At 62.6% G+C, this 111,978-nt stretch carries 107 protein-coding genes, 1 tRNA gene and 1 riboswitch (2 of these 109 only partly in view); of the genes, 60 read left to right on the top strand and 48 right to left on the bottom strand.

The window, feature by feature from the left end; translation table 11 throughout:
- The 12 genes from RYZ20_RS03435 to RYZ20_RS03380 form a co-directional block, all read left to right on the top strand.
- Nucleotides 1-58 carry the final stretch of a TadE/TadG family type IV pilus assembly protein gene (locus RYZ20_RS03435; RefSeq protein WP_317670466.1) on the top strand. The gene continues 578 nt to the left of window position 1, outside the view, so the window shows 58 of its 636 coding nt (coding positions 579-636); its start codon lies off the left edge, out of view; the stop codon is at nt 56-58.
- Between the two features lie 21 nt (nt 59-79).
- Entirely contained in the window at nt 80-1,294 is a 1,215-nt protein-coding gene (locus RYZ20_RS03430; RefSeq protein ID WP_317670465.1) for a CpaE/TadZ family protein, read from the top strand.
- A gap of 3 nt (nt 1,295-1,297) precedes the next feature.
- Entirely contained in the window at nt 1,298-2,680 is a 1,383-nt protein-coding gene (locus RYZ20_RS03425) for a TadA family conjugal transfer-associated ATPase (protein WP_317670464.1), read from the top strand.
- The gene (locus RYZ20_RS03420) at nt 2,677-3,651 is read left to right on the top strand and encodes a type II secretion system F family protein (protein ID WP_317670463.1); all 975 of its coding nucleotides are present in this window, start codon (nt 2,677-2,679) and stop codon (nt 3,649-3,651) included. Before RYZ20_RS03425 ends, RYZ20_RS03420 begins: the two co-directional genes overlap by 4 nt.
- Nucleotides 3,652-3,664: 13 nt before the next feature.
- On the top strand, nt 3,665-4,660 hold the full coding sequence (locus tag RYZ20_RS03415; protein ID WP_317670462.1) for a type II secretion system F family protein: 996 nt from the start codon (nt 3,665-3,667) through the stop codon (nt 4,658-4,660).
- Nucleotides 4,661-4,913: 253 nt separating this feature from the next.
- On the top strand, nt 4,914-5,720 hold the full coding sequence (locus RYZ20_RS03410; protein WP_317670461.1) for a helix-turn-helix transcriptional regulator: 807 nt from the start codon (nt 4,914-4,916) through the stop codon (nt 5,718-5,720).
- Nucleotides 5,720-6,178: an A24 family peptidase gene (locus RYZ20_RS03405; protein ID WP_317670460.1), complete on the top strand. Its 459-nt coding sequence runs from the start codon at nt 5,720-5,722 to the stop codon at nt 6,176-6,178. The genes RYZ20_RS03410 and RYZ20_RS03405 overlap by 1 nt, the downstream gene beginning before the upstream one ends.
- A gap of 85 nt (nt 6,179-6,263) precedes the next feature.
- Nucleotides 6,264-6,384, top strand: a riboswitch (TPP riboswitch).
- 109 nt (nt 6,385-6,493) lie between these two features.
- Entirely contained in the window at nt 6,494-8,287 is a 1,794-nt protein-coding gene (gene thiC, locus RYZ20_RS03400; RefSeq protein WP_317670459.1) for a phosphomethylpyrimidine synthase ThiC, read from the top strand.
- The gene (gene thiO / locus RYZ20_RS03395; RefSeq protein ID WP_411572323.1) at nt 8,287-9,231 is read left to right on the top strand and encodes a glycine oxidase ThiO; all 945 of its coding nucleotides are present in this window, start codon (nt 8,287-8,289) and stop codon (nt 9,229-9,231) included. The genes thiC and thiO overlap by 1 nt, the downstream gene beginning before the upstream one ends.
- Nucleotides 9,221-9,418 (top strand): sulfur carrier protein ThiS, encoded by a 198-nt coding sequence (gene thiS / locus RYZ20_RS03390; RefSeq protein ID WP_317670457.1) that lies wholly within the window; start codon nt 9,221-9,223, stop codon nt 9,416-9,418. The genes thiO and thiS overlap by 11 nt, the downstream gene beginning before the upstream one ends.
- A 3-nt stretch (nt 9,419-9,421) precedes the next feature.
- The gene (locus tag RYZ20_RS03385) at nt 9,422-10,180 is read left to right on the top strand and encodes a thiazole synthase (protein ID WP_317670456.1); all 759 of its coding nucleotides are present in this window, start codon (nt 9,422-9,424) and stop codon (nt 10,178-10,180) included.
- Nucleotides 10,180-10,770: a thiamine phosphate synthase gene (locus tag RYZ20_RS03380; RefSeq protein ID WP_317670455.1), complete on the top strand. Its 591-nt coding sequence runs from the start codon at nt 10,180-10,182 to the stop codon at nt 10,768-10,770. The genes RYZ20_RS03385 and RYZ20_RS03380 overlap by 1 nt, the downstream gene beginning before the upstream one ends.
- Nucleotides 10,771-10,929: 159 nt before the next feature.
- Here RYZ20_RS03380 and RYZ20_RS03375 read toward each other — a convergent pair whose 3' ends face one another.
- Nucleotides 10,930-12,384, bottom strand: coding sequence for an NAD-dependent succinate-semialdehyde dehydrogenase (locus RYZ20_RS03375; protein ID WP_317670454.1), 1,455 nt, complete (start codon nt 12,382-12,384; stop codon nt 10,930-10,932).
- Nucleotide 12,385: 1 nt separating this feature from the next.
- Nucleotides 12,386-13,657 (bottom strand): 4-aminobutyrate--2-oxoglutarate transaminase, encoded by a 1,272-nt coding sequence (locus RYZ20_RS03370; protein ID WP_317670453.1) that lies wholly within the window; start codon nt 13,655-13,657, stop codon nt 12,386-12,388.
- A gap of 160 nt (nt 13,658-13,817) precedes the next feature.
- On the opposite strand from RYZ20_RS03370, the gene RYZ20_RS03365 reads away from it, so the two are divergent.
- Nucleotides 13,818-14,405, top strand: a complete 588-nt coding sequence (locus RYZ20_RS03365) for a cupin domain-containing protein (RefSeq protein ID WP_317670452.1) — start codon at nt 13,818-13,820, stop codon at nt 14,403-14,405.
- 122 nt (nt 14,406-14,527) lie between these two features.
- Here RYZ20_RS03365 and nagA read toward each other — a convergent pair whose 3' ends face one another.
- Genes nagA through RYZ20_RS03345 form a run of 4 tightly spaced genes read right to left on the bottom strand, consistent with a single transcriptional unit; the run spans nt 14,528 to nt 18,328 of the window.
- A complete protein-coding gene (nagA, locus tag RYZ20_RS03360; protein ID WP_317670451.1) occupies nt 14,528-15,658 on the bottom strand; it encodes an N-acetylglucosamine-6-phosphate deacetylase in 1,131 nt (376 codons plus the stop codon).
- Nucleotides 15,655-16,686: an SIS domain-containing protein gene (locus RYZ20_RS03355; protein ID WP_317670450.1), complete on the bottom strand. Its 1,032-nt coding sequence runs from the start codon at nt 16,684-16,686 to the stop codon at nt 15,655-15,657. Before RYZ20_RS03355 ends, nagA begins: the two co-directional genes overlap by 4 nt.
- Complete coding sequence (locus RYZ20_RS03350) at nt 16,686-17,453, bottom strand: GntR family transcriptional regulator (RefSeq protein ID WP_317670449.1); 768 nt, start codon at nt 17,451-17,453, stop codon at nt 16,686-16,688. Before RYZ20_RS03350 ends, RYZ20_RS03355 begins: the two co-directional genes overlap by 1 nt.
- Nucleotides 17,450-18,328 carry a glucosamine kinase nucleotide-binding domain-containing protein gene (locus tag RYZ20_RS03345; RefSeq protein ID WP_317670448.1) on the bottom strand — a complete coding sequence of 293 codons (879 nt, stop codon included), beginning with the start codon at nt 18,326-18,328 and terminating at the stop codon, nt 17,450-17,452. Before RYZ20_RS03345 ends, RYZ20_RS03350 begins: the two co-directional genes overlap by 4 nt.
- A gap of 176 nt (nt 18,329-18,504) precedes the next feature.
- On the opposite strand from RYZ20_RS03345, the gene RYZ20_RS03340 reads away from it, so the two are divergent.
- The 5 genes from RYZ20_RS03340 (at nt 18,505) to RYZ20_RS03320 (ending at nt 23,542) form a co-directional block, all read left to right on the top strand.
- Complete coding sequence (locus tag RYZ20_RS03340) at nt 18,505-19,386, top strand: N-acetylmuramic acid 6-phosphate etherase (protein ID WP_317670447.1); 882 nt, start codon at nt 18,505-18,507, stop codon at nt 19,384-19,386.
- Between the two features lie 33 nt (nt 19,387-19,419).
- Nucleotides 19,420-20,673 carry an ABC transporter substrate-binding protein gene (locus tag RYZ20_RS03335; protein ID WP_317670446.1) on the top strand — a complete coding sequence of 418 codons (1,254 nt, stop codon included), beginning with the start codon at nt 19,420-19,422 and terminating at the stop codon, nt 20,671-20,673.
- 70 nt (nt 20,674-20,743) lie between these two features.
- A complete protein-coding gene (locus RYZ20_RS03330) occupies nt 20,744-21,655 on the top strand; it encodes a carbohydrate ABC transporter permease (protein WP_317670445.1) in 912 nt (303 codons plus the stop codon).
- 11 nt (nt 21,656-21,666) lie between these two features.
- Nucleotides 21,667-22,506: a carbohydrate ABC transporter permease gene (locus RYZ20_RS03325; protein ID WP_317670444.1), complete on the top strand. Its 840-nt coding sequence runs from the start codon at nt 21,667-21,669 to the stop codon at nt 22,504-22,506.
- Between the two features lie 37 nt (nt 22,507-22,543).
- Complete coding sequence (locus tag RYZ20_RS03320; protein ID WP_317670443.1) at nt 22,544-23,542, top strand: ABC transporter ATP-binding protein; 999 nt, start codon at nt 22,544-22,546, stop codon at nt 23,540-23,542.
- Nucleotides 23,543-23,545: 3 nt separating this feature from the next.
- On the opposite strand, the gene RYZ20_RS03315 is transcribed toward RYZ20_RS03320, so the two are convergent.
- The 4 genes from RYZ20_RS03315 to RYZ20_RS03300 all read right to left on the bottom strand — a co-directional run bounded on the left by RYZ20_RS03315 (nt 23,546) and on the right by RYZ20_RS03300 (nt 28,541).
- Nucleotides 23,546-24,757, bottom strand: coding sequence for an efflux RND transporter periplasmic adaptor subunit (locus RYZ20_RS03315; RefSeq protein ID WP_317670442.1), 1,212 nt, complete (start codon nt 24,755-24,757; stop codon nt 23,546-23,548).
- A gap of 5 nt (nt 24,758-24,762) precedes the next feature.
- Nucleotides 24,763-27,126 carry an FtsX-like permease family protein gene (locus tag RYZ20_RS03310; protein ID WP_317670441.1) on the bottom strand — a complete coding sequence of 788 codons (2,364 nt, stop codon included), beginning with the start codon at nt 27,124-27,126 and terminating at the stop codon, nt 24,763-24,765.
- Nucleotides 27,126-27,830: an ABC transporter ATP-binding protein gene (locus RYZ20_RS03305; RefSeq protein ID WP_317670440.1), complete on the bottom strand. Its 705-nt coding sequence runs from the start codon at nt 27,828-27,830 to the stop codon at nt 27,126-27,128. Before RYZ20_RS03305 ends, RYZ20_RS03310 begins: the two co-directional genes overlap by 1 nt.
- A 195-nt stretch (nt 27,831-28,025) precedes the next feature.
- Complete coding sequence (locus tag RYZ20_RS03300; RefSeq protein ID WP_317670439.1) at nt 28,026-28,541, bottom strand: DUF4405 domain-containing protein; 516 nt, start codon at nt 28,539-28,541, stop codon at nt 28,026-28,028.
- A gap of 142 nt (nt 28,542-28,683) precedes the next feature.
- On the opposite strand from RYZ20_RS03300, the gene RYZ20_RS03295 reads away from it, so the two are divergent.
- Nucleotides 28,684-29,046, top strand: coding sequence for a phasin family protein (locus tag RYZ20_RS03295; protein ID WP_317670438.1), 363 nt, complete (start codon nt 28,684-28,686; stop codon nt 29,044-29,046).
- A gap of 142 nt (nt 29,047-29,188) precedes the next feature.
- On the opposite strand, the gene mnmA is transcribed toward RYZ20_RS03295, so the two are convergent.
- Nucleotides 29,189-30,331: a tRNA 2-thiouridine(34) synthase MnmA gene (gene mnmA / locus RYZ20_RS03290; protein ID WP_317670437.1), complete on the bottom strand. Its 1,143-nt coding sequence runs from the start codon at nt 30,329-30,331 to the stop codon at nt 29,189-29,191.
- Nucleotides 30,332-30,457: 126 nt separating this feature from the next.
- Between mnmA and sciP the strand changes: the two genes are divergently transcribed.
- The 5 genes from sciP to RYZ20_RS03265 all read left to right on the top strand — a co-directional run bounded on the left by sciP (nt 30,458) and on the right by RYZ20_RS03265 (nt 36,013).
- Complete coding sequence (gene sciP / locus RYZ20_RS03285; protein WP_317670436.1) at nt 30,458-30,736, top strand: CtrA inhibitor SciP; 279 nt, start codon at nt 30,458-30,460, stop codon at nt 30,734-30,736.
- 95 nt (nt 30,737-30,831) lie between these two features.
- Entirely contained in the window at nt 30,832-31,545 is a 714-nt protein-coding gene (gene ctrA, locus RYZ20_RS03280) for a response regulator transcription factor CtrA (RefSeq protein ID WP_317670435.1), read from the top strand.
- Between the two features lie 57 nt (nt 31,546-31,602).
- A complete protein-coding gene (ligA, locus tag RYZ20_RS03275) occupies nt 31,603-33,720 on the top strand; it encodes an NAD-dependent DNA ligase LigA (protein ID WP_317670434.1) in 2,118 nt (705 codons plus the stop codon).
- Entirely contained in the window at nt 33,717-35,807 is a 2,091-nt protein-coding gene (gene recG / locus RYZ20_RS03270) for an ATP-dependent DNA helicase RecG (RefSeq protein ID WP_317670433.1), read from the top strand. The genes ligA and recG overlap by 4 nt, the downstream gene beginning before the upstream one ends.
- Before the next feature lie 83 nt (nt 35,808-35,890).
- A complete protein-coding gene (locus tag RYZ20_RS03265) occupies nt 35,891-36,013 on the top strand; it encodes a hypothetical protein (protein WP_317670432.1) in 123 nt (40 codons plus the stop codon).
- 114 nt (nt 36,014-36,127) lie between these two features.
- On the opposite strand, the gene RYZ20_RS03260 is transcribed toward RYZ20_RS03265, so the two are convergent.
- Both RYZ20_RS03260 and RYZ20_RS03255 read right to left on the bottom strand, forming a co-directional pair.
- A complete protein-coding gene (locus tag RYZ20_RS03260) occupies nt 36,128-37,555 on the bottom strand; it encodes a methyl-accepting chemotaxis protein (protein ID WP_317670431.1) in 1,428 nt (475 codons plus the stop codon).
- A 53-nt stretch (nt 37,556-37,608) separates the two neighbouring features.
- A complete protein-coding gene (locus tag RYZ20_RS03255) occupies nt 37,609-38,040 on the bottom strand; it encodes an iron-sulfur cluster assembly scaffold protein (protein ID WP_317670430.1) in 432 nt (143 codons plus the stop codon).
- A gap of 61 nt (nt 38,041-38,101) precedes the next feature.
- Between RYZ20_RS03255 and hisI the strand changes: the two genes are divergently transcribed.
- A complete protein-coding gene (hisI, locus tag RYZ20_RS03250) occupies nt 38,102-38,464 on the top strand; it encodes a phosphoribosyl-AMP cyclohydrolase (protein ID WP_317670429.1) in 363 nt (120 codons plus the stop codon).
- On the opposite strand, the gene gluQRS is transcribed toward hisI, so the two are convergent.
- The 5 genes from gluQRS to RYZ20_RS03225 form a co-directional block, all read right to left on the bottom strand.
- Nucleotides 38,461-39,303 (bottom strand): tRNA glutamyl-Q(34) synthetase GluQRS, encoded by an 843-nt coding sequence (gene gluQRS / locus RYZ20_RS03245; protein ID WP_317670428.1) that lies wholly within the window; start codon nt 39,301-39,303, stop codon nt 38,461-38,463. The two genes, hisI and gluQRS, sit on opposite strands and share 4 nt — an antisense overlap.
- A complete protein-coding gene (gene trmFO / locus RYZ20_RS03240) occupies nt 39,282-40,622 on the bottom strand; it encodes a methylenetetrahydrofolate--tRNA-(uracil(54)-C(5))-methyltransferase (FADH(2)-oxidizing) TrmFO (protein ID WP_317671330.1) in 1,341 nt (446 codons plus the stop codon). Before trmFO ends, gluQRS begins: the two co-directional genes overlap by 22 nt.
- An 85-nt stretch (nt 40,623-40,707) precedes the next feature.
- Nucleotides 40,708-43,464, bottom strand: a complete 2,757-nt coding sequence (gene gyrA, locus RYZ20_RS03235) for a DNA gyrase subunit A (protein WP_317670427.1) — start codon at nt 43,462-43,464, stop codon at nt 40,708-40,710.
- Nucleotides 43,465-43,594: 130 nt separating this feature from the next.
- A complete protein-coding gene (locus RYZ20_RS03230) occupies nt 43,595-44,077 on the bottom strand; it encodes a disulfide bond formation protein B (protein WP_317670426.1) in 483 nt (160 codons plus the stop codon).
- A gap of 1 nt (nt 44,078) precedes the next feature.
- Nucleotides 44,079-44,657, bottom strand: coding sequence for a YqaA family protein (locus RYZ20_RS03225; protein ID WP_317670425.1), 579 nt, complete (start codon nt 44,655-44,657; stop codon nt 44,079-44,081).
- A gap of 131 nt (nt 44,658-44,788) precedes the next feature.
- On the opposite strand from RYZ20_RS03225, the gene ypfJ reads away from it, so the two are divergent.
- From ypfJ to RYZ20_RS03195, 6 genes are all read left to right on the top strand, one after another.
- On the top strand, nt 44,789-45,634 hold the full coding sequence (gene ypfJ / locus RYZ20_RS03220) for a KPN_02809 family neutral zinc metallopeptidase (RefSeq protein ID WP_317670424.1): 846 nt from the start codon (nt 44,789-44,791) through the stop codon (nt 45,632-45,634).
- Between the two features lie 47 nt (nt 45,635-45,681).
- Nucleotides 45,682-45,766 (top strand) — tRNA-Leu (locus tag RYZ20_RS03215).
- Between the two features lie 821 nt (nt 45,767-46,587).
- A complete protein-coding gene (locus tag RYZ20_RS03210; RefSeq protein WP_317670423.1) occupies nt 46,588-50,901 on the top strand; it encodes an Ig-like domain-containing protein in 4,314 nt (1,437 codons plus the stop codon).
- Between the two features lie 317 nt (nt 50,902-51,218).
- On the top strand, nt 51,219-51,923 hold the full coding sequence (locus RYZ20_RS03205) for a Hint domain-containing protein (protein WP_317670422.1): 705 nt from the start codon (nt 51,219-51,221) through the stop codon (nt 51,921-51,923).
- 146 nt (nt 51,924-52,069) lie between these two features.
- Nucleotides 52,070-54,247 carry a Hint domain-containing protein gene (locus tag RYZ20_RS03200; RefSeq protein WP_317670421.1) on the top strand — a complete coding sequence of 726 codons (2,178 nt, stop codon included), beginning with the start codon at nt 52,070-52,072 and terminating at the stop codon, nt 54,245-54,247.
- A 125-nt stretch (nt 54,248-54,372) separates the two neighbouring features.
- Nucleotides 54,373-54,627: a hypothetical protein gene (locus RYZ20_RS03195; RefSeq protein WP_317670420.1), complete on the top strand. Its 255-nt coding sequence runs from the start codon at nt 54,373-54,375 to the stop codon at nt 54,625-54,627.
- An 80-nt stretch (nt 54,628-54,707) separates the two neighbouring features.
- On the opposite strand, the gene RYZ20_RS03190 is transcribed toward RYZ20_RS03195, so the two are convergent.
- Entirely contained in the window at nt 54,708-54,914 is a 207-nt protein-coding gene (locus tag RYZ20_RS03190) for a DUF1127 domain-containing protein (protein WP_317670419.1), read from the bottom strand.
- Nucleotides 54,915-55,006: 92 nt separating this feature from the next.
- Between RYZ20_RS03190 and RYZ20_RS03185 the strand changes: the two genes are divergently transcribed.
- The 4 genes from RYZ20_RS03185 (at nt 55,007) to RYZ20_RS03170 (ending at nt 59,318) form a co-directional block, all read left to right on the top strand.
- Nucleotides 55,007-56,422: an aminotransferase-like domain-containing protein gene (locus RYZ20_RS03185; RefSeq protein WP_317670418.1), complete on the top strand. Its 1,416-nt coding sequence runs from the start codon at nt 55,007-55,009 to the stop codon at nt 56,420-56,422.
- A gap of 108 nt (nt 56,423-56,530) precedes the next feature.
- Nucleotides 56,531-57,430: an ABC transporter permease gene (locus tag RYZ20_RS03180; RefSeq protein ID WP_317670417.1), complete on the top strand. Its 900-nt coding sequence runs from the start codon at nt 56,531-56,533 to the stop codon at nt 57,428-57,430.
- The gene (locus RYZ20_RS03175; protein ID WP_317670416.1) at nt 57,427-58,233 is read left to right on the top strand and encodes an ABC transporter permease; all 807 of its coding nucleotides are present in this window, start codon (nt 57,427-57,429) and stop codon (nt 58,231-58,233) included. Before RYZ20_RS03180 ends, RYZ20_RS03175 begins: the two co-directional genes overlap by 4 nt.
- An 8-nt stretch (nt 58,234-58,241) precedes the next feature.
- Nucleotides 58,242-59,318, top strand: coding sequence for an ABC transporter ATP-binding protein (locus RYZ20_RS03170; RefSeq protein WP_317671328.1), 1,077 nt, complete (start codon nt 58,242-58,244; stop codon nt 59,316-59,318).
- A 32-nt stretch (nt 59,319-59,350) separates the two neighbouring features.
- On the opposite strand, the gene RYZ20_RS03165 is transcribed toward RYZ20_RS03170, so the two are convergent.
- The 3 genes from RYZ20_RS03165 to RYZ20_RS03155 all read right to left on the bottom strand — a co-directional run bounded on the left by RYZ20_RS03165 (nt 59,351) and on the right by RYZ20_RS03155 (nt 62,793).
- Nucleotides 59,351-60,820: a carboxypeptidase M32 gene (locus RYZ20_RS03165; protein WP_317670415.1), complete on the bottom strand. Its 1,470-nt coding sequence runs from the start codon at nt 60,818-60,820 to the stop codon at nt 59,351-59,353.
- Nucleotides 60,821-60,823: 3 nt separating this feature from the next.
- Nucleotides 60,824-61,966, bottom strand: a complete 1,143-nt coding sequence (gene ctaA / locus RYZ20_RS03160; RefSeq protein ID WP_317670414.1) for a heme A synthase — start codon at nt 61,964-61,966, stop codon at nt 60,824-60,826.
- A 92-nt stretch (nt 61,967-62,058) separates the two neighbouring features.
- Complete coding sequence (locus RYZ20_RS03155) at nt 62,059-62,793, bottom strand: RNA methyltransferase (RefSeq protein ID WP_317670413.1); 735 nt, start codon at nt 62,791-62,793, stop codon at nt 62,059-62,061.
- A gap of 99 nt (nt 62,794-62,892) precedes the next feature.
- Here RYZ20_RS03155 and RYZ20_RS03150 point away from each other — a divergent pair, with 99 nt between their 5' ends.
- Complete coding sequence (locus RYZ20_RS03150; protein WP_317670412.1) at nt 62,893-63,513, top strand: thiamine phosphate synthase; 621 nt, start codon at nt 62,893-62,895, stop codon at nt 63,511-63,513.
- Nucleotides 63,514-63,516: 3 nt separating this feature from the next.
- On the top strand, nt 63,517-64,203 hold the full coding sequence (locus tag RYZ20_RS03145) for a nucleoside/nucleotide kinase family protein (RefSeq protein ID WP_317670411.1): 687 nt from the start codon (nt 63,517-63,519) through the stop codon (nt 64,201-64,203).
- Here the strand turns inward: RYZ20_RS03145 and RYZ20_RS03140 are convergent.
- The 11 genes from RYZ20_RS03140 to RYZ20_RS03090 all read right to left on the bottom strand — a co-directional run bounded on the left by RYZ20_RS03140 (nt 64,200) and on the right by RYZ20_RS03090 (nt 74,047).
- Nucleotides 64,200-65,564: a cytochrome P450 gene (locus RYZ20_RS03140; RefSeq protein WP_317670410.1), complete on the bottom strand. Its 1,365-nt coding sequence runs from the start codon at nt 65,562-65,564 to the stop codon at nt 64,200-64,202. The genes RYZ20_RS03145 and RYZ20_RS03140 overlap by 4 nt on opposite strands.
- A gap of 18 nt (nt 65,565-65,582) precedes the next feature.
- Nucleotides 65,583-66,806, bottom strand: coding sequence for a hypothetical protein (locus RYZ20_RS03135; RefSeq protein ID WP_317670409.1), 1,224 nt, complete (start codon nt 66,804-66,806; stop codon nt 65,583-65,585).
- Nucleotides 66,807-66,860: 54 nt separating this feature from the next.
- Complete coding sequence (locus tag RYZ20_RS03130) at nt 66,861-67,553, bottom strand: M48 family metallopeptidase (RefSeq protein ID WP_317670408.1); 693 nt, start codon at nt 67,551-67,553, stop codon at nt 66,861-66,863.
- A gap of 31 nt (nt 67,554-67,584) precedes the next feature.
- On the bottom strand, nt 67,585-68,187 hold the full coding sequence (locus tag RYZ20_RS03125; protein ID WP_317670407.1) for a DedA family protein: 603 nt from the start codon (nt 68,185-68,187) through the stop codon (nt 67,585-67,587).
- A gap of 4 nt (nt 68,188-68,191) precedes the next feature.
- The gene (locus RYZ20_RS03120; RefSeq protein ID WP_317670406.1) at nt 68,192-68,539 is read right to left on the bottom strand and encodes a hypothetical protein; all 348 of its coding nucleotides are present in this window, start codon (nt 68,537-68,539) and stop codon (nt 68,192-68,194) included.
- Nucleotides 68,536-69,717, bottom strand: a complete 1,182-nt coding sequence (locus RYZ20_RS03115) for a vWA domain-containing protein (protein ID WP_317670405.1) — start codon at nt 69,715-69,717, stop codon at nt 68,536-68,538. The genes RYZ20_RS03120 and RYZ20_RS03115 overlap by 4 nt, the downstream gene beginning before the upstream one ends.
- Nucleotides 69,718-69,722: 5 nt before the next feature.
- A complete protein-coding gene (locus RYZ20_RS03110; RefSeq protein ID WP_317670404.1) occupies nt 69,723-69,911 on the bottom strand; it encodes a hypothetical protein in 189 nt (62 codons plus the stop codon).
- A gap of 31 nt (nt 69,912-69,942) precedes the next feature.
- Nucleotides 69,943-71,262: a DUF2927 domain-containing protein gene (locus RYZ20_RS03105; protein ID WP_317670403.1), complete on the bottom strand. Its 1,320-nt coding sequence runs from the start codon at nt 71,260-71,262 to the stop codon at nt 69,943-69,945.
- 585 nt (nt 71,263-71,847) lie between these two features.
- Entirely contained in the window at nt 71,848-72,825 is a 978-nt protein-coding gene (locus RYZ20_RS03100) for a methyltetrahydrofolate cobalamin methyltransferase (protein ID WP_317670402.1), read from the bottom strand.
- A gap of 2 nt (nt 72,826-72,827) precedes the next feature.
- Nucleotides 72,828-73,721, bottom strand: coding sequence for a methylenetetrahydrofolate reductase (locus RYZ20_RS03095; RefSeq protein WP_317670401.1), 894 nt, complete (start codon nt 73,719-73,721; stop codon nt 72,828-72,830).
- 14 nt (nt 73,722-73,735) lie between these two features.
- Nucleotides 73,736-74,047, bottom strand: coding sequence for a virulence factor (locus RYZ20_RS03090; protein WP_317670400.1), 312 nt, complete (start codon nt 74,045-74,047; stop codon nt 73,736-73,738).
- Between the two features lie 277 nt (nt 74,048-74,324).
- On the opposite strand from RYZ20_RS03090, the gene RYZ20_RS03085 reads away from it, so the two are divergent.
- The 5 genes from RYZ20_RS03085 (at nt 74,325) to RYZ20_RS03065 (ending at nt 79,443) form a co-directional block, all read left to right on the top strand.
- Nucleotides 74,325-75,446, top strand: coding sequence for a Ppx/GppA phosphatase family protein (locus tag RYZ20_RS03085; RefSeq protein WP_317670399.1), 1,122 nt, complete (start codon nt 74,325-74,327; stop codon nt 75,444-75,446).
- A complete protein-coding gene (locus RYZ20_RS03080; protein ID WP_317670398.1) occupies nt 75,446-76,180 on the top strand; it encodes an RlmE family RNA methyltransferase in 735 nt (244 codons plus the stop codon). Before RYZ20_RS03085 ends, RYZ20_RS03080 begins: the two co-directional genes overlap by 1 nt.
- 117 nt (nt 76,181-76,297) lie before the next feature.
- Nucleotides 76,298-77,269, top strand: a complete 972-nt coding sequence (locus RYZ20_RS03075) for a GAF domain-containing protein (protein WP_317670397.1) — start codon at nt 76,298-76,300, stop codon at nt 77,267-77,269.
- A 222-nt stretch (nt 77,270-77,491) separates the two neighbouring features.
- Nucleotides 77,492-79,021, top strand: coding sequence for an aldehyde dehydrogenase (gene adh, locus RYZ20_RS03070; protein WP_317670396.1), 1,530 nt, complete (start codon nt 77,492-77,494; stop codon nt 79,019-79,021).
- Between the two features lie 83 nt (nt 79,022-79,104).
- Nucleotides 79,105-79,443, top strand: coding sequence for a DUF779 domain-containing protein (locus RYZ20_RS03065; protein ID WP_317670395.1), 339 nt, complete (start codon nt 79,105-79,107; stop codon nt 79,441-79,443).
- A 3-nt stretch (nt 79,444-79,446) separates the two neighbouring features.
- Here RYZ20_RS03065 and RYZ20_RS03060 read toward each other — a convergent pair whose 3' ends face one another.
- Together RYZ20_RS03060 and miaA are read right to left on the bottom strand one after the other, a co-directional pair.
- Complete coding sequence (locus RYZ20_RS03060; RefSeq protein WP_317670394.1) at nt 79,447-80,325, bottom strand: AraC family transcriptional regulator; 879 nt, start codon at nt 80,323-80,325, stop codon at nt 79,447-79,449.
- A gap of 106 nt (nt 80,326-80,431) precedes the next feature.
- Nucleotides 80,432-81,334 carry a tRNA (adenosine(37)-N6)-dimethylallyltransferase MiaA gene (miaA, locus tag RYZ20_RS03055; protein ID WP_317670393.1) on the bottom strand — a complete coding sequence of 301 codons (903 nt, stop codon included), beginning with the start codon at nt 81,332-81,334 and terminating at the stop codon, nt 80,432-80,434.
- 91 nt (nt 81,335-81,425) lie between these two features.
- Here miaA and pyrH point away from each other — a divergent pair, with 91 nt between their 5' ends.
- From pyrH to lpxB, 13 genes are all read left to right on the top strand, one after another.
- Nucleotides 81,426-82,187 (top strand): UMP kinase, encoded by a 762-nt coding sequence (gene pyrH, locus RYZ20_RS03050; RefSeq protein ID WP_411572310.1) that lies wholly within the window; start codon nt 81,426-81,428, stop codon nt 82,185-82,187.
- 65 nt (nt 82,188-82,252) lie between these two features.
- Nucleotides 82,253-82,816, top strand: coding sequence for a ribosome recycling factor (gene frr, locus RYZ20_RS03045; protein WP_317670392.1), 564 nt, complete (start codon nt 82,253-82,255; stop codon nt 82,814-82,816).
- A 22-nt stretch (nt 82,817-82,838) separates the two neighbouring features.
- Complete coding sequence (uppS, locus tag RYZ20_RS03040) at nt 82,839-83,597, top strand: polyprenyl diphosphate synthase (protein ID WP_317670391.1); 759 nt, start codon at nt 82,839-82,841, stop codon at nt 83,595-83,597.
- Complete coding sequence (locus tag RYZ20_RS03035) at nt 83,594-84,400, top strand: phosphatidate cytidylyltransferase (protein ID WP_317670390.1); 807 nt, start codon at nt 83,594-83,596, stop codon at nt 84,398-84,400. Before uppS ends, RYZ20_RS03035 begins: the two co-directional genes overlap by 4 nt.
- A 1-nt stretch (nt 84,401) precedes the next feature.
- Complete coding sequence (dxr, locus tag RYZ20_RS03030; RefSeq protein ID WP_317670389.1) at nt 84,402-85,571, top strand: 1-deoxy-D-xylulose-5-phosphate reductoisomerase; 1,170 nt, start codon at nt 84,402-84,404, stop codon at nt 85,569-85,571.
- A 17-nt stretch (nt 85,572-85,588) separates the two neighbouring features.
- Nucleotides 85,589-86,917 (top strand): RIP metalloprotease RseP, encoded by a 1,329-nt coding sequence (rseP, locus tag RYZ20_RS03025; RefSeq protein ID WP_317671324.1) that lies wholly within the window; start codon nt 85,589-85,591, stop codon nt 86,915-86,917.
- Nucleotides 86,918-86,993: 76 nt separating this feature from the next.
- Nucleotides 86,994-87,164 (top strand): hypothetical protein, encoded by a 171-nt coding sequence (locus RYZ20_RS03020; protein ID WP_317670388.1) that lies wholly within the window; start codon nt 86,994-86,996, stop codon nt 87,162-87,164.
- Between the two features lie 126 nt (nt 87,165-87,290).
- Nucleotides 87,291-89,627: an outer membrane protein assembly factor BamA gene (gene bamA, locus RYZ20_RS03015; protein WP_317670387.1), complete on the top strand. Its 2,337-nt coding sequence runs from the start codon at nt 87,291-87,293 to the stop codon at nt 89,625-89,627.
- A 12-nt stretch (nt 89,628-89,639) separates the two neighbouring features.
- Nucleotides 89,640-90,206 carry an OmpH/Skp family outer membrane protein gene (locus RYZ20_RS03010; RefSeq protein ID WP_317670386.1) on the top strand — a complete coding sequence of 189 codons (567 nt, stop codon included), beginning with the start codon at nt 89,640-89,642 and terminating at the stop codon, nt 90,204-90,206.
- An 83-nt stretch (nt 90,207-90,289) separates the two neighbouring features.
- Nucleotides 90,290-90,760 (top strand): 3-hydroxyacyl-ACP dehydratase FabZ, encoded by a 471-nt coding sequence (fabZ, locus tag RYZ20_RS03005; protein ID WP_317670385.1) that lies wholly within the window; start codon nt 90,290-90,292, stop codon nt 90,758-90,760.
- A 6-nt stretch (nt 90,761-90,766) separates the two neighbouring features.
- Nucleotides 90,767-91,549: an acyl-ACP--UDP-N-acetylglucosamine O-acyltransferase gene (lpxA, locus tag RYZ20_RS03000; protein ID WP_317670384.1), complete on the top strand. Its 783-nt coding sequence runs from the start codon at nt 90,767-90,769 to the stop codon at nt 91,547-91,549.
- Nucleotides 91,546-92,364 carry an LpxI family protein gene (locus RYZ20_RS02995; protein ID WP_317670383.1) on the top strand — a complete coding sequence of 273 codons (819 nt, stop codon included), beginning with the start codon at nt 91,546-91,548 and terminating at the stop codon, nt 92,362-92,364. The genes lpxA and RYZ20_RS02995 overlap by 4 nt, the downstream gene beginning before the upstream one ends.
- Entirely contained in the window at nt 92,361-93,512 is a 1,152-nt protein-coding gene (lpxB, locus tag RYZ20_RS02990; RefSeq protein WP_317670382.1) for a lipid-A-disaccharide synthase, read from the top strand. The genes RYZ20_RS02995 and lpxB overlap by 4 nt, the downstream gene beginning before the upstream one ends.
- Here the strand turns inward: lpxB and RYZ20_RS02985 are convergent.
- The 8 genes from RYZ20_RS02985 to acnA all read right to left on the bottom strand — a co-directional run bounded on the left by RYZ20_RS02985 (nt 93,509) and on the right by acnA (nt 101,115).
- Nucleotides 93,509-94,255 carry a LamB/YcsF family protein gene (locus tag RYZ20_RS02985; RefSeq protein ID WP_317670381.1) on the bottom strand — a complete coding sequence of 249 codons (747 nt, stop codon included), beginning with the start codon at nt 94,253-94,255 and terminating at the stop codon, nt 93,509-93,511. The genes lpxB and RYZ20_RS02985 overlap by 4 nt on opposite strands.
- Nucleotides 94,234-95,265 (bottom strand): 5-oxoprolinase subunit C family protein, encoded by a 1,032-nt coding sequence (locus RYZ20_RS02980; RefSeq protein ID WP_317670380.1) that lies wholly within the window; start codon nt 95,263-95,265, stop codon nt 94,234-94,236. The genes RYZ20_RS02985 and RYZ20_RS02980 overlap by 22 nt, the downstream gene beginning before the upstream one ends.
- Entirely contained in the window at nt 95,262-95,987 is a 726-nt protein-coding gene (locus tag RYZ20_RS02975; RefSeq protein WP_317670379.1) for a 5-oxoprolinase subunit B family protein, read from the bottom strand. Before RYZ20_RS02975 ends, RYZ20_RS02980 begins: the two co-directional genes overlap by 4 nt.
- Nucleotides 95,988-96,053: 66 nt before the next feature.
- Nucleotides 96,054-96,518, bottom strand: coding sequence for a preQ(1) synthase (gene queF / locus RYZ20_RS02970; protein WP_317670378.1), 465 nt, complete (start codon nt 96,516-96,518; stop codon nt 96,054-96,056).
- Between the two features lie 13 nt (nt 96,519-96,531).
- Entirely contained in the window at nt 96,532-97,242 is a 711-nt protein-coding gene (queE, locus tag RYZ20_RS02965) for a 7-carboxy-7-deazaguanine synthase QueE (RefSeq protein ID WP_317670377.1), read from the bottom strand.
- Entirely contained in the window at nt 97,239-97,592 is a 354-nt protein-coding gene (queD, locus tag RYZ20_RS02960) for a 6-carboxytetrahydropterin synthase QueD (protein ID WP_317670376.1), read from the bottom strand. The genes queE and queD overlap by 4 nt, the downstream gene beginning before the upstream one ends.
- Complete coding sequence (queC, locus tag RYZ20_RS02955; RefSeq protein WP_317670375.1) at nt 97,592-98,293, bottom strand: 7-cyano-7-deazaguanine synthase QueC; 702 nt, start codon at nt 98,291-98,293, stop codon at nt 97,592-97,594. The genes queD and queC overlap by 1 nt, the downstream gene beginning before the upstream one ends.
- 131 nt (nt 98,294-98,424) lie before the next feature.
- Nucleotides 98,425-101,115, bottom strand: coding sequence for an aconitate hydratase AcnA (acnA, locus tag RYZ20_RS02950; protein WP_317670374.1), 2,691 nt, complete (start codon nt 101,113-101,115; stop codon nt 98,425-98,427).
- A 295-nt stretch (nt 101,116-101,410) separates the two neighbouring features.
- Here acnA and RYZ20_RS02945 point away from each other — a divergent pair, with 295 nt between their 5' ends.
- Together RYZ20_RS02945 and RYZ20_RS02940 are read left to right on the top strand one after the other, a co-directional pair.
- On the top strand, nt 101,411-104,200 hold the full coding sequence (locus RYZ20_RS02945; RefSeq protein WP_317670373.1) for a bifunctional aconitate hydratase 2/2-methylisocitrate dehydratase: 2,790 nt from the start codon (nt 101,411-101,413) through the stop codon (nt 104,198-104,200).
- A gap of 172 nt (nt 104,201-104,372) precedes the next feature.
- The gene (locus tag RYZ20_RS02940; RefSeq protein WP_317670372.1) at nt 104,373-105,137 is read left to right on the top strand and encodes a DUF1223 domain-containing protein; all 765 of its coding nucleotides are present in this window, start codon (nt 104,373-104,375) and stop codon (nt 105,135-105,137) included.
- Here RYZ20_RS02940 and RYZ20_RS02935 read toward each other — a convergent pair.
- Nucleotides 105,134-106,006, bottom strand: a complete 873-nt coding sequence (locus RYZ20_RS02935; protein ID WP_317670371.1) for a DMT family transporter — start codon at nt 106,004-106,006, stop codon at nt 105,134-105,136. The two genes, RYZ20_RS02940 and RYZ20_RS02935, sit on opposite strands and share 4 nt — an antisense overlap.
- Nucleotides 106,007-106,044: 38 nt before the next feature.
- Nucleotides 106,045-108,063, bottom strand: a complete 2,019-nt coding sequence (tkt, locus tag RYZ20_RS02930; RefSeq protein WP_317670370.1) for a transketolase — start codon at nt 108,061-108,063, stop codon at nt 106,045-106,047.
- 226 nt (nt 108,064-108,289) lie between these two features.
- Here tkt and RYZ20_RS02925 point away from each other — a divergent pair, with 226 nt between their 5' ends.
- From RYZ20_RS02925 to RYZ20_RS02915, 3 genes are read left to right on the top strand one after another with little or no spacing between them, the layout of a single operon-like run.
- A complete protein-coding gene (locus tag RYZ20_RS02925) occupies nt 108,290-108,841 on the top strand; it encodes a hypothetical protein (protein WP_317670369.1) in 552 nt (183 codons plus the stop codon).
- Nucleotides 108,834-109,211: a cell division protein ZapA gene (locus RYZ20_RS02920; RefSeq protein ID WP_317670368.1), complete on the top strand. Its 378-nt coding sequence runs from the start codon at nt 108,834-108,836 to the stop codon at nt 109,209-109,211. The genes RYZ20_RS02925 and RYZ20_RS02920 overlap by 8 nt, the downstream gene beginning before the upstream one ends.
- A gap of 26 nt (nt 109,212-109,237) precedes the next feature.
- Nucleotides 109,238-109,537 (top strand): MliC family protein, encoded by a 300-nt coding sequence (locus RYZ20_RS02915; RefSeq protein ID WP_317670367.1) that lies wholly within the window; start codon nt 109,238-109,240, stop codon nt 109,535-109,537.
- A gap of 39 nt (nt 109,538-109,576) precedes the next feature.
- Here the strand turns inward: RYZ20_RS02915 and purF are convergent, their stop codons facing one another.
- From purF to radA, 3 genes are all read right to left on the bottom strand, one after another.
- Complete coding sequence (gene purF / locus RYZ20_RS02910) at nt 109,577-111,052, bottom strand: amidophosphoribosyltransferase (protein WP_317670366.1); 1,476 nt, start codon at nt 111,050-111,052, stop codon at nt 109,577-109,579.
- A gap of 101 nt (nt 111,053-111,153) precedes the next feature.
- Nucleotides 111,154-111,732 (bottom strand): CvpA family protein, encoded by a 579-nt coding sequence (locus tag RYZ20_RS02905; protein ID WP_317670365.1) that lies wholly within the window; start codon nt 111,730-111,732, stop codon nt 111,154-111,156.
- Nucleotides 111,733-111,769: 37 nt separating this feature from the next.
- On the bottom strand, nt 111,770-111,978 hold the end of the coding sequence (gene radA, locus RYZ20_RS02900; protein ID WP_317670364.1) for a DNA repair protein RadA. 1,159 nt of this gene lie beyond the right edge of the window; 209 of the gene's 1,368 nt are visible here — the last part of the coding sequence; its start codon lies beyond the right edge, outside the window — the gene reads right to left on this strand; its stop codon occupies nt 111,770-111,772.

The following is a 111,978-nucleotide window of genomic DNA, read 5'->3' as shown; positions in this document are numbered from 1 at the left end:
GCCTGCGATGAGCGTTTCGCTGCCAGGCGAAGATCTGGCGCAGGGCGCGGACGGATGACCTGAAAGAAGGATCAAGGCTATGAACAAGAATGAAAAATCCATCGTCCTGATTTCAGAGGACAGCGCGTTGAATCAGCGTCTCGACAGCCTGCTGGGGGCCGAGCCGTCGCTGGTCCTGAACCAATGCCCCGCGACGCTGGCGCAGATGAACGGCAAGGCGCAGGAGATGGCGCAGTCGACCGACCTGATCATTTTCCGCCCCGAGGCCGATCTGGAGCGCGACCTTGCCGCGCTAGAGGGTATCCGCGCGACGGGCGGGCAGGCGCGGCTTTTGGCGCTCAGCCGCGGGGATGTGTCGCTCGCGCAGGCGCGGCGTCTGATGCAGGCGGGTGTGGCCGAGGTGGTGCCCGATACGGTGGATGACACGGAACTGGGGCAGGTGGTGAGCCGCCTGACGGTGGGGCGGCGCCTGACGCTGGCGGCCTCGCCCGAGCCGCAGGGCGCGGTGATCGCGGTGGCCAAGGCGCGCGGCGGCGTGGGGGCAACGACGCTGGCGGCGAACCTTGCTTTTGCGCTGCGCGGGCCGAACCGGCGCTTTGGCAAAACCCCGCCGCGGCCGGTGGTTCTGGTCGATCTGGATGTGCAGTTCGGCGCGGTTGCGGGCTTTGTCGATCTGCCCCCGAACGAGGCGCTGTTCCGCATGGCGCTGGACGGGATCGAGCCGGACAGTTTTTTCGTCGAACAATCGGTCGCGGAGGCACCCTCTGGCCTGCCGGTGCTGGCCGCGCCCGAGGGGTTCATGCCGCTCGACGCGCTTCGGCCAGCGCAGATCGCACGGCTGATTTCCACGCTTCGGGCGCGGTTTGATTTCGTGGTGATCGACCTGCCGCAGGCGATGGTCGACTGGCTTGTGCCGGTGCTGGAAGCGGCGGACCGGCTGTATCTGGCCTGTGACGCTTCGGTGCCCTGTGTGCAGCAGGCGCGCCGGCTGATCGACTTTTACCACGAGGCGAATATGGCGCTGCCGGTCGAGGTGGTGATCTCGCAGGGCAGGAAGCCCTTGTTCCCCTCGCGCCGGATCACCGAGGCCGCGAAGGTGCTGGAACAGCCGTTGCGCCACTGGCTGCCCTCTGACCCGAAACACGCGACCGAGGCGATGGATCGCGGGCGCCCGCTGGCGCAGGTGGCGCGTGGTGCCGCGCTGACCCGTGCGATTTGCCATCTGGCGAAAGACCTGACAACCCGGCTGGCCTGTGACGTGCAGACCTCGCGTCATCCTGACGAAAGGAGCTGACCCATGTTCAAAGAATTTACCGACTTCGGGCGCCGCAGCGACAAGGCCAAGGTCGTCCCTTTCACGAAAACCGAAACCCCCGTCGAACTTCCGCTTGAACCTGCGGATGAGGCGCTGCAAAACGCGCTCGACCTCAAGAGCCGGATGCATGAGGTGCTGCTGGAGCGCCTGAACCTCTCGGTGATCGACAAGGTCGAGGTGGACGAACTGCGCCACGATGTTGCCGCGCTGGTGAAAGAGGAACTCCGCGCGGGCCAGATCCCGATCCGCCCCGAGGAGTTCACCCGCCTCGTGAACGAGCTGATCGACGAGGTTCTGGGGCTTGGGCCGCTGGAGCCTTTGATGGCCGATCCGACGGTCAACGATATTCTGGTGAACGGGCCGCGCAATGTCTTTGTCGAACGCCACGGCGTGCTGGAGCGCGCCCGCGCGCGGTTCCGCGACGAGCGCCATCTGATGCGGATCATCGAGAAGATCGTCTCGCGTGTCGGGCGTCGGGTCGATGAAAGCAACCCTTGGGTCGATGCGCGCCTTGAGGACGGCAGCCGTGTGAACGCGATCATCCGGCCCTGCGCGATTGACGGGCCAAGCCTGTCGATCCGCAAATTCTCACGCAATCCCTTGACGCTGGAGCGGCTGGTCGAGCATGGCGCGCTGAACGAGCAGGCGATGCGGTTCTTGCGTGCGCTGGTGGCGGCGCGGCTGAACATCCTGATTTCGGGCGGGACAGGCTCGGGTAAGACGACGCTTCTGAATGCGATTTCCTCTGCCATTGACGGGCGCTCGCGGATTGTCACGATCGAGGACGCGGCCGAATTGCAGCTCCAGCAAGAGCATGTCGTGCGCCTGGAAACCCGCCCGCCGAACCCGAACGGGCAGGGCGCGGTGGCGCAGCGCGATCTGGTGCGTAACGCGCTGCGGATGCGCCCCGACCGGATCATCGTGGGCGAGGTGCGCGGCGCCGAGGCTTTCGATATGTTGCAGGCGATGAACACGGGCCACGATGGTTCGATGACCACGGTTCACGCCAATTCGGCCCGCGACGCCATTAGCCGGATCGAACAGATGGTGACGATGATCGGGGCCGATCTGCCCTTGTCCGCGATCCGTTCGCAGGTGGCGGCGGGGTTGCAGATCGTGGTGCAACTGGCGCGGCTGGCCGATGGCACGCGGCGTGTCCTGAGTATCAGCGAGATCACCGGCCTCGAAGGATCGGTGGTGTCGATGCAGGACATCTTTGTGTTCCGCAAACTGGGCAAGACCGAGGACGGGCGGATCCTGGGCGAGTTCACGCCCACCGGCATCCGCCCTCGCTGCGCCGAGGCGCTGATTGCCGCAGGCGTGCCCTTTGATCCGGCGGATTTCGTGGTGCGGAGGTCGTCATGATCGGGGACGTTTTGCAGGACCGCGCGCTGGTCTACCTGTTCTATTGCGGGATTATGCTGGGTGTTTTGCTGGCCTTCAGCGCGCTTGCGGGCGCGTTGCGCCGTGGCGAGACCCGCGCCGAGGCGCGCTCGCGCCGGTTGCGGATGGTGGCCGAGGGAAGCCCGGTCGAGGAACGTCTGGCAGTGCTGAAACCGCCACCCGTCCGGACCGGATTTGCCCGCGTGCCGGTGCTGGGGGTGGTGCCGGCTGCGCTGAAACGCGCGGGCGTGCCGCTGTCGGCGCCTGCCTTCTTTGGCCTGTGCGCGCTTTTGGCGGGGGTGACGCTGGTCACCCTGACGCCGTTGATCGGGGGCGGGGGGGCGGCGCTGGTGGCGCTGGCGTCGGGCCTCGGGCTGCCACTGGTTGCGCTGCGCATCCGGCTGCGCAAACAGGCCGACGCGCTGGTCGCGCAATTGCCTGACGCGCTGGAACTGATGGCGCGGGGGCTGCGGGTCGGGCATCCGCTGAATGCCTCGATCGGGGCGGTTGCGCAGGAGATGGCCGACCCGATCGGCACCGAGTTCGGCATCGTCTTCGATCAGGTGAACTATGGCGACGATCTGCCCGAGGCGTTTCAGGATTTTGCCGACCGCGTCGATCTGGAGGATGTGCATTATCTCTCGGCCAGCATCGGTATCCAGCACGGTAGCGGTGGCGATCTGGCCCGCGTGATCGAGGTTCTGGCCCGCGTGATCCGTGGCCGCGCGGCACTCCGGCGCAAGATCAAGGCGATCTCGTCGGAGGGGCGCGCTTCGGCGGCGTTTCTCTCGGCGCTGCCTTTCATCATGTTCGGCTTCACCTCGGTTTCGTCGCCCAATTACTACGGTGGCGTGATGGATGACCCGCTGTTCACGCCGATGGCGGCGGCGGTGGTCGGGCTGACGCTGGTCAATGCGCTGGTGCTGCAAAAGCTGGTCAATTTCCACGTCTGAACAGGAGGGCGCGATGCTGGACATTCTGGAGATGCTGACGCGAAGCCTTGGGGTGACGCCGGAAACCGTTTTTGCGGGCGGGATTGCGGGCGGCGTGGGGCTAGGGCTTTGGGGCGTCTACGCGGGGTTTTTCCGCGCCGATCCGGTGGCCGCGCGGATGGCCTCTATCGCAGGTGCGCGCCGCCAGTCACGGCTGGACCGCGCGCTTTTGCTGGCACCAAGCGAGACACCGGGGCGGCTGATGAAAGCCTTTGTGCCGAGCGAGAAAGCCGCGCAGGGCAGCCTGCGGCTCCAGCTTGCACAGGCGGGGCTGAACGGGCCGCAGGCGCTGCGCAACTATACCATTGCGCGGGTGGTGCTGGCGCTAATCCTGCCGCTGGCGATGCTGGGGCTTGTGCTAAGCGCGCGCACGCCGGGGCTGTCGCTGCCGCTTGGTCTCTCGGAGAGGTTGGGCGGCATGAGCGCGCTTGGCATCTACCAGATGCTGACGGTGCTGGTCGCGCTTGGCTATTTCGCGCCGCGCTACTGGCTGCAAAACCGCATCACCGAGCGCAGGCTGCGCATCGAAGAGAGCTTCCCAAATGCGCTTGATCTGCTGCAAATCTCGATCGAGGCGGGGCTGGGGTTCGATGCGGCGATGACGCGGGTCGGCAACGAGTTGATGCATAGCGCGCCCGATCTGGCGGTGGAAATCCTTAGCGTGCAGCATCAGGTTCAGGCGGGGCGGATGCGCGACGCGGCGCTGAACGACATGGCCGAGAGGATCGGGCTGGAGACGGTGCGCTCTTTCGCCAATGTCGTTCGCCAGTCGATCCAGTTCGGCACTTCGATGGCGCAGGCGCTGACCACCTATGCGGACGAGCTGCGCAACATCCGCGAGATGCGCGCGCAGGAAATGGCGAACAAACTGCCGGTGAAAATGTCGATGGTGATGGCCTCGCTGATGCTGCCCGCGCTGATTACGCTGACGGTGGGTCCGGTTGTTATCCGATATGTGCAGCAATTCTGAGTGGCGATTCGTTTCCTCCCTTTCCGGCGGAAGATCGCGCGCAATATAGTTGCGCGTGCGCGTCGGGATTCCTGCCGGATTTACCACCAAAGGTTGTAAATTCTGTGCTTCGTGGATGGAAATAGCTAATATCATTGACAAAATTCCCCCGCCGAGATGAAAATCAAAAGTATGTAGCAAATATACTTTATGGTGTTCGTTTGGGGGTGTGACCATGAAGGACTTGGATAGAGATCCTCTCGGGTCAAGTCGGTTGCGTGCGATTGAAGCTGGTATGATCGGGGCGGTTGCGCAGTGGTGCGAATGTTTGCACGGCGCGGACCCTGTGCTGAAAGCCTTGGAAGTTCTGGGAAAAAGCATCGAGGCCGAGGCGGTTCTGCTCTCGCGCCATTCGCGGACCCTGGGGGCAAAGGCGCGGGTTCTGGTCTGGGACCGCCAACCGAAAACAGTTCTGGGCGGGCGGTTGGAGCGCTCTTATGCGGCCTCGGTCCTGGGGGCGTATTTCGACAAGGCCCGTCCCGGCAGCCTGTGGTTTAAAACGATGGTCGAAGACAGTCTGGGCAGCGATCTGATCGCCTTCCATTCGAACCGCCATCTGCGCGAACTGGTCGTGGTGCCGCTTGAATCGAAGGAGCGCTCGGTTGATTTTCTGGAAATCCATCTGACCGACAAGCCGCGTAATTATCAGCAAGCGGTGCTGAATATGCTTGCGCCGATGCTGGCGAAGACCTGGCATAACCGTGCCAGCGGGCTGTTTACCGAAAGCCTGTTGCGCATGACGGTGCGGCCGCAGCACGTCAGCGATGGTGTGCCGATCCTGAGCGCGGACAACCCTGCGGGGCTGAGCCGCGCGGAGTATCGGGTCTGTCTGCTGCTGAGCCGCGGCAAGACGATGGACGAGCTTAAATCCGAGCTTGGCATCGGTGAATCGACGTTGCGCACACATCTGAGCCATCTTTACGCCAAGACGGGTTCGGCCAACGCGGGCGAGCTGATCTACCGGCTTGTCGCGGCCGAGCCGTTCATGGCCGACGGGGGCTGCTCTGATCGGGTGGCGTGATGCGCGCTGATCTGCTTTTGCTGGCCCTTGTCTTGCCCCTCGTTGTTGCGGCAGCGCTGAGCGATCTGCGCCGGCTGAAAATTCCCAATAGCTATGTCCTTGTCGCGGTTGTGATTTTTCTGGGCGTGGCGCCGGTTTTGCTGACGCTGGACGATCTCGGGGCGCGGGTGCTTGGTGCGGGGATCGCCTTGGCCATCGGGTTTGTGCTCTTTGGGTTGCGACTGTTTGGGGGCGGCGATGTAAAGATGATGGCGGCCTTGATGCTGTTTGTGCCGGTCGGGGCGAGTGCGCTGTTTATGCAGATGTTTTCGCTGGCTTTGCTGGTCACGGCGGGGGGGATGCTGTTCGTGCAGCGCGCGGGCGGGCATCCTGATTGGGCCAGCGTGCAGGCGCGCGGCAAGATGCCTGTCGGGGTGCCGATGGCGCTGGCGGTGGCGGGGTTGCTGATCCTGCTATGAGTTTGCTTGCACGAAATCTGGATCTGCCCCTGCATGGACGGCGGCGATATTGCCCTTGACGGCCCCTACGAAACTCCGCATCCTCGCACCACGTCAGGGGAGTCCCGCCTAGGGGACTGAGAGGCTGAGTGGGGGCAACCCCGGTGAAGCGACCCTTTGAACCTGACCCAGTTGATGCTGGCGTAGGAAGACCGAAGGGCATTCCCTCCATTTCATGCGGAGCGGTCCTTTCGGGCCGCTTTGGCCCATTTCAGGGGCGCGCGGTCCCTTTCTGCCTAAAGTTTCACTTGGGTCTCATCGCTTGAGGAGACCGAAATGAAAGACCCTATCCCGACCATCACCACGGGCGCCTTGCCCGCCTCGCGCAAGACCTATGTCGCGGGGCAGATCCATGACATCCGCGTGCCGATGCGCGAGATCGAGATCTCGAACGAGGCGCCGCTGAGGGTCTATGACAGCTCGGGGCCGTATACCGATCTAGGCGTGCGGATAGATATTTCCAAAGGGCTGGCTCCGGTGCGCGGCGAATGGCAGCTCGCGCGGTGCGACGCCGAGGCCTACGAGGGCCGCACCGTCACCTCGGCCGACAACGGTTTTGCTGAAGGCGCGCGCCTGACGCCCGCCTTCCCCGAACAGTGTGCGCCCTTGCGCGCTGTTGGCGACAAGGCAATCACCCAACTTGCCTATGCCCGCGCGGGCATCATCACTCCCGAGATGGAGTTCGTCGCGATCCGCGAAAATCAGGGCCGCGTCGAGGCCTGGACCGAGGCGCGTGACGGCGAGGATTTCGGCGCCGCCATTCCCGATCTGGTGACGCCCGAATTCGTGCGTCAGGAAATCGCCGCGGGCCGCGCGATCATCCCCGCCAACATCAACCACCGCGAGCTGGAACCCGTTATCATCGGGCGCAACTTCCTGGTGAAGATCAACGCGAATATCGGCAATTCGGCGGTGACTTCCAGCATGGAGGAAGAGGTCGAAAAGATGGTCTGGGCGATCCGCTGGGGGGCGGATACGGTGATGGACCTCTCGACCGGGCGCAACATCCACAACATCCGCGACTGGATCATCCGCAACGCGCCGGTGCCGATCGGGACGGTGCCGCTTTATCAGGCGCTTGAAAAGGTGGGCGGCATTGCCGAAGACCTGACGTGGGAGGTGTTCCGCGACACGCTGATCGAGCAGGCCGAGCAGGGCGTCGACTATTTCACCATCCACGCGGGCGTGCGCCTGCACATGATCCCGATGACGGCCAAGCGCGTGACGGGGATCGTGTCGCGCGGTGGCTCGATCATGGCTAAATGGTGCCTGCATCATCACCGCGAGAGCTTCCTCTATGAGCATTTCGACGAGATTTGCGACATCTGCCGCAAGTATGACGTGTCCTTCAGCCTTGGTGACGGGCTGCGCCCCGGCTCGATCGCGGACGCCAACGATCAGGCGCAATTCGCCGAACTGCGCACCTTGGGCGAACTGACGAAAATTGCCTGGGCGAAGGACTGTCAGGTGATGATCGAGGGGCCGGGCCATGTGCCGATGCACAAGATCAAGGCCAATATGGACGAGCAGCTCAAGCACTGCCATGAGGCGCCGTTCTACACGCTCGGGCCGCTGACCACCGATATTGCGCCGGGCTATGACCATATCACCAGCGCCATCGGCGCGGCGATGATCGGGTGGTTCGGCACCGCGATGCTGTGTTACGTCACGCCGAAAGAGCACCTTGGCCTGCCCGACCGCGACGACGTGAAAACCGGCGTGATCACCTATAAGCTGGCGGCCCATGCGGCGGATCTTGCCAAGGGGCATCCGGGTGCGCAACTGCGTGATGATGCGCTAAGCCGCGCGCGGTTCGAGTTCCGCTGGCAGGATCAGTTCAACCTCTCGCTCGACCCCGATACGGCGCGCGAGATGCACGATGAAACCATGCCTGCGCAGGCGCATAAGGTGGCGCATTTCTGCTCGATGTGCGGGCCGAAGTTCTGCTCGATGCGGATTTCGCACGACATTCGGGCCGAGGCCGAAAAGCAACAGGGCATGGCCGAGATGGCCGGTAAGTTTCGCGAAAAGGGGGAGCTTTACCTCCCCGCCGAGGAGCCTGCGCAATGATGTTCTCGGTTCTGGGTGCAGGGGTGGCGGGGCTGTGCACCGCCACCGCCCTGGCTGAACGCGGGGCGCGGGTCGAGGTGATCGACCCCGATCCTGATCCGACGGGGGCGTCCTATTACGCAGGCGGGATGCTGGCCCCTTTTTGCGAGGGCGAGGCCGCGCCCGAAGTGGTTGTGACCACGGGACAATCGGCGCGCGAGTGGTGGGCGGCGCGGGTGCCGGGTGTGGTGGTTGCGGGCACGCTGGTCGTGGCGCCGCCGCGCGATCAGGCCGAGCTGGACCGCTTTGCGCGCGCCACGCGTGGGCATTCCTGGGTTGATCCGGGCAGCCTTGAGCCTGATCTGGCGGGGCGCTTTGCGCGGGCTTTGCATTTCGCGGACGAGGCGCATCTTGACCCGCGCGCGGCCTGCAAGGCGCTGATTGCGCGGCTGACCGACATGGGTGCCGAGCTGTTCTTCGGCACGGGCGCGCACCCGCGCGGACAGATCGTCGATTGTCGCGGCTTGGCAGCGCTTGACCTGCTGCCCGAACTGCGCGCCGTGCGCGGCGAGATGCTGATGCTGCACACCGACGAGGTGACGCTTGCGCGCCCCGTGCGGCTGCTGCATCCGCGTTTCCCGTGCTACATCGTGCCGCGCGGGCAGGGGCGCTTTATGGTCGGTGCGACGATGGTCGAAAGCGATGATGCTGGGCCGATTACTGCGCGCGCGACGATGGAGCTGCTCTCGGCGGCCTACGCGCTGCACCCCGCTTTTGCCGAGGCCAAGATAATCGAGACCGGCGCGGGCCTGCGTCCCTCTTTGCCCGACAACGTGCCGTCCGTGCAGTTCCGCGCGGACCGGATTTTCGTCAACGGCCTTTACCGGCACGGGTTCCTGATGGCTCCCGCATTGGCCGAAGAGGTCGCCCAAACCGTTTTTCAGGAGAAAGCCCATGCGTCTTGAGGTGAATGGAACCGCGCGCGAGGTTGCGGCGGAAACGCTTGATGCGCTGCTGGTCGAGATCGGGGTCGATCTGGCCTCGGTCGCGACCGCGCTGGATGGCGAGTTTGTGCCGCGTGGCCAGCGCGCCGCAACGCCGCTGACCGATGGGGCGCGGGTCGAGATCGTCGCGCCGATGCAGGGGGGCTGATAGATGTTCTACGGTATAGACCTGTCGTCGCGGCTGATGCTGGGGACGGCGCAATACCCCTCGCCACGGGTTCTGGCCGAGGCGATTGCGGCCTCGGGCGCCGAGGTCATCACCGTCAGCCTGCGCCGCGAAGGCGCGGGGGGCGGGGCGTTTCGGGAAATCCTTAAAGGGCTGAACTGCCGCCCTTTACCCAATACCGCCGGGTGTCACTCGGTGAAAGAGGCGGTCACGACCGCACAAATGGCGCGCGAGGTGTTCGGCACGAACTGGATCAAGCTCGAGGTCATCGGCCATGCCGATACGCTCCAGCCTGACCCCTTCGCGCTGGTCGAGGCCGCGCGGGTGCTCTGCGCCGACGGGTTCGAGGTGTTCCCCTACACGACCGAAGACCTGATCGTGGGCGAACGGCTGCTGGAGGCAGGTTGCAAGGTGCTGATGCCTTGGGGCGCGCCGATCGGTTCGGGGCAGGGGCTGCGCAATCGCGACGGGCTGCGCACGATGCGCGCGCATTTCGCGGGCGTGCCGCTGGTGGTTGACGCTGGCATCGGTGCGCCCTCGCAGGCGGCCGAGGCGATGGAGATGGGCTTTGACGCGGTGCTTCTGAACACGGCTGTTGCCAAGGCGCTGGACCCGGTCGCGATGGCGCGCGCCTTCGGGCAGGCGGTCGCGGCGGGGCAGGCGGCCCACACCGCGGGGCTGATGCCCAAGCGCGATATGGCCGAGGCCTCCACCCCGATCTTCGGTATGGCGGAGCTGGTTTGATGGAGCGCTTCTATCTGATCGTGGGCCATGTCGGGCGGCTGGAACTGCTGGTGCCGCAGGGCGTCAGGTTGGTGCAGTTGCGCCTTAAGGACCAGCCCGAAGCCGAGGTCCGCCGCCAGATCGCGCGGGCGCGCGATTTCTGCGCGGTGCATGGCGCGCAGCTTGTGGTGAACGACTATTGGCAGATCGCGCTTGATCTGCGCTGTTCCTTTGTCCATCTGGGGCAGGAGGATATGGAAACGGCTGATTTTGTCGCGCTCAGGCGTGCGGGCGTGCGCTATGGCCTCTCCACCCATGACGAGGCCGAGCTGGACCGCGCGCTGGCGCTTGATCCGGCCTATGTCGCGCTTGGGCCGGTCTATCCGACGCTTCTGAAACAGATGAAATGGGGGCCGCAGGGGCTTGAACGTGTGGCTGCATGGAAGGCACGGGCGGGCAAGGTGCCGCTGGTTGCCATCGGTGGGCTGACGCCCGAACGGCTGGCAGGCGTGTTTGCGGCAGGCGCGGATAGTGCCGCCGTCGTGACCGATATTCAGCAGGCCACCGACCCCGAGGCGCGCTGTCGCGAGTGGCTGGCGGCGACTGCCTGAGCGAAACGGGCCCGCCATTGGTCACAGGGAGCTGCAACCGATGGCGGGCCCGCCGTTCGAACCCGTGAAGCCAGCCGGAGGTGCGGGATTAAGTTCCGGCCGGCAAGGGAGGTTCGTCGCGTAACCCATGTATTTCAATGGGGTTTCTGTCTTTGGCGGTTATTCGATCCCGCCAAAGACCATGTTCTTGATCTCAAGGTAGTCGTCGCAGCCGTATTTCGAGCCTTCACGCCCGATCCCCGATTGTTTGACGCCGCCGAAGGGGGCGACCTCGGTTGAGATGAGGCCGGTGTTGATGCCGACCATGCCGGTTTCAATCGCTTCGGCGACGCGCCAGATGCGGGCGATGTCGCGCGAGTAGAAATAGCCTGCCAGCCCGAACTCGCTGGCGTTTGCCATCTCGATCGCATCGGCCTCGGTCTCGAATTTGACCAGGGGCGCAAGCGGGCCGAAGGTCTCTTCCGAGGCGACGCGCATCTTTTGCGTCACTCCCGTCACGATGGTCGGTTCAAAGAAGGTGCGGCCAAGGTTCGACCGGCTGCCACCCTTCATCACCGCGCCACCCTTGGCGACCACATCCGCGATATGTGCCTCGACCTTGGCGACTGCGGCCTCGTTGATCAGGGGGCCGGTGGTGACGCCTTCGTCAAAGCCGTTGCCCAGCTTCAGCGTGTCGATCTTTGCCGCCAGTTTCGCCGCGAACGCGTCATACACGCCCGCCTGCACATAGATACGGTTCGCGCAGACGCAGGTCTGGCCCGCGTTGCGGAACTTGGCGATCAGCGCGCCCTCGACAGCCGCATCCAGATCGGCGTCGTCGAACACAAGGAACGGCGCGTTGCCACCCAGTTCGAGCGAGAGCTTCTTGATCGTCTCGGCTCCCTGACGCATCAGGATCTTGCCGACACGGGTCGAGCCGGTAAAGGTGATCTTGGCGACCTTCGGGTTGGCGCACAGCTCCTCGCCCACGCCCGAGGCATCGGTCGAGGGGATGACGTTGAACACGCCCGCAGGCACGCCTGCGCGCTCGGCCAGCTTGGCCAGCGCCAGCGCCGAAAGCGGCGTCAGTTCGGACGGCCGCGCGACAAAGGTGCAGCCTGCCGCAAGCGCGGGCGCCATCTTGCGCGCCAGCATCGCGTTGGGGAAGTTCCACGGCGTGATCGAGCCGACAACGCCCACGGGTTGCTTGATGACCACAATGCGCTTGTCGCGCTGGTGGCCGGGGATCACATCGCCATAGATGCGCTTGGCTTCTTCGGCGAACCATTCGACATAGGACGCGCCATAAAGGATCTCGCCGCGCGCTTCGGCCCAGGGCTTGCCCATCTCGGCGGTCAGGATCGTCGCCAGATCGTCAGCGTTTTCCAGCATCAGCTCGTAAAGCTTGTGCAGCACCGCCGAACGTTCCTTGCCGGTCCAGGCGGCCCAAGCGGGCTTGGCGGCATAGGCGGCATCAATCGCGTCTGCCACAGAAGCCGGAGCCATATCCGTCACCTGCGCCAGAACCTCGCCGGTAGCGGGATTCTCGACCGCGAAGGTCGCGCCGGTTTCGATCCACGCGCCATTCACATAGGCGCGGGTTTCCAGAAGGGTTTTGTCTTTCAGGTCGCGCATCTTATGCCCCCCGTGCCGCTTTGATCGCGGCTTCCAGAATGTCCAGCGCTTCGGCGAAATGTGCCTCGTCAATGGTCAGCGGCGCAAGGAAGCGGATCACGTTAGCATAGACGCCGCAGGTCAAAAGCACGAGGCCACGGTTCAGCGCCTCAAGCCGGATGCGGTTGGTCAGATCGGCATCCGGCACGCCATCGGTGATGAACTCGGCCGCGACCATAAAGCCCGGACCGCGGATCTCGGCCATCTCGGGGGTGGTTTTCTGGATCTCGGCCAGGCGAGCCTTGAGGCGCTCGCCCAGATCATTGGCGCGGGCACAAAGCCCCTCTTCCTCGATCACATCCATAACCGCGTTGCCAGCCGCAATCCCCAGCGGGTTGCCGCCATAGGTGCCGCCCAGACCGCCCGGATCGGCGGCGTCCATGACCTCGGCCTTGCCGGTGACAGCGGCAATCGGCATACCGCCGCCCAGACCCTTCGCCATCGTCGTCAGATCGGCGGCGATGCCATAGCCTTCCATCGCGAACAGGGAGCCGGTGCGGGCGAATCCGGTTTGCACCTCGTCGGCGATCATCACGATGCCATGCGTGTCGCAAAGCTCACGGATGCGGGCCACAAGGTCTTGCGGCGCCGGATAGAAGCCGCCTTCGCCCTGCACGGGCTCAAAGATGATAGCGGCAACGCGGGCCGGATCGAGGTCGGCCTTGAACAGCTTGTCAAGCGCGGCAAGGCTATCGGCGGTGGTGACGCCATGCAGGCCGGTCGGGAAGGGCACGTGATAGACGTCGGGCATCATCGCGCCGAAGCCCTTTTTATAGGGAACGACCTTGCCGGTCAGCGTCATGCCCATAAAGGTGCGCCCGTGGAAGCCGCCACCAAAGGCGATAACTGCGGGGCGGCCCGTGTAGGCGCGCGCGATTTTGATTGCGTTTTCAACGGCCTCGGCGCCGGTGGTCACGAAGATCGACTTCTTGGCGAAATCGCCCGGAACGGCGGCGTTCAGACGCTCGGCCAGACGGACATAGGGCTCGTAGGGCAGAACCTGATGGCAGGTGTGGGTGAATGCGTCGAGTTGCGCTTTCACGGCCTCCATGACCTTGGGGTGGCAATGGCCGGTGTTGACCACCGCGATACCGGCGGCAAAGTCGATCAGGCGGTTGCCGTCAGCGTCGGTGACGATGGCGTTCTCGGCCTTGGTGACAAAGTTCTGGGTCATCACACCAACGCCACGGGCGAGGGCGGCGGTGCGGCGGGCGTGGAGGTCTGCGTTCGACATGGGAATCTCCGGGGTTGGCTCTGCAGAAGTGCGTAGCGTTAAATTTTTTATCATGCAATGTTTAATTTATGTCGCGCATCTGCTAAGGCAGAGGCGAATGCGGCGTTGAGTTGTTGGGAAAAGGCGCCTAAACAGGTCCGGCATGAGCAGAGGTGAAATGGTGAGCGAATTCGATGTGGGCGCGCGGCTAAAAGATGTGCGCGAGGCGAACCAGATGTCGCAACGCGAACTGGCGACGCAATCGGGGGTGACTAACGGGTTGATCTCGTTGATCGAGCGCAACAAGACCAGCCCGTCGATTTCTTCGCTAAAGCGCATTTTGGCGGTGTTTGATATGTCGCTTTCGGATTTCTTCGAGGCGCCGGATCGCGTGCAGGACAAGTTCGTTTTTCGCCATGCGGAGTTGACGGAAATCAACCCCGCGCGCATTTTTCAAACCGCCAGTGGGGACGGTTTGCAGGCGCTTTCGCTAAAGCGTGTCGGCTCGGGCGGGGATGAAAGCACGCTGTTGATGCTGTATGAAACCTACGAGCCGGGCGCGGATACCGGGCCCGAGCTTTATGCGCACGAGGGCGAGGAAAGCGGCTATGTCATTTCGGGCGAGTTGCTGCTGACCGTGGGGGATCGGACCGAGGTCTTGCAGGCGGGTGACGCCTATCAGTTTTCCAGCCGCATCCCGCACCGGTTTCGCAATGTCGGGGCCGAGCCTTGCGTGATAGTGTCGGCCTGCACGCCGCCTAGTTTCTGATGATTGTGTGCATAAATTAAACATTAAGCGTGGGGGTGTTTAATTCTGCCTGCAATGAAAAGCCCGAACGCGGTGAGGCGTCCGGGCCGGTTACGGGGATCACTCGTTAATAATCGGGCGCGTTACGCGAGGTCGACGGGTGTTGCCCGCATGAAATTTGCGGACAGGAGCGTCAGAACCGCCGGACGACCCACGCTCAGGCGCCCGCCTTCAATTCCCATAAGATCGGCGGGAATGCGTGTCGCCATCGCAAGAATATCGACCAGCGGAAGATCGGTTTCCTGCTGCATCACACGGATCGCGCTGGCTAGGTCAAGATCCGCGCCGGCAAGAGTTCCATTCTCCAGCGTCAGGATGCCATTTTCGCGCAGGATCGTGCGGTTGTTCAGCTCGAACCGGTGCTGATCGGTGCCCGCAGGCGACATGGCATCCGTCACCAGAAAGATGCGTTCAGTGCCCTGTTTTGCCCGCAGAGCGGCGCGGATTGACGCAGGGTGGACATGATGCCCGTCTGCGATTAACCCTGCGAAAAATTCAGCATTATCAAGGGTTGCGCCCACAACGCCGGGGGACCGATTGCCAAGCTGGCTCATCGCGTTGAACAGATGCGTCACGCAGCGCGCGCCCGCTTTTTGATAGCGCATGCAGGTCTCGTAATCCGCATCCGTATGGCCAAGCGAGACCACCGCCCCCGCCGAGGCCAGAGCCGCGACCTGTTCGGCGGTTGTGGTCTCGGGGGCGACGGTCATCATCAGCGCGGGCAGGGTGCGGGCCGCCTCGCAATAGGCCGCCAGATCGTCGCTGTCCATCGGGCGGATCAGGTCTGGATCATGCGCGCCTTTGCGCGCGACCGACAGGTGCGGGCCTTCCAGATGCAGCCCGCCAATCCCCGCAACGCCCTGCGCAATCGCCTCGCGCGCGGCCTTGATCGCGGCGCGCGAGACCTCGCGCCGGTCAGTGATCAGCGTCGGCAGGATCGTCGCGGTGCCAAGCGAGCGATGCGCGGCAGCGATGGTTTTCAGCGCGCTGACGGTTTGAGCCTCGTTAAACAGCAAGCCGCCGCCGCCATTCACCTGCAGATCGACAAACCCCGGCATCAGGATGTCGCCGCCCAGATCGACCTCCGCGCAGCCCGCTGTCACGGGGCGTAGCGCGCTGATCGCGCCGTGGGTCAGTTCAAGCTCGTAGCCCTCCAGCAGGCGCGTGCCATCGAAAATCGGGCCGCCACGCAAAATGATCGGTGTTTCAGTCATACCGTCTCCGTCACTTTGTTGAGGTGGCGCGGGGCGTCGGGGTTGATCCCCAGATCCGCAGCGAGTTGCTCGACCATCGCATAGAACGACACGATCAGCGCAAGCGGATCGGTCAGCGGATGGCCAGTGCGCACGGTGGGAAGTGCTTTGGCTTTGCCTGGCAAGTCGCTGGTCACAAATGACTTTGCGCCCTTGGCTGCGATCTGGCCGGCGATGTCTACCACCGATTTCTCAGCCGCATCCGCGCTGGCGAAGGCCAGCACCGGAAAATCGGCGCCGACGATGGAAACCGGCCCGTGCATCACCTCGGCCGAGGAATAGCTTTCCGCGTGGCGCTGGCATGTTTCCTTGAATTTCAGCGCTGCCTCGTTGGAAATCGCCCATGACGGGCCGCGCCCAAGGGTAAAGACCGACCCGCCTTCGCGCACGGCCTCGCGCACCTCGGACCAATCGGCGGCGCGGGCGTTTTCCAGTGCCTCGGGGAGCGCGCGGATCGCCGCCAGAAGCTCTGCGTCCTGCTTCCATTCGGCCAAAAGCCACAGCCCCGTAACTGCCGAGGTCACAAAGGTTTTCGTTGCGGCGACGCTGAGTTCGGCGCCCGCGCAGATGTCGAGGGTGGCATTCGCACACATCGCAAGCGGCGAGGTGGTTTCATTGGTGATCGCCACGCTATACGACCCGCCACGCCCCAGACTTTCGGTCAGGCGCACGATGTCGGGGCTTTTGCCCGATTGCGAGATCGCCAGCGTCGCGGTGTTCGCCACCCGCAGCGGCGCATTATAGACCGAGGCGATCGACGGCCCGACCGAGGCGACGGGCAGCCCCAGCAACAGCTCGCTGGCGTATTTCAGATAACTCGCCGCGTGATCGGAAGAACCGCGCGCGACGGTGATCAGATAGGCGGGGTCAAGCTCGCGCAGGGTGGCGGCGGTTGCACGCACCGGCGCCGCGCCGATGTCGAGCAAATAAGAGATCGCTTGCGGGATCTGGGCGATCTCGCATTTCATTTGGCTGGATTTTGCGGGCATCAGCTTTCCTTGGGGTTATCCAATCTCAGCTCGGCCACGAAATCATAGGCGTCGCCGCGATAGATGGAACGGGTGAATTCCACGACACGTCCGGTGTCGAGATACGAGATACGTTGGATTTTAAGACCCGCCATGCCGGGTTCGACGCCAAGCAGGCGGGCCTCTTCGTCTTCCAGATTGATCGCCGAGATCTTCTGGATCGCGCGGATCGGGCGGTTGCCGGATTTCTCCAGCACCTCATAAAGAGATTTGCCGACCTCGATCGGGTTGGGCAGGATGTCCAATGGCAGGGCCGCGCGTTCCAGCGCCAGCGGTTGCCCGTTCGACTCGCGCAGGCGGTAGATCCGCGCGACCGAGTCGTCGGTGGACAGCCCCAGCCCGACAATCTCTTCGGGCGAGGGCAGGAACACCCCGCGCTCAAGCCATTTCGAAGTGGTTTCCATCCCGCGGCGCGACATATCCTCGGTGAACGAGGTCAGCCGCGAGAGCGATTGCTCCACCTTTGCCGCCGGTTCGCGCACGAACGAGCCAGAGCCTTGCCGCTGGATGATCGTGCCTTTTGTGACAAGCTCTTGAATTGCCTTGCGCACGGTCACGCGTGACAGCCCCGTCAGCTCCGCGATTTCACGCTCGGGCGGCAGCGAGGCGTCCGGCCCCAGAATGCCCTCTTCGATCGCCTCTTCGATGCGCTGGCGCAGTTGCACATAGCGGGGGCCGGGCGTCTGGCCCATCCAGTAATCGGGCAAAAGGAATTCGGTGATAGTCATGCGCTTATCCTGCATTTGATCTCATGTGCCAGATCAAGGGCGCCATCAAGGGGCGTGCCTTTGGGCGGCTGTGGGCAGATGCCTGTCGCCCGTTCCATATAGGGAATATAGGCATGGGCAACCCCGCCGTTGAGAACCAAAGGGATACTCGGGGTCCAGCCAAGGGCGCGCAGCGTCGTCAGGATATATTCCGATCCGCTCGCAAAGATACGCACCGCCGCCGGATCGCCCGCGTTCAGCGCTTCGATGACCTGCGGCGCGATGCGGGCCAAGTCGCCTGGCGAGGCGACGCGGGCCAGCTCGACGATCTTTCCGGGCGAGCCGATCGAGGCGCGCAAGTCGCGCGTCAGCGGGCTCTCGGGGTGTAGCCCGTCCTCGACATCCAGCGCCGCCTTAAGCGCCGCCCGCCCGATCCAGAAGCCCGAGGCCTCGTCCCCCATGCGCGCGCCCCATCCTCCGGCAAGGCGGATCGCGCCCGACTGTTGCAGCGCGAAAAACGACCCCGTCCCAAGCCCCGCAAAGGCGCCATCCTCCGCCCCAAGAGCGCCACGCACTGCCGTGCGCCGGTCGTCCTCGATCACCGCGCAAGTGAGGGGCAGGGCTTGGCGAACCCGCGTCTGGATGTCGCTGTCGATTGCGCCAGCCAGACCAATGAACGCGGGGACGTTGTAAACATCCTCGATCCGCGCGCTCAGCCGCGAGGCCAGAAGGTCCAGTCCGGTAATGATCGTGCGCACGGTTCCGTAGAAATCCGTCATGACATTGGCCGCGCTCAGGGTGACCTCGTGGCGCTTGCCCTGCGCTTCCAGGGCAATCCGGCAGCTCGTGCCGCCGCCATCAATGGCGATGAAGGTGTGATTCTCGTCGATTGTCATATGGCACCTATACAATACCTATTTCCGGCGCAGAAGCTATTATTTGCAATTGGTATCATAAATGCGCTGTGTATTCAAGTAAAACTGGCCGATATTCCGAATTTTGACAATTTACGCATGAAGTGGTAGACAAATGGTATCTAAAAGGTATTGTTGTGACAAGAGAGGGGGATTCGATGGCTGACAAGACGACTGAAACGCTTCATGTGAATGCTCCGGGGCTGGATGCGCGTCCGCTTGTCTCGGTGGCCGAGGAGCTTTGCGCGGCGCAATGTGATGCGGCGGAGGTCGTTGGGCGGGCGCGGGTCGAGCTGGCGAATGCTGGCCGCGCACTGGCGGTCTCGATCCGCGAGGGCGGCAAGCTGATCTATGCGGCGGCGGGATCGTCGGGGCTGATGGCTTTGGCTGACGCGGCCGAGATCGGCGGCACCTTCGGCATCCCGTCTTCGCAAATCCGTATTCTGATGGCGGGCGGCATTCCGACAGATGCCTCCATGCCCGGTGATACCGAAGATGCAGCCGAGGGTCTTGTCGCCGGTTTTTCTGATGTGACCGCGCGCGACACGCTGATTGTGCTGTCGGCCAGCGGCTCGACGCCCTACGCGCTTGAAGCGGTGCGCCGCGCGAAAGCGCAAGGTGCGATGGTGGTGGCGATTGCGAATAACCCCGATACGCCGCTCTTGCAGGGGGCGGATCATGCAATCTGCCTGCACACGCCGCCCGAGCTTCTGGCGGGGTCGACCCGGATGGGGGCAGGGACCGCGCAGAAAATTGCCCTCAACGTGCTGTCCACATTGATGGCGGTCGAACTTGGCCATGTCTACGACGGGATGATGGTCAATCTGGTGGCGGACAATGAGAAGCTGCGCCTTCGCGCGCTTGGGATCGTGTGCGCTATTTCCGGAGTGAGCAAGGATGTGGCGCGTGATGCGCTGCGTCTGGCAGAGGGGCGGGTGAAGCCCGCGATCGTGATGGCGGCCTGCGGCTGCGATCTGGATGCTGCCAAATGGATGCTGGAGGCTGCGCACGGAAATCTGCGCGTGGCCCTGTCTAAGTAACGTAATTTCAACGGTTTATCTGGGAGGAAAACCATGACCTACAAGCTGAAACTGGGGGCGCTTCTGGCCTCGACCATGCTGGCACAAGGCGCGTTCGCGGATGACGTGACGCTGACGATAGAAAGCTGGCGCAATGACGACCTTGCGCTGTGGCAGGACAAGATCATTCCGGCTTTTGAGGCCAAACATTCCGGCATCAAGGTGCAATTCACGCCCTCGTCGCCGCCCGAATACAACGCGGTCCTGAACTCGAAGCTCGAGGCAGGCTCGGCGGGCGACCTGATCACCTGTCGCCCCTTCGATGCCTCGCTCGCGCTTTATGACGGTGGCCGTCTGGCGGATCTGAGCGACCTTGAGGCGATGGGCAATTTCTCGGATGTGGCGAAATCCGCATGGCAGACCGATGACGGCGCGCATACGTTCTGCGTTCCGATGGCCTCGGTGATCCACGGCTTCATCTATAACAAAGAGGCGTTCGCCGAGCTTGGCATCGACGTGCCCGAGACCGAGGACGCGTTCTTCGCCGCGCTCGACAAGATCAAGGAAGACGGCACCTATATCCCGATGGCGATGGGCACCAACGACCAGTGGGAAGCCGCGACGATGGGCTATAACAACATCGGCCCGAACTACTGGAAGGGCGAGGAGGGCCGTCTGGCGCTGCTGGCGGGTTCGCAAAAGCTGACCGACGAGGCATGGACCGCGCCCTACGCGACGCTGGCGAAATGGGGCCAGTATCTGGGCGATGGCTATGAGGCGCAGACCTATCCCGATAGCCAGAACCTGTTCACCCTTGGCCGCGCCGCCATCTATCCGGCCGGCTCGTGGGAGATCACCGGCTTTAACGCGCAGGCCGATTTCGAGATGGGCGCTTTCAAGCCGCCGGTCCGCAATGCGGGCGACACCTGCTATATCTCGGATCACACCGACATTGCGATTGGCCTGAACGCGGCCTCCCCTAATGCGGAAGCTGCCAAGACCTTCCTGAACTGGGTGGGGTCCGAAGAGTTCGCCTCGATCTACGCGAATGCGCTGCCGGGCTTCTTCTCGCTTTCGAAGTTTGACGTTGCGCTGGACGATCCGCTGGCACAGGAATTCGTCAGCTGGCGCGGGGAGTGCGAGTCCTCGATCCGTTCGACCTATCAGATCCTTTCGCGCGGCACGCCGAACCTTGAGACCGAAACCTGGAACGCCTCGGTCGCGGCGATCAAGGGCGCGTCCTCGCCCGAAGAACTGGGTGCGAAACTGCAAGCCGGTCTCGACGGCTGGTTCAAGCCCGCGCAATAATCGCGAGACGCCCGTAACGATCCACCCCGAGCGGTCTTCGCTCGGGGTCCCTATTCCCGGAGGTGCCGCCATGCTGTCCCGTATCCGTTGGCATATCGTCGTGTTTCTGGCGCCTGCCGTGCTGGTCTATACCGCGATCATGATCTTGCCGTTGTTCAACACGCTGCGGCTGTCACTTTACTCCGAAGTTGAGAACGTCCGCGTTTTTGCCGGCCTCGAAAACTTCCGCACATTGTTCACCGACCCGAACTGGTCGGGCGCGTTCTGGAATGCGCTTGGCAATAACGTGTGGTTTTTCGTCGTGCATATGCTGGTGCAAAACCCGATCGGGATTTTGCTGGCGGCGATCCTGTCGCATCCGCGGCTGCGCTTTGCCGCGCTCTATCGGTCCGCGATCTTCATTCCGACGATCCTGTCTTTCGTGATCGTGGGCTTTGCGTGGAAGCTGATCCTGTCGCCCATCTGGGGGATTGCACCGGGGCTGTTGGATGCGGTGGGGCTGAAGGCGCTGTTTGCGCCGTGGCTTGGCAAAGAGGACTACGCGCTGACCACGCTCGCGCTGATTTCGGTCTGGCAGTTCGTGGGCATCCCGATGATGCTGATCTACGCGGCCCTTCTGTCGATCCCCGAAGAGATCCTTGAGGCGGGCGAGATTGACGGTATCACTGGCGCGTCCGCTTTCTGGAAGATCAAGCTGCCGCTGATCCTGCCCTCGATCGGGATTATCTCGATCCTGACATTTGTCGGCAATTTCAATGCCTTCGACCTGATCTATGCCTCGCAAGGCGCGCTGGCCGGGCCTGACTTTTCAACCGATATTCTTGGCACCTTCATGTATCGCACCTTCTTTGGCTTCCAGCTCCAGCTTGGCGATCCCCATATGGGCGCGGCGATTGCCAGTGCGATGTTCGCGATCATTCTGGTGGGGGTGTGCCTTTACCTGTTCGGTGTCCAGCGGCGGCTGCGTCGCTACCAGCTCTGAGGCAATAAACCATGCATAAAGCACGCAACAACCCGCTGAACAAAGCCGCGATGCACGGGGTTCTGATCCTCTATACGCTGATCGCGCTGTTCCCGGTTTTCGTTATCCTTATCAACAGCTTCAAGGCTCGCAAGGCGATCTTCCGCGAGCCTTTGGCCCTGCCGAGCGCGGATAGTTTCAGCCTGATCGGCTATCAGACGGTGCTCAAGCAGGGGGATTTCTTCCTCTACTTCCAGAACTCGTTGATCGTGACGGTGGCATCGCTGTTCTTCGTGCTGCTGTTTGGTGCGATGGCGGCCTTTGCGGTCAGCGAATATCGCTTCAAGGGCAATACGATGATCGGGCTTTATCTGGCGCTCGGGATCATGATCCCGATCCGCATCGGCACGGTGGCCATTCTGGAAATGATGGTCGAGACGGGGCTGGTGAACTCGCTTTGGGCGCTGATCCTTGTCTATACCGCGCAGGGCCTGCCGCTGGCGGTGTTCATCCTGACCGAGTTCATGCAACAGGTCTCGGATGACCTGAAGAATGCGGGCCGCATCGACGGGCTGTCGGAATACACGATCTTCTTCCGGCTTGTCCTGCCGCTTGTCCGGCCCGCGATGGCGACGGTGGCCGTGTTCAACATGATCCCGATCTGGAACGACCTGTGGTTCCCGCTGATCCTTGCGCCGTCGGAGGCGACCAAGACGCTGACGTTGGGGAGCCAGGTGTTCATCGGCCAGTTCGTGACCGACTGGAATGCGGTCCTCTCGGCGCTGTCGATGGCGATCCTGCCCGCGCTTGTCCTTTACGTCATCTTCTCGCGGCAGCTGATCCGCGGGATTACCTCGGGCGCGGTGAAATGATCCGCTCCACCCGTGTAACAGTTCTACAGGAGGCACTATGACTGCCCTGACCCTTGACCACGTCAATAAATCCTTTGGGCCGGTGCATGTGCTCAAAGACATCAACCTTACTGTCGAAGAGGGCGAGTTCGTTGTCTTCGTCGGCCCGTCGGGCTGCGGCAAGTCCACGCTTTTGCGGATTATCGCGGGGCTGGAGGATACCACCTCGGGTGAGGTGATGATCGGCGGGCAGGTGGTGACCCAAACGCCGCCCGCCAAGCGCGGCATTGCGATGGTGTTCCAGTCCTACGCGCTTTATCCGCATCTGTCGGTGCGCGATAACATGACGCTGGCGCTGAAACAGGAAAAGCAGCCCAAGGACGTGATTGACGCGCGTGTCGCCGAGGCAGCGCGGATGCTGAACCTTGGCGATTACCTTGATCGCCGCCCGTCCGAGCTTTCGGGTGGTCAACGCCAGCGGGTCGCCATCGGGCGTGCCATCGTGCGCCAGCCCAAGCTGTTCCTGTTCGATGAACCCTTGTCGAACCTTGACGCCGCGCTTCGGATGAACACGCGGCTTGAGATCGCCAACCTGCACCGCTCGCTCAAAGGCGCGATGATCTACGTGACGCATGACCAGACCGAGGCGATGACGCTGGCCGACAAGATCGTGGTCCTGCGCGATGGTCGGGTCGAGCAGGTCGGCAGCCCGATCGAGCTGTATAACGATCCCGACAACCAGTTCGTGGCGGGGTTCCTTGGGGCGCCTGCGATGAACTTTCTGCCCGCCGCGCGGATTGGCGGGGCAGAGGGGCTGACCGCCGGCATCCGCCCCGAGCATCTGGTGCCGCAAGCGGAGGGTCCGCTGGGGGGGCGTGTCCTGCATGTCGAGAGCCTTGGCGGCGATACCAATGTGATTATCGATGCGGGGCTGGACGAGCCGCTCACGCAGCGCATGTTCGGCCATCACGAGGTCCACGCGGGCGAAGAGATCAGGCTCGGGTTTGACCCCGCGAAGGTTCTGTATTTCGACGATGCGGGCAACCGCGTCCGCTAAGCGCTACTCGGTGGTGCGCGGCGCGATCCGCGCACCATCGGTGATCCGCGAGCCGGGGTAGGTGATGACGCTTGCACCCGCCTCAAGCCCGCCGGTGATCTGCACCGCATCAGGTGTCGCGCGCCCGATGGTGACGGGGGTCAGCGCGGCGCGACCGGCAATCGAGCGGAACACGGCCCAACCGCCTTCGTGGCGGAACAGCGCGCTTTGCGGCACCTGAAGCACATCCTCACCCGACCATAAAACCACCCGCACGAAGACGCGGAAGCGGTCGCCCAGACGAGGGCGCTCGGCCTGTGGCGTGTCCAGATCAAGGCGCAGGCGCACGCGTTGTTCCTCGATCCCAAGCGCCGAAACACGGGTGAACCCGGCCGGGTCGATATGGGTGACATGGGCCGCCAGCGCAGGCTCGCCGCCCCAGCGTTCGATATAGGCGGGGGCACGGGGCGGCACCTGCACCGCGTCGCTGGACAGAAGGTCGACCTCGATCTGCAAATCCCCCAGATCACCGATTTCCAAAAGCGGCGCGCCCGCCTGCACCAGCCGCGCGCTCATATCGGTGACATCCAGAACCGTGCCGCTGTGGGGGGCGGTGACGGGCACGCAGCAGTCAGACGCATTTCCATTTGCCAGCGCATGTTCGGGGTCGAAAAGTTGCGCCTGCATCCGCTCCAGCGTGGCGCGGTGGAGTTCCAGATCATAGCGCGCGGCCTCGGCGGCGGCAGAGGCGGCCGAGACGCGCTGTTCGCTGTCCTCAAGCAGGGTTTTCGAGATGATCCCGCGCTCGGAGAGCTCACGGTTGCGCGCCAGTTGCCCCTCGGCATAGCTCAGGTCGGCTTCGGCCTTGGCCAACAGCACTTCGGATTGGCGCACGGCCGCCTGCGCCTCGGTCACGGCGGCCTCGGCTTGCAGGCGCGAGCGGCTGTCCAGAAGGTCGGGCGCGGCGGGGCGGATCTGTGCCACCACGGTTTCGCCCCCTGTGACATGATCGCCCTTTTGCACGGGCGAGCGCCCGAGCGTGCCGGTGATCGGCGCGCTGACCGACCATGTGTCGCGCACCCGCGTCATCCCCTCGGCGGCGACCGTCACCTCCATCGGCGCGCGGGCCGCGATGGACAGGTCGACCGCCGCAGGCTCGGGCATCAGCGCCCAGACGAACCCCGCCACCGCAGCCAGCGCCACGCCCCCTGCCATTGTCCATTTGACCGGATGCATCGGGTTCACTCCTTCTGTTTCAGGGCCGAGACAAGATCGACACGGTCGAGCCTGCGCCGCACCCAAAATGCCGATCCCGTCGCTGTCACCAGCACCAGCCCCGCCGCAATGGCAAAGCTGCGCGGGCGGATGTCGAACGGCATCGAGATAATATCGGTGGAAAAGCCGGTGTTGATCGCGCGGGCAAAGACATAACCAAGCCCCCAGCCGACGGGAATGGCCAGCACGGCCAGAAGCAGGATCTCGCCCACCAGCACATAGCCGACCTCACCGCGCGAAAAGCCCAAAACCCGCAAAGTTGCCAGCTCGTGCGCGCGTTCCGACAACTGGATGCGCGCGGCGTTATAGACGACGCCAAGGGCGATCAGCATCCCCAAAGTCGAGAAGATCACCGTCATGATGCGCAGGGATTCATTGATCGTTGCGTCGATCTGTCCTTTGACATCGGGCCAGTAGATCAGCCCCGCGATGACAGGGGTCGCCTTGGCCGTTGCCATCAGGCGGGGCAGGGCTTGCGGATCGACCGAGAGATTAAGCTGGTTCACCTGCGCATCGGCGCGCATCAGGCGAAAGAGCGCAGGCTTTGACATATGGACCTCGTCGCCTAGGCTTTGGCGGATGACCGCGCTGACGCTAACGGTCCATGTTTCGCGCGGCGGTGCCAGAAGGGCGACCTGCATCTGGCTACCCACTGTGACGCCCAGTTTTTCGGCCAGACGCTCGGGCAGGATCAACCCGTTTTCCGGCAGGGTGATAACCTTGCCTCCCTCGTCCAGAAGCTGCGTCAACTCGGTGCCGTTTTCGCGCGCCTGAAGGGTGCTCAGCCGCTCAACCGGCCCGTGGATCAGCCGCACGGGCAGGGCAAAGCCACCCTCGACACGGCGCACACCGGGCAGGGTGGCCGCATCGGTCGCGGCCACCGTGCCCTTGTTCTGGTTTAGCACCAGCGTCACATCCTGCCGGTTCGATTGCACGAACATCTCGTCCATCAGCAGGTCCATCGTGTCGAAGATGAAAAAGCACGAGACCAGCACCGCGACCGAGGCCGCCACCCCGAAAAACGTGATCGCCGCGCGACCGGGCCAGCGAAGGATCGAGCGCAGGATCATCATCGTCGTCTGGCGCAGCCGTGCAAGCCGGCCAAACCCATCGACCCAGCCACGCTGGAACACGGGCGGGGCGGGGGGCGACATGGCCGTCGCCGGTGGCAGCCCGACCGAGGCCGCGACAGCGCGCAGCGCGCCGATCACAACGGTTGCCAGACCCAGCACAACGGCCAGTGCAATCGCCCGCACGCCGGGAACATAGATCAGCCAGGGGAAGCGGAAGAATTCGGTATACATCTGGGTCATGCCGTGGCCCGCCCACCAGCCGGACGCCACCCCAAGGACCACGCCGCCAACCCCGATCCCGATCGAGAGCTTCAGATAATGCCAGCCGATTTCACGCGCGCTATAGCCCACGGCCTTCAGCAATCCGATCTGCGCACGCTCCAGCCGGATCAGCCGTCCCAGCACCATATTCACCAGAAACGCGGACACGATCAGAAAGATCGGCGGCATCGAGACGGCGATGGTGCCCAGCTCCTCCATCTCGCTGTTCAGGAACATATGGCTGGTCTGGCGCGCGCGGGCGTAGGCGCCGGTGCCGCCGTAGGGAGCCAGCAGATGATCAAGGGCCGCGATTACCTTGCGCGGGTCGGCCTCGCGGCGCAGCGCGAGCGTTACATCGTTGAAGGCGCCGCTAAGGTCAGTGGCGGCGGCAAGGGATGCCTCGTTTATCCAGATGATGCCGAAGTGTTTGTCGTCGGGCATGATGGACCCCGGCCCGATGGAATAGACAAACTCGGGCGAGAGAACATGCCCCGTCACCGTCAGGTGCCGCCGCTGGCCATTGAGCGTAACATCGACCCCCGTGCCCGGCATCAGCCCGTTGGCCAAGGCGAACGGCTCCATCAGGAGCACCTCATCAGGGCGCAGCGGATCGGGCAGGCGACCCGCGCGCAGCAGCGGCAGGTTCAGCTTTGGCTGGCCCGAGGCGGGCAGAGAAATCACCTTGGCGCTGGCGGGTTCCATCATGCCGGGCAGGTCAAGAATGGCCGCGCCAACAATCCGCGTTTCGGCCTGCGCCACGCCCTCCAGCCCCGCGATCAGGGGGGTAATGTCGTCGGGCGCGCGGGTCGCGCTGGCAAAGACATCGGCAAAGCGCTGGCGCTCGTAATAGGCGTTCAGCGTCTGGTCGAGCGAGCGCAGCGTGCCGTCCGCCATCACCAGCACCATCAGCCCGCACGCCAGCACCAGCGCAATCGCCAGACCCTGCGCCCAGATCCGGCGCAGATCGCGGATAAGCTTGCGGTCGAGCGCGCGCATCACCAACTGACCTCGGATGGCGGGACGGGATTGGCGATGACCTCTTCGCGTGCGATTTGCCCGTCGGCCATATGGATCACGCGATGCGCAATCTGCCGGATCGCGGCGTTATGGGTAATCAGCACTGTTGCCGCCCCCAGATCGCGGTTCACCTCGACCAGAGCCTCCAGCACGGTGACGCCCGTCGCGCTGTCCAAAGCGCCGGTGGGTTCGTCGCAGAGCAGCAACTCGGGGCGCTTGGCGATGGCGCGGGCGATGGCGACACGTTGTTGCTCGCCGCCCGACAGTTCAGCCGGAAAATGGTGCATCCGGTGGCCAAGGCCCACGCGCTCCAGCGCCTCTTCGGGGCGCATCGGGTTTTGCGCGATCTCGGTGACAAGGGCGACATTCTCGCGCGCGGTCAGCGCCGGCACGAGGTTATAGAACTGAAATACAAAGCCCACATGCTCGCGCCGGAAATTCGTCAGTTGCGCCTCGGACATCGCGCCGAGTTCATGGTCTTTGAACTGCACCGCGCCCGAGGTCGGTGTGTCCAGCGCACCCAGAATGTTCAGAAGCGTTGATTTGCCCGAGCCAGAGGCGCCCAGCAACACCACCAGTTCACCTGCGTTGAGCGACATATCAATGCCGCGCAAGGCCTGCACCTCGACTGCGCCGGTCTTGTAGACCTTGGTGACTGCGTGCGCTTGCATGATGGGCTGCATGATACCCTGACCGCCCCGATTGCCGGAATATTCCGATCTTACAGAAGTGAGTGTGGCAGCAGATCAGGGGCTTGCCAAGGTTTCTTGACGCATCACGATAAGGCCCGGCTTCTGGCCGGGCCTTACGCTCGTGTGTCCTCGCCTCACTGGGCAGAAACCAGCCAGAAACCGGCCAGCGGGCAAGGGCGCGCGATGTTATTTCGCGGCGACCAGAACGGCAGCAATCTCCATTTCGGATTTGCCCGAGGCTGCGGCCAGAGAGGTCAGGCTGACATCGCCCGAGGCCACCGTATATCCCGCCGCTTCAAGCTTTGCGGTAAGCGTCGCTTCGGGAACATCCAGCACAGCGGCCATTTCTCCGACCGAGGCTCCCATCACCTTCTGCACCAGCGCGAATGCCGCAGGGCGTCCGCCCGGTCCGGCCCCCTCGCCGCCGCCCGTCGCGACCGGATAGACAAAGACCAAAGCCGCGATCAGCGAGGCCACCATCGACACCGCAAAGGCGGGGCGCTTGAAATAGCACAGCATCGGGCGCCAGTTTTTCCAGATATGCAGCACGAAAGGCACGATCAGCACCATCGACAGCCATTCGTGCATCGAATGGAAATAGCTGGACCCGAAATGGAAGAAAAGCGCGACGCCGGAAATCAGGGAAACAAGGAACAGGCCGGTGATCAGCGGGGTGGCGTAACGATTGAGGAAGGATAGCATGGGAGGGCTCCGAAAAATCTTGCGCGGGTCATTTGATCCCGCTTTTCAGATACGCGCGGGGCGGGGACTTCCGTCGCAAAATTTCGCCGCTTCGCAGAAAAATGTGCTACGTTGCAGCGGGACGCGCTTTCGGGAGGATACAATGGCCAAGACAACCACAACCGCGACTGCAGCCGCTGAACAGGCCGGCCTCGAGACGCTGGCGCGAATGATGCGCCCGCAGATGGCTTTTGCCTCGGCGCTGATCGACTATAACCTCGAGACGCTGGATTTCCTGCGCACCCGGTTCGAGCGCGACAAGGAAATGCTTGGGCAGATCGGCAAGACGCTTGATCCGGTGCAGGCCGCGTCGCTCTGGTCCGAGTTCTGGCAGCGCGCGGCTTCGGACTATTCGGTCGAAAGCTCGAAACTGGCGACCGCGCTGCAATCCATCTCGCAACAGGCCGTGCGCACGATGGCCGAAGAGGGCGAGGCGCTGGCTGGCGCCGTTTCACCCAAAGCGTAGGGCCGGAAAACCGAGGCGAAATGCGAGTCGCCCGAGGTCGGGCGGCTGCGCAAAAGGTCAGATTCGCAAGTATCTTTAGATAGTTACGCTGATGAGCACACGTTAGGGGCGAAACCTTTCAGAAGGCTTGGTTGAAGGGGCGTTAACCACGCCCCTTCCAGATCCAGCCGCCGCCAAAGATACGGCTGCCCTCGTTGGCATAAAAAACGCAGGCCTGACCGGGCGAGACGCCCTCTTCGGGAACCAGCAATTCGACCTCGGCTTCGGTCTCTGACAGGGGGCGGATAATCGCCTCGCGCGGGGGGCGGGTCGAGCGCACCTTGACCGACAGATCCCACTCGGCGCGGCTGGTAAAGGGCGCGTCGCCCAGCCAGTTGATCTCGCGCACGGGGATGGTGCGGGTCGAGAGCGCCTCTTTCGGGCCGACGATCACGCGGCGGGTGTCGGGGTCAAGGCGCACCACATAAAGCGGATCGCCAAGCCCGCCGATGCCAAGCCCGCGCCGCTGCCCGATCGTGTAATGGATCACGCCGCGATGCTCGCCCAGGATATTGCCGTCCATATCGACGATATCGCCCGGATCGGCCGCACCGGGGCGCAGTTTTTCGATCACCGAGGCATAGTTGCCGTTGGGCACAAAGCAGATGTCCTGGCTATCGGGCTTGTCCGCGACCGCCAGCCCGTATTTTGCCGCCAGCGCGCGGGTTTCAGCCTTGGACGCAAGGTGCCCCAGGGGGAAGCGCAGATAGCTAAGTTGTTCCGGTGTCGTGGAAAACAGGAAATACGACTGGTCGCGGTTCGGGTCTGCGGCCGAGTGCAGCTCTGCCCCCTCAGCCCCCATCTTGCGCTGGATGTAATGGCCCGTCGCCATGCAATCGGCCTCAAGGTCGCGTGCGGTTTCCAGCAGATCCTTGAACTTCACCCGCTCGTTGCAGCGGATGCAGGGAACCGGCGTCGCCCCCGCCAGATAGGCGTCAGCGAACTCGTCGATCACCGCTTCCTGAAAGATGTTCTCGTAGTCCAGAACGTAGTGCGGAAAGCCCATCTCTTCGGCCACGCGGCGCGCGTCGTGGATGTCTTGCCCTGCACAGCACGCGCCTTTCTTGGCCAGCGCCGCGCCGTGGTCGTAAAGCTGGAGCGTTACCCCCACAACATCATAGCCCTCTTCCTTGAGCTGCGCCGCCACAACGGACGAATCCACGCCGCCCGACATGGCGACAACGACGCGGGTCTCCGCGGGCGGTTTGGCAAAACCAAGGGAATTAAGCTGTGTGTCCGTATGCATATGACTGATCCGTTAACCAGAAGCCGAGAAATATAGGCAAATTGCACCTACTCACAAGGGTAGGTTTCACCCGTCGTTAAGGCGAACACGGGATGGTGTTCCCACTATGAAGGAGGGGTGAAGCCCATGTACTTGAAAAAAGTCGATGGTCCGCGCGCTATTACGCTGCCTGATGGCACGATTCTGACGCGCTCTGATCTGCCGCCTGCGGAAACGCGCCGTTGGGTGGCCTCGCGTAAGGCAATCGTCGTGCAAGCGGTCGCCTACGGCCTTATCACGCGGACCGAAGTGCTGGAACGCTACGGTCTTTCCGATGAGGAACTGGATATCTGGACCGATGCGGTGCGCAAGCACGGGATCGCCGGATTGAAGGTGACCGCAATCCAGAAATATCGACAACTTTAGGTTGCATTTGTCGGGGATGCTGTCAGAGTAACACCGCGTTAACCATTTCATGTAAGGTTGATTGGTGATCGAGGGATTAATGCGGAGAACCGACAATGCGCATTCTGTTAGTCGAGGATGACCCGACCACATCGCGCAGCATCGAACTGATGCTCACACATGCCAATTTGAATGTCTATTGCACCGATCTGGGTGAGGAGGGCATTGATCTGGCAAAACTGTATGATTACGACTTGATTTTGCTGGATTTGAACCTGCCCGATATGAATGGGCACGAGGTGCTGCGCCAGCTGCGCCTTGCAAAGGTCGATACACCGATCCTTATTTTGACCGGTGCCGACGATACCGAAAACAAGATCAAAGGCTTCGGTTTCGGGGCCGACGACTACATGACCAAACCTTTCCACCGCGAGGAACTGGTGGCGCGTATCCACGCCATTATTCGCCGCTCGAAAGGCCACGCCCAGTCGGTTATCCGCACGGGCAAGATCTCGGTCAATCTGGATGCGAAGACCGTCGATGTGGACAACAAGCCCGTGCATCTGACTGGCAAGGAATACCAGATGCTCGAGCTGCTGAGCCTGCGTAAAGGGACCACGCTGACCAAAGAGATGTTCCTGAACCATCTCTACGGCGGCATGGACGAGCCTGAGTTGAAGATCATCGACGTCTTTATCTGCAAGCTGCGCAAAAAGCTGGCCGATGCGACGGGCGGCGAGAATTACATCGAAACCGTCTGGGGGCGGGGGTATGTTCTGCGTGACCCTTTGCCGGCTGAGCTGACCCATCGTTCCGCGGTCGGCGCCTGACCCTCTGGACGCTTCGCCTGGCTACCCCTATCACTTGGGGCAGCCAGGGGAGAGTCCATGACCGTCACGTCGATCGAAAAACTGACCCGCGAAGCCGCCGCTGCCGAACTGGCGGATTTACAGGCGCGGATCGAGGCTGCCAATAGCGCCTATCATACGCTTGATGCGCCAGATATTTCGGACGCCGATTATGACGCTTTGAAACGGCGTCTTGCTTCGATTGAGGCACATTTCCCCGACCTGAAATCAACAGACAGCCCTTCCGACAAAGTCGGCGGGGCGGTTGCGGATGGGTTTGGAAAAATATCCCACGAACAGCGGATGATGAGCCTTGGCAATGCGTTCGAGGATGAGGACGTCACCGATTTTGTGCGCGGCATCCGCAAATATCTGAACCTGACCGATAGCGCGCCTCTGGTCTTTACGGCTGAGCCGAAAATCGACGGTCTGTCGCTGTCGCTGCGCTATGAAGATGGCGTTCTGGTTTACGCCGCGACGCGCGGGGATGGCGAGGTCGGAGAGAACGTCACCGCCAACGCCCGCACCATTGCAGATATTCCGCAAGCTTTGGAAAACGCGCCAAAAATTCTTGAGGTTCGCGGCGAGGTCTATATGAGCCACGCCGATTTTGCCGCCCTGAACGCGCAGCAAGACGCGCGCGGCGACAAGCGGTTCGCCAATCCGCGCAATGCGGCCGCCGGATCGTTGCGCCAACTCGACGCCAAAATCACCGCCGCGCGGCCTTTGCGGTTTTTCGCCTATAGCTGGGGCGTGCTGTCCGAACCCTTGGGGGAAACGCAGGCGGCCTCGATTGCGCGCCTTGCGGAATTGGGCTTCCAGACCAACCCTCTGACGCAAACCTGCGATAGCTCCGAAGAGATGCTTGCGCACTACCACCGGATCGAGGAGCAGCGCGCCTCGCTTGGCTATGACATCGACGGGGTGGTCTACAAGGTCGATGATCTGGGCTATCAGCACCGGCTTGGGTTCCGCTCGACCACACCGCGATGGGCGATTGCGCATAAGTTTCCGGCGGAGCTGGCCTGGACGCGGCTTGAGAAAATCGAAATTCAGGTGGGGCGCACGGGCGCGCTGTCGCCGGTCGCGCGGCTGACGCCGGTAACGGTTGGCGGCGTGGTGGTCTCGAACGCGACGCTTCATAACGAGGATTACATCTCGGGCCGCGACTCGCGCGGCGAGGTGATCCGCGAGGGCAAAGACATTCGTGAGGGTGACTGGGTGCAGGTTTACCGCGCAGGCGACGTAATCCCGAAGATCAACGACGTCGATCTGACGAAACGCCCGGACACCGCGCGCCCCTTTGCCTTCCCCGAACATTGCCCCGAGTGCGGCTCGGATGCGATCCGCGAGGAAGGCGATGCCGTGCGCCGCTGTTCGGGCGGTATGATTTGCCCCGCGCAAGCCACGGAAAAGCTTCGGCATTTTGTGTCGCGCGCAGCGTTTGACATCGAAGGTCTGGGCGCCCGTCAGGTCGAAGCTTTCTATAAAGACGGCTGGGTCCGCGAACCCGTAGACATTTTTCTTCTCGAACAGCGCTATGGTGCGGGCGGTTTGCAGCAGTTGCGCAAGCGCGAGGGCTGGGGCGACAAATCCGCAGAAAACCTGTTCGCGGCGATCCGTGAAAAGCGCCGCATTCCGCTTGCGAAGCTGATTTTTGCGCTTGGTATTCGCCATGTCGGCGAGGCGGGGGCGTCGCTTTTGGCGAACCATTATCAATCCTGGGTGGCGTTCGAACAAGCGATGACGGGGGCGCTGATCGGCGAGGGGGCCGAATGGCTGGACCTTCTGACCATTGACGGAGTGGGCGAAACCTTCGCGACCTCGCTGGTCAGCGCCTTCCACCAAGAGGCCGAGCGCGCCTCGATCGACCGGCTGGTGGCTCTCTTGGACGTTGTCGATGCCGAGGCGCGGGCGACCGACAGCCCTGTTGCGGGACTGACCGTCGTTTTTACCGGAACGCTGGAAAAAATGACCCGCGCCGAGGCGAAGGCCCGCGCCGAGAGCCTTGGCGCCAAGGTGGCGGGGTCGGTTTCAAAGAAAACCGACATCCTGATCGCGGGGCCGGGGGCTGGTTCAAAGGCCACGAAAGCGGCCGATCTTGGCATCAAAGTGCTGGATGAAGACGGCTGGCTGAAACTTCTGGAGGGCGCATGAGCGGGCGCCCGCAGATCCTGTTTCCGCTCTTTGCCGAGCTTGAGGCGCTACCGGGCATCGGCGCCAAAACGGCGCAGCTTTTGCCCCAGATCGGGGTCGCGCGCCCGCGTGATCTGCTGTTTACCCTGCCGCATTCGGTGATCGACCGTCGTCCGGTGCGCACCGTTCAGGGCGTTCTGGCGGGCACCACGGTGACGGTCGCGGTCGAGGTGCGAGCACATTTCCCCGCGCGCCGTCGCGGCACGCCTTCGCGCGTTGTTGTCGCGGACGAAGCTACTGATATTCAACTGATTTTCTTTCACGCCAAAGGCGATTGGCTGCAACGGCAACTTCCGGTTGGTGAGCGGCGGGTGATCTCGGGGAAGCTTGAATTCTTCGACGGGCAGGCGCAGATCGTCCATCCCGACCACATCCTGACCGAGGCCGAGGTGCCCGATCTGCCGCAGTTCGAGCCTGTTTATCCGCTGACCGCCGGCTTGTCGCAAAAACTGATGTTCAAGGCAGTGCACGGGGCGTTGGCACGGGTGCCCGAGTTGGAGGAGTGGATCGACCCGTCGTTAAAGGCGCGCGAGGGCTGGCCCGATTGGGCCGCGGCGGTGCGCCGTGCACATGCGCCAAAGGGGCTGGACGATCTGGCGGCCACGGCACCCGCGCGCGCGCGGCTGGCCTATGATGAACTGTTCGCGAATCAGCTGACGTTGGCTTTAGCGCGGCGCAACAAGCGGCGCTCTAAGGGGCGGATGACGAAGGGGTCGGGCGCGCTGGCAGCCCAGGTTTTGGCCTCGCTGCCCTATGCGCCGACGGGGGCACAGACCCGCGCGGCGCAGGAAATTCTGGCGGATATGGCCTCGGATAAGAGGATGCACCGGCTGTTGCAGGGCGATGTTGGGGCGGGCAAAACGCTGGTTGCGTTTCTCGCGCTTCTTGGTGCTGTCGAGGCGGGCGGGCAGGGCGTGATGATGGCCCCGACCGAAATTCTGGCGCGCCAGCATATGGAGGGGCTGACCGGTCTGGCCGCAGCCGCCGGTGTTCGGCTTGAAGTTCTGACGGGCCGCGACAAGGGGGCGGAGCGGCGGCGCAAGCTGGAAGACCTTGCATCGGGTGCGATCGGGATACTGGTTGGCACCCATGCGGTGTTTCAAAAAGATATTTTTTTCAATGACTTGCGACTTGTTGTGATCGACGAGCAGCACCGCTTTGGCGTCGCGCAGCGGATGGAACTTGGCGCGAAGGGCGAGGCGACGGACACGCTTGTGATGACCGCAACGCCGATTCCGCGCTCACTGGCGCTGGCGCAATATGGCGATATGGATGTGAGCGTGCTGGACGAAAAACCGCCCGGTCGCAAGCCGGTCAAGACGGCGCTTCTGGCCAATGATCGCATCCCCGAGGTCGTCGCTCATCTGCGCAAGGCGATTGCAGAGGGGCGGCAGGCCTATTGGGTCTGTCCCCTGGTCGAAGAGAGCGAGTTGGTTGATCTGACCTCGGCCGAGGACCGCTTCCGTCATTTGCGCGCGGAACTGGGCGAGGGGGCTGTCGGACTGGTCCACGGGCAGTTGACGCCCACCGAAAAAGACACCGCGATGGCCGATTTTGTCGCGGGGCGGACACGGGTTCTGGTGGCGACCACCGTGATCGAGGTCGGCGTGAACGTTCCCAATGCCTCGATTATGGTGATCGAGCGGGCCGAGACCTTCGGGCTGGCGCAGCTTCACCAGTTGCGTGGGCGGGTCGGGCGCGGATCGGCGGACTCGACATGTCTGATGATCTATCAGCCGCCCCTGTCCGAAACTGGCGAACGGCGCTTGCGGGTGCTGCGCGAAAGCGAGGACGGCTTCCGCATTGCCGAAGAAGACCTCGCGATTCGCGGCGCGGGCGATATGATTGGAACAGCGCAGTCAGGGTTGCCACGCTTTCGTGTGGCGGATCTGGAGCGCCAGAGCGGGTTGATGGCCGTGGCGCAGTCCGATGCGCGTAACCTCTTGGAAAAAGACCCTGATTTATCCTCCGACAGGGGGCGGGCGGCGCGTGTTATGCTGTGGATGATGGAGCAGGATCGGGCGATCAAGCTCTTGGCTGTGGGATGAATGTTCTCAAATGTTCTTAAAAAGTTCTTTACATGGCATGAAATAAATGAGAACAAATAGGCAACAAAAGACGGGAGGCGATTATGCGAGACGACATCAAAACCATTGTCACCGAGAAAGCCGATCAGCTGTTGCTGGATCTTCTGGGCGCGGCTTCGATCTGTGTGACGTTTGTCGCCGCCCTCTATCTGCCCGGTCTTTTCTGAGAGTTCACTGCCTCGCGCTGTTTCCGGCCCCTGTCCCCTTTAGGCCGGTCTGTCCTGACCCTTGGTCGCCCAAGCGCGCACTTGCGCCGCCATCCATCGGATGGCGGCGTTTTTTCAGAACTTATAGCCGATCCGCAACCCGCCCCAATGGCGCCCCGCGACCCGGATCGGGGCCGAGAGATCCTTCATAAGAACGAAAGTCCCACCCCCCATGTCGCGGCGATAGATCTGCAGCACGAACGGGGCGGTCGATTTTCCGGCCTTCGCCCCGACCCGATCGTCGAATATCCGGCGGTTCCGGCAATTGGCGGCATTCCATGCGGGGTCCGGTCCCTGCGGCCTGGAGAATTTCATGTTGTGGGTCGGCAGGTAGCCGTTCACATCGACCGCAGCGCAAAAGGCGATCCGCGGGTCGAAACTCAGCATCTTTTCCTGAATGGGGGGCAATACCTCGTCGGTGAGGCGCGTGAAAGGCGCCATCACCTGCTTGGGATTGGAATTTACAATGGGTGTGTAGTGATAGTTGAAAAGCTGCGTCTCGCTGATGCGGCCAGAGGCGATGGCATTTTCGAAGACAGCGGCGATTTCGGCGGCTTTTTCCTGCACGAAGTCGATCATGGTGCTGTCGTCGATCGACCCGCCCATCGAGACGGAATGCTGGACGATGGTCTCCCCCGAAGCGATCAGCGCATTGGTGCGGCGTTGCGCGGAATGGATTTGCCCGACCGTTTCCTCGGTCGCGTGGGCCATCCGTTCAAAGGCAGGGGCGAAGCGGGTATTGGCTTGCCGCACCTGCTCGGCGTGTGTTGTGATTGCCTCGACCGCCGTTTGCATCTGTTCGACGGTGCCGGTCATCCGGCTCATTGCCTGATCGGTTTCACCAGCCGAGGTCAGCACATTTGCCGCGTTCGTCGAGATTGTCTCGGCCTCTGCGCGCATTTCGCGGATGCCTGCGGTCAGGCCGGTGACGGCAGAACCGATCCCCTCGGCCGCGCGACCGGTGTTTTGCGATAGCTCGTTGATCGCTTCGGCCACCACGGCAAAGCCGCGTCCGGCATTGCCCGCCCGCACCGCCTCGATCTTGGCGTTGATGGCGAGAATGTTGATCTGCTTGGCAATCGAACGGATTTCAGAGTTCTCATCCTGCACGGTGCTCAGCGTGTCCGTAACCTCAGCCATGCGCTGCACGACGGACTGGACCCAGGCCGCGATCTTGCGCGCGTTTTCACCGGTCTCGCGCATTTTCGCGACACTTTGTGCCACGGCCTGAAATGTCTCGTTCAGTGTGCTGGAAACGGCATCCGCGTCGCGCCGGACATCGGCATTTGCGTTTTGCGCGGTTTGGGCAGCAGCTTTCGACTCTTCGAGCAGGGAAAGTTGTATTTCGGTCGCGACGCTGAGGGAATCGAGCGCCGCCGCAATCTCGACAATGTCGCGTCCAAGATGAAGAGCCTCTTGCGCGACTGAGTCGATGATCTGCGAGGTGTCGACCGCATCGACCTTTTCCGCAGCAAGGTCAGGCCGTTGAGAAAGATCGTTCATGTCGCCTCCGGTAAACGCCGCAGGCAGGATGGCAGATCGGAGTTTCAGGAGGGTTAACTGGGGTCGGGCCAGGCTTTTAGCACCGCCGTTGGCGGCAAAAGGATCGAGGCGTGGCGGTTCGGATAGTCGCGCGCAGCGGTCAGAACTTCGTAATCCCCGAAGGGCGCGGCGGGCACGGGGCCGCCTTTGAGCATCGCCTCTAACTCATCGCGTAATTGCGCCACCTGCGCGCGCGTGCAGCCGATCACGCGGGCGCCGAACACCGAGGCCGATGCCTGCCCAAGCGCACAGGCGTGCACCTCTTGCGCGTAGCCCGTGATGCGCCCGTCCTGAACCGCAAGCTGCACCTTGATCGTCGAGCCACACAGCGGCGCGCGCGCCTCTGCCTGCATATCGGGCGCGGGCAGCGGCTCGGTCAGCGGCATATCGGCAGCCAGCGCAAGAATACGCTGCGAATAGAGCTTCATCAGATCGGAGTCGCTCATGTCTTTTCCTTATCGGTGTTGCAGCGTAGATAGGGGGCGCGCCAGAAAAAGGAAAGAACCGATGTCCTTCGATCCCAGCACTTTGAAATACGACGCGAATGGTCTGATCCCCGCGATTGCGCAGGACGCTGCCTCGGGCGAGGTGCTGATGATGGCGTGGATGAACGCCGAAAGCCTGCGGCGCACGCTGGAAACGGGGCAGGTGACATATTGGTCGCGCTCGCGGCAAAGTTTCTGGGCCAAGGGGGAAAGCTCGGGGCATGTGCAAAAGCTGATCGAACTGCGGGTGGATTGCGACCGCGACTGCCTGCTGATGCAGGTCGACCAAATCGGACCGGCCTGCCACACCAACCGCCGCTCGTGCTTTTATACGGCGGTACGCGCGGGCGACGAGGTCGAGATCATGGCGCCGATGGCTGGCTAAAACCCGATCATCTTGCGAATGTCGGCGGGCGAGGCGCCCTCGGCGCGATAGGTGGCGATCGCTCGGGCGTCATCACGCTTGGCCAGCCGCTTGCCAGCCTCGTCGCGCACCAATCGGTGATGGTGATACTGCGGCGTCGGCAGTTCTAGGAGCGCTTGCACAAGCACGTGGATGAAGGTCGCCTCGAACAGGTCTTCGCCGCGCGTGACCTCGGTAATGCCCTGCGCTGCGTCGTCGATCACCACTGCTAGATGATAGGCCGCGCCCATGTCTTTGCGCGAAAGAACGACGTCTCCGCAATGGGTTAGAAGCCAGTCTTCAGTTGCGGTGTAATAGCCTGCCTGCGTCCCGCTTTCCTCGAAAGACAGCGTGCGACCCTTCAGGTGATCCAGCGCGCGGGCCATATCAAGGCGGATTGTGTCGCCGCTTGTTTTTCCGCGGCAGGTGCCGGGGTAGACAAGCCCGTCCGGCCCAAGGATCGGCGCGCCTTCTTGCGGGGCAGCCAGCGCGGCGCGGATGTCGGCGCGGGTGCAGGAGCAATGATAGGTCAGGCCAAGTTCGGACAATTTATCAATGGCTTGCGCGTATATATTCAAGCGCTCGGATTGGCGGATGACCGGCGTTTGCCAGCCTAGCCCAAGCCAAGCCAGATCGTCGTATATCTGCGCTTCCCAATGCGGGCGGGCGCGAGACTGGTCAAGGTCTTCGATCCGCAGCAGAAACTCGCCCGGATCGGCGCGTTCAAAGGCGACAATTGCCGCCATCGCATGGCCAAGATGCAGCGGCCCCGTCGGTGACGGGGCAAAGCGTGTCCGCTTTAGTTTTGCGCTGCAAGCCATTCTTGAAAATCACTTTTTGCGCGGTCGGTATAGGCTTTGTAGCGCACCTTCCGACCCTTGCGACCGCCCTTGGCGTCAATCGGCGGGAAGAGCCCGAAATTCACATTCATCGGCTGGAAGGTTTTAGCCTCGGCCCCGCCGGTGATGTGGTTGACCAGCGCACCCATCGCTGTGGTAAATGGCGGCGGCGGCAGGTCTTTGCCCTTGATCTCGGCCGCTGCCATCCGGCCCGCCAAAAGTCCCATCGCGGCGCTTTCGACATAGCCTTCGACGCCGGTGATCTGCCCCGCGAAGCGAATATTCATCTGCGATTTCAGTCGCATATGGTCATCAAGCAGGGTAGGCGAGTTGATGAAGGTATTGCGGTGGATACCACCCAAGCGCGCAAAGCTCGCATTCTCAAGGCCGGGGATCATGCGTAAGACCTCGGTTTGGGCACCGTATTTCATCTTGGTCTGGAAGCCGACGATATTATACAGCGTTCCCAAGGCGTTATCGCGGCGAAGCTGCACCACAGCATAGGCCTTTTCCTCGGGCTTATGCGCGTTCGTCAGGCCGATCGGCTTCATCGGGCCATAGCGCAGCGTGTCGCGCCCGCGCTCGGCCATCACCTCGATCGGCAGGCAGCCATCGAAATAACCGGCCGTTTCGCCCTCGTGGAACTCGGTCTTGTCGGCGGCCAGAAGGGCGTCGATGAAGGCCTCGTATTGCGGCTTGGTCATCGGGCAGTTGAGATAGGCTTTCTGCTCTTCCTCGGTCTCGCCCTTGTCATAGCGCGACTGGCGCCACGCGATGTCCATATCGATGCTCTCGGTATAGACGATGGGGGCGATAGCGTCGAAAAACGCAAGGCTCTCGGCATGGGTCGCGGCACGGATGCTTTCGGCCAGCGCGCCCGAGGTCAGCGGCCCCGTCGCGATGATCCAGTTACCATCCGTCGGCAGCTTGGTGATCTCGCCGTCTTCGACCGAGATCAGCGGATGCGCCCGCAGGCGCGCCGTCACGTCGGCGGAAAAGGCGTCACGGTCGACGGCCAGCGCGCCACCAGCGGGCAGGCGGTGCTTGCGCGCGGTCTCCATCAACAGGCCGTTGGCCGCGCCCATCTCCCAGTGCAAAAGCCCGACGGCGTTTTGTTCGTGGTCGTCCGAGCGGAACGAGTTCGAGCAGACCATCTCGGCGAAATTGCCGGTCTGGTGCGCGAAGGTGCCAACCTCGGGGCGCATCTCATGGATTACAACCGGCACGCCCGCCTGAGCGGCTTGCCACGCGGCTTCGGAACCGGCCATGCCGCCACCGATGATATGAAGCTTGTTCGTCATGGCGCTCATCTAGACGAGGGCAGGGCCGTTGAAAAGGCCCGCCAAACGAAAACCGCCAGCGCGAGGGCTGGCGGCTTGACGGTTCTTATTCGGTCGCGGTGCCGCCCTCGGGGGCATCGGCTTCCGGTTCGTCCCCTTCGCTTTCCGCGATGCGGGCGACCGAGACGACGGTTTCGCCTTTGGCCGTGTCGAAGACCCTGACGCCCCCTGCGGATCGCGAGCGGAACGAAATGCCGTCAACGGGGCAGCGGATCGACTGGCCGGTCGAGGTGGCCAGCATGATCTGGTCGGTGATCTCGACGGGGAACGAGGCTACCAGCGCGCCGCCGCGCATGGATTTCTCGATCGCCGTGACGCCCTGGCCGCCACGCCCGCGCACCGGATAGTCATGCGAGGACGAGATCTTGCCCGCGCCCTTGGCCGTGATCGTCAGGAGCAGGTCTTCGGCCGCCGACATCTCGGCATAGCGTTCGGGGCTAAGCTGCCCTGCCGCAACGGTTTCTTCCTCGTCGTCGCTGGCCTCGTCCTCGGTCACGCCAGCCATCAGGCGGCGCTGCTTGAGATAGGCGACACGCTCTTCCGAGGTGGCCTCGAAGTGGCGCAGAACCGACATCGAGACGACGGTATCCTCGCCCGCCAGACGCACGCCGCGGACACCCGTTGAATCGCGGCCCTTGAAGATGCGGACCTCGGGGACCGGGAAGCGGATCGCGCGGCCACCGGCGGTGACCAGCATGATGTCGTCGCCCTCGGTGCACATGCGGGTATCTACCAGCGTCACACCCTCGGGCAGTTTCATCGCGATCTTGCCGTTGCGCTTGACGTTGGCGAAATCCGACAGCGCATTGCGCCGGACCGAGCCATCCGAGGTCGCGAAGAAGACCTGATAGTTGTCCCATTCTTCCTCGGGGGCATCGACAGGCATGAGCGAGGCAATCGAGACACCCGTCGGGATCGGCAGGATGTTGACCATCGCCTTGCCCTTGGCCGTGCGCCCGCCAAGCGGCAGACGCCAGCATTTGAGCGAATAGACCATCCCGTCGGTGGTAAAGAACAGAAGCTGCGTGTGGGTATTGGCAACGAAGAGGGTGGTGACGACGTCGTCCTCTTTCGTGGCCATGCCCGACAGACCCTTGCCGCCACGACGCTGCGCGCGGAAATCGGCCAGCGGCGTGCGCTTGATATAGCCGCCCGAGGTGATGGTCACGACCATGTCCTCGCGCTCGATCAGATCCTCGTCGTCCATATCACCGGCCCATTCGATGATCTGGGTGCGGCGCGGAACGGCGAATTGCTCTTTCACCTCGCGCAGCTCGTTCGCGATGATATCCATGATCCGTTCGCGCGAGGCGAGGATGGCAAGGTATTCGCGGATTTTGCCCGCAAGCTCGGCCAGTTCGTCGGTGACTTCCTGCACGCCCATCGCGGTCAGGCGCTGCAAGCGCAGATCAAGGATCGCGCGGGCCTGAATTTCCGACAGGTTATAGGTGCCGTCGTCATTGACCGGATGCAGCGGGTCGTCGATCAGGCGCAGATATTCTACGATGTCATGCGCAGGCCAGCGGCGCGTCATCAGACGCTCGCGCGCTTCGGCGGGGTCTTTCGACGAGCGGATCGTCGCGACGACCTCGTCCACGTTCGACACGGCCACGGCCAGACCGCACAGGATGTGGCTGCGCTCGCGGGCCTTGCGCAGCTCGTAAGCCGTGCGGCGTGCGACAACTTCTTCGCGGAAGGTAATGAAATGGCTCAGGAACTGACGCAGGGTCAGTTGCTCGGGGCGGCCACCGTTCAGCGCCAGCATGTTGCACCCGAACGAGGTTTGCAGCGGCGTAAAGCGGTAAAGCTGGTTCAACACGACCTCGGGGGTCGCGTCGCGTTTCAGTTCGATCACGACGCGCACGCCGACGCGGTCGGATTCATCCGCGATATGGGCGATGCCTTCAAGGCGCTTTTCACGCACAAGGTCCGCGATCTTTTCGATCATCGCGGCCTTGTTGACCTGATAGGGCACCTCGTCGACGATAATCGCGTAACGGTCCTTGCGGATTTCCTCGACGCGGGTTTTCGACCGGATGATGACCGAGCCGCGCCCTTCGAGATAGGCCTTGCGGATGCCGCCACGCCCCATGATCTGCGCGCCCGTGGGGAAGTCCGGCCCCGGCACGATCTCCATGATTGCCTCGTCCGACATATCGGGCGTTTCGATCAGCGCGAGCGTCGCATCGCAAACTTCGCCAAGGTTATGCGGCGGGATGTTGGTCGCCATGCCGACGGCGATACCGCCCGCGCCATTGACCAGCATGTTCGGGAAGCGTGCGGGCAGAACCGTGGGTTCGCGGTCCTTGCCGTCGTAGTTGTCCTGAAAATTGACCGTGTCTTTTTCGATGTCGGCCAGGAGCGAGGCGGAGGGTTTGTCCATCCGCACCTCGGTATAGCGCATGGCCGCCGCGCTATCGCCGTCCATCGAGCCGAAGTTGCCCTGACCATCCAGAAGCGGCAGCGACATCGAGAAAGGCTGCGCCATCCGCACCAGCGCGTCATAGATCGCCGCGTCGCCGTGCGGGTGGTATTTACCCATCACGTCGCCCACAGGACGCGCCGATTTGCGATAGGGCTTGTCATGCGTGTTGCCGGTCTCGTGCATCGCGTAAAGGATGCGGCGGTGAACAGGCTTCAGCCCGTCGCGCAGATCGGGGATCGCGCGGCTGACGATGACGCTCATCGCATAGTCGAGGTAGGCGGTTTTCATCTCTTGCGAGATGTCGACGCTCGGCCCGTCATAGGTCGGACGCTTGGGCTCTTCCTCGGTGGTTTCCGGCGTTTCGGGAGTATCGGTCACGCGGGCTCTCGCACTGCTAGATATTGTTGTGAGGGGTTATAGCCCAGCCAACCGATGGGGTGCAATGAATAAGGCCTCGCAATCTGGGCCTTTCGAGGATTTCACCTGATTTCTTGTGGAAAACCACCCGTCAGGCGGCGCGCTTTGCCGCCGCGAATGCCCAGATCCAAAGCGCGACAAAGGCAAAAGACGCCAATGCGTTGAGGTTGGGCATGGTGATGCCGAAGATGTCCCAGACGATTTCGTCGCAGCGGATCAGCGGTGCGCCGTTGATCTGGGCCATCAGGTCATCGACCGAGAGCCCGCCCACACCGTTCGAGGTGCAGGTATCGGGACCGGCGAAAATATGCCGCTCGACGCCCGAGTGATAGATGCCAAGAACGCCCGTGGCCGCCGCCGCCGCCGCGCCAAGTAGCGCGAAAATCCGCGGCAACGAGAAGATCAGCATCGCGCCCCCGATAATCGCCGCCGCCAGATGCGGCCAGCGCTGCAAGATGCACAGATCGCACGGCGCATAGCCGATCGCCTGAAAGATCAGCGCGCCGATCAGCACGGAAACCGAGCCACCCGCAGCCAGCGCGATCAGCATTTTCGGGGTCAGACGCGTCAGCATATCAGAGATACCTCACAGCATAGAAACCGGCGATGAATACCACCAGCGAGACCGACAGGATAACACCCAGACGGCGCTCGATGAAATCGCGGATCGGCGCGCCGAATTTCCACAAAAGCCCCGCGACGATAAAGAACCGCAGCGCGCGGGCGATAACCGAAATCCCCAAAAACAGCGGGAAAGAGAGGTTCGTCACGCCCGAGAAGATCGTGATGACCTTATAGGGGAAGGGCGTGATGCCCGCGATCAGCACCGCCCATCCGCCGATCTCGTTAAAGCGCGCGGCGAGCGCGTCGAACTTGTCGGCTTTGCCGTAGAACTCAAGGATCGGCTGGCCGAGTGTCTCCATAAAGCCCGCGCCGATCACATAGCCCAGACAGCCACCCAGAACCGACGCCAAGGTCGCCACGGCCGCGATGCGCCAGGCCTTGTGCGGCGCGGCAATCACCATCGGGATAATCAGCACATCGGGCGGGATCGGAAAGACCGAGCTTTCGATAAAGGCGACAATCGCCAGCGCCCACATCGCGTGACGGTGGCGCGCAAAATTCATCGTCCAGTCGTAAAGATTGCGCATCATCCGGCCTGTCCCTTGTGTCTTGCGCTGGTTTGGGCCGAGCGTCTGCCCGCGTCAAGGCCCGAGCGCGAAAAGGATTGTCCCTGCCTTCACGGTCGCGTTAACTAATGGTCGGACAGGTGGAGGGCAGGGCCATGAAATGGCAAGGGCGGCGCAAGAGCGCCAATATCGAGGATCGTCGTGGTGCGCGCCGGGTTGGTCGGGCCGGAGGTATTACCGGCGTGGGGGTCGTGGCGGTTCTGCTGATCGGCTATTTCCTTGGGGTCGATGTGACGCCGCTTCTGGATGGTGGTGGTCTGGCGGTCGAGACCTCGGGCGCGCTCTCGCAGCAGGAGCGCGCGATGGGTGATTTCGTCTCGGTCACGCTGGCTGATACCGAAGAGGTCTGGGCGGGTGTGTTCGACGAACAGCTTGGCCGCAGCTATAATCCGGTGACGCTGGTGCTGTTCTCGCAGGTGACGCCATCGGCCTGCGGCAATGCCTCGGGGGCGACGGGGCCGTTCTATTGTCCGGGCGATAAAAAGGTCTATCTGGATACCGGTTTTTTCACCACGCTGTCGCAACAGCTTGGTGCCTCGGGCGATTTTGCTGCGGCCTATGTGGTTGCCCATGAGGTTGCGCATCATGTGCAAGACGAGCTTGGGATTTTGTCAAAGGTGAACGCGATCCGCGCGCGCTCGTCCGAGGCCGAGAGCAATAACCTCTCGGTGCGTATCGAGTTGCAGGCCGATTGCCTGTCCGGTGTCTGGGCGCGCAACGCCGCCGAGATTTTCGACACGCTGGAAGAGGGCGATGTCGCCGAGGCGATGAACGCAGCCGAGCGGATCGGTGACGATACGCTTCAGCGCAACGCGGGCCGCCGTCCGATGCCCGACAGCTTTACGCATGGCACCTCGGCGCAGCGGCAGGACTGGTTCGCCCGCGGCTTCCGCGATGGCGAGGTTGCGGCCTGCGATACCTTCTCGACCCGGAGCCTCTAGAAACCCCCTTGCCGAGCGGGTCCAAGGGCGATAGATCGGCAGGGCTGGCCCGCATGGCGGAATTGGTAGACGCAGCGGATTCAAAATCCGCCGCCCTCGGGCTTGCCGGTTCGATTCCGGCTGCGGGTACCAGCTTATCCCTGAAATTCAGTCTGCTCCGGAACCGGCCATTGGTTGGGTATGGGCCATGAGAATGCGTTGCTTCCCGTTGCGGGTGGGGGTGAGGATCGTGGTGCCGCTGTAGCGCGCTGATTCGAGGCGGTCTATCAGTGAGTCGTGGACAAAGGCGCATTTGGCCGCGATTTGATCTGCCCGAAGCAACAGTTTACCCTGATAGTCGGCTGGGAAGGCCGGCGCGCATTGTGATCCGTCGGGCGGGGCGATTGTTTCGTTTAGGTCAACAGCGGGTGTCTCTTTGTGCCGGGGGAAAATCGCTGCAGGGCAGCAACCCAGAGATGAAAGTGTAATGTTTGATTAACTTTCGAGAATGAAAACTATCCGAAAGATACCTCGACTGATGGTGAAACAATCCGCGCGACCAAGGCAACTTACGGTAGGTCAGTTTCGGGAAAAGAGTTACTACTTTCCCATATTTGCGACACGTTTTCGCCAGATTCCGCTTTCGTATGACCTCTCGTCGCAGTAAGTTCAAAGGCGCTCCGGTATCGGGGCAAAAGGCCATGGGGGTGGCCTGTGACGAGTAACGCGGTATCGAAAGATGCTGATCGGTATGAATGCTGCCAGGCGGGGAGGGCCAGCCCTCTCCGCAGCTACAGAGCCCCTGAGGCTCGATGCGCGATTTCTGCGCAGGGGTATCGTTTTTATCGCATCCGCACTGTCGTGCCGCAGATCGCCTCGGACAAGAGGCGGGGGAATGACGGGTGCTGCCAATCGCACCGTTAGGGATTTAGGCGTCGGAGGCTCTGGCCCCGGCGTGTTTGAAAGGTGCGGACATGACGTATTATTACAACTCGGCCCCGGATGCGCGAAACGACTCCGCTACCACCAACTACAATTCACCTGTCACCGTGTGTGTGCTTGCCAACGACTACGATCCGAACTGCGACTGGCTGAAAGTCACGAGCGTGTCGGGCTGCGCTGACGGGACGGTCAAGATCAACTCGGACGGGTCCGTCACCTTCACCCCGAATGCTGGGTTCTCGGGAACCACAAGCTTCACCTATACGATTTCGGACGGGCGCGGCGGTTATGATACCGCCACTGTCACGATCAAGGTTTGCGATCCGCCCAATGACGGCATTGTGTCGGGCACCACCGGCGACGATCTGATCGACTATGCCTATACCGGCGATCCCGATGGCGACCGTGTCGACCATAACGATGCGATCTTGCCGGGCGAATACGGCGATGACGACATCATCAAGGCCGGCTCGGGCAACGATACCATCCTCGCAGGCGCGGGGAACGATGATGTTTACGCCGGAACGGGTAATGACCTGATCGACGGCGGCGCGGGCAATGACTCGCTGCGCGGCGAGGCTGGCGACGACACTTTTGTCGGTGGCGCGGGCAATGACACCTTCGACGGTGGCGCAGGGCTCGATATGATCGACTACTCGGCCTCGGGGGCGGGGGTGAACATCAACCTGCAAACCAGCACCCTGACCGGCGGTGATGCGACGGGCGACGTGATCGTGAACGGCGTCGACGGTATCTATGGTTCGGCCTATAACGATACGCTGGTCGGCTTTGACCACGAGGGCACCGATCCGGCCGATACGTTCACCAATGTCTTCTATGGCGGCGCAGGCAATGATTATATCGACGGGCGTGGCGGCGATGACAGCCTGGTCGGTGGCGCCGACGATGACACGATCCTTGGCGGCACGGGCAACGACACGATCCACGGCGACGGCACCGAGGCCGGGGTCTCGGGCGCGGGCGAGGCTCTGACCGTCGACTGGGCGAAATTCGCGGCGGCCGGGTGCTCGATCAACAACGGCACTTCGGTCGATATGGGCGGGGTCTCGGTGACCTATGGCTTTACCGCGCAGGATTACGGCGCGAATGCCACCGTCTCGAACGATACGCAATATACCGAAGCGGGCGATGGTTTCAGCGGCGCGGGCGGTTTGCGCCTGTATGGTTGCGGCGGTGAGGGCGGTGTCGACAACACCTCGACGACAACGCTGAATTTTGCCTCGACCGATCCGCTTTATGGCGACGAGGTCCAGAACGTCAGCTTCCGCCTGAACGACCTTGACATCGGCACCTCGTCCGACTTCCACATCGACATCGTGACGATCCGTGCCTATGACGCGGATGGCAATCCGGTTGCGGTAAGCTTTACCCCCGAGGGTGGGCAAACCATTTCGGGCAACACCATCACCTCGCATGATGTCGATTATGGCGGCACGCTGAACCCCTCGAATGCGGCCGGCTCGGTGCTGGTCAATATTGCAGGGCCGGTCGCGCGGATCGAGATCGACTATGACAATGGCGGCGATACCGATCAGGCGATCTGGGTCACGGATATTGCGGTCGAAACCACCGATGGCGCGGCGGCTGTAGATGCGGCGGGCGACGATCTGATAGACGCGGGCGAGGGCGATGACGTGATCTTCGGCGATGCCGGAGCCGACACGATCACCGGCGGCGCGGGCGCGGATGCAATCGACGGCGGCGATGATCGCGATGTGATCTTCGGTGGCGCGGGCGATACCGTGGACGGCGGTGAGGGCGGCGACGACTGGGATACGCTGGATCTGACCGGCGCGGGTCCCGTCAACGTCATCTACTCGGGCGCAGACGAGAACGGTAACGGCTATAACGGCACCGTTGAATTCCTTGATAACAACGGCGCGGTTGTCGGCACGCTGGACTTCGCGAACATCGAGTCGATCATCCACGATGACTACGATCCGAATGCGGTCGATGACATGGCGTCGACCGACGAGGATACGGCGGTCATCATCGACGTTCTGGCGAATGACACCCACCCCGAAGGCGACACGCTGACGGTCACGGGGGCAAGCTCGCCCGATGGCTCGGTGACGATCAACGCCGATGGCACACTGACCTTTACACCCGCGCCGGATTTCAACGGCACGACGACGATCAGCTACACGGTCACGGACGGCAACGGCGACACCGATACGGCGACGGTGAACGTCACGGTCAACCCTGTGAACGATGCGCCGGTGGCGAATGACGATGCTGCCACGACGGCCTATCAGACGGCCGTGGTGATCAATGTTCTGGGGAACGATACGGATGTTGACGGTGACACGCTGAGCGTGGTTTCCGCCAGCTCTCCGAACGGCACTGTGACGATCAACGCCGATGGCACACTGACCTTCACGCCCGCGCCCGGGTTCGAGGGCGACGCGACGATCACCTATACGGTGACCGATCCGGGTGGCCTGACCGATACCGCGACGGTGACCGTCACGGTCGATGAGCAGCCGCTTGACGGTATCGTCGAGGGCACGGCGGGCGCTGATCTGATCGACAACGCCTATACCGGCGACCCCGAAGGCGACATGGTCGACCACCTCGACGAGATCCTCCCCGGCGAAGGCCCGAATGACGATATTATTCAGGCGGGCGCGGGGAACGATACCGTCTATGCCGGTGCCGGCAATGACGAGGTCTACGGCGAGGACGGCGACGATGCGCTTTATGGCGGTGCCGGCGATGACTACATGTCGGGTGGCAATGGCGATGACACACTTTATGGCGGCGCGGGCAACGATACGCTTGACGCTGGTCAGGATGGCGATGCGCTTTACGGCGAGGACGGCGACGACCGCCTGCTTGGCGGGCCGCGCGAAGACCTTCTGGATGGCGGCGCGGGCAACGATACGGTTATCGGTGGCAATGCGGCCGATACGATTGTCGGCGGTGACGGGCGCGATCTGGTCGAGGGCAATGACGGCAACGATCTGATCGACACCTCGGCCACCGGCACGCCGCTTCCCGATCTGGCCTATCCGGGCCTCTGGTCCGCAGACAGCGACCCGAACGACGACCGCGATACCGTCTATGGTGGCGCGGGCAACGATACGATCACCACGGGCGACGACGCGGATTATGTCGATGGCGGCACGGGCAACGATGTCATCAACTCGGGCATCGACGCGGATACGGTTTATGGCGGCACCGGCGACGACCTGATCACCTCGGGCGAGGGCAGCGATATTGTCGATGGCGGTGACGGCAACGACACGATCTACGGCGGTGTCGGCCCGGGCTACCCGGATGCGATCAACATCCCCGATGCGACCGATCTGGTGCAGAACAACGGCATGGACACGATCCACGGCGGCGCCGGTAACGACGTGATCTATGGCGAGGACGACGACGATCAAATCTACGGCGATGCGGGCGATGACTACATCGACGGCGGCATCGACGAAGACACGATCGACGGCGGCACCGGCAACGATACGATCCTTGGTGGCGCTGGCGCGGATGTTCTTTCGGGCGGCGATGATCGCGATACATTCATCGTGTCCTCGGCCGAAGCAGGCACTGGCGATACCATCGACGGCAACGAAGGCGGTGACGACTGGGATACGCTCGATCTTTCGGCGGTCGGCAAGGCGTTCACCAACGTCATCTATGACAGCACCAATCCTGAAAACGGCACGGTGGAGTTCCTTGATGGCGCTGGCAATGTCACCGGCACGCTGAGCTTCTCGAATATCGAGAACGTGGTGCCGTGCTTCACCCCCGGCACGCTGATTGCGACGCCGAAGGGCGAGCGCTTGGTCGAAGAGCTGAAAGTCGGCGACAAGGTCATGACGCGCGACAACGGCGTGCAGGAAATCCGCTGGATGGGTCGCCGTGACCTGACCCACGCAGAGCTTCTGGCCGCGCCGCATCTCAAGCCTGTGATGATCAAAGCCGGCAGCCTTGGCGACGGCCTGCCCGAGCGTGACATGCTGGTTTCACCGAACCACCGGATGCTGGTCGCAAACGACAAGACCGCGCTCTATTTCGAAGAGCACGAGGTTCTGGTCGCCTCCAAGCACCTTGTGAACAACGCGGGCATCCGCTCGGTCGAGACGCTTGGCACCAGCTATCTGCACTTCATGTTCGACCATCACGAGGTGGTTCTGGCCAACGGCACCTGGAGCGAGAGCTTCCAGCCGGGCGACCAGACGCTGGGTGGCATGGGCAATGCGCAACGCTCTGAAATCTTCGAGATTTTCCCCGAGCTGAAAGACAGCAAAGGGCGCGAAGACTATCAGGCGGCACGCAAAACCCTGAAGAAATACGAAGCGCGCCTGCTGCAAAAGTAATCCGCTACGGGGTCTTTTGATCCCGGAACACCCCCCTTGTCCGGGCTGGCGAGGGGGGTGTTTTATGATTCGGGCTTGGCGGGTTGCCCTGCCAGTATCCGGTTGTCCGGGCCGCATGGGGTGAAACAATCGGGGGTAAGCTGCGCGGCTAAGGTAAATAAATCTTAGGAAAAGCAACACGCTAGGGTTGTTTGTGTGTTTTTCCGTTTCACAAGAAGAAACTAATTCTGAGGGAATAGTCGCATGTTTACATATTCTTAATACTCAAAGTGCTGTAACATAAGAATGAAATAGACATCTTTTCGGAGGGGGGACGTATGACAATCGTAGCCGGTTTTTCCGCCGCCTCCGGAACAGAGGCGGATGACAAAAACACCGCTGACGCCGGACACTGCGCCCCGGGCGAAACCCGCATCCGGTATGATAATTTCGATGGCCGCTCCGGCTCTATCGAGGTGCGTGACGCCAATGGCATGGTGCTGCACGCGCGCTCGATTTCCGCTTTTGTTGGCGCGATCCCGCCGCTGATGCCGGATGCCCGTATCCTGACCGAACGCGGCGAAGTCGCGGCGAAAGATATTTGCGCCGGCGATTATGTGGTGACGCGCGAGAACGGTCTGCAGCCGGTGCGACAGGTGACCGGGAATAGCTATGACTGGCGTGCACTGGGGCTTAACCCGTTGTTACGGCCCGTCAAAGTCACAGCGGGGGCATTGGGCGACGGGTTGCCAACCGCCGATATACTGTTGTCGCCATCGCAGCTTCTGACGGTCTCTCTGCCCGGTGTTGCCAAGGCGGGCGAGTGGTTGGTCCGCGCGATCGACCTGATTGGTCAGGAGGGGGTCGAGCAGATTACCCCGAGCGCGATCAACTATCTCCAGCTTCTGTTCTCGGAGCGGCAGTATCTGATGGTTGACGGGTTCTGGAACGAAAGCCTGCCGCAAATCCGCACTGATTTCTTCGCGTTCGAGAACAGCCATCCTATGCCGCAAGATCGGTTCTGCCAGCCCGAACAGGTCTGATCCGCAACCCCTGCGGGAGCATTTCTGTCTCTGCCATTGTGCCGCCATAATCTTATACGGCTTTTAACCTTAATTTGTCCTCAAGGCGCCCCAGTCTGTTGCGAAACAGACCTGTATTTTGCGCGCGTATTGCGCAGTGGGGCATTATGGCAGTTTTTAACGGTACTTCTGGTAACAACATCATTTCCGGCACGACCGGAGCCGACAGCATCACAGGGCTTGCGGGGAATGACTCGCTCTCGGGGGGCGCTGGCAATGATACTCTGGTGGGCACCGGCCCGGTCCAGCCTGTCGAACTCTTGATGAACTGGAGCGATCAGGTCGCGAGCTATGCGACCAGCTCCAATATCGCGGGTGGCTTTACGCAGAACACGGGCGGGATCAATGTAGCGGTCAGCTACGCTGATCTGGGGCTTGGCACCGGATTTACCGCAAGCAGCAACACAAATGGCTATGTTGCCGCGGGCGAGCCTTTCGCACCAAATTCGGCGGGAAGGTTGCAAGGTGCGGGCGGCACGGGGCCGACCTCGAGTGTCACTTTTGACTTTTCTTCGGTCGCGGGGTCCGGGCTGGATAGCGCGGTCAGCGATGTGTCCTTCCGTTTGTGGGATGTCGACAATAGCAGCTGGACCGATATAGTCACCATTCGCGCCTACGACGAGAATGGCGCCGAGGTGCCGGTCAGCCTGAGCGCGACGCAGGACATCATCAACGGCCAGACAGTGACCGGAACCGGCGGCAATAACGCCTCTTCTGACCTGAACGGCTCTGTGCTGGTGCAGGCGGTCGGGCCGCTTTCGCGGATCGTGGTCAGCTATGCGAACCAGGGGTCCGGCGGGCAGGTTCTGCAAATTTCGGACGTAGCCTTTACCGCGATCCAGACCGACGACGATACTCTTGATGGCGGCGATGGCGACGACCTTCTGATCGACGATGCGGGCAATGACCTGCTTCTTGGCGGGGCTGGCGCGGACACGATTTTCGGTGGCCTCGGTGCGGACACGCTAGATGGTGGCGCCGATAACGACCAGCTTTCGGGGGGAGAGGGGAATGACTCGATCCGCGGCGACACGGGCGACGACTTCCTTGACGGAGGGGCGGGGGCGGACACGCTCCTGGGCGGAACGGGGCTCGATACGCTGCACGGTGGTGCCGGAGGGGATTATATCTCTGGCGGGGCCGGGATGGACTATCTTGATTATTCGGACTCCGGCGCGGGCGTCAGCATCAACCTCGGCAGCGGCGCCGCCTCGGGAGGAGATGCCGCGGGCGATACAATCCTTGGCGTTGACGGGATCTATGGCTCGGCCTTCAACGACACACTTGTCGGCTTCAATGGCCAGATCGTTGGCGGCGCGGACGCCTATACCAACGTGTTTTACGGCAACGAGGGGGATGACTATCTTGACGGGGCCGGCGGCGGGGACTCCCTGTTCGGCGGCTCCGGAAATGATACAATTTTGGGCGGCGCGGGGAACGACTATCTTGAAGGCGGCGCGGGGCTGGATGCGATTACCGGTGGCACGGGTTCGGATACGATCTCGCTCTATTTCGGGCAGGACGCCGGCGAAGCTGTGGACGGCTCCGAGGATGCCGATGACACCGACATTGACGAGCTGGTTGTCTATGGGCGCGCACGGGTCATCTATGATGCGGTCAATTCCGAGAGCGGCACGATCCGGTGGGCCAACGGTGAGACAACCAGCTTTGCAAATATCGAGAATATTACATTAGTTCCATGCTTTACACCCGGAACCATGATCGAGACCGCGCAGGGGCCGCTGCCGGTCGAGGATCTCAGGCCGGGTATGCGCGTGCTGACGAGGGACAACGGTTATCAGGAACTTAGATGGGCGGGGCAGCGTAAACTCGCGCGCGCGCGACTTGAGGCGCAGCCCGAGCTGAACCCGATCCGCATCTGCGCCGGAGCCCTGGGGAATGGGCTGCCTGACCGCGATATGATCGTTTCTCCACAGCACCGGATGCTTATTTCCGGTGTTCGCGCCGAGCTGTTGTTCGGTGAGAACGAGGTTCTTGTCGCCGCATTGTATCTATTGGGGCTACCCGGAGTGGAGCGCCTTTGGCCCGAGGAGATCATCTATATCCACCTGCTTTTCGACGCGCATGAAATCATTCTCGCGGAGAGTTCCTGGACCGAGAGCTTCCAGCCCGGGGAGGTGGTTCTGCAGTCTTTGGAGAGTTCCCAATTGCGCGAAATTCTGACTATCTTTCCTGAATTGAAAGGAAAATCACCTCTGAACGTCTGGCCTTCCGCGCGCCCCTCACTCAAGTCCTATGAGGCAAAAGTGCTTTTGGCTGGCTAAACTGTTGCGAGAAGGACTCAGGCGCTTGTGTCGAAAGTATGGGGGCCGGGTTGTCGATTGACCCGCGCTGCCGCTCTATGGCCAACTGGTTGCAACCATAATTGTAATAAGCAGTGACCAGAACAATGACACAGGCAGTTTTTCATACGTCGGGCGGCGGCCTCGATTTCGTCGGATTGCGCAAAAGCCGTCAGGGCGAAATGGAAATCGTTTATGACGACGGGGTTGCACGGCGCATGGTCTGGCGCGTGAGCGAAGCGGTGGCGGAGGCCCAGGTGGGGGAGGCGCTGCGCAAAGCAGCGACCGCGACGCGGATGCTTCCGGCAATCTATGCGGAACTTAAAAAGCGTTCGATCGCCATCGAAGTAATCTGCGCCTGACCTGTATCTACCCGGATTAAAAGAAAAAAGGCCGGACGTAAGTCCGGCCCAGGAATAGGTCCGACAGGGGACTGCGGAACCTATTCTTGCCAGAACGGACGACCATACTCGGTTTGTGCGTCCTGTTCAGAGATGCCAATATCCTTAAGAAGGCGGGTGTCCAGTTGCGCCAGCGCGGAGCGGCTACGGCGCAGGTCTACCCATTTCATAACGCGGCCGAAGACTTGCGGACGCGCAGGGATAGCGGCGGCAGAGCGAAGCGGAAGGCGGAAGGAAAGGCTGGACATTGGACACCTGTCACTTTCAGTGTTGATACAAAACGGGTTGTTCTGATAAACAATGCATACAAAGCGTTCGGTTTAACCTCCAGAGAAACATTGTGACTGATACAAATTGGAAGCCAAATCTTGCCGGACGCTCCGGCCCCAAGTATCTGGCGCTGGTGCGCGCGCTGCGTGAAGGTATCCGCTCGGGCGCCTTGGCACCGGGGGCTCGGCTACCCACTGTGCGAGATCTGGCTTGGAGAATAGGGGTTACGCCCGGCACAATCGCGCGGGCCTATCAGATTGGCACACAAGAGGGGTTTCTTGAGGCGGTCGTCGGGCGCGGGACTTTTGTGTCAGCAAAATCGCGCAAGCTTGGCCCATCCGAGCCATTGTATGCTTTTCCCTCGTCGATGTTCGACGTTGATAGCCGGATTGTGGACCTCCGCTCGCCGCAATTGCCCGATGTCGGACAGGCGAATGCGATCGCGGCGGCGATGGAGGCGGCGGCGCGCGATATTGGCGCGCATTATCTTGAATACCCCGGCCTGCGCCGCGACGTCTATTGCCGCGAGGCGGTGCTGGAGTGGTTCCCCGAATGTTGCTCGCTTGACGGGCTGGTCTCGGCCGAGGACATCGTGCTGACCCACGGCGGGCAAAACGGCATCAATCTGGCGATGCAGTGCTGCCTGCGCGGTGACCGTCCGGTCGTCTTTGTCGAGGAGCTGGCCTATCCCGGTTTTCGCCACGCCGCGCGTCTGAACCGGGCCGAAGTCGCCCCCGTTGCGATTGATGATCAAGGCATGATCCCCGAGGCGCTGGATGCGGCCTGTCGCCGTCACGGCGGGCAGATGGTCTGTGTCACGCCCGACGCGCAAAATCCGACCGCGGGGCGGATGGGGACCGAACGACGCGAGGCTTTGGCCGAGGTCGCGCGCAAGCACGATCTGCAAATCATCGAGGACGACTGCTATACTGCGCCGGTCACGGGGCTGCCAAGCCTGCGTGCGATTGCGCCCGAACGCGCGTGGCATGTGACCTCGCTGTCGAAAACCATCTCGGCGGGGCTGCGTTTCGGGATTGTCGTCGCGCCTGAGGGGATGGGTGAGACCGGCCGTCTTGCTGCGCAGCACAGCTATTTCGGTCTCTCGCGCCCGATCACCGATATTGTCACGCATCTGTTCCGCACGGGCGAGGCGATGCGGCTGCGCCATGCTGCGCAGGACGAGATGGCGCGACGCTTGCAGATGACGCTGCAAGCTCTTGGAGACCAAGACATTTCCTGGCTTCCGGGGTTGTCGTTCCTGTGGCTGCGTCTGCCTGTTGGCTGGCGCGGGTCGCTTTTTGCGCGCATGGCCGAGGCCGAAGGCGTGCTCTTGCGATCCGCTGATGAATATGCGCTCCATGACGGGCAGGCGCCCAATGCGGTGCGCATCGCGATGGCGGGAGGGGTGCCCGAAGACCGCTTCCGTGAGGCAATCGGCCGGCTGAAAACCCTGCTTGAACGCCAGCATTCCGATCTGCCGGTCTAGACCAAGGAAAATCCCCGCAATCCGCCCTTGCCCTCTTCCAAACTGCCCCGCCATGTGCTTTCGTCGGGGCTGAACCGGCGACAAGTCCGGGCTGACAGGGAGAAGTGAATGGCGCAAAGCGGGCTCAACCGGCTCAGGCATTCCGAGGCCGCGAACGGCCTTTTGCTGGTCTCTCCGACCGCAATTTACGCTATTTTACTGCTGGCGGGGCCGCTGCTGACGATTTTCGCCTATTCCTTTTTCAAGGACGGCTATCTGACGGTAATCCGCGAGTTTACCTTCGGGAACTATCTCGCGACATGGCAAGACCCGATCTTCCGCGCGATCCTTTTGCGCTCGCTTCTGGTGTCGGGGCTGGTGACGCTGGCTACAGTGGTTCTGGCTTTTCCGGTGGCCTATTTCCTGTCGTTTCAGGTCTCGCCCGCGCGCAAATCTTTGTGGCTGTTCCTGATCACCATTCCGTTCTGGACCTCGTATCTGATCCGGGTGTTTCTGTGGAAGGTGATCCTTGGCTATAACGGCGTGATCAATTCGGGGCTGAAATCGCTGGGGATTATGGGCGACGGGCGGCTGATCGAAGACCCGCTGCAGATGCTCAATACCGTCGGCGCGATCACCGCGACGCTGGCCCATGCCTATGCGCCCTTCGCGATCTTGCCGATTTTCGTGGCGCTGGAAAAGATCGACCGCTCGCTGCTGGAGGCGGGGCAGGACCTTGGCGAAACCAAGCTGCGCACCTTCGCGCGCGTGACCTTGCCTTTGGCGATGCCGGGTGTCGTGGCGGCCGTGCTGATCGTGTTTATCCCGACGATCGGCGACTATGTCACGCCTGAACTCATCGGCGGCGGCAAGATGCCGATGGTCGCCAATATGATTCAGGCGCAGCTTTTGCCGCTGGATAACAAACCACTTGGCTCGGCCATCGCGATTTCGGCGATGGCGGTTGTGGCGCTGATCTCGGTGGGGTTTGTGCTGATGAACCGCCGCTATCTGAGGGGGGCGAAATGAGGCTGCCATCCCTTCGGATTTACGCGCTGGCCTATCTGGCGTTCCTGTATGCGCCGATCCTGCTTTTGCCGATTTTCGCCTTTAATGACGGCACGATCATCGCCTTTCCGCTCAAGGGCTTTACCGGGCGCTGGTTCGAGCAGATGTTCGCCAATGACACGCTGCGCAATGCGGTGGTGAATTCGCTGATCATCGCGGGCTCGACCTCGGTCTTCGCGACGGTTCTGGGGATTTTCGCGGCTCGCGCGGGCAGCCGGTTCAGCTTTCCGGGCAAGGCACCGATCATGGGGCTGATCATGCTGCCCCTCGTTCTGCCCGAGATCATCGTGGGTGGGTCACTGCTTCTGGTGCTGTTGGCGATGGGGGTAAACCTGTCGATCTTTACCGTCATTCTGGGCCATGTGCTGATCGCGACACCCTATACGATTGCCATTCTGAACACCGCCTTCGGCTCGCTTGATCGCTCGCTCGAAGAGGCGGCTTACGATCTGGGCGAGGGGAAATGGTCGACCTTCCGGCTGATTACTCTGCCGCTGGTTCTGCCGGGCATCATCTCGTCGATGCTGATCGCGTTTACCATCTCGCTGGACGAATTCATCATCGCGTTTTTCCTTGCGGGGAATGAACCCACGCTGCCGACCTATATCTTCTCGCAGCTGCGCTTCCCGAAACAAATCCCGATGATCATGGCGCTTGGCTCCTGCCTTGTGGCGCTCTCGATCGTCCTTCTGACCATTGCGGAATATGTCCGCCGCCGCGGCCTCAAGAAGACCGGCGCCAAGGATAGCGGAGGCTTCCTGTGACCACCCCCATGATCGAGTTTCAGGACGTTCACAAATATTATGGCGAGTATCACGCGCTGCGGGGCATCACCGCGCAGATCCGGCCGGGCGAGTTTTTCTCGCTGCTGGGGCCGTCGGGCTGCGGCAAGACCACGCTGTTGCGCACCATCGCGGGGTTCGAGGATATTTCCTCGGGGGCGGTGCTGATCGACGGCAAGCATATGGAGAACGTGCCGGCCAACAAACGCCCGACCAATATGGTGTTCCAGTCCTACGCGATTTTCCCGCACCTGAGCGTGGGGCAGAATGTGGGCTTTGGCCTGCGCCGCGATCCGCGTTCCAAGGCGGAGAAAGACAAGCTGGTCGATGAGGCGCTCGAGATGGTGGGACTTGGCGGTTACGGCGCGCGGGCGGCCCATGCGCTGTCTGGCGGGCAGCGGCAGCGGGTGGCGCTGGCGCGTGCGCTGATCCTGAAGCCCAAGGTTCTGCTGCTGGATGAACCCCTGTCGGCGCTGGACAAGAAAATCCGCGAGCAGATGCAGGTCGAGCTGATCAAGCTCCAGCGCGAGGTTGGCATCACCTTTGTTCTGGTGACCCACGATCAGGAAGAGGCGCTGGTCATGTCTGACCGGATCGCCGTGATGTTCGAGGGCGAGATCGCGCAGCTTGCCGACCCCGAGACCCTCTATCGCCGCCCGAATTCCCGCCGCGTGGCCGATTTCATCGGGGTGATGAACTTCCTGCCCGCCGATATTCTGGGCGAGGCAAACGGTCACTATGACATCGAGGTCGCCGGCCTTGGCCGGTTCGAAATCGACGCGGCCCAAGCCTCGGCCGCACCCGAAGGGAAGGGCGCCAGCATAGGGTTCCGCCCCGAGACGCTGACCATCCTTTACGAGGGGCAGACGCCCCACGACCGCGAGGCACCGGGCACCATCGACGAGGTCGTCTATTACGGCGACATGACCTATTACGATGTGCGGCTGGATGGCGTCGAAAAGCCGGTGCGGATTTCGATGCGCAATGTCTTTGGCCGCCCCGTGCTAGAGATCGGCACGCGCACGCGGGTCGCGTGGTCGCCAGGCGCGCTGGTGCTGTTTCGCTAAGAAAAACGGGGGCGCTTGGCCCCCGCTTTTGTTTACAGCGCGTAGATCGCTTTGAACTTCTCTTCGAGGTAATCCAGAAGCGGATCTGCCGTGGGCGCGAAACCGCAGGCGGCCTCGATCGTGGCGCGCGGATCGCGCAAGCCCCCGTGGCGTTGCAACCCTTCGCGCAGCCAGTCCGTCGCAGGCGCGGCATTGCCCTGTGCCAGCGCGTCGTCGACGCCTGACACCTGCGCGCGCATCGCCTTGTTCAGGCAGCCCGCGTAAAGGTTGCCCAGAGAATAGGTCGGGAAATAGCCGAACAGCCCCACCGACCAATGCACATCTTGCAAGAACCCTTGCGAGGGCAGCGTGGGACGTTGGCCGAAATCAGAGGCAAACCGCGTGTTCCACGCCTCTTCCAGATCGGCCACCTCAAGCCGGCCCGCGACCAAATCCCGCTCCAGATCGAAGCGCAGCATGACATGCAGGTTATAGCTTAGCTCGTCGCTTTCGGTGCGGATGAACCCGTTCGAAACGCGGTTCACGATGGCGTGGAAAACCTGGCGGTCGTTCACGGCGAAATCGCCGAACATCTCGACCATTCGCCCGTGCAGCCAGCCGGTGAAGGCAGCCGAGCGGCCAAGCTGGTTTTCATAGATCCGGCTTTGGCTTTCATGCACGCCCATCGAGACACCCGCGCCCATCGGCGTAAACAGGTAGTCCTGATCGATGCCTTGCTCGTAGCAGGCGTGGCCGACCTCGTGGATCGTCGAATAGATGCAGTTGAACGGGTCGGTCTCGGAAATCCGCGTGGTGATGCGCACGTCATTGCCCGACCCCGACGAGAACGGATGCACCGCCATATCCAGCCGCCCGCGCGTCCAGTCATAGCCGAACGCGGTCGCACAGATTTTCGCCAGCCGCAGTTGCGCGTTTTCTGGGAAGACGTGATCCAGCGCCGGGGGCGCCTCGGCCGCCAGAACCGCCTCGCGCAGCGCCACAAGGCGCGGGCGCATCGCGTCGAACATGGCCGAAATCTCGGCCCCTGTCATGCCCGGTTCGTAATCGTCCAAGAGCGCGTCATACAGATCACCTGTCGACAGACAGGCGGCCTCTTCGCGCTTTAGCGCCACGACCTCTTGCAGTGTCGGCAGGAAATCGGCAGGCGTTTCCGTCGCGCGCGCCTCGGCCCAGATGCCTTGCGCGAGCGAGGTCAGCCGCGCCAGTTCCGCGGCCAGTCGCGCGGGGATCTTGGTGTTGCGATTGTAGCTGCGCGCGATCAGGTCAAGCGCGCGCTGACCCGCATCATCGGGGGCATTCGCCACCGCCAGCCAGTCTCCGATCCGCGGGTCGGTGCGCCGCGCGTGCAGGACACCTTCAAGGGCTGCGCTTTCCTCGGCGCGCATTTTGGTGGCTCCACGCGGCATCATGGTTTCCTGATCCCACCCCAGACGCCCTGCAATCGAGGCAAGCGCCTCGGTTTCGCGCTGATGGGCCATCAGGTCGGCAAAGGTGTTGGTCATCGGTCAAGCTCCACGGATCGAGGTGACAAGGGGATAGCGGGCAAGGAAGCGGGCGCGGATCACCAGAACCCAGACGATCACCGCCGCCGCCTGATGGATCAGCCCCAGATGCAGGGGCGCGCCATTGACAAGCGTCGTGATGCCAAGCGCGAGCTGCATCAAGAGCATCGCCCCCATCCACAAGAACGCGGTCTGGGTTTTCGGATGGGCCGAGCGCCGCCCCCTGAACGCTGCGAAGGCGGCAAACAGCACCAGCGCGTAGCCCGCCATCCGGTGCAGGAATTGCGTCAGCACGGGGTTTTCAAACAGGTTCTTCCAGACGGGCGTCAGATCGAAGGCTTCGGACGGCAGGAACTCGCCCCCCATCGTCGGCCAGTCGGTGTAGCCGCGCCCTGCGTCCAGCCCCGCGACCAGCGCGCCCAGAATGATTTGCAGGAAGGCGAAATGCATCACCCCCGTGCTTAGCGAAAACAGCTTGGCCTCGCCCACGCGGCGCGATTGCAGCAAATCGCTTTCTCTCCGCCCAAGCATCAGCGCATACCACGTAATCAGCGCGAGGATCACAAAGGCCAGCCCCAGATGTGTCGCCAGCCGGTAGGAGGCGACCGAGACCATTTCTCCACCTAGCCCCGAGGACACCATCCACCAGCCGATCGCCCCTTGCAGCCCGCCAAGCGCCCCAAGCGCCAAAAGGCGCGGGGTCCATCCGGTGGGGATGCGTTTCGTCACAAGGAAGCCAAAGAACCCAAGCGCCCAGATCAGCCCGATCACGCGCCCCAGTTGACGATGGCCCCATTCCCACCAGTAGATGCCCTTGAAATCCTCAAGGGTCATATCCGGGTTCATGATCTCGAACTGGGGGATTTGCTGGTATTTCTGGAATTCCTCGGACCACGCGGCCTCGGACATCGGCGGGAGCGCGCCCGTGACGGGCTTCCATTCGGTGATCGAAAGCCCCGAATCCGTTAACCGTGTCGCGCCGCCAACAAGGATCATCGCCCAGACGAGCGCGAACAGAACCAGAAGCCAGACGCGGATTGCGGCGCGGGCACCTTTGGGGCGCGCGTCGATCATTCCGCCTTGCGGCCGCGCGGCGGGTTTCGCCCCTTGGCCGACCTCTTCGAAGATGCTGCGTTTCTGGCTCATTCCGGCTCTCCCTCAATCGCTTGCCAAACTAGGCGCGGGGGGGCGGGCGTTCAAGCGGATTGCGCGTGTGGCGGGGCTTGAATAGCGCGCGCCTATTGGTCGCGCGGGCGCAAAAGCTGGCGCAGGGCACCGTGGAGGGTCTGCACCTCTTGCCGCGTCATCGAGAACCGCGTCCACATGTTGCGCAGGTTGCGCTTCATCATCGGGGCTTTGTGCTCGGGGAAGAAGAAACCCGCCTCTTGCAGCCGCTCTTCGAAATGATCGCCCAGCTTTTCGACCTCGGTCTGGCTGGCCGGATCAAAGCCCGCAAGGCCCGGATCAACGGGGGCCGCATCCAGCGTGTGGCGCGAGTATTCATAAGACGTCAGCAGCACTGCCTGACCAAGGTTCAGCGAATAGAACGCAGGATTGACCGGCACGGTGATGATCGCATTGGCGCGGTTGATGTCGTCGTTTTCCAGCCCCGTGCGCTCGGGACCGAACAGGATGCCGACCTTCTGGCCCGCGACGATACGCTTGCGCGCTTCGGTCATCGCGGCTTCGGGGGTGTAGATGGGCTTGGGCAGCTCGCGCCCGCGCGCGGTGGTAGCAAAGACGAAATCGCAATCCGCAATCGCGGCGGGCAGATCGTCGAACACGCCCGCGCGGTCCAGCACCTTTCCCGCCGCCCCCGAGGCCATCGCCACCGCCCTGGGGTTGGGCCAGCCATCGCGCGGCTCCACAAGGCGCATCCGGTCCAGCCCGAAATTCAGCATCGCGCGGGCGGCGGCGCCGATATTCTCGCCCATCTGCGGGCGCACGAGGATGATGACGGGTTGCTGGTCCATGGGGTCTCCTTTGCGCCCTTGCCAATAAGCGTGCTGCATCCCTCTGGCAAGGGCGCACGGCTTGCGCTAGAAGGCAATCAAACGCGAAAGGGACCGCCCATGGCCGAAGTTATCCGCCCGCAGATCTACCTTATCACGCCCCCCGCGATCGAGCTGGGAAGCTTTCCGCAACTGCTGGCCCGCGTGCTGGACGCGCATGAGATCGCCTGCATCCGTCTGGCACTGGCGACGCGCGACGAGGATACCATCGGGCGCGCGGCGGATGCCTGTCGCGATGTGGCCCATCAGCGCGACGTGGCGCTGGTGATCGACACCCATCTCAAGCTGGTCGAACGTCACGGGCTGGACGGGGTGCATTTCAACGATGGCGCGCGTTCGATCCGCACCGCGCGCAAGGAACTGGGGACCGAGGCGATCGTCGGCTCGTTCTGCGGCACCTCGCGCCATGACGGGATGAACGCGGGCGAGGCGGGGGCGGATTACGTCTGCCTTGGTCCCGTTGGCGAAAGCACCCTTGGCACGGGCGAACGCGCGCCGCGCGAGATTTTCGAATGGTGGTCCGAGATGATCGAAGTGCCGGTCGTCGCAGAAGGTGCGCTGACCGAGGCGTTGATCCGCGATTTTGCCCCTGTGACCGATTTCTTCGCTATCGGAGAGGAAATCTGGCGCACCGATGATCCGGCGGCCGAAATGACCAAGCTGATCGCTGCGATGGGCTGAACCATGTCGGGCTGGCTTGGGGATTCGGATGGCCCGATGGGCGACTACGGCGCCTTTATGGAGCCGGAACTGCGCCTGCCTCGCGACGAGCTGGCGGGGCAGATCCGCGCGCTTGGCGACGGGCGATTGCTGATCGCCATCGTGGGCGCGCCGGGGTCTGGGAAATCGACGATTGCCCACGCGCTTGCGGATGAGTTGAACGCGCAGGAGGCCGGATCGGCCGCAATTGTCGCGATGGACGGGTTCCATCTGTCGAACGAGGCGCTGGATCAGGCGGGGCTTCGCAACATCAAAGGTGCGCCGGAAACCTTTGATGTCGAAGGGTTTTCTGTGCTTCTTGATACTCTGAAGAACACCGATCAGGACTGCCCCGTGCCGACCTTCGACCGCGATATTGACGGTGTTGTCGAGGAGGGCGCGACGGTTCCTGCCAAGGCGCGCTATCTGCTGGTTGAGGGGAATTACCTTCTGCTGACCCGCGCGCCGTGGCGTGATCTGTTCCCGCTCTTTGACCTCTCGATCCGCATTGATGTGCCGCCGCAAGAGCTGCGCCGCCGTCTGACCGAACGCTGGCAAGGCCAGAACCTGCCACCCGAAGAAGTGCGCCGCCGCGTCGAGGAAAACGACATGCCCAACGGGCTGGTGACAGTGCGCGAGAACCGCGGCGCCGATTTCGTGATCCGCGATTAACGCGGCACCAGCCGCAACCAGATACCGTCCTTGCCGCGCACCGTCAGATGCGCGACGGGGACGGGGACACGCGTGGGCACCGGCTCGATCCGGAAGGCTTGCAAGATCATCGACAGGATCAGCGGCCCCTCGGCCATCGCAAACCCCGCGCCGGGGCAGACCCGCGCGCCGGCCGAGAACGGGATATAGGCCGAGCGCAGCCCCTCTTTGCCGTTTGGCGTGTCCCAGCGGGTCGGGTCGAAGGCGTCGGGGTTCTCCCAGATACGCTCGTGGCGGTGCAGGTGCCAGGGGCTGACGATCACCTGATCGCCGGGGCAGAGCTTGCGCTCGCGGAAGGTTTCGGGGCAGGTCGCCTCGCGCACGAACATCGGCACGGGCGGGTAAAGCCGCATCGCCTCGCGGAACACCGCGCGTGAGAGCTTTAGCTTGTTGATTGTTGAAAAATAAGGGATTTGCGCAGCCATAACCTCTTGCGCCTCGGTCGCGATACGCTCTTGCCACTCGGGGTGGGTGGCCAGCAGATAGAGCGACCACGCCAGTGCCGAGGCCGAGGTTTCATGCCCCGCCAGAAAGAAGATTGCGACCTGATCGACCATCTCTTCGGTGTCGAACCGCGCGCCCGTTTCAGGGTCGGGCGTCGTCATGATCTTGGTCGCCAGATCGTCGGGCGCGGTGCCTGCGGTGATCGCTTTTGCGCGCTCGGTGGTCAGTTGTTCGATCAGCGCGCGGATGTTCTTTGCGGTGCGCTTGGTCGCGCGCGAATGGAAGCGCGGGAACCATTTGGGCAAGGGCAGGATCGCGCCCAGATTGACCACGGGCGCCGAGCGTTGATGCGCGCGAAACTCGTCAAACACGGCGCCTGCGACCTTATGCCCGATCGGGATCGAGAACAGCGTGCGGAAAATCACATCCGCCGCCGCATGTGAGGTTTCCGCCTCGATTTCAATCGGTTGGCCATCGGCTTGTTTCTTCAGTCGCTCGACGCAGGCCACGCCCGCATCCCACATCGCGCCGAAGGTATCGCGCAGGCGTCCGCCCTCAAACGCGGGGTCGATGATGCGGCGCTGGCGGAGCCATGTCTCGCCATTGGTGATGAACACGCTCTCGCGCAAAAGCGGCTTTAGCCCCTCGCGCACGCGGTCGGATTTGGGAAAATCGAGCGGGCGCTTTTTCAGGATCAGATCGACGAGCGCGGGGTCATTGCACAGGAACGAGCGGAAGAACGGCGTGCGGAACTCGGCCATCTGCGCGCGATACAGGCGTTCGGGTTGTGCCGAGAGGATGTCTTGGCGGAACAGCCGGAAATAGCGCCAAAGCGAGACTTTATCGGGACGGGGGACGGGTTTAGGGGGCAGGGGCATCGCACTCACTCGTTACTGTTACCCGACCGTGGTAAAGCGATTGACCGGGCGATCAATGCGGCTTTTTGACGGGGGGCGGTCTTTGAAACGGGTGGCGAGCGTCTGTGGACCAGCGGTGATGCGGAAATAATCATAGTCGCGCGGGCGGTCAAATGCGCACAGATACTGGAAATGCAGCCGGAAGAACCGCCAGCGCAGCGCCTTCCAGCGCGCGGGCGACAGGGTTTGTGTGAAGGTGGCGGAAATCACCAGAGGCCAGCGCTGGTTCTCGGGTGCGACGCCCGTCACCTTGACCGGATCGCACAGCGCGAAGGCGCAGCCATCGCCCGGTGCCGTCACATCGACCCAGCTTAGCGCGTCACTTTGGCACAGATCCCGCAGGTCTTTGCGCAGCCGGGTCGCGTGCGGCAGAAAGCTGACCATCGGCACGACCTGACCAAGCGACAGAAATGCAAGCGCGGGGCCGCCCGTGGGGCGATCCTCGCGGAGCAAATCGGCGAGGATCGAGACCGCCAGATGCGCGCCCGAGCTATGCCCGACGACCAGAACCTCATCCCAGTCTTCGGCCAGCGCCTGTTCGATCTGGCCGCGAAACTCGGTCATGCGGGTTTCAAGGCCGGGCGGGTTCGCCCCCATCCAGCGCGCAGAAAACGCATAGTCATGCATCAGGTAATAGGCGAAAAACTTGCCGTCATGCGCGCGGAACCAGCGCAGCACCGCGCCAGCAATGGCCAGCGCCACCACCGTGCCTGCAAGGGGCGCAAGGGAGAAAGGCGGCAGCAGCGCGAGCGCCAGAAACGCCGCGCCCGCGCCAAGTCCGAGGGCCGCGCCAAGCTGCAAAAGCAGCGCGAAAATCGGGTAGAGTGCTGCGATAATCGGCCCCTTGCGCAGCCGCATCAGTCGGAACAAAGCGCCGGTGCCGATATAGGCCCAGGCCGTGCGCAAGAGCTGCAGATAGGTTTCCGGGATCGAATGGCCCATGCTGTCGCGCACAATGTCGGACCAGACCAGCACCTCGATGTCGGCCTCGACCGTGGCCCCCTCTTGCGTCGAGGTCACATGCCAGCCGTAAGGCCCGCCCGCCTGTTTGGGCTTGAGCGCGATCTCATAGCCCGAAACCGCGGCCTGCGCAGCGCCCTCCTTGCGGTAAAGCTCGCGGTAGCGGCGGGGATGGATCGGGTCATAGCCGGGGATGTAGAACACCCGCCGCCGCCTGACCTGTTGCTCTTGCGTCTGCACCATACCCGCCCCTCGCTTTGGCGTAGGCTAGCGCGAAAATCCGGCGAAAGTAAGGTCTTAGCGCACGGCATTCCAGCGCGCATCATGGGCCTCGATCGCGGCGATGCGGCGCTCGGTCTTGGGGTGGGTCAAGAGCCATTCAGGCACACTGCCGCCCGCGTTTTTCGTCAGCGCGTCCAGCTTGCGAAACAGCGACACCTGCGGCCCCGTGCCAAGCCCCGCCTTGATCATCAGCGCCGAGGCAAACTCATCGGCCTCGAACTCGTCCCGCTGGCTAAGGCGCGCGGCAAGGGCGGTGGTCAGGATGTTTGCCAGCCAGATACCGATGAAGGGCAAAAACCGCCCGAACACCGTCATCAGCAACAGTCGCAGCGCGTTCTGGCCCGAAAAGTCGATCATCCGGCGGCGCGAATGGCCAAGCGCCACATGCCCCAGCTCATGCGCGATGACCGAGCCGATTTCCTCGGGCGTGACTTCGCCTGAGCGGTATTTCTCCATGAAGCCTTCGGTCAGGAAGACGCGGCCATCGGGCGCGGCCAGCCCGTTTACGGGGGCGACCTGAAACACATGCACCGGCACTTCGGGCACATCAAGCGCGACGGCCAGCCGGTCCAGAACGGGCTGCAGGCGGGTGTCGCGCAGGCGTCGCGAATTGCCGTCAAGCTGGCGTTTCAACGACCATGCCGAGAAATGCCACAGCGCCACGCCGTAGAGGATGAACAGAAGGAAAGGGAGCAATCGTAAGAGCATGGGCCAGATATGGGGCGCGCGGCTGGCTGGGTCAATCCTGTGTCGGCGCATGGGCTGCGCGCCAGAGCCACCACAACAGCCCAAGCGCAATCACCCCCGCCGCGATCAGGCCAAGCATGTTGGCGGCAAACTCGGACGCGGCCGTCAGATTGGCGCCAAAGGTGATGCCAAGCCCGATATAAAGCGCAACCCATGTCGCCTCGCCCGCCAGATCGGCAAGGCTGAACGCGCGCCGGCTATAGCCCGTGGCTCCGGCGGCCAGGTTCACATAAGGCCCAAGCGGCGAAAACAGCCAGCGGCTAAGGTAAACCGTCATCCAGCCTTTCGCTTGCAGCTTGTGGATCGCCTCTCGCAAAAGCTTCCCCTTCGGGCTGCCGTCGTCGGGCAGGAAACGCGTCGCCCGCCTGCCCAGATGAAACCCCGTCTGATCGCCAAGAACCGCGCCACCAAAGGCCGAACCGATCATCACCGCGCCCGACAGATCGCCCGAGGCGACAAAGGCGCCCGACGCGATCATCATCAGCGATGAGGGAACGGGCAGGGCAAGGCAGCTAAGATAGGTGGTCAGCCCCAAAAGCCACGGGCCATAAACGGGCAGAAGGGCAAGAAACGCGTCGGTGATTTGCTCGGGCATGGGGTCAGTTCCCCATGTGATGCGCGGTCATCGCGGGCAGGGCGGCGCGCAGCTCGTCGATCAGTTGCTCGACCGGTTTGCCTGTCATCGCGGCGATGTCTTTGAGTGGCACGCGCCCCACGCGCTCGACCCCCAGAACAGGGTCCAGATCCTCGCGCGAGACATGCCAGCTGCGCGCCAGATAGCCCGCCGTCATCCAGGGAGCGGGATCAACCTGCCGATGCGCGGGGTCGGACCAATAGATCGTCAGCACCAGCAATTTGACCGCGAAGAACAACGCCAGCACCGCCGCAAGCCCAAAGGCCACCAGTGCCACACGCTGTTCGCGCCAAAGTCGGGCCAGCACCTTCATCCCAGTTCCTTCATCGCCTCGGTGATCCCTTGTAACGTCAAAGGATACATCTTTCCGTCGAACAGTTCGTGGATGATCCCGATGGATTGGGTGAATTTCCACAACCGCTCTTCGACGGGGTTCAGCCAGACGGTGGCGGGCCATTGTTCGCGCGCACGCGTCAGCCACAGGTGCCCGGCTTCGGGGTTCCAATGTTCGTTCGCGCCGCCGGCATGGGTGATCTCATAGGGTGACATCGAGGCGTCACCCACGAAAATGCATTTGTAATCAGGTCCGTAGCGGTGCAACACGTCCCACGTCGGCGTGACCTCGTTCCAGCGGCGGCGATTGTCCTTCCAGACACCTTCGTAAAGGCAATTGTGGAAATACCAGTATTCGAGGTGCTTGAACTCGGCTTTTGCCGCCGAGAACAGTTCCTCAAGCATCTTGATATGCGCGTCCATCGAGCCGCCGACATCCAGAAACAGCACCACCTTGACCGCATTGTGCCGCTCGGGGCGGGTTTTCACGTCGATATAGCCCGCATCCGCGGTGGCGCGGATCGTGGCGGGCAGGTCCAGCTCTTCGGCGGCGCCGTGGCGCGCCCATTGGCGCAGGCGCTTCAGCGCGACCTTGATGTTGCGTGTCCCAAGCTCGACCGTATCGTCGAAATCGCGAAACTCGCGCTTGTCCCAGACCTTGACGGCGCGCTGGTGGCGCGAGCGGTCCTGACCGATGCGCACGCCCTCGGGGTTATAACCGTAGGCGCCAAAAGGAGAGGTGCCCGCCGTGCCGATCCACTTGCTGCCGCCTTGATGGCGGCCCTTTTGGTCCTCAAGCCGTTTCTTCAGCGTTTCCATCAGCTTGTCGAAGCCACCCAAAGCCTCGATCTGGGCTTTGTCTTCGTCGGACATATGCCGCTCGATCATCTTGCGCAGCCAGTCTTCGGGCAGGTCCATCGCCTCAAGAACATCATCGGCTGAAATCGCCTCAAGCCCCTGAAACGCCTGCGCGAAAGCGCGGTCAAAGCGGTCGAGGTGACGCTCGTCCTTTACCATCGCGGTGCGGGCGAAATAGTAGAAGGCGTCGATGTCGTAGGTGGTCAGCCCTTTGCTTAACCCTTCAAGGAAGGCCAGATATTCGCGCAGGCTGACAGGAACCCCGCCACGGCGCAAAGCCTCGAAAAAGGGCAGGAACATGCGGCTTAGCCCCCCCGCAGCATCCGGTCGATCACCAGCGTCGCGATCAGCCCGATCAGAGCCAGCGCAATCGCGTGGGTGGCGGCATATTGCGCGCGGTCGAACCCGTTTCCGCCCGCTTTCGCAGCGCGCAGGTAGCCCCAGATGGCTCCGATCAGGGTTCCGGCGATTACCAGCATGGGCGAGTTCCTCATATCGGGGCCGAAACCCCGATGCGAGGTCCGGTCAGTTCGTTCTGGCCCCCGCATCGGCAAGGGCGGCAACCTCGGAGGCACGCCTGCGCACGGCCGCATCCGAGCCAAAGCCATAGCGCGCCCACTGGGCCATGTCGAGCCGTGCCTGACGCGCCTGCGCGATGTTGCCCAACTGGTCATAGGCTTCCGCGCGGATCATATAGAGCGTGGCCATCAGCGCCGCGTTCTCGCCATTCAGCGCCGCCGAAAGCGAGCGGTTCACAAGCTGGATCGCATCCTGCGCGCGCCCCGAGGACAGCGCATAGGCGGCCAGTTGCATATCCACATGCGCGGCCTGAATTCCCGCGCCCGGAATACGACGATAGATCGTGCCTGCGTTGATGAAAGCGTTGGTCGCGGCCGCGGGCGAGGTCGGCAGCTCCAGCCGCCCCAGCACGAACCAGCCAAAGGCGGCGCGGGTGTCAGTCCAGCCTTGCGAGGCGGAGATCGCGATTGCCTCGCGCGCCGCGGCCTTGCGTGCGCCGAGCGATGATACACCTCCAAGCGCGCGGTTGATCGCGCGGACATAGGCGGCGGGCGTCGGGTTCTCGTGCAGCGCTTTCACCGGACCGCCTGCGGGGTTCACCTGCGCCAGCACGCGCGGCATCGCGGCCAGAACCTCGGGCTGGGACATGCCAGACCAGATCTGCGGCGCGTAATAGGCGCGCAGGATCGTCATATCATAGCGCGTCAGCGTGGTGTGGAAGTTGTCGTCGTTCCAGACCGTATCGGGCAGGCGGTAAAGGTCGTTCACCGGGCCAAGCGCCTGACTTACCTCTTCGTGCAGACAATCGCGCACCTCTTGCGGCGTGCTGTCCGAAGGCACGAAAACCGTCATCCGCTCACGCCGGGCAAGCTGTGTCCAATCGGTCCGGGCGGTGCGGCGGTTGGCCAGATAATCCTGCCAGTTGGAGACCCCCGGCACAACGAAACAGGCGGCATTCGGCACCTGCCGCTTCATCTCGGACTTGGGCAGAAATTCGACGTTGATATGGTCGGTCGCGCTCGCTCCGACAGAAATCGGGATGTTCGCCTCGTGGCGCAGGCGCGCGACCAGACGGTCCAGCTCACGCGGGGCGACCGGATGGACCTTGCCCGTAAGCGAGACGGTGATCGGCCCCTCAAAGCGGGTGAAGCGCGGCAGCGGACGCCCGCTTTCAAGGGCGAAGCTGAGTTCCATGAAGTCGCGCGTAAGCGCGGCATTCGATGGCAAAGCCGCACGCGGAGGCGCAGAGACCGGCGCTACCAGCGGGTCGGCCAGCGGCAGCTCGATTGCACTGGCCGAGGCGCGCGCCGTCGGCGCCTCGCTCATCGGTTGCGCGACACATGCGGACAGAAGCGCCGCAAAAGCGACGGTGGCGATCCGTTTCGTTACGGAGCGGCCCGCTTGTGTTGGCAGGCGCGCGGGTTGTGCGGTCTCAGTGGCAGCAGAGACCGCACGGAGCGGCAGACATATATGACGCATGGCAGTGCGTTGTTCCCAGGTTTGTCCCCGAAGGATAATCCGGAGAGATTAAGTTCGACCAGTAAATATTTGGCATTCAATCTGATTTTTCTAAGGCCGAACCAGATGTAGTGGCAGGTTTGTGCCACATCCCCGCCTTTTTGTTGCCACATTTCGCGCCTCGATCAGCGTTTGACCGCGAAACAGGAAACAAACTGTCGCTGAAATTCGCGAATCAATTGGTTAATGCTGCTCGGGTGGGACGGCCTGTTTCCAAAATGCGAACGTAAAATCCCGGACTTTTTCCGCAGAAAACCGAATTATCCGGATTTCACCTCCTGATTGCAGGTCGGGTTGCGGCTAATCATCGAAAGCGTGGGCGATTGTCGCTAATCCAATAAAAAACGCGCCCCGAATTTCTTCGGGACGCGCTTTTGGGGAGGAATCGCTGTCTTAGCCGCGACGACGGCGGCCACCACGGCCACCACCTGCTGCCTGCGCTGCGGCAGAGGCTTCGGCGAAGGTTGCGCCTTCTTTCATCGCGTCCAGCACACGGCTGAGCTTGATCCACTCGGTGCCGCTCGGGTCGTGGTCCATCAGCATGTTGGCGGCGCGGATGGCCTCCATCTCCTGGCTGCGCACGGGGTTCATGATCGCCGAGGTCATGCCCGCACCGATTGCCATCGGCAGGAAGGCGCCGTTCACGCCGTGACGGTTCGGCAGGCCGAACGAGATGTTCGATGCGCCGCAGGTGGTGTTCACGCCAAGCTCGGTGCGCAGGCGGTTCACAAGGGTGAACACCTGCCGGCCAGCGGTCGACATAGCGCCAACCGGCATCACCAGCGGGTCAACCACGATGTCATGCGCGGGGATGCCGAAATCGGCGGCGCGCTGGACGATTTTCTTGGCCACTTCGAAACGCACGTCGGGGTCTTCGGAAATCCCGGTGTCGTCGTTCGAGATCGCCACGACCGGCACGTTGAATTTCTTGACCAGCGGCAGAACCAGCTCAAGACGCTCTTCTTCGCCGGTGACCGAGTTCAGCAGCGGGCGGCCTTCGCAGGCGGCCAGACCAGCCTCGAGCGCGGCCGGAACCGAACTGTCGATGCACAGCGGCACGTCGGTGATCGCCTGGACGCGCTTGACCAGTTCGGCCATCAGCGGCGGTTCGACGAAGTTGTTGTCGGCGTAGCGCGGGTCTTCGGCCATCTTGTTCGAGAACACAGCGCCCGAGTTGATGTCGAGAACGGTCGCGCCGCAGGCAACCTGCTCGATCGCGTCTTTTTCGACGGTCGAGAAATCGCCCATCTCCAGTTCAGCGGCCAGCTTTTTGCGGCCGGTCGGGTTGATCCGTTCGCCGATAACGCAGAAGGGCTCGTCGAAGCCGATTACAACGGTCTTGGTTTTGGACTCGATTACAGTGCGGGTCATGGTCAGCCTTTCGTGGTCTCGGCGATGAAAGTCGCGTTGGTCTTGATCCCGCCGAGCGGGAAGAAGTGGACAGCCTCGATCAGCGAGGCGGGGTTCTGGGCCTTATAGGCGGCCATTTCCTTCAAAAGCTCGGTCGGCTCGAAGGGCTTAAGCAGCTTGGTCACGTCTTTGGCGCGCTTTTGCAGCACTTTGAGCGAGGGGCCAACACCGCAGGCAATGGCGAATTTCACCAGCGTTTGCAGCTTTGCGGGGCCAGCGATGCCAAGATGGATCGGCATGGTGATACCCGCAGCGGCCAGACCTTCGGCCCATTCGATGATCGGCGCGGCCTCAAAGGCGAACTGGGTGACAATCGCCATATCGGCGTCGGTGCGCTCCGAGAATTTCTGCTTCCATTGCAGCGCTTCCATCACCGCCTTGTCGCCACCTTTCGGGTCGATGTCGCGGTTGCCTTCGGGGTGGCCGGCGACGTGCAGGCGCGAGAAGCCGTTGAAGGCGCCACTTTCGATCAACTGCATCGAGTTATCCAGCTCACCCACGGGCTTCGACACCCCGCCGCCCAGAAGCAGCGCTTCTTTGACATCTGCCTCGCCTTTGTAGCGGGCAACCCAGTCGTTCAGTTGCGCGACATCGCGGATGATGCGGGCGGGGAAGTGCGGCATCGGCTCGAAGCCTTCGGTGCGCAGACGCTTGGCGGTCGCGACCATTTCTTCGATCGGGGTGCCTTCGATATGGGCGATATAAACGCGCGTGCCCTTGGGCATGATCTCGGCAAAGCTCTCGACCTTCTCGGCGGTGCGCGGCATCACCTCCATCGAGAACCCGTTAAGGAATTCAGTGACCTGCCCATCCGCGGGGCCCGACGCCGCATTACGGCTGAAATTCACAAGCGCCATATCTTTTTTCTCCGTCAGGCGGGCAGGGAGGTTTCCCAGCCGTCGTTATCAATCAGCGCTTTGATGCGCGCGGTGTCGTAGTCGGAGATAATCCGCGCCAGTTCGGCTTCGGCAGCCTCTTCATCGGTGCCTGCGACCTCGCCGATGGGCTGTTTGCGCCATTCGGCCAGATAGGCATCGGTGTCGGCAGCCCCCACTTTCATGGCGCAGCGGTCGATCGCCTGTTCAAAACGCTCGGGCAGGGGTTTCTTAACCCCGCGCCGCCCTTTGCCCGCAATGATCTGGGCAGGGATGTCACGCCAAAGAACGAGGGTAATCTCAGCCATTTCGAATCCTTCTCCTTGGGCACACCATCGCGCATCTGTTTGCGTCACCGATGACGGATTTCGACATTTGGGCCGCTTGTGGCGACGTTGGTCGCGGTTTCATAGCAATCAATGGTGGGGGCAGGCCAGCGGGGTTAATCGGAAAAATCCGCATGGTTAAGATGAGCGCGGCTCACCAAACCGGGTCTGCGATATACTATAGAGGTGATCGTGCTCCCTTGAACCGCCCCGCGCGGCGCGCTAGGTTGGGGGCAACTTGAAATCGGAGGGCGTGCGAATGGCGCCCAGGCGTCCCAGGTCTGCGGGCGCGTTCCCGAAGAAATCGGTAGAGCACCCCGCGACCGCTCCTAGCGCCGAGAAGGGCGAGCTTTATGCTGCGCTCGATCTTGGCACCAACTCGTGCCGGATGCTGATCGCCCGTCCCAAGGGCAATCAGTTCCAGGTGATCGACAGCTTTTCCAAGGCTGTCCAGCTTGGTCATGGGCTTGAAGCCTCTGGCCGGCTTTCGCGTAGCTCCATGTCGCGCACGGTTCAGGCGTTGCAAATCTGCCGCCGCAAGATCGAGGGGCATGGCGTCAAGCGGATGCGCCTTGTCGCGACCGAGGCGTGCCGTCGTGCCAGCAACTCCAAGCAATTCATGCGGTTTGTGCGCAAGGAAACGGGCTTACCGCTGGAGATTATCCCGGCCGAGGAAGAGGCGCGTCTGGCGGTGATTTCCTGCGCCTCGCTGGTGAACCCCAAGACCGAACAGCTTTTGGTGGTGGATATTGGCGGCGGTTCGACCGAACTGGTCTGGATCGACATCTCGGGCGTGCCTGCGCCCGATCGCGCGCGTGCCATCATGCGGCTGTCGGGGGGCTTTAACCAACCCGAGAATGGCGTGCCTGCCGCGCGGGTGCTGGACTGGATTTCGGTGCCTTTGGGGGTTGCGACGCTGAAAGACCAGTTCTCGGATGTCGAGGATGATGCCGCGCGGTTTGCGCTGATGAGCTGGTTTTTCGAGGAAAAGCTGGCCGATTTTACCCCCTATGCGTCCGGTAGCCCGAAAGAGGGATTTCAGGTGATCGGCACCTCGGGGACGGTAACGACGGTGGCGGCGTGCCACCTCGGGCTGAAACGCTATGACCGTAACCGCGTGGACGGGCTGACGATGACGTCTGACCAGATCGACGCGGTGATCCGCAGCTTTTTGAACCTCGGGCCGAATGGACGGCGCAACGATCCTCGGATCGGGCGCGACCGGCATACGCTGATCATGTCGGGCGCGGCGATTTTGCAGGCGTTGATGCGCGTCTGGCCGACCGACCGGATGTCGGTTGCCGACCGTGGTCTGCGCGAAGGGCTGCTTTATGCACAAATGGCCGCCGATGGCGTGCTCGAAGAAATGGGACAGATCTGATGGCAAAAACACCGACCGGCAAGAATACCTCGGGGCGTGGCCAGCGCGATCTGCGCGTGCGGGTGAAAACCGCGAAGGGCCGCAAGCTCAGCTCGACGCTCTGGCTGGAGCGGCAGTTGAACGACCCCTATGTGCAGCGCGCCAAGAAAGAGGGCTACCGCGGTCGCGCGGCGTTCAAAATCCTTGAGCTGGACGAGAAATACCGCTTCCTTGTGCCCGGCGCGCGGGTGGTGGACCTTGGTTGTGCTCCCGGTGGCTGGTGTCAGGTCGCGGTGCAGCGGGTGAATGCGCTTGGCGAGAAGTCGGGCAAAAAGATCGGCACCGTTCTGGGCGTCGACCTGCAAGAGGTCGATGCGATTGCGGGGGCCGAGATCCACCAGCTCGATTTCCTGTCAGAAGGCGCTGACGACAAGGTCAAAGAATGGCTCGGCGGCATGGCCGATGTGGTGATGTCGGATATGGCGGCGGCAAGCTCGGGGCATCAGAACACCGACCACCTGCGGATCATCGCTCTGTGCGAGGCGGCGGCCTATTTCGCCTTTGATGTGCTTGAAGAGGGCGGCACCTTTGTCGCCAAGGTTCTGGCGGGCGGGGCCGAGAACGAGCTTCTGAACATTCTGAAAAAGAACTTCCAGAAGGTCGCGAACGTCAAGCCGCCAAGCTCGCGGTCCGACAGTTCCGAGAAATTCGTCGTGGCGCAGGGCTTCCGCGGCAAGCGCCACGAAGGCGAGTAAGGGTATTCTGTCTCATTTCCGAGACAGGTTTCGCATCTGCGGCGGCGAATTTTCGTTGAGCAAACCCCGAATCGGCCTAGGCTAAGCCTTCGCATCCGAAAGAGGGGAGGCTTTCCTATGCAGTCGCAGACACGCGGGGGGCGGCGCCATCACGCCGATATCGTGCGCGAGGTCGTGGCCTCTACCTCGGCTGCGGGGCGGGCGGGGTTTGCCGCAAGCTGGCGGCGCTCGCTGATCCACCATAACATAGATCCGGCGCAAAAGGGCCGCGCAGACCGCCTGACCGAGCATGAGGTCCGCGCGCGGCGCGAGGCAGCGGGGCTTTTGCTGCAAATCGCAACGCCGGTTCTGGACCGGCTGGCGCGGGCGGCCTGTGACGCGGGCTGCACGGTGCTTTTATCGGACGCGGGAGGGCTGGTTCTGGACGAGCGCGTGCGCAGCGGGGACGCGGGCGATTTCCATTCCTCGAACCTTGCGCCGGGGTCTGACTGGTCCGAAGGTGCCGAGGGCACGAACGGCATAGGCACCTGTCTGGCCGAGGGGCGTTCGGTCACGGTCTGGCGCGATCAGCATTTCCGCTCGGGCAATATCGGGCTGACCTGTATGGGCTCGCCTGTGTTCGGCGCCGAGGGCGAGCTTGCGGGCGTGATCGACGTCAGTTCCGCGCGCGGCGATATGACCGAGGGCTACGCGAGCCTTGTGTCGCTGACGGTGCAGGACGCGGCGCAGCGGATCGAGGCCGATATGTTCCGCGCCTCCTATCAGGGCGCGCGCATCCTGTCGGCGGGCGGCGGAGAGGCCGCACCGCAAGGGGTGATGCTTCTGGCGCTGGACCGCGACGATCTGATTGTGGGCGCAACCCGCGCGGCGCGGCGCCAGTTCGGAATCGAGGGGGACCAGATCGGTCGGCTGCCCGCGAATGACCTGCTGGGGCAGGCGGCAGGCGGCGGGCTGGAAGAGGCGCAACGCGCCGCGATGGCGCGCGCTCTGGCCCGAACGGGTGGCAATGTCTCGGCCGCCGCGCGGGATCTGGGAATCGGGCGCGCCACCTTTTACCGCAAGGCCAAGGCGCTGCGCCTTGAGGTCTAGACCCAAGGTCTACGACCAAAGTCGCAAGAGGGGCCAATCGGCCCCTTTTTTCATGAATCCCTTTGTTTTTCTGCGGATGCACCTGTCTCGGGGCTGAGACAGATCGGCGGGTATAGACCTTTAGTCTACCTGTTCAGGTGGCTTTCGCGGCGGCACTCTTGGTCCATACCCGGCGTCGAGGAGGACGTCGGCAATACCAATGGACACCAAGGGAGGATACTCATGGCCAACGATCTGGCTTCCGAATTCAAGGGCGTAATGGTTAAGCCCTTCCGCGAGCGTTATGGCAACTTCATCAACGGTCAGTTCAAAGAACCGAACGCGGGTCGCTATTTCGACAACATCACGCCGCTGACCGGCGCGAAGATCTGTGAAATCGCCCGTTCGGACGCATCCGACGTCGAGGACGCGCTGGATGCGGCACACGCTGCCAAGGAACTGTGGGGCCACAAGACCTCGCCGACCGAGCGCGCCAACATCCTGAACAAGATCGCCGACCGGATGGAAGAGAATGCCGAGCTTCTGGCCGTGTGCGAAACCTGGGATAACGGTAAGCCGATCCGTGAAACCCGCGCTGCCGATATTCCGCTGGCGATCGACCACTTCCGTTACTTCGCAGGCGTTCTGCGCGGTCAGGAAGGCACCATGTCGGAAATCGACGCCGACACCGTCGCCTACCACTTCCACGAGCCGCTTGGCGTTGTCGGCCAGATCATTCCGTGGAACTTCCCGTTGCTGATGGCGGCCTGGAAAGTTGCCCCCGCGCTGGCCGCCGGTAACTGCATTGTCCTCAAACCCGCCGAGCAGACGCCCGCCGCCATTCTGGTCTTTGCCGAGCTTATCGCCGACCTTCTGCCGCCGGGCGTTCTGAACGTCGTCAACGGTTTCGGCCTTGAGGCAGGCAAGCCGCTGGCATCGTCCAAGCGTATCGCCAAGATCGCGTTCACTGGTGAAACCACCACCGGCCGTCTGATCATGCAATATGCGTCGGAAAACCTGATCCCGGTGACGCTGGAACTGGGGGGCAAGTCGCCCAACATCTTCTTCTCGGACGTCTGCCGCGAAGATGACGCCTTCTTCGACAAGGCAATCGAGGGCTTCGTGCTGTTCGCGCTGAACCAGGGCGAGGTCTGCACCTGCCCGAGCCGCGCGCTTATTCAGGAAGACATCTATGACGAGTTCATGGAGCGCGCGATCAAACGCACGCAGGCGATCATTCAGGGCGACCCGCGCGATGCAGCGACCATGATCGGTGCGCAGGCCTCGCTTGAGCAGAAAGAGAAGATCCTCTCCTACCTCGACATCGGTCGCAAGGAAGGCGCCGAGGTTCTGACCGGCGGTGGCGCGGCGCAGATGTCGGGCGAGCTGAACAACGGCTTCTACATCCAGCCGACGATCCTCAAGGGCCACAACAAGATGCGTGTGTTCCAGGAGGAAATCTTCGGGCCGGTTGTGTCGGTCACGACCTTCAAGGACGCCGATGACGCGCTCTCGATTGCGAATGACACGCTGTATGGTCTGGGCGCGGGTGTGTGGTCGCGTGATGCGAACACCTGCTACCGCTTCGGTCGCCACATTCAGGCCGGTCGCGTCTGGGTCAACAACTACCACGCCTATCCCGCACACGCAGCCTTTGGTGGCTACAAGCAGTCCGGTATCGGCCGCGAGACCCACAAGATGATGCTCGATCACTACCAGCAGACCAAGAACATGCTGGTCAGCTACAACCCGAACAAGCTCGGGTTCTTCTGATCCTCCCGGGTTTTCCCGGTCCCGGCCGTCCCCCTTCCTCTCTCGGGGGGCGGCCATTTTGGCGTTTGTAGCAGGAGGACGCGATGTCTAAAGTCAGTGCAACGCCCGAAGCGTTGAAGCTTCTGGCCGAGATCGTCGAGGATTACGGGCCTGTGTTGTTTCACCAGTCGGGGGGCTGCTGCGATGGATCGGCGCCTATGTGCTATCCGCAAGGCGAGTTCCGCATCGGGGATGGCGACGTGAAGCTGGGCGAGGTCGGCGGGATGCCGGTCTATATCTCGGGCGCGCAATACGAGGTCTGGAAGCACACCGACCTGATTATTGACGCGATGCCGGGGCTTGGCGGCGGGCAGTTCAGCCTTGATAACGGGCGGCCGATGCGGTTCCTGACCCGGTCCGAGATCTGCGAACGTCCCGAATAGGCACTACTTCCCGCGCCGGAACTCGGATGGGGTGCGGCCGGTTTTTGCATGAAACGCGCGCGTGAAATAGGCCGCCGTGGTAAACCCAAGCGAGTGCGCGATGTCTTTCACCGGGGCTTTCGTGTCGCTGAGCAAGCGCCGCGCCTCGTAAAGTCGCCGTTCTTGCAGCATTTCCGACGCGCCGCGCCCGCAGCTTTGACGGCACACCCGCGTCAGATGCGTCGGTGTCACACCCAGTTCGGCGGCAAAGTCACCAACCCCGTGACCCGAGCGGAATTCGCGCTCCAGCAGCAAGGTATAGCGCGCGACGAGGCGTTTCGCGGCATTATGGCCGGTAGACTCGGGCGGGTTCAGCTCGATCTGGCGTTCCAGCCAGACACCCAGAAGCCCAAGATGGTGGCGCGCCGCACGATCCGCGCCGGGGCGATCGCTGGCCATCTCGCGCTGGACCGCGTCGATAATGGCGGAGAGTTCGGATTGCGCGCCCGCCTCGCGGATACGCAGATGCTGCACCGACTGGGGCAGGGTGACATCCGAGCCATTGCCGAAATAGATGATAAACCCGTTGGTTTGCTGGCTCATCTCGAAGCCATGCATCACGCCCGCCGGAATAAACACCGCATTATGCGCGCCATAGCCGCGCGTCACCCCGTTGAGTGTGATCCGCCCCTGACCGCGGGTGAACCAGATCAGGCACGATTCCGTCAGCGCGCGCATCGCTTCGGCCCGCCAGCGCCCGTTCTGCGCCAGGCGCTGGAGCTGCACGATGCGGACCGCGCGCGGGGTCTCGAGCGAGATGTCCTCGGCCGCCTTTGGCGGGGCGTCGGTTCTGGCTTGGGGTTTGGCGAATTGCGACAGAGGGGGGGCGGTGAACAGTCTCACGGGGGGGGCGGCCTTGTATCGGGGTCAAGCCGCCTGAGGATATGGCTGGAAGGTGTTATTTTTCAACAAAAATTTGAAACCGATAGCAATATCCCGCCGGCCCTCGTCAAGGACACGCGATCTTGTGCCACGCGCCCATCCGGCTACGAAACCATGTGCGTTGCCGCTTGGCATATTGCCGCGAGGCGGCCTGCGCGAGGCTGCGCGCCTCGTCCAATTCGATCCGGCCTTGCACAAATGCGACAAGTTCGGGCGCGCCGATGGCCTTGGCCCAAAGCGCGGAGGCGTCCCAGATCGGAGCGATTGCGCGGGCTTCATCAAGGGCACCGGTCTCCAGCATAATGTCAAACCGCCGGTCGATCCGGTCGGCCAGCCAGTCGCGCTCGGCCTCCAGCATAAGCGGCGTGCAGGCGTCCAGCGGCACAAGGGGCGGGGGCGTGTCATCCTGCCAGGCGGCCAGCCCGCGCCCCGTGGCCTGCTGCACCTCCCAGGCGCGCTGGATGCGCATCGGGTTCAGCCGGTCGATGCGCGCGGCGGTTTCGGGGTCAAGTTCCGCCAGCATCGCGCCATGCCCTTCCGCCTCGCGCCGCGCATTGGCCAGTTCGCGCAGCGCGGGCGGGGTCGGCGGAATATCGGCCAGCCCCTCGGTCAGCGCGGTGAAATACAACCCCGTGCCGCCGGTGATGATCGGCACCGGCCCACCGTTTCGCCAGTCCTCAAGCGCGGCGGCGACCTCGCGCAGCCAATGGCCGACGGAATAGTCCTCGCCCGCGCGCTTGTGGCCATAAAGCAGGTGCGGGGCCGCAGCCTCGTCGGCAACCGAAGGTCGCGCCGAGAGAACCCGCCAGCACGACCAGACCTGAAGCGCATCGGCATTCACAACCACGCCGCCAAGCCGGTCCGCCAGCCCTAACGCCAGTGCCGACTTGCCGCTTGCCGTCGGACCAGCGATCAACACGGGGGCATCGGCAAGAATTTCAGGAAGGTTTTTCAGTGTGTTAACTATCATTTCCGGACTTGTCGGCGAGTTTTCTGCATTGCGCGCGCTTTAAGCTGTTCGCAGCGGTTGAACATGGCCGACATTTGGGACATTTTGCCCGATGAATACAACCGACAATGAGGGACCGCAAATGAGCGCCGCCGAGGAAGCAAAAACCAAGTATAAGCGGGTCCTGTTGAAAATCTCTGGCGAAGCCCTGATGGGCGATCAGGGATACGGGCTTCATCCGCCGACCGTCGATCGCATCGCGCGCGAGGTAAAATCGGTGCATGCCCTTGGCGTCGAGATCTGCATGGTGATCGGGGGCGGCAATATCTTCCGCGGTCTGGCAGGCGCCGCACAGGGGATGGAACGCACCACCGCCGACTATATGGGGATGCTGGCGACCGTGATGAACGCGCTTGGTATGCAGGCCGCGCTTGAGGCGCTTGGCATCCATACCCGCGTGATCTCGGCCATCCCGATGGATCAGGTCTGCGAGCCTTACATCCGCCGCCGCGCCGTGCGCCACCTTGAAAAGAAACGCGTCTGCATCTTTGCCGCCGGCACCGGCAACCCCTATTTCACCACCGACACCGCCGCGACGCTGCGCGCGAACGAGATGTCGTGCGAGGCGATCTTCAAGGGCACCAAGGTCGATGGGATCTATGATAAAGACCCGGTCAAGCACCCCGATGCCGTGCGCTACGATACCGTCAGCTATGACGAAGTGCTGCAAAAGAACCTTAAGGTCATGGATGCCTCGGCCATTGCGCTCGCGCGTGACAACAACCTGCCGCTGATCGTGTTCTCTCTGGATGAGCCGGGCGGCTTCCAGGGCATCCTCGCGGGGCAGGGCACCTACACCTCGGTGCAAGGGTAACTATCTTTCAGGGCCAACCTGCGTTACTGATCGGGGCAGGCCGCATAATAAGACGGAAAAATAACATGTCCGATGATATTGAAATCGACGTTGATGATCTTGAGCGCCGTATGGATGGCGCTTTGGGTGCGCTTAAGCACGAGTTTGCCTCGCTGCGCACGGGACGCGCCTCGGCCAGCATGGTTGAACCGATCATGGTCGACGCCTATGGCTCGCTGACCCCGATCAACCAGGTCGGCACCGTGAACGTGCCCGAGCCGCGTATGGTGACGATCAACGTCTGGGACAAGGGGCTGATCAACAAGGTCGAGAAAGCGATCCGTGAATCCGGTCTGGGGATCAATCCGCAGACCAACGGTCCGATCATCATGCTGCCGATCCCCGAACTGAACGAGGAACGCCGCAAGGAACTGACCCGCGTTGCCGCGCAATATGCCGAACACGCCCGCGTCGCCGTGCGCAATGTGCGCCGTGACGGGATGGATCAGGTCAAGAAGGCCAAGTCGAACGGCATGTCCGAGGATGACCAGAAGTTCTGGGAAACTTCGGTGCAAGAGATGACCGACAAGCACATTGCGCTGGTCGACAAGGCTCTTGAGGCGAAGCAAGCCGAAATCATGCAAGTCTGAGCTAAAGGTAGGGACAGGCCCGATGGCTGGGACGAAAGTGAAACCGGACCAGATAGAGGTGCCCGGCGGCATTACCGATTACGGTGTGCCGCATGTGGCCATTATCATGGATGGAAACGGGCGTTGGGCGCAGAACAAGGGCTGGCCGCGACTGGCGGGCCACCGCAAGGGTGCCGAGCGGATCAAGGAGATCGTGCGCGTCGCGCCCGATTTCGGCGTCCGCTACATGACGATCTACGCGTTTTCGACCGAGAACTGGAAACGCTCGACCGAGGAAGTGCTTGGACTGATGAGCATTTTCGCGCGCTACATCGAGAAAGAGGCGGACGAGCTGTCGGCGCTTGGTGTGCGGATGCGGTTCATCGGGGAACGCGGGCGCCTTGACGGCAAACTGGCGCGGCTGATGTCGGGTATCGAAGAGCGCACCAAAGATAACACACGCCTCACGCTGACGGTAGCGATCAACTATGGCGGGCGGAGCGAAATCATGCGCGCCGCGAAGAAGCTGGCGCTGGATCTGGCGGCAGGGCGGATTTCCGAGGATCAGCTTGACGAGGCCGCCTTCGAGGAGCGCCTCGATACCGCAGGCACACCTGACCCCGATCTGGTGATCCGCACCTCGGGCGAGACGCGGACCTCGAACTTCCTTGCGTGGCAGGCGGCTTACGCGGAATACGAGTTCACCGAGACGCTCTGGCCCGATTTCTCGCCCGCAGAACTTGTCTCGATCCTGTCGCGTTTTGGCAAGCGCGAGCGGCGCTACGGCGGGGTCAAGGCATGAGCGCAGCGCCGGGTGGCACCAAGGCAGGCCGATGGGGGGATCTGAAATCCCGCGCGCTTTCGGCTGTGGTCATGCTGTCGCTCGGCATCGGTGCAATCGTCAAAGGCGGCATATTGTTTGCCGCGCTGGCGGTGATCGTGACTGGCCTGATGATCTGGGAATTGGCGGCGATGACGGCGCCCGCGCGGCGGTCGGTTTCGGTGGCTCTTGGCGTGCTGGCGTCGCTGGCGTTGGCCTCGGTCTTGATCTTACATTCGCCGTTTTCCCTGATCGCGCTTTTGATGGTGCCGCTTGCGGGCGCTGCCATGCCGCGCCGCGACCGCATTCTTTTCGGGCTTTACGGGCTGGCGATCATGCTTAGCGGCTACGGGCTTGTCGCGCTGCGAGAGGGCGTTGGGTTGCCGATTATCGTCTGGCTGGTGGCGGTCGTCGTGATCTCGGATATTGCAGGTTACTTCGCGGGCAAGACCTTTGGTGGCCCGAAATTCTGGCCCGCGATCAGCCCCAAGAAAACATGGTCGGGCACGGTGGCTGGATGGGGCGGGGCGGCGCTGGTTGGCGCGGTCTTCTGGCTGACCGGACACGGCTGGATGTTTGTCGTTCTGTCCCCGTTTGTCGCCTTTGCGGGGCAGATGGGGGACATCGTCGAAAGCTGGCTGAAGCGGCGCGCGGGCGTCAAGGACAGCTCCTCGCTGATCCCCGGTCATGGCGGTGTGCTGGACCGGTTCGACGCGCTGGTCGGCGCGGTTGTGCTCTTGCTGCTGCTGGCTTTGGTTACGCGCCTGCCGCTTGTTGGGGGATAAGATGCGCCGCATTTCGGTTTTCGGCTCTACCGGGTCGATCGGTGTAAACACGCTTGATCTGTTGACACGCCAGGGTGGCGCGGGTGCCTATCAGGTGGTCGCGCTGACCGGCGGGCGCAATGTTGACCTGCTGGCGTCGCAAGCGCGCGCGCTGCGGGCCGAGATTGCCGTGACCGCCTATGAGGACTGCCTGCCCGCGCTGCGCGATGCGTTGCATGGTTCGGGCATCGAGGCGGCGGCAGGGCAGGCCGCGCTGATCGAGGCGGCGGATCGTCCGGCGGATTGGATCATGTCGGCGATTGTGGGCGCGGCGGGGCTTGCGCCCGGGTTCCGCGCGCTACGCCACGGCACCACGCTTGCGCTTGCGAATAAAGAAAGCCTTGTGACCGCGGGGCCGCTTTTGCTGGCCGAGGCCAAGCGGCATAACGCCCGCATCCTGCCCGTGGACAGCGAACATTCCGCGATATTCCAGGGGCTTGTCGGCGAAGATATTTCCGAGGTCGAGCGGATCATCATTACCGCCTCGGGGGGCGCGTTCCGTGACTGGCCTTTGGAAAAACTGCGCCATGCCACCGTGGCTGAGGCCTCGACCCATCCGAATTGGGCGATGGGCCAGCGGATTACCATCGACTCGGCGTCCATGTTTAACAAGGCGCTGGAGGTCATTGAAACCAAAGAGTATTTTGGCGTATCGCCCGAGATGGTCGAGGTTCTGGTGCATCCCGAATCCATCGTTCATGCGCTGGTGGGCTTTAAGGACGGCGCGCTGATGGCGCATCTGGGCGCGCCCGATATGCGTCATGCGATCGGCTATGCGCTGAACTGGCCCGCGCGGCGCGAGCTGCCTGTGGCGCGCCTTGATCTGGCGCAGATCGGGCGGCTGAATTTCCAGACGCCGGACCTTGAGCGCTTCCCCGCGCTTGGCCTTGCGCAAGAGGTGATGCGGATCGGCGGGCTTGCGGGGGCGGTGTTCAACGCGGCCAAAGAGGCCGCGCTTGACCTGTTCATCGGGCAGGAGATCGGGTTCCTTGACATGACCGCGCTGGTCGAAAAGGTGCTCGCGCAAATGTCAGCGCGGCAGGGCTTGGCTAACCCGCCGACTTGCCTTGATACTGTTCTGGAGGCTGATCTGGAGGCGCGCCGCCTTGCCTTCGAGATCGCACAAAACTGAAGGTTTACCCCGTGAGCATGTTACCCGATTTCGGCAATTTCCTGTATACTATCGGCGTGTTCGTCGTGGCGCTTTCGGTGATCGTGACGGTCCACGAATACGGCCATTACATCATCGGCCGGATTTCGGGGATCAAGGCCGAGGTCTTCTCGCTCGGCTTCGGGCCAAAGCTGTTCTCGCGCGTGGATAAACACGGCACCCGCTGGCAGGTCGCACTTTTGCCCTTTGGCGGCTATGTGAAATTTCTGGGCGATGCGAATGCGGCCTCGGCGGGCGTGGACGAAGAGGCGATGGTGGGCTTAAGCGCCGAGGAGCGCCGCCACACCATGCATGGTGCGCCCCTTTGGGCGCGGGCGGCGACCGTTGCGGCGGGGCCGGTGTTCAACTTTATCCTGTCGATCCTTGTGATTGCGGGGTTGATGCTTTGGGCTGGCATTGCCGAGGATGACCCTGCCGTTGGTTCGCTGGCCCCTTTGCCGGGTGCGGGCTATGAGGTGCAGGCAGGCGACCGTATTCTGGCGATCGAAGGCCACGCGACCCCCGATTATGCGGCGATGAACGGCATCATTGAAGCGCTTCCCTCAACGCCGAGCCTGATCTGGACGGTCGAGCGCGCGGGCGAGCGGCTTGATGTGACTGGCCCGCAGCTTTTCCCGCCGGTGCTGATGGGGGTTGCGGCCTCGTCTGCGGCCTATGATGCGGGGGTCGAACCCGATGATGTGATTACCAAAATCGACGGCGCACCGATCTGGCGTTTTGCCGATTTGCAGGCTGCCGTGCGTGCAGCCGAGGGCGCTTCGTTGCAACTGGAAATCTGGTCCCCCGAGACGGGTGCGCTGCGCGATGTGGTCTTGAACCCGCGCCGCACGGATATTCCGAACGGAGAGGGCGGGTTCGAGACGCGCTGGCTGATCGGCGCGACGGGCGGCTTCGTCTTTACCCCTGTGACCCGCCCAACGACCATTGCCGAGGCACTGACGGGCGGCGTCAGCCAGACCTGGGGCATCGTGACGCAGTCTATCGCGGGGCTGAAGGCGATGGTCTTGCAGGAAATCTCGTCGTGCAACCTGTCGGGCGCGGTGCGGATCGCCGAAGGCTCGGCGGCGGCGGCAAAGGGCGGGCTGACCGATTTCATCTGGTTCATCGCGGTGCTGTCAACAGCGGTGGGGTTCCTCAACCTGTTCCCGATCCCGGTGCTGGACGGCGGGCATCTGATGTTCCACCTGTGGGAAGGGATCACCGGCAAGCCGCCTTCGGATCGCGTGCTTAACGCGCTGATGTTGGGCGGGCTGAGCCTTGTGCTGACGATGATGCTGTTTGGCCTTTGGAACGACCTGTTCTGCTGATTTTTCGGCCCTCGCCCCAATTCGGCCACATTGGCGCTGTAGCGTCAAAGGCGGTGAAGGAAGAGGAGGCCGGAAAATGGAAACGGTCGCAGAAAGCTATCGCGGATTGTCATTTCTGATCGCGGCGTCGCTTGATCGGTTGCTCGTGCCCGTTGCGCTGATTGTGGCGCTGTGCGGGGCGGCGATGATCGGGATTCAACTGGTTGAGATTTTTTCCTCCGATCCTTACGCGATGCATCGTCTCTGATCCTTCACCGCGATCGGCAAAACTCGTCCTGCGCGCCCGTTTCGGGCGCGTTCGCGTTTTGACAAGAGGGGGCTTTCCCGATACTCAGTCAGGGTATTCCTGCCAAGACCATCTGGGGAGAGGTCGATGACTGATTTTGGGCTGCGGGCAAAGCGCTCGGGCAAGCTGCGTGTTCTGCTTACTGGCGCGGCAGTTTTTCTTGCAATTGCAGTAACTTCGCCGGAAATGGCGCTGGCGCAGAGCTATAAGTTCAGCCAGCTCAGGATCGAAGGAAACGCGCGGATCGAACCCGCGACGATCATTTCCTTCGCAGGAATCGGCCGGAATGAAACCGTCAGCGCGGGCGCGCTGAACGATGCCTACCAGCGGTTGCAGGCCTCGGGGCTGTTCGAAAAGGTCGAACTGGTGCCGCAAGGTGGCACGCTGGTGATCCGCGTGACCGAATATCCGACGGTCAGCATCGTCAATTTCGAAGGCAATAAGAAGCTCAAGGACGAGCAACTGGCCGAGGTGATCTCGACCCAGTCGCGTAAGGTGTTCTCCCCCGCCGCCATTGAAGCCGATGCTGCCAAGATCGTTGAAGCCTATGCCTCGATGGGGCGGATGGCGGTGCGCGTCGATCCCAAGGTGATCCGCCGCTCGGACAACCGCGTCGATGTCGCCTTTGAAATCAAAGAAGGCAAAGTGACCGAGGTCGAGCGCATCTCGTTTACCGGCAACCGTGTCTATTCCGACCGTCGCCTGCGCCGCGTTCTGGAGTCTAAACAGGCGGGGCTTCTGCGCGCCTTTGTGCAGCGCGATACCTTTGTGGCCGAGCGGCTGAACCTCGACCGTCAACTCCTGCTCGATTTCTATCGCGCGCGTGGCTATGTCGATGCCGAGGTGAGCGGTGTTTCCTCGGAAATGACCCGCAACCGCGACGGCTTCTTCGTGACCTTCAACGTGAAGGAAGGGCAGCAGTTCCGCTTTGGCAATATGACGACGATCTCGGAAGTGCCCGAGATTGACGCGGAAGAATTCGGCAAGCTGATGAAGATCCGCACGGGCGCGATCTATTCGCCGACGGCTGTTGATTATGCCGTCACGCGGATGGAAGAGACGGCGCTGCGTCAGGGCGCGCAATTCGTGCGCGTTGAGCCGCGCATCACCCGTAACGAGCGTGATCGCACCCTCGACATCGAATTTGCCGTTGTGCGTGGCCCGCGTATTTTCGTCGAGCGCATCGACATCGAAGGCAACAATACCACGCTTGACCGCGTGATCCGCCGCCAGTTCGGCACGGTCGAAGGTGACCCCTTCAACCCGCGCGAAATCCGCGCCTCGGCCGAGCGTATCCGTGCCTTGGGCCTGTTCTCGACGGCGGATGTGAACTCGCGTCAGGGATCGAGCGCGGATCGGCTTGTGGTCGATGTGAACGTCGAAGAGCAGCCGACCGGCTCGCTGTCGTTCGGGGCGACCTATGGTGCGGCGGCGGGCTTTGGCCTGAACGTGAACTATTCCGAGCGCAATTTCCTTGGCCGCGGGCAGTATATCTCGGTCAACTATGGCTCAGGCACCGATAACAAATCGTCGGGCATCACCTTCATCGAGCCGGGTTTCCTGGGCCGCGACCTGAAGGCGGGGATCAATCTGTGGTATAATACCACCGATAACGCCAGCGCCGATTACAATACCGAAAGTTTCGGTATTTCGCCGTCGCTCGACTTCCCGATCTCGCGCAATGGCCGGTTGAAGGTCAATTATACGCTGGCGAAAGATCGTCTGATGGGGGTCTCGACCGATTCCTCGCAGATCCTGCTAGACGAGGCGGCGCTGAACGGTGGCGAAAAGTGGAAATCCTCGGTCGGCTATACCTATACCTATGACACCCGCACCACCGGCATCGACCCGCGCTTTGGCTTCCTGTTCCGCTTCGGTCAGGATTTCTACGGGCTTGGCGGCGATTACGAAGGGATCAAGACCACGGCCCTGGCCCGCGTCCAGCGTAAGGTGCTGAACGAGGAAGTCACGCTCAAGTTCGATGTCGAAGGCGGCGCGATCAAGAGCCTCGGTAGCAGCCAGACAAACGTGCTTGACCGGTTCTCGGGCAATGGCGTGATGCGCGGGTTTGAGCGCAATGGCCTTGGTCCGCGCGATGTCGGCGCGGTCAACGAGGATGCGCTTGGCGGCATGTATTATGCGGTCGCGCGCGCCGAGGCGGAATTCCCGCTCGGCCTGCCGTCCGAATACAGCCTCTCGGGCGCGCTCTTCGCCGATGTCGGCTCGGTCTGGGGGCTGGAAACCACCGCAAGCGCAAGCAACACCCAAGGTTCGCAAGATCTGAGCCTGCGTTCGGTCGTGGGTGCCTCTATCCTCTGGACTTCGCCGATCGGGCCTTTGCGTCTTGATTTCACCAAGGCGCTGCAAAAAGAGGACTACGACAAAGAGCAGAACTTCGACCTGTCGATTTCGACCGAGTTCTGATCCATGGCGGGGATGGTCCGCACTCTGATGATCGGGGCGCTGCTTGGCGGCGCCCTGTCACTCGGGCCGGGGATGGCGCAAGAGACGCCCTCGGTCAGCGATCTTTCCTTGCCGCGTTCGGTGCAAGGTATTCTGACGCTTGATTGGGAAGTGCTTTACGACAGCTCTGCCTGGGGCAAGCGGGTCTCGGCCGAGCTTTCGCAAGCCTCCAAAGACCTGAACACCGAGAATAACCGGATTGCCGACGATCTGGTTATCGAAGAACGCCAGTTGACCGAGCGGCGTGCAGCGATGACGCCCGAGGATTTCAGGGCCGAAGCGGCGGCCTTCGACAAGCGCGCGACCGGCATTCGGGCCGCGCAAAAGGCCAAGGCGCAGGCGCTTCAGGCGCAGCTTGAACAGGAACGGCAAGCCTTTGTGCAGGCGGCGCTTCCGGTGCTGGATGAATTGTTGGTGCAGCGCGGCGCGGCGGTGGTGCTGGACCGGCGGGTGATTATCCGCGGATTGTCGAATATTGATGTGACGAACGACCTGATTTTGCTGGTGGATGAACGTCTGGGCAGCGGCACAGTCGAATAGCCGCGCTTGCCTTCGGGGCGTGGCGTTGCTAGCAAAGTCGGGTGTCATCTGACGTGACGCACACGGCCTGCGAAGGAGCAAACATGTCCGAAAAACCGACCCCCGCGCCCTATACCGAAGCCGATCTGGACCTGATCAAGCAGATCATTCCGCATCGCTACCCGTTTCTTCTGGTCGACAAGGTGCGCGAGATCGAGCCGAATGTCTCGGCGGTCGGGATCAAGATGGTCACCTGCAACGAGCCGCATTTCCAGGGGCATTTCCCGTCAAAACCGATCATGCCGGGCGTGATGATCGTCGAGGCGCTGGCGCAGACGGCTGCCGTTCTGGTGGGCGTGTCGATGGATGTGATCGGCAAAGACCTGCTGACCTATTTCATGGGCATCGACAAAGCCAAGTTCCGCCGCATGGTTGTGCCGGGCGACTGTCTTGAACTGCACGTCAAAGCGCTGCGTGGTGGCGGCAAGATCTGGAAGTTCGAAGGTATCGCCAAGGTGGGTGACGAGGTTGCCGCAAGCGCCGAGTTTACCGCCATGATGGACCTTCGGGGCTAAGGCCGGATGAGCGCGCAAATCCATTCAAGCGCCGTGATCGAGCCGGGCGCCGAGATCGGCCCGGGCTGCGAGATCGGACCGTTTTGCCATATCGGCCCCGAGGTGAAGCTCGGGGCGGGGGTAAAGCTGAAATCCCATGTGGTGATCGCGGGTGACACCGAAATAGGTGAGGGGACCGAGATTTTTCCCTTCGCCTCGATCGGGCAGATCCCGCAAGACCTTAAATTCAAAGGCGAAAAGACCCGCCTTGTGATCGGCAAACGCAACCGCATCCGCGAGTATGTGACGATGAATACCGGCACCGAAGGCGGTGGCGGCGTCACGCGGATCGGTGATGACGGGTTGTTCATGGCGTCGTGCCACGTTGCCCATGACGCGCAGATCGGGGACCGGGTTATTCTGGTGAACTCGGTCGCGATTGCGGGCCATTGCGTGCTTGAAGACGATGTGATCGTGGGCGGGCTGTCGGGCGTGCACCAATGGGTGCGCATCGGGCGTGGCGCGATTATCGGCGCCTTGTCGATGGTGACGGCGGATGTCATTCCGCACGCGCTTGTGGCGGGCCCGCGCGCTAAACTCGAGGGGCTGAACCTTGTTGGCCTCAAGCGCCGTGGCGTGCCGCGCGCCGAGATCGGCGCGCTGCGCGAGCTGTTCATGGCGCTTGGCGAGGGCAGCTTCCGCGACAGCGCGCGCAAGCTTTCGGACGAGGGGGTCGAGGGCGATCTGGCGCGCGAAGTGCTTGATTTCATTCTGGGTCCCTCGGACCGTTCGTTCCTGACGCCGCGATGAGCTGGGGCACAGAGACAGCGCTGGTGGCAGGCACCGGGCATTTGCCCGCGCTTTTGCTTGCGGCGAAACCCGATATGCTGATCTGCGAGATGGAGGGCTTTGCGCCCGCCGTCGAAGGGGGGGCGCGTTTGTCGTTCCGTGTCGAGCGGCTGGTGCCGTTTCTGGACGCGCTGGTCGAGGGCGGCATCCGTCAGGTCGTGTTTGCCGGAGCCATGCAGCGTCCGCGGCTTGACCCCGAGCTTTTCGATCCGAAAACCGCGACCCTTGTGCCGCGGCTTCTGGGGGCGATGCAGGCGGGCGATGACGCAACGCTGCGCGCCGTGATCGAGATCTTCGAGGAATGGGGCCTTAGCGTCGTCGGTGCCGATGCCATCGCACCCGATCTGGTGCCGGGGGCAGGGGTGCTGACGGGCGACGTCACGGCTGCGGATCGCAAAGACGCTGCGCGCGCGGCGCAGATTGTCGCCGCCCTTGGTGCCGTTGATGTGGGGCAGGGTGCCATCGTCGCGCAGGGCCTTTGCCTTGCCGTCGAAAGCCTGCCTGGAACCGATGCGATGCTGGCCTTTGCGGCCGCGCATAAGGGGCTGCGCCCTGATCCGGCTGGAGCAAAGGGCGTGTTTTACAAGGCTCCGAAACCGATGCAGGATCGCCGGATCGATCTGCCCGCGATCGGCCCCCAAACCGTTGAAAACGTGGCCCTTGCGGGGCTGGCGGGGCTTGCGTGGGAAGCGGGCGGCGTGATGCTTCTGGACCGCGCGGAAACCCTGCGCGCCGCGCAAGAGCACGGGCTGTTCCTTTGGGCGCGCGAGCCATGAAGATATTTGTGATCGCGGGGGAGGCGTCGGGCGACAAGCTCGGCGCGGCCGTGATGGAGGGGCTTTCGACCCTCGCCCCCGGGATCAGTTTCGACGGCGTCGGCGGCCCTTTGATGGAGGCGCAAGGCCTGCACAGCCGCTTTCCGATGGAAGAGCTGTCCGTCATGGGCTTGCTTGAGGTTCTGCCGAAATACCGCCACCTGAAACGCCGTATCCGTGAAACGGCTGATGCTGTTCTGGCCTCGGGCGCGGCGGCGCTGCTGACCATCGACAGCCCCGATTTCTGTCTGCGCGTTGCCCGCCTTGTCCGCGCCGCGCGGCCCGATTTCAAAACCGTGCATTACGTCGCGCCGTCCGTCTGGGCCTGGCGGCCGGGGCGCGGGCAAAAGATGGCCGAGGTGGTGGATCATGTGCTGGCGATCTTGCCGTTCGAGCCGCCTTTGATGCAGGCGGCGGGGATGAGCTGCGACTTCGTAGGCCATCCGGTCGTGGCCGAGGCGCGCGGCACGCCCGAGGCGGCGGCGGCCTTCCGTGAGACCCATATGATCGAGGAAAATCAACCGGTTGTGCTGTGTTTGCCCGGCTCGCGTGCGGGTGAGGTGCGACGTCTTGGTCCGCGTTTCGACGAGGCGCTGATGCGGCTGCGAGACCGTGAACCGGGGTTGCGTGTCGTGGTGCCGACGGTGCGCGGCGTTGCGCCGATGGTGCGCGATATGAGCGCGCGCTGGCCTGTCGCGCCGATTGTGCTTGAGGACGCGGTGGATAAAGCAGCGGCCTTTGCGGCGGCTGATCTGGCGCTGGCGGCCTCGGGCACGGTGAGCCTTGAACTGGCGGCCTATCGCGTGCCGATGGTGATCGGCTATGACATGGCGCCGCTCACGCGCGCGATCATCGGGCGGTTGCTGAAGATCGACACAGTGACGCTTGTGAACCTCGTCTCCGAGACCCGCGCGATCCCCGAATTTCTGGGCAAACGCTGCAAACCGGGCCTGATGGCGCAGGCGCTTTTGGACCTGCTGGAGCACCCCGACGCCGTGGAAAAGCAGCAAGAGGCGATGGAGGCCACCATGCAACGCCTTGGCGAAGGCGGTGATCCGCCCGGATTAAGAGCGGCGCGTTCTGTATTGAATTTTCTTGATAAAACTTAATCCGGTTTCATCAGGTCGATTCCCGCCGTGCTCAGGCGAGAGCGAATTTCGCGCGCCATTTCTAACGCTTCGGGTGTGTCGCCATGCAGACAGATCGACTCGATCCGTGCCGCAATACGCTTGCCCGAGCGCGCGACAATCGCGCCTTCGGTAATCATCGTGACAAGCCGTTCTGCCGCCTCTTGCGGATCATGCAGCACCGCCCCGTCTTCCGAGCGATCGACCAACCGGGCGTCGTCGCGATAGGCGCGGTCGGCAAAAATCTCACCGATCCAGCGCGCACCAATGGCCTCGGCGGCCTCTTGCTGCGCGGTTGCGGCAATGGTCATCAGCCGCATTGCAGGTTCGACCTCCAGCGCCGCGCGGTAGCAAATCTCGGCCATTTCGGCGTCTTCCGCGGCCATATTCGCCATCGCTCCGTGCAGTTTCAGATGCTCGAGCGTAACCCCAAAACCCGCCGCCACCGATTTCGCCGCGCCCACCTGATAGCGGATCAGATCGCGCAGATCGTCAGCGGCCAACTGGCACCGCGTGCGCCCGAAATTCGCGCGGTCGTCATAGCCCGGATGCGCGCCGATCCCCAGCCCCGCGTCGCGCGCAAGGCGCATCGTGTGTGCCATCTCGGCGGGACTGCCGGCGTGCAGCCCGCAGCAGATATTCGCGGAAGTCAGGATCTGGATCAGCGCGGCGTCCTGTCCGCAGCCTTCGCCCAGATCCGCGTTCAGATCAACCCTGCGCGCCATGGTTCCTCCTCGTCGCCGCGGATTGCTCCGCCGATTAATTGTGAGCCCAGAAGGGCATAGGTGTCATAGCCCGAACGCCGGAGCGGCAGGACTGCGGCGCGCAACGCGTCAAGCTGCGCGGCCTCGGGCGGGCAGGCGGCTTCGGCCTCGGCCAGCGTTACGGGACGAAAGCGCAGCGTGGCACCTTGCGGCGTTTGCGCGGCCAGCGGCAGGTCGGCGGGAATGACCGTGCCGATGCGGGGATAGCCGCCGATGGTCTGGCATTCGGCCAGCAGGATCGCCGGCAGCCCCGCGCCGGTCATCTGGATGTCGCCCGCCGTGATCGGTTCCGACAGGATCGTCTCGCCGGTCCGGGTGGTGAACGGCTCCTCGCTCCCAAGCGTCAGCCCCTGCCGGTTGCCTGCCCGCGCGGGGAAGGCGGTGGCAAAGAAGCGCGCGCGGGTGTCTTCGGAGAAATACGCGCTTTGCGGTCCCTCGATCACGCGCACGGTGCCGCCCTTGAAGCGATGCGCCTCGGGGAGGGTCAGGAGGGGGGCGTCGGGCGCGGGATCATCGCCAAGGGGCAGTGTGTCGCCCCCCGCAAGCCGGTGACCTATCCCCGCGCTGGCCTGTGTTGCGCGCGCACCTAGCAGCGGGGGCGTTGCAATGCCGCCTGCAACGGCAAGATAACCGTAGACGCCCGTCTCGGCAGGGCCGATCTCAAGCGTCGCGCCCTCTGGCAGCAGATGCGAGGCGTTCCAGCGCAGAGCCTCGCCCTCAAGGGTTGCGCGCATCGGGGCGCCCGTCAGCGCAATACGGGTGGGGGCGCCAAAGGTGAAGCGCCCGCCGAATCCGGCCATTTCCAGCGCCGCCTGCGGGGTCGATTGTCCTAAAAGGGCCGCCGCCTCAAGCAGCGCCAGACGGTCCGCCGCGCCGCCCCGCGCCAGCCCCGCCGCGAGCCACCCTTCGCGGCCCATATCCTGCACCGTGACCGACGGACCCGCCGAAAGGATTGTCAGCGTGAGTGTCATGCGCCGACCTCCAGCCGCGCGCCGCCAAGAGGCGCGCCCTCAAGCGCGGTCAGATCGGTGTCACAGACCGCGTGAAAGCGCAGTGCGTCGCCCGGACGAAGGGCAATCGGCTGATCGGCCTGCAGATCGAAGGGCCGGAACGCCGTGCGCCCGAACCAGCGCCAGCCGGTGGGCGAGGGCGCCGAGAACAGCACGATCTGCCGGATCGCGGTTGTGATTGCGCCGCGCGGGACTTCGCGCGTCAGCTCGGTCAGGCGCGGCATCTGCCAGTTTTCGGGAAGCGTGCCAAGGTAGGGCAGCCCCGGCGCAAAGCCAAGCGCCAGAACGCTCAGGTCTGTCTCGCAAAACTGGGTGACAAGGCGCTCTGCGCTTAGCCCCGCGCGGGCCGCGACATCATCCAGTTGCGGGCCGTCCTCGCCGCCGAAAGCTGCCGGAATGTGCCATATCCGGCTTGGCGCGCGCGGAGCGGCGTCAGCGCTTTGATCAAGCCGCGCGCGCAGTGCGGCCTCAAAATCCGCCCGTGTCGTCGCCGTGCGATCAAACCGCACATGGAGTGCTGCCAGCGCAGGCGCGCTTTCGACAAACCCCTTTGGTGGCGACGCCAGCAAGGCGCCATGCAGCGCCAGCGCGCGCGCATTCGCCGCCTCGGTAAAGGCTTGTCCAAACCTGACGAGAACCCCGTCAAGGCTAAGCGGAAAGATCTGCGGCGGCGTAACTGTCATCGCGCCAGAAAGGCCGAAATCGGGCAGGAGATCAAGCCTCCTGCGCGCGATCTTTTGGAACCGTGGTCAGCCGCGTCCGCGGTAGGGCGGCACACCCTGATCGGGGATCCAGACACCCTCGGGCATCGGGCCGGTCTGCCAGAACACGTCGATCGGAATACCGCCGCGCGGATACCAGTAGCCGCCGATGCGCAGCCATTGCGGCCTTAGAAACTCGGCCAGACGGCGCGCGATCGAGACGGTGCAATCCTCGTGGAAGGCGCCGTGATTGCGGAACGACCCAAGGAACAGCTTGAGCGATTTGCTTTCCACCAGCCATTGGCCGGGCACATAGTCGATCACCAGATGCGCGAAATCGGGCTGCCCCGTCATCGGGCAAAGCGAGGTGAATTCGGGCGCGGTGAAGCGCACGTTATAGGCCACATCGGCTTGCGGGTTCTGCACCCGTTCGAGCACGGCCTCGTCGGGCGATTGCGGCATGACTGTCGCGCCGCCCAGTTGTTTCAGGTTGCTGTAGATACTGTCGGACATGAGGAGGCTCCGTTCAGACGCCGCGTTTGTTGCCCCAGACCAGCACATGAAGCTGGGGCAGGATGCGGGGGGTAAACCATTGGTCGGCGGTGGTTTTTTCGATTAACCACAAAAGGCGCGCGGTGGCGGCCTCAAGATCGACCGGACGCTCCGGGTCGACCTCGGGGTTGCCGGGTTGCAGGTAAAGCGGAAGCTCGGGGAATTTCGCGGCCACCTCTTTGGCAAAGGCGTAATCCGCATCGTCGAAGATCACGATCTTCAGCACGACCTGCGGGCGCCCCTTGGCCGAGGCAATGCAGGCGTTGAAGGCGGGCCATTTCACACTCTGGCCGCTAGAGGGCGGCTTCGGGCTTAGCACCAGCGTGTCGAGTTCGGCAAACCACGGCTTGGTGACCGAGCCTTGGGTCTCGCAGGCAAAGCGGTAGCCTTTGGGCTTGCCCAGCCGGATCAGCGGGCCGAAATCCTGAATTGCCGGATTGCCGCCCGAGAGCGAGACGGTGATCGGCTTGCCGCCCGACAGCTCTTGCACCTTCTGCCAGACTTCAGGCGTCGGGATAAAGGCCCAGTCGTGTCTGTATTTCGCATCCACCGCGTGGAGGGAATCGCACCACGAACAGCGATAGTCGCACCCTGCGGCGCGCACGAAGACGGTAGGTTCGCCGATCAGCGCCCCTTCACCCTGAATCGTGGGGCCGAAAATTTCTGCGATGCGGAGCAGTGTCATGGGCGATACTCGGCCCAGGTTTTGGGCGTCTCCGAGATGCGCACCGCAACGGTTTCGGGCCAGCGTGCCGCGCACCAGTCATAGAAGTGCCGCGCCATGTTTTCCGCCGTCGAGGGGCCGTCGAGCACATCGTTCAGATGGCGGTGGTCGAAATGCTCGTCGATATAGGTCTTGAGCGGTTTCATCTCGGTATAGTCGCGCACGAAACCATCTGCATTCAGTTCGGCCGAAGCTAGTTCGACCACGACGATATAGTTGTGCCCGTGCAGGCGCGCGCATTGGTGATCTGCTGGCAAATGCGCCAGTTGATGCGATGCCGAAAAGTGAAATTCCTTGGAAATACGGTACATTACGCGTCGTTCCTGTTGCTGATTGCCTCGATCCAGAAATCGGGGTCTTCATAGGTGGTCGGGTCTTCGACGCCTGCCAGATGGAAGGCCTCGCGCCGCTCGACACAGGTGCCGCAGCGCCCGCAATGATGCGCGCCGCCTTTATAGCACGACCAGGTTTCGGCAAAGGGCGTGTTCACCCGCGCGCCTTCGGTCACAATATCGGCTTTCGAGCGATGCACGAAAGGCGTGAAAAGCGCGACATCGGCGTAACCCTCAAGGGCTGCGCGCTGCATCTTGTCGAAGGCCTCGGTAAAGCCGGGGCGGCAATCGGGATAGATGAAATGGTCGCCCCCATGCACCGCCGTCGCAACCGCCGTATCCCCCTTGGCTGCCGCAATCCCGTAGGCGATCGTCAGCATGATCGCGTTGCGGTTTGGCACAACGGTAATGCGCATGGTTTCTTCGGCGTAGTGACCATCGGGCACGTCAATGTCGTCGGTCAGCGCTGATCCCGTCAGCGCGGCCCCGATCGGGCGCATGTCGATGATGTGATGGGGCACATTCAGATGTTTGGCGCAAAGCGCGGCATAGTCCAGCTCTTTGCGATGGCGCTGGCCATAGTCGAACGAGACAAGGCGCGACAACTCACCCCGTGCCGCGACGCTATACGCCAGTGACACGGAATCCAGACCGCCAGAGCAGATTACAAGTGTTTTCATGTTCAGTCCTTGTTTTGATGACCGGGTAGGCTGCGACCGGTGGGGCGGGGATAGAGGAGCCGCCCCCGATTGACAAGAAATCTTTGGGATTGCAGGACGGCGGCGGGGTCATTTGCTGAGGCTTTGCGGTCCTACGATCTGGCGAGGTTGCGCAGCACATACTGCAGAACGCCGCCGTTTTTCAGGTATTCGATCTCGACCGCGGTATCTATGCGTGACTTGAGCGTGATCGTCCTGACCGTGCCGTCCTTAGAGGTGATCGTGCAGGGCACCATCGAGAGCGGTGTGATGTCGCCCTCAAGCCCCTCGATGGTGATCACCTCGTCGCCGGTCAGGCCAAGTGATTGGCGGGTGTCGCCGCCGGTGAACTCGAACGGGATAACGCCCATGCCGATCAGGTTCGAGCGGTGGATGCGCTCAAAGCTTTCCGCGATCACCGCGTTCACACCCAGAAGGTTCGTGCCCTTCGCCGCCCAGTCCCGCGACGAGCCCGCGCCATATTCGATGCCGCCGAAGATGACCAGCGGCGTGCCTGCCGCCTGATAGGCCATCGCGGCGTCGAAGATGGAGGTTTGCTCGCCATTCGGGCCTTTGGTGAAGCCACCCTCGACGCCCGAAAGCATCTCGTTCCTGATGCGGATATTGGCGAAAGTCCCGCGCATCATGATTTCGTGGTTGCCGCGGCGCGAGCCGTAGCTGTTGAAATCCCTGGGCGCGACCTGACGTTCGGTCAGGTATCTGCCCGCCGGAGTATCCGGCTTGAACGAGCCGGCGGGCGAGATGTGGTCGGTGGTGATCATGTCGCCCAGAAGCGCGAGGATGCGGGCGTCGCGGATGTTCGAAATCTCGCCCGGGGCTTGTGCCATGCCCTGAAAATAGGGCGGATTCCGGATATAGGTCGAGCTTGCCGGCCAGTCATAGGTCTCGCCGCCCGATACCTCGACCGCGCGCCATTTTGCGTCCCCTTTGAACACATCGGCGTATTTGCGCAAAAACGCGTCGCGGGTCACTGTCTTTTCGACCAGCTCCGCGATCTCGTGATTGCTTGGCCAGATGTCTTTCAGGTAGACGTCCTTGCCGTCCTTGTCCTGTCCGATCGGTTCGGAAGTCAGGTCAATGCTCATATCGCCCGCCAGCGCGTAGGCCACGACAAGCGGCGGCGAGGCGAGGTAATTCGCGCGCACATCGGGCGAGATCCGCCCCTCGAAATTCCGGTTGCCCGACAAAACGGCGGCCGCCACAAGATCGCCCTCACTGATCGCCTCCGAGATTTCCGTCTGGAGCGGACCCGAGTTGCCGATACAAGTGGTGCAGCCATAGCCGACAAGGTTAAAGCCGACAGCGTCCAGATCCTCTTGCAGACCCGCGGCCTCAAGGTATTCGGTGACCACCTGCGATCCCGGCGCCAGCGAGGTTTTCACCCACGGTTTGCGGGTCAGGCCAAGCGCGCGCGCCTTGCGCGCCACTAACCCCGCGCCGATCAGAACATAGGGGTTCGAGGTATTGGTGCACGAGGTGATCGAGGCAATCACAACCTTGCCCGAGGTCATCTCGTAGCTCTCGCCCTTGACCGGAACGGCCTTGCCCATCTCGCGCTTGAAGGTCTGGGTCATTTCTTTGCCGAAGGCGGCCTTGGCCTCGGTCAGCGGCAAATAATCCTGCGGGCGCTTCGGGCCGGAAATCGCCGGAACGATGGTGCCCATGTTCAGCTCAAGCGTCGAGGTGTAAACCGGTGCATAGTCCGCGCCGCGCCAGAAGCCGTTCTCCTTGGCATAGGCTTCGACCAGCGCGATGCGGTCCTCATTGCGGCCGGTCTGGCGCAGGTAGCGCAGCGTTTCCGCGTCGATCGGGAAAAAGCCGCAGGTTGCACCATATTCGGGCGCCATATTGGCGATCGTCGCACGCTGCGCGAGCGGCAGATTATCAAGCCCCGGGCCGTAAAATTCGACGAATTTGCCAACAACGCCGTGCTTGCGCAGCATCTCGACCACCTTCAGCACTAGGTCGGTGCCGGTGGTGCCTTCGACCATCTCGCCCGTCAGCTTGAAGCCCACAACCTCGGGGATCAGCATCGAAACCGGCTGTCCCAGCATCGCGGCCTCGGCTTCGATCCCGCCCACGCCCCAGCCCAGAACGGCGACACCGTTGATCATGGTGGTGTGGCTGTCGGTGCCGACCAGTGTGTCGGGATAGGCAAGTTCAGCGCCGCTCTGATCGGTGTCGGTCCAGACGGTCTGCGCGAGGTATTCAAGGTTCACCTGATGGCAGATGCCGGTGCCGGGCGGAACCACGCGGAAGTTCTCAAACGCGCCCTGGCCCCATTTCAGGAACTGGTAACGCTCCATGTTGCGCTCGTATTCGCGATCCACATTGGCCTGAAATGCGCGCGGGTTGCCAAATTCGTCGATCATCACCGAGTGGTCGATCACAAGGTCGACCGGCACCAACGGGTTGATCTTATGCGCGTCGCCGCCAAGCGCCTTGATACCGTCGCGCATCGCGGCCAGATCGACCACGGCCGGAACGCCGGTAAAGTCCTGCATCAAAACGCGGGCCGGACGGTAGGCGATTTCGCGCGGGTTCTGGCCACCGTTTTTTGCCCAGTCACCAAAGGCTTTGATGTCGTCAATCGAAACCGAGAAACCGTTATCCTCGAACCGCAGCAGGTTTTCCAGAACGACCTTCAGCGAGGCAGGCAGCTTGGAAAAATCGCCCAGACCCGCGGCCTGTGCCGCCGGGATCGAGTAATAGGCATAGCTCTTGGAGCCAACCTGAATCTGGCGGCGGGTTTTAGCGGTGTCTTTTCCAACGATAACGGTCATGGGAGCCTCTGGATAAGTCAAACAGCACGGTGGCGGGAACTATCCCGTCTTTGTGGTCTGTCCCGAGACTTAGTTCGGTCTCGGCAGGAGTCCAACGCGTGTGGGAAAGCTGGCTGATCTGTAGACAGGCGACAGGGTGGGGCGGTAAGAAGATTTTATCCAGCCGCGACTGAATATCTTGCAACCTGAAACCGCATGGTATACTTTTGCATACAAACGGCCCGAGAGTCGGATTGCTCGCGAAATATGCGGTCCGGCCTTCAGGCTTTTGAGCCACAAAATCGTAGGGATCGCCATGAGCTTGTACACGGATTACCTGACCGAAATCGAAACGCGTAAAGCCGAGGGGCTGCACCCGAAGCCCATCGACGACGGCGCGCTGGTCGCAGAGCTGATCACACTGATCGAAGACACCGGCAGCGAGCACCGCGCAGGCGCCCTGAACTTCTTTATCTACAACACGCTGCCCGGCACCACGAGTGCTGCGGGCGTGAAGGCGGCGTTCCTTAAGAAGATCATTCTGGGTGAGGTGGCGGTTGCCGAGATCACTCCGGTGTTCGCGTTCGAACTGCTCTCGCACATGAAGGGCGGGCCGTCGGTCGAAGTGCTGCTCGACATCGCGCTTGGGGATGATGTGGGCCTTTCGGCGCAGGCTGCCGAGGTTCTTAAAACGCAGGTGTTCCTGTATGAAGCCGATACCGACCGCCTGAAAACCGCCTATAAGGCCGGGAATGCCGTCGCCAAGGGTATTCTGGAAAGCTACGCTCAGGCCGAGTTCTTCACCAAGCTTCCCGAGGTCGATGAAGAAATCAAGGTCGTGACCTATATCGCCGCCGAGGGTGATATTTCGACCGACCTTCTGTCGCCGGGCAACCAGGCGCACTCGCGTTCGGACCGCGAACTGCACGGCAAGTGCATGATTTCGGCCGCAGCGCAGGCGGAAATTCAAGAGCTGCAAAAGCAACACCCCGAAGCCCGCGTGATGCTGATCGCGGAAAAAGGCACGATGGGTGTTGGCTCGTCGCGGATGTCGGGCGTGAATAACGTGGCACTCTGGACCGGCAAACAAGCCAGCCCCTATGTGCCCTTCGTGAACTTCGCTCCGGTCGTGGCTGGCACCAACGGCATCTCGCCGATCTTCCTGACCACCGTGGGCGTGACCGGCGGTATCGGTCTTGACCTGAAGAACTGGGCCAAGAAAGTCGACGCCGACGGCAAGCCGGTTCTCGATGCCAATGGCGATGCGATCCTCGAGCAGAAATACTCGGTCGAGACGGGCAAGGTTCTGACGATCAACACCAAGGCCAAAAAGCTTTATGATGCGGATGGCACCGAGCTGGCCGATGTGGCCTCGTCCTTTACCCCGCAGAAGGTGGAGTTCATGAAGGCTGGCGGCTCCTATGCTGTCGTCTTCGGCAAGAAGCTGCAAACCCTCGCGGCCGAGACCCTTGGCGTCGAGGCTCCGGCAGTTTTCGCGCCCTCGAAAGAGATCACCCGCGAAGGGCAGGGTCTTACCGCCGTTGAAAAGATATTCAACCGCAACGCCGTGGGTGTAACCGCCAAAGCGCCGCTGTTGGCTGGCTCGGACGTGCGCGTCAAGGTGAATATCGTCGGTTCGCAGGACACGACGGGCCTGATGACCTCGCAAGAGCTTGAAGCGATGGCCGCGACCGTGATTTCGCCTTCGGTTGACGGCGCCTATCAGTCGGGCTGTCACACCGCGTCGGTTTGGGACAAGAAGGCACAGGCCAATATCCCGAAGCTGATGAGCTTTATGAATAAATTCGGCCTGATCACCGCGCGCGACCCGCAGCACCACTACCACTCGATGACCGACGTGATCCACAAGGTGCTGAACGACATCACCGTGGATGACCGTGACATCATCGTCGGCGGCGACAGCCACACCCGTATGTCCAAAGGCGTGGCCTTCGGCGCTGACTCGGGCACCGTGGCTCTGGCGCTGGCGACCGGCGAGGCAACCATGCCGATCCCCGAGTCGGTGAAAGTGACCTTCAAAGGCCAGATGAAAGACTACATGGACTTCCGCGATGTCGTTCATGCAACGCAGGCGCAGATGCTGAAGCAATGCGGCGATAACGTGTTCCAGGGCCGCGTGATCGAGGTTCACATCGGCACGCTGCTGGCTGACCAGGCCTTCACCTTCACCGACTGGACCGCAGAGATGAAGGCGAAAGCCTCGATCTGTATCTCGAACGATGAAACGCTGATCGGCTCGCTGGAACTGGCGAAAGCCCGCATTCAGGTGATGATCGACAAGGGCATGGAAAACGAGGCGGGCACGCTTCAGGGGCTGATCGACAAGGCAGACCAGCGTATCGCCGCGATCAAATCGGGCGAGACGCCCGCGCTGACCCCGGATGACAACGCGAAGTATTTCGCCGAAGTCGTCGTTGATCTTGACCTGATCGACGAGCCGATGATCGCTGACCCCGACGTGAACAACGCCGATGTTTCGAAGCGCTACACCCACGATACCATTCGTCCGGTGTCCTACTACGGCGCCGAGAAGAAGGTCGATCTGGGCTTTGTCGGCTCGTGCATGGTTCATAAGGGTGACATCAAGATCGTCGCGCAAATGCTTAAAAACCTTGAGGAAGAGGCCGGAAAGGTCGAATTCAAGGCGCCGCTGGTTGTGGCTGCTCCGACCTACAATATCATCGACGAGCTGAAGGCCGAAGGTGACTGGGAAGTGCTCCAGAAATACTCGGGCTTCGAGTTCGACGACATGTTCCCCAAGAATACCGCGCGGACCGAGTATGAGAACACGCTTTATCTGGAGCGCCCCGGCTGTAACCTGTGCATGGGCAACCAGGAAAAGGCCGAGAAGGGTGATACCGTTCTGGCGACCTCGACCCGTCTGTTCCAGGGCCGCGTGGTGGAAGACAGCGCCGAGAAGAAGGGCGAATCCCTGCTGGCCTCGACCCCCGTCGTTGTGCTTTCGGCTATTCTGGGCCGCACGCCGACGCTCGAGGAATACAAGAAGGCCGTCAAAGGCATCGACCTGACCAAATTCGCTCCGCCGCTTGAAAAGCCGGCTGGCGCGCGTTCGGTCCACTTCTAAGGGTAGTCGCCCTTAACAAGGTGATTAAAATCGGGGCGGCGCAGTTTTGCGCCGCCCCTTTGCTATTCCGGCGCGGTCAAACGCGGTTTATGTCGTTTTCTCGCAAAACCTTGATTGGCAAACCCTGCCGTAGCGGCATAGGAGTAAGGGCAGGACCACCGGACAGGATACGATGACCCCGACGCGCTTACCCCTTGCTGCCAGCCTTGTTCTTGCCGTTGCCGGTTTCGGGGCGGCGACATTCGCGCAAGATAGCGCGCCGGTTTCGGCCGAGGCGGTGGCCAGCCCTGTTGTGATCGAGCTGTTCACCTCGCAGGGCTGTTCGGCCTGTCCGCCCGCGGATGAGCTTTTGGCGGCGATTGCCCCGCGCGATGATATTATCGCGTTGGCGTTGCATGTGGATTACTGGGATTATCTGGGCTGGGAAGACCCGTTCGCGCAGCCCGCCTTTACTGCGCGGCAAAAGGCCTATGCGCGTGCGGCGGGGTCTCGAACCATCTATACGCCGCAGATGATCGTAAAGGGCCAGGACGCGCTGGTCGGCCCCGAGGCGCAAAGCCTTGAGGCGCTGATCCGTCAGGCCAAGGCAGAGGCGCCGCGCGTGGGGATCTCGGTCTCGGGCGAGGCGGGCGAGTATAAGGTCGACATCTGGCCGGTTGCGCCGACAGAGGCGCCCAATGTCGTGCAGGTCGTCCGCTATGCCCCCGAGGCGCGGGTTAAAATCCTGCGCGGCGAGAACGCAGGGCTTGAGATGGATTACGCCAATGTCGTGACCCAGTGGCACGCGGTCGCGCAATGGGACGGGCAGAAACCTACCCGCCTTTCGGTCAGGATCGAGGGCGAGGAGCCTGCGGTTGTGATCGTGCAAGAGGCGCTGCCTGGCGGCAAGGCGCCGCTGCCGGGGCAAATTCTGGCCTCCGCGCGGTTAAGCCGCTAGTCGCGGCCAGCCGCGATCCTTTCGCGCCACCAGACGTAGATCCCCGCGCCCGTGATGACCGCCGCGCCAACAATGGTCCAGAGGTCCGGCAATTGACCGAAGAACAGCACGCCCCAAAGCCCCGAAAAGATAAGCCCCAGATAGCCGAAGGGGGCCAGTAGCCCTGCTTCTGCGAGGGAAAAGGCTTTGATAAGAGCGGCTTGGCCAAGCGCCCCAAGCGCGCCTAACAGGATGATTTGCCACAGGTCTTCGGCCCGTAGCGGCACCCAGACAAGCGGCAGAAGCGCTGAACTCAGCGCCAGTCCCACCACGCCCGACCACAGAAGCGAGGTCGCAAAAGGCTCGTCCCGGACCGAGCGGGTCAGGAGTGCCCCCGCCGCGTAGGTCGTCGCCCCCGCAATCGCAAACAGCCCCGCCGGATCAAACGCCGAAACCCCCGGACGCAGCACGATCAGCGCGCCGACGAAGGCCACGACAATGCCGCCGATCCGGTGCGGCCCCAGACGCTCGCCCAGAAACAGCGCAGCACCTAGGGTAATCAGGATCGGGTTGATGTCGAACAGTGCGGCCGCCTCGGCCATGCCGATTTTGCTCAGCGCCACGAAATACAGCCCGCCCGTGACCACCTGTGTCAAAGCGCGCAAGACCTGCACCCCAAGGCGGCGCGTGCGCAGAAGGCGCGGCACGCGGGCGCGATAGACCAGCGCCAGAAGCAGAGCATTCACGATAAAGCGCGACCAGACGATCTGCGCGACGTGATATTGCGCCGACAGTCCTTTTGCCACCGCATCCATCAGCGTAAACAGCACGAGCGCGGCCAGAAGATAGGCGATCCCCGCCCCGAAACCGGAACGAGAAAGGGGGGCCATGCCGGCCCCCCCTTGGTTCAGATCGGTGTCTTTCGCGCTCACAGCAGCGATTTGACTTTGGCAGCGACGCCTTCGGGCGTGATGCCGAATTTCGCGTAAAGCTGATCCGCCGGAGCCGAGGCACCGAAACGGTTCATCCCAACGAAACCGGCCTTCGACTCGCGGCCTCGCTCGCCCAGAAGCCAGCGATCCCACGGCTGCTGGATCGCGGCCTCGACGGCCACGCGCACAGCGCCCGGCGGCAGGATGCGGCGGCGGTAAGCCTCGTCCTGCTGCGCGAACAGCTCCATGCAGGGCATCGAGACAACACGCGTGCCGATGGCTTCGGCTTGCAGGATGTCGCGGGCCTTCATCGCGATTTCGACCTCGGAACCGGTTGCCATGATGATCGCCTGACGCTTGCCGGCGGCCTCTTCGATGACATAGGCGCCGCGAGCGGTCAGGTTCTGCGACTTATGCTCTTTGCGCAGCGTCGGCAGGTTCTGACGCGAGAGCGCCAGCACCGAGGGCGTACCCTCTTGCGTCAGGGCGATTTCCCAGGCTTCAGCCGTTTCGATCACGTCGGCCGGACGGAAGGTCAGCGTGTTCGGCGTCGCGCGGCAGATCGCCAGATGCTCGACCGGCTGGTGGGTCGGGCCGTCTTCGCCAAGGCCGATCGAGTCGTGCGTCATGACATAAACTGCCGGAACCCGCATCAGTGCCGACAAGCGCATCGCGCCACGGGCGTAATCGGTAAAGCAGAAGAACGTGCCGCCATAGGGACGCAACCCGCCATGCAGCGCCATGCCGTTCATCGCTGCCGCCATCGCATGCTCGCGGATGCCGTAGTGCATGTAGCGACCACCACGGTTTTGCGGGTTGAATACGGTCATATCGCCCGATTTCGTCAGGTTCGAGCCGGTCAGGTCAGCCGAGCCGCCCATCGTTTCCGGGATCACCGGGTTGATCGCGGCCAGCACCATTTCGGATGCCTTGCGGGTTGCGACCTTGGGGGCGGCTTCCGATTGCTCTTTCTTGAACTTGCGGATAGCGCCCGCAAATTTCTTCGACACGCCAAGGGTCATCTGGCGGGTGAATTCGGCCTGCTTGGTTTCGGACAGTTTGGCGAAGCGGTCTTCCCATGCGGCGCGCTCGGCGCTGCCACGGGTGCCGATGGCTTCCCATGCAGCCTTGATGTCGGCGGGGATGTCAAACGCGCCGTGGCTCCAGCCGTAGATTTCCTTGGTCGCGGCGATTTCCGCGTCGCCAAGCGGTGCGCCGTGGGCCGAGTAGCTGTCGGCCTTGTTGGGCGAACCGAAACCGATGATGGTTTTGCAATCGACCAGAACCGGCCCTTTGGCGTTTTTGGCGGCGCTCAGCGCGCGGTCGATATCGGCAGCGTCATGGCCGTCGCACGAGAACACGGTCCAGCCCGACGCCTCGAAACGCTTGCGCTGGTCAGTCTTGTCCGACATCGAAACGCGGCCGTCGATGGTGATGTCGTTGTTGTCCCACAGCACGATCAGGTTGTTGAGTTCCTGCATACCGGCAAGGCCGATGGCCTCTTGGCTGATGCCTTCCATCAGGCAGCCGTCGCCAGCGATAACCCAGGTGCGGTGATCGACGATCTTTTTGCCGAACTTGGCTTGCAGATGTGCCTCGGCGATGGCCATGCCGACCGCGGTCGAGATACCCTGACCCAGCGGGCCGGTGGTGGTTTCAACAGCATCCAGCAGGAAGTTCTCGGGGTGGCCAGCGGTCAGGGCGCCCATCTGGCGGAAGTTCTTGATCTGCTCGAGCGTGACCTGCTCGTCGCCGCAAAGGTAAAGCAGCGCGTAGATCAGCATCGAGCCGTGACCAGCCGACAGCACGAAACGGTCGCGGTCAGCCCATTTCGGCGCTTTCGCATCGAACTTGAGGTGGTTCTGGAACAGAACCGTGGCCACATCGGCCATGCCCATCGGCATACCGGGGTGGCCCGAGTTCGCGGCCTGAACCGCATCCATCGCAAGCGCGCGGATCGCAGAGGCGAGTTTCCAGTGTTCGGGGTTCTTTTCACGCAGCGCGGCGATGTCCATCTGCAGTCCTCTCGGTTCGGGCTGTTGGCGATAACGTTGCGCTCTGATAGCAGGCTCTCGCCCAAGATCAAGCGGATGCACCAAACCTTTGATGCAAAAGGGTGGGCTAGGGCGCTTTGTTTTGGTTAAACTTGCCCCCAGCAGGCCGTTTCGCACGCGATTCGTGCGGATTTGCCGCAAAGGGGGCCAAAAGCGATAATGACAAAGGCAAACCGAGGGCGAGCGTATGGGTGATATTTCCGAGCTGGAGCGCCGGATCAGTTTCGCACTGGAGCGGATCGAAAAAGGGGTGGAGCGGTTGCGAGCCGCGCCTGTGCCCGAAGGGGCCGCGCCGGTGCAGGAACCGACGCCGCCAGAGACCGTTTCTGCCGCTGATCGTGCAGAGCTGGCCGAGCTGAAAGACGCGCTCGAGGCGGAGCGCGCGGCAAATGCGCAGCTTTCCGAGCGCGTCCGCGCGATCCGTGAAAAGCAGGAAACCACGCTGTCCGCGCTAGAGAAAAAACTCGGCTCGGCCACGCGCGCTCTGGATGCCGCGCAGGCCGAAAATGCGCGCCTCAAACGCGCCAATGCCGATCTGATCGCGGCGAATGAAACGCTGGTCGCGGCTGGCTCCGAAGGGGCGGGCGCGCTGGTCAACCGCGTGATGCAGGCCGAGCTTGAAGCCCTGCGCGCCGCGCGCACCGCCGAAGAGGCCGAGGTGCAGGACATTCTTGCCGCGCTTGAACCCGTGCTTGCCGCCGCCGAAACCCGCGCCAATGAGGAGACCTCCGATGCCTGATATTACGATCATGATTGGCGGGCGCGGCTTTCAGGTCTCGTGTCAGTCGGGCGAGGAGCATTTCCTTCATACGGCCGCCGCGATGCTGGATGCCGAGGCTGGCCCACTGGTGCAGCAGGCCGGACGTCTGCCCGAGTCCAAGATGCTGCTGATGGCGGGGCTGATGTTGGCTGATAAAACCGCGGGCGTCGAGGATCAGATCCGTGTCGCCAATGCGCGGATCGCCGAACTTGAGGCCGCGCTGCGCGATGCGCGCGAGAATGCGCCGCGCCTTGAGGTTCCCGTCGTGCCGAACGAGGTGACGGAAACGCTGGCCGAGCTGGCGGCCCGCGCCGAGAGCCTTGCCGATAAGGTTGAAGAAAGCGCGTGAGGTTGCTCGCGCTCGCATGTGTTTTGATGGGTGCTGCCGTCGAGGCGGGACCTGTTCAGACGATCTATGCGTGTGAGCGCGGTGTTGAAATCCCTCTGACTTATTTCGACGATGCGGGCGCAGGATTTGCCATCGCCCAGATCGAGGGGCGTCAGGTGTTGCTCGAACAGGTCCGCTCGGGGTCGGGCGCGTTTTACGCCGAGGGCGGCGAGACCGGCACGGGCTATTTCTGGATAACCAAAGGGGATGCCGCGACGCTGTTTTGGCGCGACGGGGTGGCGGTCGAGAGGCCACTTCTGAGCGCGTGCGAAGCCCGGGAACAATAAAGCGCGCCAGATCCGGCGCGCTTTTGGGGTTGTCGCGGGTTATTCGGCCGCGTTGGCCATTTTGAAGCCCTTGGCCAGTTGGTCCGCCGGTGCCACCGGATATTCGCCCGAGAAACAGGCGTCACAGTATTGCGGGCAGGAATTGTCGCGCCCGTCCTTCGCGCCGGTCGCGCGATAAAGCCCGTCAAGCGAGATGAATTTAAGGCTGTCCACCCCGATCCACTGGCGCATTTCCTCTTCGGTCATTTTCGCAGCCAGAAGCTTTTCGCGGTCCGGCGTATCGACGCCGTAGAAGCACGGCCACGCGGTCGGCGGGGAGGCGATCCGGAAATGCACCTCGGCGGCGCCTGCATCAAGGATCATCTCCTTGATCTTGCGAGACGTGGTGCCGCGCACGACCGAGTCGTCCACGAGGATCACGCGCTTACCCTTGATCAGCGTCTTGTTGACGTTGAGCTTCAGGCGCACGCCCATGTTGCGGATGTGGTCGGTCGGCTCGATAAAGGTGCGGCCCATATACTGGTTGCGCACGATGCCAAGCGCAAAGGGAATACCGCTGGCCTGACTGAAACCGATGGCCGCAGGCGTGCCCGAATCCGGCACGGGGCACACGAGGTCTGCGTCAACGGGGGCTTCGCGGGCGAGTTCCACACCGATTTGCAGGCGGGTTTCATAGACCGAGCGCCCGTCGATAAAGCTGTCGGGACGCGAGAAATAGACGTGCTCAAAGATACAAAAGCGCGGCTTCGTCTGGCCGAAGGGGCGGGTGCTTTCGATCTTGCCGTCCTGAATGACGACCATCTCGCCTGGATCAACCTCGCGCACGAACTCGGCGCCGATGATGTCCAGCGCGCAGGTCTCGGAAGAGAGCACATAGCCGTTGTCGCCCACACGCCCCAGAACCAGCGGGCGCACACCCAGCGGGTCGCGCACACCGATCAGCTTGGTCCGCGTCATCGCAACGATTGAAAATGCACCTTCCACGCGGCGCAGAGCATCTGCGATGCGGTCGGCGTGGTGCTTCTGGATCGAGCGCGCCATCAGGTGAATGATGCATTCCGAATCCGACGACGACTGGAAAATCGCGCCATGTTCAATCAGCTCGCGGCGCAGCGCATTGGCGTTTGTCAGGTTGCCGTTATGCGCAATCGCCGCGCCGCCCATCGAGAACTCGCCGAAGAAGGGCTGCACATCGCGGATCGCGGCGGCCTTGGAGCCCGCGGTCGAATAGCGCACATGCCCGATGCCAAGCGAGCCGGGCAGGGTCTCCATCACGGAGGCTTTGGTGAAATTGTCGCGCACATAGCCGAAACGGTGGGCCGAGTTGAAACCGATCTCGGGGTCGTAGGTGATGATCCCGCCCGCCTCTTGTCCACGGTGTTGCAGCGCGTGCAGGCCAAGGGCGACGAAGTTCGCGGCATCCGCCACGCCGACAACGCCGAAGACGCCGCATTCCTCTTTCAGTTTGTCATCGTCGAACGGATGCGCGAGGAATGTCTTTTCCGGTTGGGTCATGGCAGCGGACTCCGGTCGCTTGTGGCTTTGGCGCCCATTTAAAGCGAAACGGGAGGGCTGTTAAGCCCTCCCGCGCGGATTTGTCATCCGATCGTCACGATTTATTGCGGCGCGCTTATCGTGCGCGGGCCAGTGCAGGTCGAAACCAGTTCTTCATAGCGCGCCACAACCCAGCCCGGCGCGTCATCGGGCATGGTCGAGTTCATCTCGCCGCTGAGCGAGCTGAACACCTGGATCGAGCGCGAATTGTCGACCATCGGCACGCCTTCGCGGATACCGATTTCCTTATAGACGACAAAGGCGATCGCGACGAGCACCGCGCCCCGCAGTGCGCCGAACAGGAAGCCAAGCCCCTGATCCAGCCCGCCAAGCGCCGAGCGCTGCACCATCGAGGCGAACAAGGGCGTGAGCAGCGAAAACACCACCAGCGCCACCGCGAACACGGTTGCAAACCCCGCGATTGTGCCCAATTCGCAGCTATCTGCGATAAACCGGTCCAGAACCGGCACCTGCGCGATCAGCGGGCGCGCCACTTCGGCGAATTTATAGGCAACGACTGCCGCCGCGATCCAGCCAATGATCGCAAGAACCTCGCGCACGAGGCCACGGCTATAGGCCAGAATGGCCGAAAAAATAATCACAGCGGCTGCGATGCCGTCGATGATGGTAAAACTATCCATACGCCAGCCTGTCCCTTTACCCCTTGGGGCCAGGCGATCAGCCAGCCCCGAACATGTCCCCGACGAATGTCACCAGATCAGGCAATCGGCGCATTCGCATTCCCTCGTCCCCGCCCGCTTTGGTGCGTTCAGGAGCGATGGCTTGTGAGAAACCAAGTTTTTGCGCTTCTTTCAACCTGTTTTCCGCCTGACCCACGGGGCGAAGGGCGCCCGAGAGGCTGATTTCGCCAAAAATCACAAGGTCAG

It is taken from the genome of Pseudothioclava alba (genome assembly GCF_033100795.1).
Taxonomy (GTDB): Bacteria; Pseudomonadota; Alphaproteobacteria; order Rhodobacterales; family Rhodobacteraceae; genus Pseudothioclava.
The sequence above is the reverse complement of the archived record's forward strand: the minus strand, read 5'-3'. Positions and strand labels throughout refer to the sequence as shown.

What these genes read in the sequence shown, in the direction of transcription:
- RYZ20_RS03430 (WP_317670465.1), top strand. Translation starts at nt 80, where the DNA reads ATGAACAAGAATGAAAAATCCATCGTCCTGATTTCAGAGGACAGCGCG.
- RYZ20_RS03425 (WP_317670464.1), top strand. Translation starts at nt 1,298, where the DNA reads ATGTTCAAAGAATTTACCGACTTCGGGCGCCGCAGCGACAAGGCCAAG.
- RYZ20_RS03420 (WP_317670463.1), top strand. Translation starts at nt 2,677, where the DNA reads ATGATCGGGGACGTTTTGCAGGACCGCGCGCTGGTCTACCTGTTCTAT.
- RYZ20_RS03415 (WP_317670462.1), top strand. Translation starts at nt 3,665, where the DNA reads ATGCTGGACATTCTGGAGATGCTGACGCGAAGCCTTGGGGTGACGCCG.
- RYZ20_RS03405 (WP_317670460.1), top strand. Translation starts at nt 5,720, where the DNA reads ATGCGCGCTGATCTGCTTTTGCTGGCCCTTGTCTTGCCCCTCGTTGTT.
- thiC (WP_317670459.1), top strand. Translation starts at nt 6,494, where the DNA reads ATGAAAGACCCTATCCCGACCATCACCACGGGCGCCTTGCCCGCCTCG.
- thiO (WP_411572323.1), top strand. Translation starts at nt 8,287, where the DNA reads ATGTTCTCGGTTCTGGGTGCAGGGGTGGCGGGGCTGTGCACCGCCACC.
- thiS (WP_317670457.1), top strand. Translation starts at nt 9,221, where the DNA reads ATGCGTCTTGAGGTGAATGGAACCGCGCGCGAGGTTGCGGCGGAAACG.
- RYZ20_RS03385 (WP_317670456.1), top strand. Translation starts at nt 9,422, where the DNA reads ATGTTCTACGGTATAGACCTGTCGTCGCGGCTGATGCTGGGGACGGCG.
- RYZ20_RS03380 (WP_317670455.1), top strand. Translation starts at nt 10,180, where the DNA reads ATGGAGCGCTTCTATCTGATCGTGGGCCATGTCGGGCGGCTGGAACTG.
- RYZ20_RS03375 (WP_317670454.1), bottom strand. Translation starts at nt 12,384, where the DNA reads ATGCGCGACCTGAAAGACAAAACCCTTCTGGAAACCCGCGCCTATGTG.
- RYZ20_RS03370 (WP_317670453.1), bottom strand. Translation starts at nt 13,657, where the DNA reads ATGTCGAACGCAGACCTCCACGCCCGCCGCACCGCCGCCCTCGCCCGT.
- nagA (WP_317670451.1), bottom strand. Translation starts at nt 15,658, where the DNA reads ATGACTGAAACACCGATCATTTTGCGTGGCGGCCCGATTTTCGATGGC.
- RYZ20_RS03355 (WP_317670450.1), bottom strand. Translation starts at nt 16,686, where the DNA reads ATGCCCGCAAAATCCAGCCAAATGAAATGCGAGATCGCCCAGATCCCG.
- RYZ20_RS03350 (WP_317670449.1), bottom strand. Translation starts at nt 17,453, where the DNA reads ATGACTATCACCGAATTCCTTTTGCCCGATTACTGGATGGGCCAGACG.
- RYZ20_RS03345 (WP_317670448.1), bottom strand. Translation starts at nt 18,328, where the DNA reads ATGACAATCGACGAGAATCACACCTTCATCGCCATTGATGGCGGCGGC.
- RYZ20_RS03340 (WP_317670447.1), top strand. Translation starts at nt 18,505, where the DNA reads ATGGCTGACAAGACGACTGAAACGCTTCATGTGAATGCTCCGGGGCTG.
- RYZ20_RS03335 (WP_317670446.1), top strand. Translation starts at nt 19,420, where the DNA reads ATGACCTACAAGCTGAAACTGGGGGCGCTTCTGGCCTCGACCATGCTG.
- RYZ20_RS03330 (WP_317670445.1), top strand. Translation starts at nt 20,744, where the DNA reads ATGCTGTCCCGTATCCGTTGGCATATCGTCGTGTTTCTGGCGCCTGCC.
- RYZ20_RS03325 (WP_317670444.1), top strand. Translation starts at nt 21,667, where the DNA reads ATGCATAAAGCACGCAACAACCCGCTGAACAAAGCCGCGATGCACGGG.
- RYZ20_RS03320 (WP_317670443.1), top strand. Translation starts at nt 22,544, where the DNA reads ATGACTGCCCTGACCCTTGACCACGTCAATAAATCCTTTGGGCCGGTG.
- RYZ20_RS03315 (WP_317670442.1), bottom strand. Translation starts at nt 24,757, where the DNA reads ATGCATCCGGTCAAATGGACAATGGCAGGGGGCGTGGCGCTGGCTGCG.
- RYZ20_RS03310 (WP_317670441.1), bottom strand. Translation starts at nt 27,126, where the DNA reads ATGCGCGCGCTCGACCGCAAGCTTATCCGCGATCTGCGCCGGATCTGG.
- RYZ20_RS03305 (WP_317670440.1), bottom strand. Translation starts at nt 27,830, where the DNA reads ATGCAGCCCATCATGCAAGCGCACGCAGTCACCAAGGTCTACAAGACC.
- RYZ20_RS03300 (WP_317670439.1), bottom strand. Translation starts at nt 28,541, where the DNA reads ATGCTATCCTTCCTCAATCGTTACGCCACCCCGCTGATCACCGGCCTG.
- RYZ20_RS03295 (WP_317670438.1), top strand. Translation starts at nt 28,684, where the DNA reads ATGGCCAAGACAACCACAACCGCGACTGCAGCCGCTGAACAGGCCGGC.
- mnmA (WP_317670437.1), bottom strand. Translation starts at nt 30,331, where the DNA reads ATGCATACGGACACACAGCTTAATTCCCTTGGTTTTGCCAAACCGCCC.
- sciP (WP_317670436.1), top strand. Translation starts at nt 30,458, where the DNA reads ATGTACTTGAAAAAAGTCGATGGTCCGCGCGCTATTACGCTGCCTGAT.
- ctrA (WP_317670435.1), top strand. Translation starts at nt 30,832, where the DNA reads ATGCGCATTCTGTTAGTCGAGGATGACCCGACCACATCGCGCAGCATC.
- ligA (WP_317670434.1), top strand. Translation starts at nt 31,603, where the DNA reads ATGACCGTCACGTCGATCGAAAAACTGACCCGCGAAGCCGCCGCTGCC.
- recG (WP_317670433.1), top strand. Translation starts at nt 33,717, where the DNA reads ATGAGCGGGCGCCCGCAGATCCTGTTTCCGCTCTTTGCCGAGCTTGAG.
- RYZ20_RS03265 (WP_317670432.1), top strand. Translation starts at nt 35,891, where the DNA reads ATGCGAGACGACATCAAAACCATTGTCACCGAGAAAGCCGATCAGCTG.
- RYZ20_RS03260 (WP_317670431.1), bottom strand. Translation starts at nt 37,555, where the DNA reads ATGAACGATCTTTCTCAACGGCCTGACCTTGCTGCGGAAAAGGTCGAT.
- RYZ20_RS03255 (WP_317670430.1), bottom strand. Translation starts at nt 38,040, where the DNA reads ATGAGCGACTCCGATCTGATGAAGCTCTATTCGCAGCGTATTCTTGCG.
- hisI (WP_317670429.1), top strand. Translation starts at nt 38,102, where the DNA reads ATGTCCTTCGATCCCAGCACTTTGAAATACGACGCGAATGGTCTGATC.
- gluQRS (WP_317670428.1), bottom strand. Translation starts at nt 39,303, where the DNA reads ATGGCTTGCAGCGCAAAACTAAAGCGGACACGCTTTGCCCCGTCACCG.
- trmFO (WP_317671330.1), bottom strand. Translation starts at nt 40,622, where the DNA reads ATGACGAACAAGCTTCATATCATCGGTGGCGGCATGGCCGGTTCCGAA.
- RYZ20_RS03230 (WP_317670426.1), bottom strand. Translation starts at nt 44,077, where the DNA reads ATGCTGACGCGTCTGACCCCGAAAATGCTGATCGCGCTGGCTGCGGGT.
- RYZ20_RS03225 (WP_317670425.1), bottom strand. Translation starts at nt 44,657, where the DNA reads ATGATGCGCAATCTTTACGACTGGACGATGAATTTTGCGCGCCACCGT.
- ypfJ (WP_317670424.1), top strand. Translation starts at nt 44,789, where the DNA reads ATGAAATGGCAAGGGCGGCGCAAGAGCGCCAATATCGAGGATCGTCGT.
- RYZ20_RS03210 (WP_317670423.1), top strand. Translation starts at nt 46,588, where the DNA reads ATGACGTATTATTACAACTCGGCCCCGGATGCGCGAAACGACTCCGCT.
- RYZ20_RS03205 (WP_317670422.1), top strand. Translation starts at nt 51,219, where the DNA reads ATGACAATCGTAGCCGGTTTTTCCGCCGCCTCCGGAACAGAGGCGGAT.
- RYZ20_RS03200 (WP_317670421.1), top strand. Translation starts at nt 52,070, where the DNA reads ATGGCAGTTTTTAACGGTACTTCTGGTAACAACATCATTTCCGGCACG.
- RYZ20_RS03195 (WP_317670420.1), top strand. Translation starts at nt 54,373, where the DNA reads ATGACACAGGCAGTTTTTCATACGTCGGGCGGCGGCCTCGATTTCGTC.
- RYZ20_RS03190 (WP_317670419.1), bottom strand. Translation starts at nt 54,914, where the DNA reads ATGTCCAGCCTTTCCTTCCGCCTTCCGCTTCGCTCTGCCGCCGCTATC.
- RYZ20_RS03180 (WP_317670417.1), top strand. Translation starts at nt 56,531, where the DNA reads ATGGCGCAAAGCGGGCTCAACCGGCTCAGGCATTCCGAGGCCGCGAAC.
- RYZ20_RS03175 (WP_317670416.1), top strand. Translation starts at nt 57,427, where the DNA reads ATGAGGCTGCCATCCCTTCGGATTTACGCGCTGGCCTATCTGGCGTTC.
- RYZ20_RS03170 (WP_317671328.1), top strand. Translation starts at nt 58,242, where the DNA reads ATGATCGAGTTTCAGGACGTTCACAAATATTATGGCGAGTATCACGCG.
- RYZ20_RS03165 (WP_317670415.1), bottom strand. Translation starts at nt 60,820, where the DNA reads ATGACCAACACCTTTGCCGACCTGATGGCCCATCAGCGCGAAACCGAG.
- ctaA (WP_317670414.1), bottom strand. Translation starts at nt 61,966, where the DNA reads ATGAGCCAGAAACGCAGCATCTTCGAAGAGGTCGGCCAAGGGGCGAAA.
- RYZ20_RS03155 (WP_317670413.1), bottom strand. Translation starts at nt 62,793, where the DNA reads ATGGACCAGCAACCCGTCATCATCCTCGTGCGCCCGCAGATGGGCGAG.
- RYZ20_RS03150 (WP_317670412.1), top strand. Translation starts at nt 62,893, where the DNA reads ATGGCCGAAGTTATCCGCCCGCAGATCTACCTTATCACGCCCCCCGCG.
- RYZ20_RS03145 (WP_317670411.1), top strand. Translation starts at nt 63,517, where the DNA reads ATGTCGGGCTGGCTTGGGGATTCGGATGGCCCGATGGGCGACTACGGC.
- RYZ20_RS03140 (WP_317670410.1), bottom strand. Translation starts at nt 65,564, where the DNA reads ATGCCCCTGCCCCCTAAACCCGTCCCCCGTCCCGATAAAGTCTCGCTT.
- RYZ20_RS03135 (WP_317670409.1), bottom strand. Translation starts at nt 66,806, where the DNA reads ATGGTGCAGACGCAAGAGCAACAGGTCAGGCGGCGGCGGGTGTTCTAC.
- RYZ20_RS03130 (WP_317670408.1), bottom strand. Translation starts at nt 67,553, where the DNA reads ATGCTCTTACGATTGCTCCCTTTCCTTCTGTTCATCCTCTACGGCGTG.
- RYZ20_RS03125 (WP_317670407.1), bottom strand. Translation starts at nt 68,187, where the DNA reads ATGCCCGAGCAAATCACCGACGCGTTTCTTGCCCTTCTGCCCGTTTAT.
- RYZ20_RS03120 (WP_317670406.1), bottom strand. Translation starts at nt 68,539, where the DNA reads ATGAAGGTGCTGGCCCGACTTTGGCGCGAACAGCGTGTGGCACTGGTG.
- RYZ20_RS03115 (WP_317670405.1), bottom strand. Translation starts at nt 69,717, where the DNA reads ATGTTCCTGCCCTTTTTCGAGGCTTTGCGCCGTGGCGGGGTTCCTGTC.
- RYZ20_RS03110 (WP_317670404.1), bottom strand. Translation starts at nt 69,911, where the DNA reads ATGAGGAACTCGCCCATGCTGGTAATCGCCGGAACCCTGATCGGAGCC.
- RYZ20_RS03105 (WP_317670403.1), bottom strand. Translation starts at nt 71,262, where the DNA reads ATGAGCGAGGCGCCGACGGCGCGCGCCTCGGCCAGTGCAATCGAGCTG.
- RYZ20_RS03100 (WP_317670402.1), bottom strand. Translation starts at nt 72,825, where the DNA reads ATGACCCGCACTGTAATCGAGTCCAAAACCAAGACCGTTGTAATCGGC.
- RYZ20_RS03095 (WP_317670401.1), bottom strand. Translation starts at nt 73,721, where the DNA reads ATGGCGCTTGTGAATTTCAGCCGTAATGCGGCGTCGGGCCCCGCGGAT.
- RYZ20_RS03090 (WP_317670400.1), bottom strand. Translation starts at nt 74,047, where the DNA reads ATGGCTGAGATTACCCTCGTTCTTTGGCGTGACATCCCTGCCCAGATC.
- RYZ20_RS03085 (WP_317670399.1), top strand. Translation starts at nt 74,325, where the DNA reads ATGGCGCCCAGGCGTCCCAGGTCTGCGGGCGCGTTCCCGAAGAAATCG.
- RYZ20_RS03080 (WP_317670398.1), top strand. Translation starts at nt 75,446, where the DNA reads ATGGCAAAAACACCGACCGGCAAGAATACCTCGGGGCGTGGCCAGCGC.
- RYZ20_RS03075 (WP_317670397.1), top strand. Translation starts at nt 76,298, where the DNA reads ATGCAGTCGCAGACACGCGGGGGGCGGCGCCATCACGCCGATATCGTG.
- adh (WP_317670396.1), top strand. Translation starts at nt 77,492, where the DNA reads ATGGCCAACGATCTGGCTTCCGAATTCAAGGGCGTAATGGTTAAGCCC.
- RYZ20_RS03065 (WP_317670395.1), top strand. Translation starts at nt 79,105, where the DNA reads ATGTCTAAAGTCAGTGCAACGCCCGAAGCGTTGAAGCTTCTGGCCGAG.
- miaA (WP_317670393.1), bottom strand. Translation starts at nt 81,334, where the DNA reads ATGATAGTTAACACACTGAAAAACCTTCCTGAAATTCTTGCCGATGCC.
- pyrH (WP_411572310.1), top strand. Translation starts at nt 81,426, where the DNA reads ATGAATACAACCGACAATGAGGGACCGCAAATGAGCGCCGCCGAGGAA.
- frr (WP_317670392.1), top strand. Translation starts at nt 82,253, where the DNA reads ATGTCCGATGATATTGAAATCGACGTTGATGATCTTGAGCGCCGTATG.
- uppS (WP_317670391.1), top strand. Translation starts at nt 82,839, where the DNA reads ATGGCTGGGACGAAAGTGAAACCGGACCAGATAGAGGTGCCCGGCGGC.
- RYZ20_RS03035 (WP_317670390.1), top strand. Translation starts at nt 83,594, where the DNA reads ATGAGCGCAGCGCCGGGTGGCACCAAGGCAGGCCGATGGGGGGATCTG.
- dxr (WP_317670389.1), top strand. Translation starts at nt 84,402, where the DNA reads ATGCGCCGCATTTCGGTTTTCGGCTCTACCGGGTCGATCGGTGTAAAC.
- rseP (WP_317671324.1), top strand. Translation starts at nt 85,589, where the DNA reads ATGTTACCCGATTTCGGCAATTTCCTGTATACTATCGGCGTGTTCGTC.
- RYZ20_RS03020 (WP_317670388.1), top strand. Translation starts at nt 86,994, where the DNA reads ATGGAAACGGTCGCAGAAAGCTATCGCGGATTGTCATTTCTGATCGCG.
- bamA (WP_317670387.1), top strand. Translation starts at nt 87,291, where the DNA reads ATGACTGATTTTGGGCTGCGGGCAAAGCGCTCGGGCAAGCTGCGTGTT.
- RYZ20_RS03010 (WP_317670386.1), top strand. Translation starts at nt 89,640, where the DNA reads ATGGTCCGCACTCTGATGATCGGGGCGCTGCTTGGCGGCGCCCTGTCA.
- fabZ (WP_317670385.1), top strand. Translation starts at nt 90,290, where the DNA reads ATGTCCGAAAAACCGACCCCCGCGCCCTATACCGAAGCCGATCTGGAC.
- lpxA (WP_317670384.1), top strand. Translation starts at nt 90,767, where the DNA reads ATGAGCGCGCAAATCCATTCAAGCGCCGTGATCGAGCCGGGCGCCGAG.
- RYZ20_RS02995 (WP_317670383.1), top strand. Translation starts at nt 91,546, where the DNA reads ATGAGCTGGGGCACAGAGACAGCGCTGGTGGCAGGCACCGGGCATTTG.
- lpxB (WP_317670382.1), top strand. Translation starts at nt 92,361, where the DNA reads ATGAAGATATTTGTGATCGCGGGGGAGGCGTCGGGCGACAAGCTCGGC.
- RYZ20_RS02985 (WP_317670381.1), bottom strand. Translation starts at nt 94,255, where the DNA reads ATGGCGCGCAGGGTTGATCTGAACGCGGATCTGGGCGAAGGCTGCGGA.
- RYZ20_RS02980 (WP_317670380.1), bottom strand. Translation starts at nt 95,265, where the DNA reads ATGACACTCACGCTGACAATCCTTTCGGCGGGTCCGTCGGTCACGGTG.
- RYZ20_RS02975 (WP_317670379.1), bottom strand. Translation starts at nt 95,987, where the DNA reads ATGACAGTTACGCCGCCGCAGATCTTTCCGCTTAGCCTTGACGGGGTT.
- queF (WP_317670378.1), bottom strand. Translation starts at nt 96,518, where the DNA reads ATGTCCGACAGTATCTACAGCAACCTGAAACAACTGGGCGGCGCGACA.
- queE (WP_317670377.1), bottom strand. Translation starts at nt 97,242, where the DNA reads ATGACACTGCTCCGCATCGCAGAAATTTTCGGCCCCACGATTCAGGGT.
- queD (WP_317670376.1), bottom strand. Translation starts at nt 97,592, where the DNA reads ATGTACCGTATTTCCAAGGAATTTCACTTTTCGGCATCGCATCAACTG.
- queC (WP_317670375.1), bottom strand. Translation starts at nt 98,293, where the DNA reads ATGAAAACACTTGTAATCTGCTCTGGCGGTCTGGATTCCGTGTCACTG.
- acnA (WP_317670374.1), bottom strand. Translation starts at nt 101,115, where the DNA reads ATGACCGTTATCGTTGGAAAAGACACCGCTAAAACCCGCCGCCAGATT.
- RYZ20_RS02945 (WP_317670373.1), top strand. Translation starts at nt 101,411, where the DNA reads ATGAGCTTGTACACGGATTACCTGACCGAAATCGAAACGCGTAAAGCC.
- RYZ20_RS02940 (WP_317670372.1), top strand. Translation starts at nt 104,373, where the DNA reads ATGACCCCGACGCGCTTACCCCTTGCTGCCAGCCTTGTTCTTGCCGTT.
- RYZ20_RS02935 (WP_317670371.1), bottom strand. Translation starts at nt 106,006, where the DNA reads ATGGCCCCCCTTTCTCGTTCCGGTTTCGGGGCGGGGATCGCCTATCTT.
- tkt (WP_317670370.1), bottom strand. Translation starts at nt 108,063, where the DNA reads ATGGACATCGCCGCGCTGCGTGAAAAGAACCCCGAACACTGGAAACTC.
- RYZ20_RS02925 (WP_317670369.1), top strand. Translation starts at nt 108,290, where the DNA reads ATGGGTGATATTTCCGAGCTGGAGCGCCGGATCAGTTTCGCACTGGAG.
- RYZ20_RS02920 (WP_317670368.1), top strand. Translation starts at nt 108,834, where the DNA reads ATGCCTGATATTACGATCATGATTGGCGGGCGCGGCTTTCAGGTCTCG.
- RYZ20_RS02915 (WP_317670367.1), top strand. Translation starts at nt 109,238, where the DNA reads ATGGGTGCTGCCGTCGAGGCGGGACCTGTTCAGACGATCTATGCGTGT.
- purF (WP_317670366.1), bottom strand. Translation starts at nt 111,052, where the DNA reads ATGACCCAACCGGAAAAGACATTCCTCGCGCATCCGTTCGACGATGAC.
- RYZ20_RS02905 (WP_317670365.1), bottom strand. Translation starts at nt 111,732, where the DNA reads ATGGATAGTTTTACCATCATCGACGGCATCGCAGCCGCTGTGATTATT.